General features: G+C 54.9%; 87 protein-coding genes, 1 tRNA gene and 2 pseudogenes (2 of these 90 cut by a window edge). 63 read left to right on the forward strand and 27 right to left on the reverse strand.

What is annotated here, in order from left to right:
• Positions 1 to 477: the 3' portion of a carbohydrate ABC transporter permease gene (locus tag QN062_RS08905; protein WP_369341448.1), read on the forward strand. The gene continues 396 nt to the left of window position 1, outside the view; 477 of the gene's 873 nt are visible here — the last part of the coding sequence; the start codon falls outside the window, past its left edge; the stop codon is at positions 475 to 477.
• A gap of 64 nt (positions 478 to 541) precedes the next feature.
• On the forward strand, positions 542 to 2,926 hold the full coding sequence (gene yicI / locus QN062_RS08910) for an alpha-xylosidase (protein ID WP_369341449.1): 2,385 nt from the start codon (positions 542 to 544) through the stop codon (positions 2,924 to 2,926).
• A gap of 215 nt (positions 2,927 to 3,141) precedes the next feature.
• On the opposite strand, the gene QN062_RS08915 is transcribed toward yicI, so the two are convergent.
• Positions 3,142 to 4,116, reverse strand: a complete 975-nt coding sequence (locus QN062_RS08915; RefSeq protein ID WP_369341450.1) for a sugar-binding transcriptional regulator — start codon at positions 4,114 to 4,116, stop codon at positions 3,142 to 3,144.
• A gap of 222 nt (positions 4,117 to 4,338) precedes the next feature.
• Here QN062_RS08915 and QN062_RS08920 point away from each other — a divergent pair, with 222 nt between their 5' ends.
• The 6 genes from QN062_RS08920 (at position 4,339) to QN062_RS08945 (ending at position 10,401) form a co-directional block, all read left to right on the forward strand.
• The gene (locus QN062_RS08920) at positions 4,339 to 5,328 is read left to right on the forward strand and encodes a phosphotriesterase (protein ID WP_369341451.1); all 990 of its coding nucleotides are present in this window, start codon (positions 4,339 to 4,341) and stop codon (positions 5,326 to 5,328) included.
• 5 nt (positions 5,329 to 5,333) lie between these two features.
• Complete coding sequence (locus QN062_RS08925; RefSeq protein WP_369341452.1) at positions 5,334 to 6,005, forward strand: 3-keto-L-gulonate-6-phosphate decarboxylase UlaD; 672 nt, start codon at positions 5,334 to 5,336, stop codon at positions 6,003 to 6,005.
• Positions 6,002 to 6,859 (forward strand): L-ribulose-5-phosphate 3-epimerase, encoded by an 858-nt coding sequence (locus QN062_RS08930; protein ID WP_369341453.1) that lies wholly within the window; start codon positions 6,002 to 6,004, stop codon positions 6,857 to 6,859. Before QN062_RS08925 ends, QN062_RS08930 begins: the two co-directional genes overlap by 4 nt.
• A gap of 415 nt (positions 6,860 to 7,274) precedes the next feature.
• Positions 7,275 to 8,234, forward strand: a complete 960-nt coding sequence (locus tag QN062_RS08935) for a sugar kinase (RefSeq protein WP_369341454.1) — start codon at positions 7,275 to 7,277, stop codon at positions 8,232 to 8,234.
• A 49-nt stretch (positions 8,235 to 8,283) separates the two neighbouring features.
• Positions 8,284 to 9,648: an MFS transporter gene (locus QN062_RS08940; protein WP_369341455.1), complete on the forward strand. Its 1,365-nt coding sequence runs from the start codon at positions 8,284 to 8,286 to the stop codon at positions 9,646 to 9,648.
• 60 nt (positions 9,649 to 9,708) lie between these two features.
• The gene (locus QN062_RS08945; protein ID WP_369341456.1) at positions 9,709 to 10,401 is read left to right on the forward strand and encodes an L-ribulose-5-phosphate 4-epimerase; all 693 of its coding nucleotides are present in this window, start codon (positions 9,709 to 9,711) and stop codon (positions 10,399 to 10,401) included.
• A gap of 754 nt (positions 10,402 to 11,155) precedes the next feature.
• Here the strand turns inward: QN062_RS08945 and QN062_RS08950 are convergent.
• Positions 11,156 to 11,626, reverse strand: a pseudogene (locus QN062_RS08950) (very short patch repair endonuclease); the annotation flags it as partial.
• Positions 11,627 to 11,960: 334 nt separating this feature from the next.
• Between QN062_RS08950 and QN062_RS08955 the strand changes: the two are divergent.
• The 3 genes from QN062_RS08955 to QN062_RS08965 are packed head-to-tail and all read left to right on the forward strand — an operon-like array spanning position 11,961 to position 15,699.
• Positions 11,961 to 12,473, forward strand: a complete 513-nt coding sequence (locus QN062_RS08955) for an Rrf2 family transcriptional regulator (RefSeq protein ID WP_369341457.1) — start codon at positions 11,961 to 11,963, stop codon at positions 12,471 to 12,473.
• Positions 12,460 to 15,000: a YhgE/Pip family protein gene (locus QN062_RS08960; RefSeq protein WP_369341458.1), complete on the forward strand. Its 2,541-nt coding sequence runs from the start codon at positions 12,460 to 12,462 to the stop codon at positions 14,998 to 15,000. The genes QN062_RS08955 and QN062_RS08960 overlap by 14 nt, the downstream gene beginning before the upstream one ends.
• Positions 15,001 to 15,048: 48 nt before the next feature.
• Entirely contained in the window at positions 15,049 to 15,699 is a 651-nt protein-coding gene (locus QN062_RS08965) for an NAD(P)-dependent oxidoreductase (RefSeq protein WP_369341459.1), read from the forward strand.
• 174 nt (positions 15,700 to 15,873) lie between these two features.
• Here QN062_RS08965 and QN062_RS08970 read toward each other — a convergent pair whose 3' ends face one another.
• Entirely contained in the window at positions 15,874 to 16,587 is a 714-nt protein-coding gene (locus QN062_RS08970; RefSeq protein WP_369341460.1) for an ArsR/SmtB family transcription factor, read from the reverse strand.
• Between the two features lie 78 nt (positions 16,588 to 16,665).
• Here QN062_RS08970 and QN062_RS08975 point away from each other — a divergent pair, with 78 nt between their 5' ends.
• Entirely contained in the window at positions 16,666 to 17,289 is a 624-nt protein-coding gene (locus tag QN062_RS08975; RefSeq protein ID WP_369341461.1) for a flavin reductase family protein, read from the forward strand.
• A gap of 52 nt (positions 17,290 to 17,341) precedes the next feature.
• Here the strand turns inward: QN062_RS08975 and QN062_RS08980 are convergent, their stop codons facing one another.
• The 4 genes from QN062_RS08980 to QN062_RS08995 form a co-directional block, all read right to left on the reverse strand.
• The gene (locus QN062_RS08980; RefSeq protein WP_369341462.1) at positions 17,342 to 17,776 is read right to left on the reverse strand and encodes a GNAT family N-acetyltransferase; all 435 of its coding nucleotides are present in this window, start codon (positions 17,774 to 17,776) and stop codon (positions 17,342 to 17,344) included.
• A gap of 181 nt (positions 17,777 to 17,957) precedes the next feature.
• The gene (locus tag QN062_RS08985) at positions 17,958 to 18,407 is read right to left on the reverse strand and encodes a GNAT family acetyltransferase (RefSeq protein ID WP_369341463.1); all 450 of its coding nucleotides are present in this window, start codon (positions 18,405 to 18,407) and stop codon (positions 17,958 to 17,960) included.
• 111 nt (positions 18,408 to 18,518) lie between these two features.
• Entirely contained in the window at positions 18,519 to 18,881 is a 363-nt protein-coding gene (locus QN062_RS08990) for a nuclear transport factor 2 family protein (RefSeq protein WP_369341464.1), read from the reverse strand.
• A gap of 167 nt (positions 18,882 to 19,048) precedes the next feature.
• Complete coding sequence (locus QN062_RS08995; RefSeq protein WP_369341465.1) at positions 19,049 to 19,381, reverse strand: hypothetical protein; 333 nt, start codon at positions 19,379 to 19,381, stop codon at positions 19,049 to 19,051.
• A 244-nt stretch (positions 19,382 to 19,625) separates the two neighbouring features.
• Between QN062_RS08995 and QN062_RS09000 the strand changes: the two genes are divergently transcribed.
• Positions 19,626 to 19,946 carry a MazG nucleotide pyrophosphohydrolase domain-containing protein gene (locus QN062_RS09000; protein WP_369341466.1) on the forward strand — a complete coding sequence of 107 codons (321 nt, stop codon included), beginning with the start codon at positions 19,626 to 19,628 and terminating at the stop codon, positions 19,944 to 19,946.
• A gap of 688 nt (positions 19,947 to 20,634) precedes the next feature.
• Here QN062_RS09000 and QN062_RS09005 read toward each other — a convergent pair.
• The 4 genes from QN062_RS09005 to QN062_RS09020 form a co-directional block, all read right to left on the reverse strand.
• A complete protein-coding gene (locus tag QN062_RS09005) occupies positions 20,635 to 21,444 on the reverse strand; it encodes a PfkB family carbohydrate kinase (RefSeq protein ID WP_369341467.1) in 810 nt (269 codons plus the stop codon).
• Positions 21,445 to 21,601: 157 nt separating this feature from the next.
• Positions 21,602 to 23,074, reverse strand: coding sequence for a cytosine permease (locus tag QN062_RS09010; RefSeq protein ID WP_369341468.1), 1,473 nt, complete (start codon positions 23,072 to 23,074; stop codon positions 21,602 to 21,604).
• Between the two features lie 220 nt (positions 23,075 to 23,294).
• On the reverse strand, positions 23,295 to 24,305 hold the full coding sequence (locus QN062_RS09015) for an ADP-ribosylglycohydrolase family protein (protein ID WP_369341469.1): 1,011 nt from the start codon (positions 24,303 to 24,305) through the stop codon (positions 23,295 to 23,297).
• A complete protein-coding gene (locus tag QN062_RS09020; RefSeq protein ID WP_369341470.1) occupies positions 24,298 to 25,041 on the reverse strand; it encodes a GntR family transcriptional regulator in 744 nt (247 codons plus the stop codon). Before QN062_RS09020 ends, QN062_RS09015 begins: the two co-directional genes overlap by 8 nt.
• Before the next feature lie 575 nt (positions 25,042 to 25,616).
• On the opposite strand from QN062_RS09020, the gene QN062_RS09025 reads away from it, so the two are divergent.
• The 14 genes from QN062_RS09025 to QN062_RS09090 all read left to right on the forward strand — a co-directional run bounded on the left by QN062_RS09025 (position 25,617) and on the right by QN062_RS09090 (position 40,279).
• Complete coding sequence (locus tag QN062_RS09025) at positions 25,617 to 26,456, forward strand: PhzF family phenazine biosynthesis protein (protein WP_369341471.1); 840 nt, start codon at positions 25,617 to 25,619, stop codon at positions 26,454 to 26,456.
• Between the two features lie 261 nt (positions 26,457 to 26,717).
• The gene (locus QN062_RS09030) at positions 26,718 to 27,632 is read left to right on the forward strand and encodes a class I SAM-dependent methyltransferase (RefSeq protein WP_369341472.1); all 915 of its coding nucleotides are present in this window, start codon (positions 26,718 to 26,720) and stop codon (positions 27,630 to 27,632) included.
• A 1,414-nt stretch (positions 27,633 to 29,046) separates the two neighbouring features.
• Positions 29,047 to 30,450 (forward strand): transcription antiterminator, encoded by a 1,404-nt coding sequence (locus QN062_RS09035; protein ID WP_369342591.1) that lies wholly within the window; start codon positions 29,047 to 29,049, stop codon positions 30,448 to 30,450.
• A complete protein-coding gene (locus QN062_RS09040) occupies positions 30,447 to 30,875 on the forward strand; it encodes a PTS sugar transporter subunit IIA (protein ID WP_369341473.1) in 429 nt (142 codons plus the stop codon). Before QN062_RS09035 ends, QN062_RS09040 begins: the two co-directional genes overlap by 4 nt.
• Before the next feature lie 24 nt (positions 30,876 to 30,899).
• Positions 30,900 to 31,364, forward strand: a complete 465-nt coding sequence (locus QN062_RS09045; RefSeq protein ID WP_369341474.1) for a PTS sugar transporter subunit IIA — start codon at positions 30,900 to 30,902, stop codon at positions 31,362 to 31,364.
• A gap of 20 nt (positions 31,365 to 31,384) precedes the next feature.
• Entirely contained in the window at positions 31,385 to 31,696 is a 312-nt protein-coding gene (locus QN062_RS09050) for a PTS fructose transporter subunit IIB (RefSeq protein WP_369341475.1), read from the forward strand.
• Positions 31,697 to 31,740: 44 nt separating this feature from the next.
• Positions 31,741 to 32,856 carry a PTS fructose transporter subunit IIC gene (locus tag QN062_RS09055; protein ID WP_369341476.1) on the forward strand — a complete coding sequence of 372 codons (1,116 nt, stop codon included), beginning with the start codon at positions 31,741 to 31,743 and terminating at the stop codon, positions 32,854 to 32,856.
• Between the two features lie 29 nt (positions 32,857 to 32,885).
• On the forward strand, positions 32,886 to 33,614 hold the full coding sequence (gene alsE, locus QN062_RS09060) for a D-allulose 6-phosphate 3-epimerase (protein ID WP_369341477.1): 729 nt from the start codon (positions 32,886 to 32,888) through the stop codon (positions 33,612 to 33,614).
• A gap of 163 nt (positions 33,615 to 33,777) precedes the next feature.
• Positions 33,778 to 34,038, forward strand: coding sequence for an HPr family phosphocarrier protein (locus QN062_RS09065; RefSeq protein WP_369341478.1), 261 nt, complete (start codon positions 33,778 to 33,780; stop codon positions 34,036 to 34,038).
• The gene (gene ptsP, locus QN062_RS09070; RefSeq protein WP_369341479.1) at positions 34,035 to 35,651 is read left to right on the forward strand and encodes a phosphoenolpyruvate--protein phosphotransferase; all 1,617 of its coding nucleotides are present in this window, start codon (positions 34,035 to 34,037) and stop codon (positions 35,649 to 35,651) included. Before QN062_RS09065 ends, ptsP begins: the two co-directional genes overlap by 4 nt.
• A 71-nt stretch (positions 35,652 to 35,722) precedes the next feature.
• Positions 35,723 to 36,358: a TetR/AcrR family transcriptional regulator gene (locus QN062_RS09075; RefSeq protein ID WP_369341480.1), complete on the forward strand. Its 636-nt coding sequence runs from the start codon at positions 35,723 to 35,725 to the stop codon at positions 36,356 to 36,358.
• Positions 36,359 to 36,433: 75 nt separating this feature from the next.
• Positions 36,434 to 37,858 carry an MFS transporter gene (locus tag QN062_RS09080; RefSeq protein WP_369341481.1) on the forward strand — a complete coding sequence of 475 codons (1,425 nt, stop codon included), beginning with the start codon at positions 36,434 to 36,436 and terminating at the stop codon, positions 37,856 to 37,858.
• Positions 37,859 to 38,313: 455 nt separating this feature from the next.
• Positions 38,314 to 39,378: an InlB B-repeat-containing protein gene (locus QN062_RS09085; RefSeq protein ID WP_369341482.1), complete on the forward strand. Its 1,065-nt coding sequence runs from the start codon at positions 38,314 to 38,316 to the stop codon at positions 39,376 to 39,378.
• Between the two features lie 355 nt (positions 39,379 to 39,733).
• Positions 39,734 to 40,279 (forward strand): hypothetical protein, encoded by a 546-nt coding sequence (locus QN062_RS09090; protein WP_369341483.1) that lies wholly within the window; start codon positions 39,734 to 39,736, stop codon positions 40,277 to 40,279.
• Positions 40,280 to 40,841: 562 nt separating this feature from the next.
• Here the strand turns inward: QN062_RS09090 and QN062_RS09095 are convergent.
• Positions 40,842 to 41,771, reverse strand: a complete 930-nt coding sequence (locus QN062_RS09095) for a hypothetical protein (protein ID WP_369341484.1) — start codon at positions 41,769 to 41,771, stop codon at positions 40,842 to 40,844.
• A gap of 430 nt (positions 41,772 to 42,201) precedes the next feature.
• Here QN062_RS09095 and QN062_RS09100 point away from each other — a divergent pair, with 430 nt between their 5' ends.
• Positions 42,202 to 43,374: a DNA/RNA helicase domain-containing protein gene (locus QN062_RS09100; RefSeq protein WP_369341485.1), complete on the forward strand. Its 1,173-nt coding sequence runs from the start codon at positions 42,202 to 42,204 to the stop codon at positions 43,372 to 43,374.
• Positions 43,375 to 43,382: 8 nt separating this feature from the next.
• Entirely contained in the window at positions 43,383 to 44,030 is a 648-nt protein-coding gene (locus tag QN062_RS09105) for a DNA/RNA helicase domain-containing protein (protein ID WP_369341486.1), read from the forward strand.
• 27 nt (positions 44,031 to 44,057) lie between these two features.
• Here the strand turns inward: QN062_RS09105 and QN062_RS09110 are convergent, their stop codons facing one another.
• From QN062_RS09110 to QN062_RS09130, 5 genes are all read right to left on the reverse strand, one after another.
• Positions 44,058 to 44,966 carry a GIY-YIG nuclease family protein gene (locus tag QN062_RS09110; protein ID WP_369341487.1) on the reverse strand — a complete coding sequence of 303 codons (909 nt, stop codon included), beginning with the start codon at positions 44,964 to 44,966 and terminating at the stop codon, positions 44,058 to 44,060.
• Positions 44,967 to 45,212: 246 nt separating this feature from the next.
• Complete coding sequence (locus QN062_RS09115; protein ID WP_369341488.1) at positions 45,213 to 46,382, reverse strand: MFS transporter; 1,170 nt, start codon at positions 46,380 to 46,382, stop codon at positions 45,213 to 45,215.
• A complete protein-coding gene (locus QN062_RS09120; protein WP_369342592.1) occupies positions 46,366 to 46,578 on the reverse strand; it encodes a hypothetical protein in 213 nt (70 codons plus the stop codon). The genes QN062_RS09115 and QN062_RS09120 overlap by 17 nt, the downstream gene beginning before the upstream one ends.
• A gap of 54 nt (positions 46,579 to 46,632) precedes the next feature.
• Positions 46,633 to 46,857, reverse strand: coding sequence for a MerR family DNA-binding transcriptional regulator (locus QN062_RS09125; RefSeq protein WP_369341489.1), 225 nt, complete (start codon positions 46,855 to 46,857; stop codon positions 46,633 to 46,635).
• A 1,139-nt stretch (positions 46,858 to 47,996) separates the two neighbouring features.
• Positions 47,997 to 48,923, reverse strand: a complete 927-nt coding sequence (locus QN062_RS09130) for a LysR family transcriptional regulator (RefSeq protein WP_369341490.1) — start codon at positions 48,921 to 48,923, stop codon at positions 47,997 to 47,999.
• Between the two features lie 71 nt (positions 48,924 to 48,994).
• Between QN062_RS09130 and QN062_RS09135 the strand changes: the two genes are divergently transcribed.
• The 3 genes from QN062_RS09135 to QN062_RS09145 all read left to right on the forward strand — a co-directional run bounded on the left by QN062_RS09135 (position 48,995) and on the right by QN062_RS09145 (position 52,010).
• Positions 48,995 to 49,915, forward strand: a complete 921-nt coding sequence (locus tag QN062_RS09135; protein WP_369341491.1) for a DMT family transporter — start codon at positions 48,995 to 48,997, stop codon at positions 49,913 to 49,915.
• 266 nt (positions 49,916 to 50,181) lie between these two features.
• Entirely contained in the window at positions 50,182 to 51,093 is a 912-nt protein-coding gene (locus QN062_RS09140; RefSeq protein ID WP_369341492.1) for a type IV toxin-antitoxin system AbiEi family antitoxin domain-containing protein, read from the forward strand.
• Complete coding sequence (locus QN062_RS09145; protein ID WP_369341493.1) at positions 51,090 to 52,010, forward strand: nucleotidyl transferase AbiEii/AbiGii toxin family protein; 921 nt, start codon at positions 51,090 to 51,092, stop codon at positions 52,008 to 52,010. Before QN062_RS09140 ends, QN062_RS09145 begins: the two co-directional genes overlap by 4 nt.
• Before the next feature lie 226 nt (positions 52,011 to 52,236).
• Here the strand turns inward: QN062_RS09145 and QN062_RS09150 are convergent, their stop codons facing one another.
• On the reverse strand, positions 52,237 to 53,292 hold the full coding sequence (locus QN062_RS09150; RefSeq protein ID WP_369341494.1) for a toll/interleukin-1 receptor domain-containing protein: 1,056 nt from the start codon (positions 53,290 to 53,292) through the stop codon (positions 52,237 to 52,239).
• Positions 53,293 to 53,665: 373 nt separating this feature from the next.
• On the opposite strand from QN062_RS09150, the gene QN062_RS09155 reads away from it, so the two are divergent.
• The 3 genes from QN062_RS09155 (at position 53,666) to QN062_RS09165 (ending at position 66,533) form a co-directional block, all read left to right on the forward strand.
• Positions 53,666 to 53,830, forward strand: coding sequence for a hypothetical protein (locus QN062_RS09155; RefSeq protein WP_369341495.1), 165 nt, complete (start codon positions 53,666 to 53,668; stop codon positions 53,828 to 53,830).
• Between the two features lie 462 nt (positions 53,831 to 54,292).
• Positions 54,293 to 57,829: a DUF5979 domain-containing protein gene (locus QN062_RS09160; RefSeq protein ID WP_369341496.1), complete on the forward strand. Its 3,537-nt coding sequence runs from the start codon at positions 54,293 to 54,295 to the stop codon at positions 57,827 to 57,829.
• A gap of 565 nt (positions 57,830 to 58,394) precedes the next feature.
• On the forward strand, positions 58,395 to 66,533 hold the full coding sequence (locus QN062_RS09165) for an InlB B-repeat-containing protein (RefSeq protein WP_369341497.1): 8,139 nt from the start codon (positions 58,395 to 58,397) through the stop codon (positions 66,531 to 66,533).
• A 397-nt stretch (positions 66,534 to 66,930) separates the two neighbouring features.
• Here QN062_RS09165 and QN062_RS09170 read toward each other — a convergent pair whose 3' ends face one another.
• Positions 66,931 to 67,704 (reverse strand): (S)-acetoin forming diacetyl reductase, encoded by a 774-nt coding sequence (locus QN062_RS09170; protein ID WP_369341498.1) that lies wholly within the window; start codon positions 67,702 to 67,704, stop codon positions 66,931 to 66,933.
• A 274-nt stretch (positions 67,705 to 67,978) separates the two neighbouring features.
• Between QN062_RS09170 and QN062_RS09175 the strand changes: the two genes are divergently transcribed.
• The 4 genes from QN062_RS09175 to QN062_RS09190 all read left to right on the forward strand — a co-directional run bounded on the left by QN062_RS09175 (position 67,979) and on the right by QN062_RS09190 (position 73,641).
• Positions 67,979 to 69,220: an ABC transporter substrate-binding protein gene (locus QN062_RS09175; protein ID WP_369341499.1), complete on the forward strand. Its 1,242-nt coding sequence runs from the start codon at positions 67,979 to 67,981 to the stop codon at positions 69,218 to 69,220.
• 423 nt (positions 69,221 to 69,643) lie between these two features.
• Positions 69,644 to 70,567 (forward strand): carbohydrate ABC transporter permease, encoded by a 924-nt coding sequence (locus QN062_RS09180; protein WP_369341500.1) that lies wholly within the window; start codon positions 69,644 to 69,646, stop codon positions 70,565 to 70,567.
• The gene (locus QN062_RS09185; RefSeq protein WP_369341501.1) at positions 70,564 to 71,397 is read left to right on the forward strand and encodes a carbohydrate ABC transporter permease; all 834 of its coding nucleotides are present in this window, start codon (positions 70,564 to 70,566) and stop codon (positions 71,395 to 71,397) included. The genes QN062_RS09180 and QN062_RS09185 overlap by 4 nt, the downstream gene beginning before the upstream one ends.
• Before the next feature lie 171 nt (positions 71,398 to 71,568).
• Complete coding sequence (locus QN062_RS09190) at positions 71,569 to 73,641, forward strand: hypothetical protein (protein WP_369341502.1); 2,073 nt, start codon at positions 71,569 to 71,571, stop codon at positions 73,639 to 73,641.
• A gap of 244 nt (positions 73,642 to 73,885) precedes the next feature.
• Here the strand turns inward: QN062_RS09190 and QN062_RS09195 are convergent, their stop codons facing one another.
• Positions 73,886 to 74,899 (reverse strand): LacI family DNA-binding transcriptional regulator, encoded by a 1,014-nt coding sequence (locus QN062_RS09195; RefSeq protein ID WP_369341503.1) that lies wholly within the window; start codon positions 74,897 to 74,899, stop codon positions 73,886 to 73,888.
• 212 nt (positions 74,900 to 75,111) lie between these two features.
• On the opposite strand from QN062_RS09195, the gene QN062_RS09200 reads away from it, so the two are divergent.
• Complete coding sequence (locus tag QN062_RS09200) at positions 75,112 to 76,554, forward strand: alpha-amylase family glycosyl hydrolase (RefSeq protein WP_369341504.1); 1,443 nt, start codon at positions 75,112 to 75,114, stop codon at positions 76,552 to 76,554.
• A 190-nt stretch (positions 76,555 to 76,744) separates the two neighbouring features.
• Here QN062_RS09200 and QN062_RS09205 read toward each other — a convergent pair whose 3' ends face one another.
• The 4 genes from QN062_RS09205 to QN062_RS09220 form a co-directional block, all read right to left on the reverse strand.
• Positions 76,745 to 78,247, reverse strand: coding sequence for a DUF92 domain-containing protein (locus QN062_RS09205; protein ID WP_369341505.1), 1,503 nt, complete (start codon positions 78,245 to 78,247; stop codon positions 76,745 to 76,747).
• Positions 78,232 to 79,305: a phytoene/squalene synthase family protein gene (locus QN062_RS09210; protein ID WP_369341506.1), complete on the reverse strand. Its 1,074-nt coding sequence runs from the start codon at positions 79,303 to 79,305 to the stop codon at positions 78,232 to 78,234. The genes QN062_RS09205 and QN062_RS09210 overlap by 16 nt, the downstream gene beginning before the upstream one ends.
• The gene (locus QN062_RS09215; protein ID WP_369341507.1) at positions 79,298 to 80,809 is read right to left on the reverse strand and encodes a phytoene desaturase family protein; all 1,512 of its coding nucleotides are present in this window, start codon (positions 80,807 to 80,809) and stop codon (positions 79,298 to 79,300) included. The genes QN062_RS09210 and QN062_RS09215 overlap by 8 nt, the downstream gene beginning before the upstream one ends.
• A gap of 270 nt (positions 80,810 to 81,079) precedes the next feature.
• Positions 81,080 to 81,928, reverse strand: coding sequence for an aldo/keto reductase (locus QN062_RS09220; RefSeq protein WP_369342593.1), 849 nt, complete (start codon positions 81,926 to 81,928; stop codon positions 81,080 to 81,082).
• Positions 81,929 to 82,151: 223 nt separating this feature from the next.
• Between QN062_RS09220 and QN062_RS09225 the strand changes: the two genes are divergently transcribed.
• The gene (locus tag QN062_RS09225; protein WP_369341508.1) at positions 82,152 to 83,054 is read left to right on the forward strand and encodes a TetR/AcrR family transcriptional regulator; all 903 of its coding nucleotides are present in this window, start codon (positions 82,152 to 82,154) and stop codon (positions 83,052 to 83,054) included.
• 289 nt (positions 83,055 to 83,343) lie between these two features.
• On the opposite strand, the pseudogene QN062_RS09230 reads toward QN062_RS09225, so the two are convergent.
• Positions 83,344 to 84,201, reverse strand: a pseudogene (locus QN062_RS09230) (glycosyltransferase); the annotation flags it as partial.
• Positions 84,202 to 84,307: 106 nt separating this feature from the next.
• Between QN062_RS09230 and QN062_RS09235 the strand changes: the two are divergent.
• From QN062_RS09235 to QN062_RS09290, 12 genes are all read left to right on the forward strand, one after another.
• The gene (locus tag QN062_RS09235) at positions 84,308 to 85,747 is read left to right on the forward strand and encodes an AI-2E family transporter (protein ID WP_369341509.1); all 1,440 of its coding nucleotides are present in this window, start codon (positions 84,308 to 84,310) and stop codon (positions 85,745 to 85,747) included.
• Positions 85,747 to 86,973 carry a glycosyltransferase family 2 protein gene (locus tag QN062_RS09240; protein ID WP_369341510.1) on the forward strand — a complete coding sequence of 409 codons (1,227 nt, stop codon included), beginning with the start codon at positions 85,747 to 85,749 and terminating at the stop codon, positions 86,971 to 86,973. The genes QN062_RS09235 and QN062_RS09240 overlap by 1 nt, the downstream gene beginning before the upstream one ends.
• Before the next feature lie 361 nt (positions 86,974 to 87,334).
• The gene (locus QN062_RS09245; protein WP_369341511.1) at positions 87,335 to 88,249 is read left to right on the forward strand and encodes an ABC transporter ATP-binding protein; all 915 of its coding nucleotides are present in this window, start codon (positions 87,335 to 87,337) and stop codon (positions 88,247 to 88,249) included.
• 177 nt (positions 88,250 to 88,426) lie between these two features.
• Positions 88,427 to 90,055, forward strand: a complete 1,629-nt coding sequence (locus QN062_RS09250; protein ID WP_369341512.1) for an ABC transporter permease — start codon at positions 88,427 to 88,429, stop codon at positions 90,053 to 90,055.
• Positions 90,056 to 90,140: 85 nt separating this feature from the next.
• The gene (locus QN062_RS09255) at positions 90,141 to 91,565 is read left to right on the forward strand and encodes a D-alanyl-D-alanine carboxypeptidase (RefSeq protein WP_369342594.1); all 1,425 of its coding nucleotides are present in this window, start codon (positions 90,141 to 90,143) and stop codon (positions 91,563 to 91,565) included.
• Between the two features lie 223 nt (positions 91,566 to 91,788).
• Entirely contained in the window at positions 91,789 to 92,889 is a 1,101-nt protein-coding gene (gene tilS / locus QN062_RS09260; RefSeq protein WP_369341513.1) for a tRNA lysidine(34) synthetase TilS, read from the forward strand.
• Positions 92,876 to 93,439, forward strand: coding sequence for a hypoxanthine phosphoribosyltransferase (hpt, locus tag QN062_RS09265; RefSeq protein ID WP_369341514.1), 564 nt, complete (start codon positions 92,876 to 92,878; stop codon positions 93,437 to 93,439). Before tilS ends, hpt begins: the two co-directional genes overlap by 14 nt.
• On the forward strand, positions 93,436 to 95,532 hold the full coding sequence (gene ftsH / locus QN062_RS09270) for an ATP-dependent zinc metalloprotease FtsH (protein WP_369341515.1): 2,097 nt from the start codon (positions 93,436 to 93,438) through the stop codon (positions 95,530 to 95,532). The genes hpt and ftsH overlap by 4 nt, the downstream gene beginning before the upstream one ends.
• Positions 95,533 to 95,576: 44 nt before the next feature.
• Positions 95,577 to 96,857, forward strand: a complete 1,281-nt coding sequence (locus QN062_RS09275; RefSeq protein WP_369341516.1) for a dihydroneopterin aldolase — start codon at positions 95,577 to 95,579, stop codon at positions 96,855 to 96,857.
• On the forward strand, positions 96,854 to 97,393 hold the full coding sequence (locus QN062_RS09280; protein WP_369341517.1) for a DUF3180 domain-containing protein: 540 nt from the start codon (positions 96,854 to 96,856) through the stop codon (positions 97,391 to 97,393). Before QN062_RS09275 ends, QN062_RS09280 begins: the two co-directional genes overlap by 4 nt.
• 236 nt (positions 97,394 to 97,629) lie before the next feature.
• Positions 97,630 to 97,703 (forward strand) — tRNA-Ile (locus QN062_RS09285).
• 219 nt (positions 97,704 to 97,922) lie between these two features.
• Complete coding sequence (locus QN062_RS09290) at positions 97,923 to 99,191, forward strand: AGE family epimerase/isomerase (RefSeq protein WP_369341518.1); 1,269 nt, start codon at positions 97,923 to 97,925, stop codon at positions 99,189 to 99,191.
• A 205-nt stretch (positions 99,192 to 99,396) separates the two neighbouring features.
• Here the strand turns inward: QN062_RS09290 and QN062_RS09295 are convergent, their stop codons facing one another.
• On the reverse strand, positions 99,397 to 100,602 hold the full coding sequence (locus tag QN062_RS09295) for a glycerate kinase (RefSeq protein ID WP_369341519.1): 1,206 nt from the start codon (positions 100,600 to 100,602) through the stop codon (positions 99,397 to 99,399).
• Between the two features lie 432 nt (positions 100,603 to 101,034).
• Between QN062_RS09295 and QN062_RS09300 the strand changes: the two genes are divergently transcribed.
• The 9 genes from QN062_RS09300 (at position 101,035) to QN062_RS09340 (ending at position 112,616) form a co-directional block, all read left to right on the forward strand.
• A complete protein-coding gene (locus QN062_RS09300; protein WP_369341520.1) occupies positions 101,035 to 102,642 on the forward strand; it encodes an extracellular solute-binding protein in 1,608 nt (535 codons plus the stop codon).
• A 39-nt stretch (positions 102,643 to 102,681) separates the two neighbouring features.
• Positions 102,682 to 103,740 (forward strand): ABC transporter permease, encoded by a 1,059-nt coding sequence (locus QN062_RS09305; RefSeq protein ID WP_369341521.1) that lies wholly within the window; start codon positions 102,682 to 102,684, stop codon positions 103,738 to 103,740.
• A gap of 18 nt (positions 103,741 to 103,758) precedes the next feature.
• Positions 103,759 to 104,718 carry a carbohydrate ABC transporter permease gene (locus QN062_RS09310; RefSeq protein ID WP_369341522.1) on the forward strand — a complete coding sequence of 320 codons (960 nt, stop codon included), beginning with the start codon at positions 103,759 to 103,761 and terminating at the stop codon, positions 104,716 to 104,718.
• A 116-nt stretch (positions 104,719 to 104,834) separates the two neighbouring features.
• Positions 104,835 to 105,515, forward strand: a complete 681-nt coding sequence (locus QN062_RS09315; RefSeq protein WP_369341523.1) for a YesL family protein — start codon at positions 104,835 to 104,837, stop codon at positions 105,513 to 105,515.
• Positions 105,516 to 105,518: 3 nt separating this feature from the next.
• Positions 105,519 to 107,609, forward strand: a complete 2,091-nt coding sequence (locus QN062_RS09320; RefSeq protein WP_369341524.1) for a glycoside hydrolase family 32 protein — start codon at positions 105,519 to 105,521, stop codon at positions 107,607 to 107,609.
• 103 nt (positions 107,610 to 107,712) lie between these two features.
• On the forward strand, positions 107,713 to 108,696 hold the full coding sequence (locus QN062_RS09325; protein WP_369341525.1) for a carbohydrate kinase family protein: 984 nt from the start codon (positions 107,713 to 107,715) through the stop codon (positions 108,694 to 108,696).
• A 1-nt stretch (position 108,697) separates the two neighbouring features.
• On the forward strand, positions 108,698 to 109,711 hold the full coding sequence (locus QN062_RS09330) for an ADP-ribosylglycohydrolase family protein (RefSeq protein ID WP_369341526.1): 1,014 nt from the start codon (positions 108,698 to 108,700) through the stop codon (positions 109,709 to 109,711).
• Positions 109,712 to 109,953: 242 nt separating this feature from the next.
• A complete protein-coding gene (locus QN062_RS09335; RefSeq protein ID WP_369342595.1) occupies positions 109,954 to 111,000 on the forward strand; it encodes a LacI family DNA-binding transcriptional regulator in 1,047 nt (348 codons plus the stop codon).
• Positions 111,001 to 111,227: 227 nt separating this feature from the next.
• Positions 111,228 to 112,616 (forward strand): amino acid permease, encoded by a 1,389-nt coding sequence (locus QN062_RS09340; RefSeq protein WP_369341527.1) that lies wholly within the window; start codon positions 111,228 to 111,230, stop codon positions 112,614 to 112,616.
• 206 nt (positions 112,617 to 112,822) lie between these two features.
• Here QN062_RS09340 and QN062_RS09345 read toward each other — a convergent pair whose 3' ends face one another.
• The gene (locus QN062_RS09345) at positions 112,823 to 113,443 is read right to left on the reverse strand and encodes an ECF transporter S component (protein ID WP_369341528.1); all 621 of its coding nucleotides are present in this window, start codon (positions 113,441 to 113,443) and stop codon (positions 112,823 to 112,825) included.
• Positions 113,444 to 113,946: 503 nt separating this feature from the next.
• On the opposite strand from QN062_RS09345, the gene ettA reads away from it, so the two are divergent.
• On the forward strand, positions 113,947 to 115,343 hold the 5' portion of the coding sequence (gene ettA / locus QN062_RS09350) for an energy-dependent translational throttle protein EttA (protein WP_369341529.1). Its footprint extends 280 nt past the window's final position; 1,397 of the gene's 1,677 nt are visible here — the first part of the coding sequence; it begins with the start codon at positions 113,947 to 113,949; its stop codon lies off the right edge, out of view.

A 115,343-nucleotide genomic window follows, 5' to 3' on the forward strand; every position in this document is an offset into this window, starting at 1 on the left:
CAGGAAGCGCTTCTCTATCCGTTGTACATGATGTTCAAGAGCATCGGGCTATATGATTCGGATTGGGCGATTGTGATCATCTTCACCGTTCTGCAATCGGCATTCGGAACCTATTTGCTCTCGTCTGTCTATGGGACCTTTCCCAAGGCGATTCTCGAAGCGGCCACCATCGATGGCGCAAGCAGATGGCAGATTTTCCATAAGGTGGTGTTGCCGGTCTCCAGGCCGACGCTTTCAGTGCTGCTGGTGTTCTTCTTCGTCTGGACATGGAACGAATACATGATTCCCAACGCCTTCCTCATCTCAAGCAGGACCCAGACAGTGCCGATAGCATTGTCCACGCTTTCCGGCCAGAACATGATGGATGCCACCACCACTGCGGGCGCATCGTTGATCAGCATCGTTCCGACCCTCATCTTCTTCCTCATTTTCCAAAAGACACTGGCCCGTGGCATCACCGTTGGTTCGGTGAAGTAGCGAAAAGGCCATATTCGACATTTCGATATTCGATATTCGACGCTATACAAGAAAGACGATCATTGTGAAATTCTCAAACGGCTATTGGCTGCGCAAAGAGCATGTATCTGCGATATTCGCACGCCAAATCCATGAGGTGGCCTCAAGTGCCGACGGGCACTCCATGGATATCCTGGTTCCTTGCGCATACCTCAACGATAGAGCCGACTCGGTGAATCTGCCTGCGTTCAACGTGCATGTCTCGTCCCCCGCAGAAGGTGTGATCCGCGTCCACGCATCTCATTGGAGGGGCGCTCGCTGCGATGAAGGGTTTCCCTTCGAAGATGAGGACTATGAGTCAGGAGCGGTTGCATCCTGCGACGGAAGGACGGTCTTCTCGAGTGGTCCGATGTCGTTGGAAGTCTGCGACGGTGCGGCATGGGGGATGCGATTCTGCGTCGATGGTACCGTGATAGCGCAGATGGCGGAGAAATCACTTGCACGATATGTCCTCGATGCCCAGGCCTCCGTCTCGTCCTCGCCTGCGGGTGATGAATTCTCCCCAAGCCTGTCTGGTCTGGCGAAGGATGAATCGGATGCATTCACCGCTGTGGGACTCAGCATCAATCCGGATGAGACGATCTATGGATTCGGGGAACGATTCGGGCCATTTGTGAAGAACGGCCAGTCAATCGACATCTGGAACATGGATGGTGGAACGGCGTCGGACCAGGCCTATAAGAACGTTCCGTTCTATCTCAGCTCGGCCGGATATGGAATCCTCGTCAATCAGCGGGGCCATGTCTCCTTTGAGGTCGGTTCGGAGAACACGAATGAAGTTCAATTCAGCGTCCCTGGCGAATCGGTCGACTTCCTCGTCTTCTACGGGCCGACTCCGAAGCGGATCCTTGACCGTTACACGAGACTGCTTGGCAGGCCGGCGATAGTGCCTGCATGGTCGTATGGTCTGTGGCTGACCACCTCATTCACGACGGAGTATGATGACCAGACCGTGAATGAGATGGTCAAGGGGATGTTCGACAGAGGCATTCCTCTGAGCGCGTTCCATTATGACTGCTTCTGGATGCGGCAGTTCCATTGGACGGATTTCACCTGGGATAGCGAAAAATTCAAGGACCCGAGGGAGACTCTCGCCCGCTTGCACAATGACAGGAAGCTTCATGTATGCGCGTGGATCAATCCCTACATCGCACAGAATGGAAGCATGTTCGATGAGGGGAGGGATCGCGGATATCTTGTTCGAAGGCCGGATGGCGAGATATGGCAGACGGATCTTTGGCAGGCAGGCATGGGACTTGTCGATTTCACCAACCCAGAGGCGTATCGGTGGTTCCAGGGGAAGGTTCGCGATCTTGTCCATATGGGCATCGATGCGATCAAAACGGATTTCGGCGAACGAATACCCACGGATGTCGCTTGGTTCGATGGATCGGATCCGCAGATAATGCATAATTGGTATACGCAGCTCTATAACCAGGCGGTGTTCGAAGTCCTCGAGCAGGAACGGGGTGTCGGCAATGCCGTGCTGTATGCTCGATCGGCAACCGCCGGCGGGCAGAAGCAGCCAATACATTGGGGAGGCGACTGCGAATCCACCTTCGAAAGCATGGCTGAGTCTCTGCGCGGAGGTCTGTCGTTGGCCTCGTCAGGCTTTGGATACTGGAGCCATGACATCGGAGGCTTCGAGGGGGAGCACCCGGATTCGTCGGTGTACAAGCGATGGGTCGCCTTCGGTCTGCTGAGCTCTCACTCACGAATGCATGGTTCGAAGGCCTATCGGGTGCCTTGGCTGTTCGATGAGGTGGACAGGGACAAGGGTCTGAGCGTGCCGGACAATGAGAGTGCGGTTGCGGTCGCTCGTAAGTTCACCCATCTCAAGCTTGACCTGCTGCCGTATCTCTATGCCGCGGGAGTCGAGGCCCATGAGTTCGGCACGCCGGTGATGAGACCCATGTACATGGAGTTTCCCGACGACCTGAACGCCCGCAACCTCCATCAGCAATACATGCTCGGGCCCTCGTTGCTGGTGGCGCCTGTCTTTACGTATTCAGGTGATGTGTCTTACTATCTTCCCGCAGGCTGCTGGACTAACTGGTTCTCTGGGGAACAGGTCAGCAGCGAGACAGGAATCTGGCGACATGAGCGGCATGCCTTCGATTCGATTCCATTATGGATCAGGGATGGCTCGCTTATCGTGACCGGCAGGAACCACGATTCTCCGGAATATGAGTATGGACGCGATCCGATCATCATTGTGAGCTTCTCAAGGCATCATGCTGAGGACTCGCTGTCTGCCGTGGTCACGGAATCGGACGGCGGCAAGGTGACGTTCACCGCGACCCGTGACGGTGACGGAGTCCGGCTGAGGAGCTCGGATTCTCGAGATTTCACCGCACGCGACGTTCTGGGGCAGGAACGGCGCTCGCATGGTGGGGAGCTTGTTCTCTAGGTCAGCTGCAACAAGGAGTATTCCTGGCAAGACAGTTCCCATGTTGTGCCACAGTCCAATGAGCGGGCAGCCCTTCCTTGGGACACTGCATGAATGGCGTCATGGCGAATCGTGCCATGACGTCGTTTGGACCGTTTGGACCGTTTGGAGCGGTTGGGCGGTTCGGGCCAGCCTGGCTGGAATCCGTCGTATGAGACCGAGAGGAAGCAAGCCGTTCACTGTGCATCCAAGAGCTGCTCGGCGGTCCACCTGTCTGTGGCAAGTGCCGATATCAGCCTTCCCAGGAGACATGCCCGTATTGCAGGCACCTTGATCGCTCCCCAGGCTATTCCTATGACAAGAGGTATTCTCTGCAGCCTTTCGAAATCTATTGAAATCGTCCTTTCGCATAGGCTTGTCTGCACGTGTCTGCCCAAAGCGTCGATATGATGTCCACAGATGTGGCCGACAGCTCCCTTGCTGACTATTTCCTCAAGAATCTCTGGAGTGACGTACGAATCGAATATATGGCCCAACCTCATCTTCGAAACGGCGCCCACTCCGACCAGGGCTATGTCCGCGCCGCCGCCGAGTGTCAACGTGGCTGCGATCTGGCCCTCTTCCCTCATCGCCCTGGTCACTCCTGCGTTGGACAGGATCATCGGAACGGGAAGCTGGGTGAATGTCCCTCCCAGTCGCTGAGCGAGCAGCCTGCATATTTCCGGAGAATCCGTCAGAGCATTTCGCGGCGACAGAGAACCGATCATCTGTGTGACGTTTGTTTTCGGCCAATCCTGCAGCGGCACCTCATGAACGGTCGAGGCGACTGCATTTCCATTGGAGACAGTCACCAGCGAGTCAGGCAGCATATGCTCGGTGAACAGCGAAGCCGCGCATTGGGAGACGACCCTGGTGGGGTCCTCTCCGGGACGTGGTTCGCCCACTCTCGCATATTTCAGCCCGAAACGCTTGACAAGGTCCTTTTCCAAGGCTTCCAGACGCTCAATGGGATGGTTGATCTCGATGTGCACCATGTTGCGATCTCGTGATTCCTTCAGCAGCCGGGCGATCGACGGCCTCGAATATCCGAATTCCTTCGCGATCTCACTCTGGGTGTGAGATTCGAGATAATAGCTCCGTGCAATCCTCAAGACAAGGTCGATGTGCTTGCGAGAGGTGGAGGAGACCAGAGAATCATCTTTGACAAACATATGTTCATGTTATGCCTTTTCACTCAAGGTCAACAACCGGTATCCATAGAGAGAAAGGGCATGTTTTAAGGGAATCGTCAAAAGGAGGTCCAGAGGAATGGTACTTCTGCAAACATTTGTTCATCCACGACATTGCATGCTGCTCGTGTTCGGCATAGCTTCGAAACTGACATGGCCCAGAGAGCATAATCGCTTTGGGGAATAACAACAAAGGAGTTTGTAATGTCGTTTGCACGCACCATTTTTGGCGATGTCGATCCCGAAACACTCGGAGTAGTGAACAGTCACGATCATCTGATCCGCGTCGGAGCAGGTGAGGTCTATCTGGACAAGGACCATCAGCTCGATTCCGTGGAGAAGGCCGAGGAAGAGGCTGGCTACTTCGCGAAGGCTTCCCTGAACTGGAGCAAGAATGGCGGAACCGTCGTAGACATGTGCCCGATCAACTGTGGGCGCTGCCCTGACAAGCTCGCCGAGGTTGGCAGGAACGTCGACAATCTGCAGATCATCGCCGCGACCGGGTTCCATCGCGAGCATGTCTATCTCGAAACCCAGTCGCACTGGATCAACCGCTATCCAGTCGAGAAGATTGCAGATCTCGTCATCGCAGACATCGAGCAAGGCATTGACAGGAATGACTACAGCGGTCCGATCGTGGAAAGAAGCCAATACAAGGCAGGAGTCATCAAGATCGGCACGGCCTATGGAATGATCACGCCATTCGAGCACAAATGCATGGAGGCTGCGGCCAAGGCATCCCTGGCCACGGGAGCGCCGATAAACACACATACCACATATGGGACCTGCGGACTGGAACAGGCGAAGACCCTGATCGAGCTGGGAGTCCCTGCGGACAGGATATCGATCGGTCACATTCAGCGAAATGCCGACGTCTACTACCTTGAACAGATCCTTGACCTCGGCGTCTATCTCGAAATCGATGGCACGAATCGAATCAAGTATCAGCCTGATTCGAATAGAATCGTCGAGCTTGCCGCCTTCAAGAAGGATGGCTTCGAAGACAGGATTCTGTTGGGAACGGATTCCGGAAAGCGTTCGTACCAAAAGGCATATGGCTCCGTTTCCGGCGTTGACTACAATCCTGCCGTCGATGGTCCGAGAATGCTTGACGAAGGCTTCGATCCGAAATATGTCGACAAGCTTCTGATGAAGAATGCACAGAACTTCTTTACTTTCAGGAATGAGCAATGATTGCGATGTCAGAAAACAAGCTTGATCGTCCGGAACTTCAGATTGCCCTCGACACCTTTGATATGCCGAGTGCCTTGAGACCGCTCAACGCAGCGGTGAGCAAGGTGGACGTCGTCGAGTGCGGCACCGTCCTGATCATTGCGGAGGGTCTCAAGGCGGTCAGAGAGGTCCGAGCGCTCTATCCGAACAAGACGATTCTTGCGGACGTGCGCATTGCGGAGGCGGGTGCCGTCATCTCGCGCGCATGCTTCGAAGCAGGTGCAAACTGGGTTTCCGTGGTCGCAGGTGCGAGCCTGACGACTGTCGAACAGGTCGTGAAGGTCGCCAGGGAGTTCTCCGGTGAAGTGCAGATTGAACTCGGAGAGCATTACGACGCGAATCAGGCTCGCAGATGGCGTGAAATCGGTGCTACCCAGGTCATCGTGCATCGTTCGCGGGATGCAGAGGCAGCCGGCAAGCTTACCTGGGGCAAGGACGACATCGACAGAATCCGCGAATTGCATGGCATGGGCTTCAAGGTCACCATAACCGGTGGCATCAAGGTCGCTGACATCCCATTGTTCGCTGGCGTTCCGGTGGGGGTGATCATCTCTGGCCGGGGAATCGTCCAGGCCAAGGATCCTTTGACTGCTGCCACTGAGCTTCGGGATACCATCGAGAAAGTGTGGCCACAATGAGCGGCTCCGTCACCCTCGGCATCTATGAGAAGGCTCTGGTGCATATGGATGACTGGGGCAGGATGCTTCGGCAGGTCCGCCAGGCTGGCTTCGCCTTCATGGATCTTTCGGTCGATGAGAGTCCCGAAAGAATGTCAAGGCTTGATTGGGATGCTCGGCAACGCCGTGAATTCGCGAATGCGGCCACGGATGAAGGCGTCCAGATCGGCGGCATGTGCCTGAGCTGCCATCGCAAGGTTGGCCCAGGATCAGCCGATGCACCGACGCGAGCGCAGGCCGTCGATATCTTCCACAAGGCGATCGACCTCTGCTTCGACACCCATATCCCCGTGATTCAGGTTGCCGGGTACTACGCATACTATGAGCAGCCCGATTCCGGCCAGCGTGAACGTTACGTGCAGTCGCTTGCGAATGCGGCTCAGTACGCCGCGCAGGCTGGGGTCATGCTGGGAATCGAAAACGTCGATGGCAACGATGTGACTTCCATCACCAAGGGATTGAGCATCTGCGATGAAATACATTCGGCATGGTTGACCATGTATCCTGACATTGGCAATCTTGCCGAACAACGGCTGAATACCGTTCAGGAGCTTCGAGCCGCATCTGGAAGGATGCTGGCCATACATGTCAAGGATGTGCTTCCAGGCAGGCCGAGAAGAATTCCGATGGGGACTGGGACCGCCGACTTCCCTGCGGCCTTCGAGGAGCTTGCTCGGCAGAATTGGTCGGGACGCATGATGCTGGAAATGTGGAACGATGATTCGCCTGATTCGATTCAGGTGTGCGCGAGCTCTCGTGAGAAGGTTCAGCATTGGCTCAGCGACGCCAATATCGAAGTGGTCCAGCGGCAATAGGATTCATGGGGCTCGATTCGCTTTCACCTGGCTCCGGCGATGCGGGGCAGCAGACGCGAAGGACGGATAGGGCAAGTCTGTGCGGTTCGCCGCCTCTGGGTCAGCGCTTGACGGCACGGCGATCGGCAGTGCGGCTCGTGGACGATGCGCATCATCGTCGCGAGTCGCCTGACTCGCATGCTCGGGCAAGCATCCCTTCGCTCGGGGAAGTCCATGCCGATGCGGTTCGGTGCCATTGCCATGCGCGTCGCAAGAATGGCTGCCCGGTCGTTGATTCGTACATGATTCATGCATGAATCAACGATGATTCAATATTCGAAATGTAAATACAAGGATGTAAACACAGGAATGTTAAACACAGGAATGTTAAACACAGGAATGTTAAACACAGGAATGTTAAACACAAGGAAGTGTGATGATGAACAATCCAACCTTTGATCTTTCCACAATAGGAGAGGGACAGATTCGTCTGACAGTCAACAGGGGTGAGCGTCTGATGAGCGCGCGCTCCGTTCGGATGAATCCGGCATGCTCCGAGGCCAATGTCGCCGGACTCCTCTCTCAGCTTGGCCGCAAGACCCAGTGGTCCTCGTCCCTCCCGGACGGAGACTTGGGCGAATACGTACTGAGCGAATACCGTTCGGTCGGCGTCAACATGGATGCCATGATTCGCAAGCCGGGCGGCAGGATGGCGCTGTATTTCATGGAGCCAGGAGAAGCACCGATGCCAGCCAACGTCATCTACGATCGCGAATGGACTCCCTTCCGTGCGACCGGAATAGAGGAGTATGACTGGGACACCATATTCGATACGAAGATTCTCTTCCTAACCGGCATTACCGCGGCTCTGACCGACACCACCGCGCAGGTGGTCCGATACGCTGCCGATGAGGCGCATAAGCGCGGAATCGACATCGTTCTTGATGTGAATTTCCGCAGCAAGCTATGGGATGGGGAACATGCCCGCAGGGTTCTCGAACCGATTGCCAAGATGGCAAAGGTGCTGTTCTGCTCAATTTCAGATGCCAGGAAGGTCTTTGGAATCGAAGGGTCGGCTCCCGACGTATGCAAGGCGATCCGAGCCCGATTTGGAAACGAATATGTCGTATCCACGAATCATCTTGACGGACCCTATCTCTGTGGGCCCAATGGCTTCACCTCATACGTGACCACGCCCGTGCCGATAGTCGATCGTCCTGGAGCCGGAGACTCCTTCGTGTCCGCGACGATTCATGGATATCTTTCCGGAGACATCAAGCAGGGTGTGGCTTGGGGTCAGAAGGCTTCCGAATTCGCGATCACCCATATGGGTGATCTGACTAGAATCAGGCCGGATGAGCTGCACATTCCCCTGGGCAGTGACATCAATCGATGACCGTTATCACAGCATATGCAAATATTCGACGCAATGAAAGAGTTCAAGGATGAATGATTCAACGAATGTCGGCCAGGGCACAATCGCCAGGACGGCATATGAGCAAATTGATGCACGACCGCTGACCGGTCATCAGAAAAGTCTGGTAGGGCTTGCAGTCGTAGGGAACATCTCGGAATTCTTCGACATGTTCCTCATCGGATTCGTGGTTTCCCTGCTCACCGACGCATGGAGCCTCACCGGAGTCGAAGCGGGCGTGATATTGGCCTGCTCCGGTCTTGGCACGGTGATCGGCTCCATCATGTGGGGAGGAATGTCCGACAGATATGGCAGAAAGCATGCGTTCCAATGGTGTGTGATCTGCTTCGTGGTGTTCACTGCTCTTTCGGTCTTCCTTCCGAACAGGGCATGGGTATTGCTGGCATTGTTGCGAGTCGGCGTGGGAATCGGGGTCGGCGGACTCAACATAACGTCAATCCCATATGTTCAGGAATTCGTGCCGACCAAGCAGAGGGGAGTCCTTGCAGGCTTGGCTTCCGTCTTCATTCCCCTTGGATTGCTTCTTGGGTCGATTTCTCAAAGCCTGGTTGGCGATAACTGGAGACTGCTCATCGCTCTAGGCGTGTTGCCGGTATTCCTGCTGTTCTGGTTGAGGACGGTTCCCGAGTCTCCCCGCTTCTATCAGACGAAGGGACAGGACGATCAGGCCCGAGCGTCATTGGCCTGGGCGCTGGAGATTGAGCCGAATGAGGTTGGCAGCCTGCCAGAGATGAAGGTCGTGAAGAAGGCAAGCTATCGTCTGCTGTTCTCCTCGCATATGAAGCCGCTCGTGATCATCTCTCTGGGATCGTTCTGCTTCATTCTCGGCAGCTTCGCAATCCAGTCATGGGGCCAGACCTTGATGAAGGATGCATTCGGATTCTCAACACAGATGGTCGCATATCTCTTCATGGGGGTTTCGGTCGCAGACTGCATCGGTCGCTTTGGATCCGCATGGCTTGCAGACAGGATAGGGCGCCGTTGGACCATGTTCAGCTTTGGCATCATCGGTGCCGTTGGATGCTTCTATGCGTCGTTCTTCCACAATTCGGGCTGGCAGTTCTACGTCGCCATCCTTATCATCATGACGTTTGCCGATGGCGTCTTCGGAATACTGAACGCATTCGGAGGCGAGCAGTTCTCGAACGATGTCCGTTCGACTGGACTTGGACTTGGATACGGCATTGGCGCGATAGCCAAGATCGTCGGGCCTGCATTCATGGGCATCCTTGTCGGCGGAAGCTTCGTCGCTCAGCACATAGACATTTCGGTCATCACCACGGCATTCACCTTCTTTGGCGTATGCCTCGTCATTGGGGCGATAACGTATCTGTTCGCGCAGGAGACCAAGGGAAAGAAACTGGAGAACCTCTAGTCGATATCGATGGATGCAAATCAATGCCGGCGAAGTCGCCGGCTGGATTGGAGAATGAACATGACTTCTTTGCAGGATTATTCTGAGGAAGTGCGCGCCGAGGTGAAGCAGGTTCGCGAGACTGTCGCGACCTTGCACCGACAGCTGATTCAGTGGAACCTGGTCGTATGGACCGCTGGCAATGTTTCGCAGCGGCTTCATTCTGCGGACCTGATGGTGATCAAACCATCTGGGGTTCGATATGAATACCTCACGCCCCAGTCCATGGTCGTGACCGATCTGGACGGAAATCTGGTCGATGGCGCCGAGGCTCCCTCGTCGGATACGGCATCGCACGCCTATGTCTATCGGCATATGCCGAATGTGTTCGGAGTCGTTCACACACATTCGACCTATGCCACGGCATGGGCGGCGACAGGGAGGAACATCCCCTGCGCGTTGACGATGATGGGCGATGAATTCGGAGGCCCTGTGCCGGTGGGGCCATTCTGTCTCATCGGTTCGGAGGAGATAGGCAAGGGAGTCGTTGAGACTCTCAAGAAATATCCGTTCTCCCCGGCGGTTCTCATGAAGAATCATGGGCCCTTCTGCATTGGAAAGGATGCCGAATCCGCAGTGAAGGCCGCTGCAATGACAGAAGAGGTCGCGCATACGGTCTGGGCGGCGGAGCAGGTTGGAACCCCGATCGAGATTCAGCAGAAGGACATCGAAAGACTCAATGACCGCTATCAGCATGTGTACGGGCAGAATTAGGGAAGTGCAATCAGTCATCGGATGAGTTGATGAGCTGGTAGGTTGCTTGCTTGCTTGATTGGTAGCTTGGCTGGTATCTTGGTGAAATTGGGATTGGGCTATGAAGGCCGTCGCAAGGCGGCTGTCATAGCCCATTTTCTTTGCGGTGAGTGATTCTGCGTCTGCGATCTCTCCACGTTGACGAACCGTAATGTTTCCAGCATGGCCGACATGGGTTGCGATGCTCCAGTCCTGCTGGAATTGTCCTCAAATCAGTGAAATCTTGAACGCTATGCATCGAGATTGCAAGTTTTTGGCACTTGTCAATGTATAGATGCCTGAAAAACGCATGACTGCAACCGTCATTTCGGCGAATTTGCCCCGTTATACTTTCGCAAGTGCCAAAAACTTGCATTCTCGGCATATTTTACGAAACGCTGACCGGATCCGCATGCCATTGTGCGGTTGCGCGTGATGCTTGGCCTGCTGAATCGGCCAATCCGCACGTCTTGCCACGCAGGCTGCGATATGACGGGATTCAAACGGCGCGAAAGTTCGGTCCATCCCCTTGGTCTCACATGCCTCGATAGGGAGCGGATGAGTGGCGCAAGAAGAATGCCATCTCAACCGAGCATTGAATGAACGTGCCTATCGAGAGCCTTGAGCATTATCGATGACTGGTCTGAAGCGACTCCGAGCTTGAGAAATCGCCGAGTCGCTTCGAAAGCGTGCTGCGATGTTCAATCGTGAACGGTGCCTGACCGACGGGGGATGGCGCGCTCTCGCCGTCGGACTCTGTGCCGCTTTCCCCAGTGACCTCCTCATACAGTCGCGAAAGACGTTCTGCGCGTTCTGACTTTGTCAGCTCGCATTCCCACACCACGATGACATGCCACCCAAGTGTGGTCAGTTCCTCCTCTTCCCTCGCATCCCGGGCACGATTGCGGAGGAACTTCGCGGTCCAGAATTCCACGTTCGTCTTTGGGACTGTGGCATGCCTGCATCCTTCGTGCCGATGCCAGAAGCAGCCGTTGACGAAGATCGCAACATGGTATTTCGGCAGGATCACGTCGGGCTTGCCTGGATATCTGGGGTCATTCTTCCGGAATCTGAGCCCGCGCGAGAATAGATATCTGCGCACCAGAATCTCGGGCTTGGTGTCGCGCCCACGTATCCTGGACATGATGTAGCTGCGGGATCCTCGTGGGAACTTGCCCTGCGACTCTGTCGAGTCCTTATTCGTCATGTACCTCATGGTATGTCGTGGGCGGATCCTCCTGCATGAAAATCGCGCAGGGGACGTATGTCAAGGCGTCTGCTCTGGACAGATGCCGCATCGCGCTGCTGTTCGAGCGCGGACGTTCTGCCGCACGACTGTGCCGCACGACTGTGCTTCATGACTCTGCCGCACAACCGTGCTTCATGACTGCGTTGCACAACTGTGCCGCGCAACTCTTCTGCACAACTGTGCCGCTGTGAGCTGAATGGCTGCTCATTCAGGTCTCTTCCGTTGACAAACCGTGTCACCGGATGCATGATTACCGTGGATAACATATGTCACTGGATAAGGTCTATCTGCAATGAAAATGAAGAAAAGTCTGGAACAGGCTGCCTGCGTGCTACTGCTGCTTTCGCTCCAAAAGGGGCATAAGCCCGTCAAGAGCGCCGTCATCAGTCGTCGGCTTGATGTGTCAGCCTCATATCTGAAGAAGATCGTTCCGCATCTGGTCTCGGAGGGGCTTGTCACTTCCGATGCAAGCAAGGATGGCGGCTATGCGCTCTCGCGCTCCATTGACGACATCACGATGCTTGACGTGTTCTATGCGATCGAAGGGCATGGGCATTTCTATGAGCTCTCGCATTTCGCACAGAAGATCTTTCACAGTGGCGACCGAGTGATGCAGAGCGAGCACGAGATCATGGATGTCATGTCTCGGGCGGAGCGGTTGTTTCTTGACGAGTTGAGCAGATACCCGCTTTCGAGGGCGCTTGAGGGAATCGACTACGTGAACGGAACCGTTGACTGGAGCGAGATCACCACGAACCGGCATATATGCCCGCCGTGCAAGGAGGCCAGCAATGAAGAACGCTAAGACGATGGGTCGCAGATTTGCGATATTGGTCATTGCTGCGGTCAGTCTGATTCCAGCCCTATACAATCTCATCTTCCTCAGTTCCATGTGGGATCCGTATGGAAACGTCGCGAATCTCCCGGTTGCGGTCGTCAACCAGGATCGGACCGCAACGGTCTCGGGAAAGTCGCTGGCGCTTGGCAATCAGATCGTCGCATCCTTGAAGAAGCAGAAGGGCCTGGACTATCATTTCGTCTCCGCGCGGCAGGCGACGAGCGGTCTGGCGAATGGTGACTATTACATGGTGGTCACGCTGCCTGACAGTCTTTCCAAGGATGCGGGAACGCTTCTGGGAGACAATCCAACGACGCCGACCGTCCGATATTCCATTTCGGAAGGCCATAACTTCACGGCATCCAAGATGGTTACCAGCGCGGCGAACGCCTTGAAAAGCAGCGTCGCTGAACAGGTGACCCAGATCTATGTCAGAACCTTGCTCACGCAGTTCTCCAACACCGGCAAGGCCTTCACGACCGCCAACGATGCGACGGTGGAGCTTCATGACGGAACCGTGCAGATCGCCAAGGGGACTGACAAGCTCTCGACCAATCTGCTGAAGCTCTCCAAGGGAGCGGTCGAGTTCTCGAATGGCGCTGACACGCTCAAGGTCGGCGTATCGACATACACGCAGGCAGTGTCCAAGGTCAATGAGGGCGTCGGCAAGCTGCAGTCGGGCAGTGCGGCACTGTCGAATGGTGCGGGACAGCTCACGGCGAAGGGCTCCGAGCTCGTCTCTGGGCTTTCGACGCTGTCGTCCTCCAGCAAGAGCGGTGCGCAGAAGCTCGAGTCCGCCAACGCAAGCCTCACCGCGGGAATGCAGACATTGTCATCGTCGCTCACACTCAGTGATGCCCAGACGAAGCAGATGCAGCAGTTGACCACTGGTCTGCCGAAGCTGAATGCTGCGATCCAGCAATTGAATGCTGCCATTCAGAAGATCGACATGGGTTCTCAGATTGCACCAGCCGTCACGGCAAGCCAGACGGTTCAGAACCTCGCCTCAACGATGCAGAGCCAACTCAACGCACTCATTGCAGCGCAGGAAACGGCCGCGGCGAGCAATCTCAACGGTACGGAAGCATACAAGCAGCTGAGCTCCGCCCAACAGCAGGAGATTCTTTCCGCTGTCAACGCAGGCATTGAGTCTGGCGACGGTAAGACTGTCTCGGTAACAACTCTCAGCCAGGAAATGAACGGTCTTGTGAGCGGATCAACTCAGCTGCATGATGAGCTGCAGAAGGCAAGCGATACGGCTACGCAAAGCATGGCCACCCTGCAATCCGGCTCGCAGCAGATAGCCACGCAATCCGCTCAGGCCCTGCCTGGATCAGCGCAGGCCATCACCAGCCTGTCGAATGGTCTGGCACAGGCCAAGCAGGGCGTTGATGGCAAGCTGATTCCCGGTTCGCAGCAGCTCGGCGCAGGGATCCAGACCTACGGCTCGGCAGTTTCCAACGGCGCGAGCACCCTCGCGAAGGGTTCGAAGACCTATGTCAACGGGGTGGGGACGCTCGGTTCGGGTATCAGCACTCTCGGTTCGGGCATCTCGACGCTCGGCCAGGGCACGGTGACGCTCTCAGCTCAGGGGAGCAAGCTGGTCACGGGAACGCAGCAGCTTGCAACGGCGTCGAACACCATCACCCAGGGTTCGCAGCAGCTCGCAACCGGCGAAGGCACGGTGTCGAAGGCGTTGACCAAGGTCACGTCCGGCCTGTCCTCAATGTCAGGGAAATTCAAGGGAGCGTCAGACGCAATCGGTGCCATCAATACTTCGGACAAGGCTGCGAAGGCCGTGTCCGCACCGGTGAATCTCAAGCAGAAGGAAACCGCCGCCGTGCCCAACAATGGCACCGCGATGGCGCCCTACATGATGTCAGTGGCTCTATTCGTCGGAGCTCTTGCCTTCAACATGATGTTCGAGGCCGGCGTCCCACGGTATCGTCCGCGCTCAGGATTCCACTGGTGGATGCAGAAGATGCCGACCTTCCTTGGGGTTTCCATCGCCCAGGCGACCTTCGTGTTCGCAGCGGTGATGCTTCTCGGCCTGAATCCTCTCCATCCCGCTAACGTCCTGCTGCTCCTGATTTTCGAGGCATTGACATATATGTCATTGATCACCTTCTTCAACGTGCTTTTTGGCAAGGTGGGAGCATTCCTGATGCTGCTATTCCTCATGCTTCAGCTGGCAGGATCGGGAGGAACCTATCCCATCGTGCTGTCCAATGGCTTCTACAAGGCAATAAACCCATGGCTGCCGATGACCCGTGCGATTGACGGACTTCGACAGGCAATTTCCATAGGAGGCGGCATCGGGAGCCAACTGTCATTGTTCATCGTCTTGAGCGTCATCACCAACATCCTCATACTGATAATCTTCGCCATTCGACGCCGGAAGATTCTCGTTGACCCGAGCTCATCGCGAATTCCTGGAAGTGACGGAGCTGCGGGCACGACGAAGCGCAGCGTCACACAGGCCGTTCAGGCATAGGCACGAACGTCATCATCACCATCACCATCACCATAAAGGAGAGCAACAATGAAGGTAGTCATCATCGGCGCGACTGGGAATGTGGGATCGCGAACCATGAACTATGCAGTTCGCGCAGGGCATGAGGTCACCGCATATGTTCGCAGGCCAGAAGCCGTGGCTGCGAGCAGGGGAATCAGGATCGTCAAGGGAAACGCGGAGGACACCACCGCGCTCGCCGAGGCGGCCAAAGGCTCAGAAGCGATCGTCGTTGCGATAACGGGCGCTGTCACAGATGCCTCGTTCATGCAGCGCAACATTCCATCGATAGTCAAGGCCGCGAAGGCCGCACATATCAGGCGCGTCATACTGGTATCCGCATTCGGTGCGGGTGACACTGCCGACAAGGCGGCGTGGTTCATGAAGCTCGCATACCGAACGGTGCTGGGCAAGTTCTTCCGAGACAAGGCAGCCGCAGATGCCATCTTGGAGCAATCCGGTCTGGACTACACGATCGTCTATCCGGTGAATCTCAAGGATGCGCCAGCGAGTTTCAAGGTGACTGCGAAGCCGCTTGCAGAAGTCGCGAAGGTTCCAGGTATGCCAACCCTTCCCTTTGACAGTGTCGCGCAGGAGATCGTCGCGATTCTTTCCGATCCTCATACCATCGGACAGCGCATCCTCATCACCACAGCAAGGGGTTGGACGCCCAAGCAATGAAGGTGCTCCATCTGGAACCGCTTCGGTGGCGCGTCTTTGCCCATGGCAGGCTTGCGTTTCTTCCTTGTGGATTTGAGTCCATATGATGCGGTGTCCGGCGTTGTCTGGCATGTCTCGACTCATGGTCTCTGCGGGTGAGGCGTTGTGGGGGAGGCGTGGAAAATGGTGACTGCGCTAGCTTTCGTCGAGCGAGTCTTCGTCGATGCCTAGCTGGCTCGCGAACCAGCGTTTTCCTGTTGCGGTGACGCGCAGCGCCCTTCTTGGCGTATCTCGGCGTATGACGCTGAGGTCCATGAGATGAGAGCATAATGCGCTTCCGGCGCTGCCGCCGATATGCATGCGCCGTTCGGTCCAGTCAAGGCATCCCTTGATGCGTGGGGTCTTGCGCAGCTGAGACTCCGGCATGCCGTTGTTGGCGAACCAGAGCGTGCCCTTGTCTGTCAGGCGGATTGAATCGTCTCGAAGGTCAATGAGTCCACGGGTCTGCATTGCGGCGGTGATGAGGATCGCCAGGTGCCCGGCAATGTGGTTGTAGCAGGTTCGGGCGTATCGGAGCCGCTGGTCGGCTCGAACCTGCCGGTATCCGATTGCCTGCGTCTGTCTGGCTTGTGCCACGGTTCCCATGAATTCGACGATCTGTGCCGTATGCTCGTCGCAGAGTTTGACATAGCGGTGTCTGCCCTGCTGCATGCGTACGATCAGATGCGACTCTTCCAGCTTGGAAAGGCATGACGTCATCGCCTGGGGACTGACTCCCATCTGCCTTGCCAGCTCGCTCGCCGTCCAGGCGCAGCCATCCATGAGCGCTGCGCAGACATTCGCGCGGGTGGGATCGGCAAGGGTCGAAGCCAGGCGGGCGATGTCGCTTCCAGTATCGAATGTGCACACGGATATCTAGGTTACATCGTCGAAGCTTCCATATGGATGGAACCGTTCGCATGCGATGCTTGTTCCATGAACATGAACATGAAATCATCAACCACTCATATCAATGTACGGCCCGGCGTTCTCTATTATGGCAATACTGTCGTCCTGCTGAGCACCACGAATCCCGACGGCTCGACGAACATCGCTCCGATGAGCAGTTCGTGGGCGTTGGGTGACACGATCGTTCTTGGCATGGGCCTTGGCAGTCGCACGGCTGAGAACCTTGCCGCAAGAGGGGAGGCTGTGCTCAATCTGCCTGGACCGGAACTCTTCAGGCAGGTCGAGCGGCTCGGAGACATGACCGGAGTCGAGCATGCGCGCAGCCAGCATGGGCATGGCAGCATGCGTGTGACGGACAAGTTCGCTGCGGTGGGACTCACCCCAGAACCGAGCGAGCATGTCTCATGCGATGGCATTCGCGAATGCAGGCTTCAGATAGAGGTGAAAGTGGTCCACTGCGAGCAGGACGCGGGGCAAGATTTCCTCGTCGTCCAGGCGCATGTGCTGCAGGTGCATGCCGACCCGGCGATCGTGGTGGCGGGCACATCGCATATCGATCCGACCGCTTGGAAGCCGCTGATATACAATTTCCGCCACTATCACACGCTCGCGCCTCAGATTGGCGAAAGCGCAATCACCGAGACACCCACGCCAGTGCAATGAAGGATTCGCACATAAGCGATCTATGGCTGCATGCCGGTTGGTGCGTCTGGTGTCAGAGGTCGCTGCGGAAGTGGTGGGAACTGATGTGGAAGTCGTTGTCCATGTAGAATCTGTGTGCCGCGAATCGTTGCACGCCTGAGTCGAGGTCGATGGCGTGGGCTCCCAGTTCGATTGCGCGTCGCCTGAGCTCGTCGATGAATAGGTGGCCATAGTGCTGTGAGCGTCGTGAGGCATCGACGCATAGATCGTCAACGTAGAGCACCCGCATGAGATGCGTGTTGGCGAATAGTCGCCATCCAGCAATGGCGACACAGGTCTGACCATCAAACATTGCGGTGAATCTCAGGCCCTGGGGCGTTCCTTCGTCCATGACTGTCCACAGTTCTTCGCGTGTGAGGTTGTCACGCAGCTGAATCAGTATTGCGAACGCCTGATCCCATGATGGGTCGTCGGACCCTTGCATGTCGTGAAATGAGACGTCGCTCATTGATGATTCCCCTTAACGATTTTCGCCTGTGTTGCAAGCAAATGCTAGCACGATGCGCTCATGAGAACGTTCTTGGCGTCAAATCCATGTGGGAGAGGCAACCCCTCTGCAAGGGGATTGGGAAGGGATATGAAATCAAGTCTGCATGGTTCTGCAATTCGCAGGAAAAGCGATCCCGCTCCTATTGGCGCGTGTGTCCGTCATATCGTTTCTGCCACAAGGCTGAAGGGACCTGACCATAGCCGAGTTTCCTGTAGAAGCCGGTCACCGTTTCGTTATCGTTGCGTATCAGCAGCTGTATCGCAGGCGCGCCCTTGTTCACGAGCCACCGTTCGGCCTGTTCAATGAGGAGCGTCCCTATCCCATCGTGTCGGTGGCGATCGCTGACGCAGAGAAACGATATCCAGCCTCGATGTCCGTCCCATTGGGCGACGACGCTGCCAGCAATGTCCAACCGTCCTTCTTGTTCCTGGGCGACCAGGACGTGCGCCTGGGTGAAGTCAAGCAGGCGATGCAAGTCAGCGTCTGGGTCGTTCCACGGGCGCGTCAAGCCGCACTCTTTCCAAAGCAGGATGATATCGTCGGCATCCGTAGATGTGGCTGGTCTTATCAGAACAGAAGTTTGAACCATATATGGAATCTACTCCCTGAACCGAATCTTTCCGACGAATTCGATGGTGCGCTCGGTCAGATGAATCGTTATTGCATGTGCATGCTCTGACGTGGCTGGGTTCACTTGGTATCAGTGAACCTGGACTTGCAGCGATGTGATTCTCTTGTCGCCGTCGAGGGTCGTCGTGTCCGTCCCTGTGATGGCGAAGACCTTTCCTGCTGCGCTGCGTCCCGCTACGGCCCAGTCAACGGCATATTGCGTCGAATCGATGCGCCGGGTGTTCCATACGTGATGAAGTTCAGTGTTGCGGGCGAAGAAGGTGTGGAAGAAGTCATGGATCTTGTCGATTCCCTTCGCCGTTTCGCCTCGTCCGGATGTGAGGGTTGCATCTGGGGCGAAGAGCTCAATCAGTTCCGTGAAGTCCTGCTCGTTCTGGCCTGCGGTGTTTGACAGTGAGAAATATCGGTTGAGGGTGTCTGTGGGAGTGTTCATTCGTTGCTTTCCTTTTTCCTGGTGCCATCGGCTTCCATCGTATGTCTTGGCTGGCTCTCGTCCGCGGGTCTATACGGTGAGCTGATCCAGGTTCTACCGGCTGTGATTGGAGGTCTGCCATATATGTGGGCTGTAACGAGGAAGGATGGAACTGGGCTGGGAAAAGCTCATTGCTGCTCGATGGGAAAGTCCGTGGCAGGCACGAAGTTCAACTGGTCGATGACTTTCTGAACGGCAGCGGGTGCCTGTGGGTGTCGAAGAATCGTCGATCGAAGACTCTCGGAACTGTTGGAAAGGTGACTCGGTGACGGGTTCAGCAGCACGTGCGCTATTCGTCCGCCTTCAGGCAGCTTCTCGGTATGCCATGGATAGGTGATCAGGATTCCCTGGAGGTCGCCGACTGTCACCGTGAAGTGGTCATATTGCAGAAGCAGCGCCGTGTATTCCTCCGGGCATCGTGCGCTCAGCGCTGTCGGATCGTTGCACTCCCAGAATCTCATGTGCGTTCTTCCTTACCTGGTCGCGATGCACCCAGTCTACAGTTGCGCTCATCGAGGTGCTTAAAGATGTGCCTATATAAGTGCATCACGGCACCGGCTGATTGCGTGAGATTTGATGACGGTCAATGTCGCTTCTACAGCGAAGATTCTGCGCGTTCCCGCCAGGAACTGAGAGAACGAGGCAATCTGGGCTCGTGTCTATAGTCGTTGATGTCCAGCGACGTTTCCATCAAGGGGTTGACCTATGAATATTGCCGATCATGCGCTCTGGCTGAGAGACTTCTATGCCAGTCGGGGCTGGTATGCGTATCCGCCATTCATCAGGTTGGCGTTCCTCACCGAGGAATTGGGGGAGTTGTCTCAGGCGGTCCGCGCCTACGAGATAGGACGCGATCATCCGCATGAGCAGGTTCAATCTGAATCGGAGCAGCATGACCACATTCGTGAGGAGCTCGCCGATGTCTTGGACAATGTGCTGATCCTTGCGGATAAGTACGGTTACGGTCCTGACGAGCTGATTGAGGCCAGCGAAGGCAAGCTTCATGAACGTTTCAGCGAAAAGTAGGCCTGAGAAGGCAGCGTCGGAAGCCTCCTTCAACCAAGACGAAGGTCCATTGAACGTCCGATCGGCCTGGAATCGTTTGGCGTGATTCATGCCATGGTCCGCAAGTGGCAAGTGTGAGCCAAGAATTCGAGCGTCCACGCGTTTCGCGGAATGCGGTGGACGGATGGACGGATACAGTCGTGATTCTCGGGACTGCGCCTTAGATTGACGCAACTTGTAAATCCTTAATCTATCTGTCTTCCAATGCACGTCCTTCAGGCTCTCTGTTGTCGAACATGTCGGGCTTGCATGCCAAACACGCTTGATGCTTCGCCTGTGGATTTTTGCATCTCACCAATCTACAGTCAGAGACTGTAAACAGCGCGAAGTTGCTGTGGGGTGAGACTCGCTGTTGAATCGTTCATTGAGCTGTTCATGCGCATGCGAATGTGTCTTGTGAACGGGTATTATGCGCGTATGCTGCTTCGAATCGCATTTTCCTACCCAGTGATTGGGGATCGTGCTCATACCATGAATCATGCTCCACTGCTTCAAACAGAGACAGAGAACACGCCTGACAGCGCCCCGGAGACTGGCAAGTCAACATATGGCGACAATCAAGCTCCTTGCTGAATTTGAGCACAGAGCAGGGTCATCGCCATATTTGCCGAACAACGCAGTCAGTCAGCCAGTCAGTTGCCTTTCCCCATCAGTGCTGACTGACACTCTTCTCAATTGTTTCTCGAGACGGGCAGGTTGCTGGGCCGAATTGCGAAATGGATAGGCCCGCGGCGCAGTTTGCAAGCTTAAGCCCGTCAATGAGATTTCTCCCTTGAAGAAGACTGGCGCACAATACGCCCGCGTGGGTGTCTCCCGCGCCATTGGTGTCAATGACTGTGGTCGGATAGGCAGGTATGTGGCGGGCAATCACTTTGCCACCTGCACTTCCATCGCCATACCAAGCCCCATCGGCTCCCACCCTGATGATGACTGGCGCTGACAGGAAGCGAGCCAAGATAGCACAACGATCTTCATCTGTTTCACCCTCGATGCTCAGATTGAATCTACGGCATAGAATCCTTGCCTCTCGTTCATTGACCGACCATATGGGCTTGAGCACTTTGAGCATTTCCAGATTCTCGTCGCTGACATCAGCAATAACCGGACTCGAATCAAAGACTATGTGCCCAGAGAAATGCCCAGTGTTTTTTCTGATGAATCTCCGAAGTGCCTCGGCATTGCTCTTATGGACGAACGAGTATCCACTGATATAAACGACATCGCCATCCACGAGTGCAATTTTTTCATAGGAATCCGGGGGAGCCATGGTTTCTGCGCCACGAGTCGAGACGAAGGTCCGTTCGCCGTTCGGTTCTGTCATCGCAATGCTGAACCCGGTGTCGACATCAGCGATGACCGCTCCCGGGGTGTCAACGTCTATGAGTTTCAGTCCATTCCGTGCGATATCGGCCATTGGTCCAGAACCGATCGCTCCCATATAGGATACGGGTGCTCTCATTTGCCTGATTGCATACAGAACGTTGAACCCTCCGCCCACGCTTATGCCATTATTCGATGCAAACACATCGCCACCGCGTTCCGGAAGATGGTCGATATGGAGAGTTATATCAACGCAGACCTGTGCTAAATGGAATATTCTTGGTGCACGCATCATGCTATCTCCCCTCGGGCAGCTTCGTTTGTTCCCTCAGCAGACGGGGCAAGCCGAATATGGCATAGAGCGCAGCTGCCAAGCAAAGTGACACAAGCCATGCAAGTCCATTTCTTCCAATTACCGTATTCGCCAACGGTCCGGAGAACCAGGTGACATTCTCCGAGACTTTGGCTGTGACGAAGAGGAAACCGACTGCCAGTCCGATCAGCCAGCTCATCGTGGCCGAGACGTTGATGCCATGCCAATACCAATATCTGGATTCCTTGTTCAACTGCAGAAGGGCAGATGAGTCATATCGTTTTCTCACCATCATGTCTACTAGGAAAACACCTGTCCAGGCAGTCAATGGAACGGCGAGCAGCGATATGAAAGTAACGAATGGTCCATAGAATCCGCCGGATCCCAGCATGAAGTACATTGCTCCCGACGTGGTTACAAGAATGTCAAGAGTGACGGCATAGACTCTTGGAATGCGAATGCCAAGCGTAAGTGTGGTTAATCCGGCTGAATAGACTGAAATGTTGTTTGACATCAATAATCCTGCAAAGGCAGCAATCAGATAGGGAATGGACACCCAAGCCGGCAAGGCGCTTCTTACCGCTGCCACGGGATCGGTTGCGGATGCGAGTCCTGATCCTCCGGCAGTGAGTATCGAACCAACGCCAATGACCACCACCAACGGTATTCCCGCGCCTGCGGCTGCGGTGAGGATGAGAGAGCTTCCCTTCACGCTGGTTTTCTGGTACCTGGCCATATCGGCTCCGGAATTCACCCAACCGATGCCGGTTCCAGCTGCAATGGTGCCAACTGCGATGATAAATGCACTCACCGTGCCGGGTTTCCCAGAAAACAGTTGATTCCAATCCACTGTCGTGACCAGATACAAGACAACGAGCAATGTCAATGCTCCAAAGACCCATGTTGCCCACTTCTGAACTGTAAGTATGAATGAATGGCCTGCGACGGAAATCACCGCTGTGAGCGCGACGAATATTAGTACGCACACAAAGGTCAGCCAGGGCACATCCTTGTAGCCTGCAGCAGTTCCAAAGCAGATGACGCTCAATGAGAGCAGAGCGGATGCGCCGGTAATGGTGTTGACCGTTTCCCACCCAAGGCGAGAAAGCAGCGCAATCAGCGTTGGACCGATGTTTCCTCGAACTCCGAATATTGATCGTGTCAACGTAAGCGAAGGTGCACCGCCTCTACGACCAGCTATGGAGATGACGCCCACAAGCGCAAAGGATCCAAACGCTCCGATGGCCGTTGCCAAAACGGCTTGCCAGACGTTGAGCCCTAAGGCTACAAGCGTTGCGCCGAGTGGAATGCCGAGAATGGATATGTTCGCCGCAAACCACACCCAGAACAGCTGACCGGGCGAACCGTTTCGCTCGTTACTTGGAACAGGCTCAATTCCGCGCTGCTCCACCCGTGAGAGAACGCCTTGATCCTGACTGCTTGTATCCAAATTCATTATGATTATCTCCTTTGATAAATGAAACACTCATTTGGATTGAATTGAAGATATGTCGAGAGCTCCGGGCACAGAGTGCGCAATGAGAGCATGTGCCAGTTGCGGAAAGAAACTATATGGAGAGAAACGCGAGTTGAGATCCAAGGTTTGTGGAAGCCTTCGTGGATTCCGACTCGCTCCTGAAAACATCATTGGTCCTGAACATTATTGGTCCTGAACATCATTCGTCCTGCTCCCGCAAATCAACAAGAGAATCGGCAATCGGAGCAAGATTCAGATTCGAAACCATGCTGACCTGTTCAGTGAATTCTTTGGGGAATGCCTCAGTGCCTGAAGATGCGCCCAGAATTCCTCCGGCAATCGAAGCGATCGTATCAGTGTCTCCACCGATGTTCGCCGCGGCAAGAAGCGCGCCCAAAGGATTCTCTGCGTAATGCCAGGCCAGGCACAATGCAACTGGCACGGATTCATTGGATTCGACCGACGTCCCGAATTCATTTCGCAGCATGTCTTGAAAATCGGGATTGCCTTCGTTTTCCTTGGCAAACTCGAGGGCTAGCCTGGTCCGTGTCAATACATCTGCCTTGGGACTCCACGCACCTCGAGAGTGTATGGATTCCGCATATCGCAATGCGTGAGATATGGCATCTCGGGTTGATTCAGCCTCCATGCCGAAGCTGACGGAGGCTGCGACGATCAGTGCGCTTCGGAAGCCTGGCACCGTGTTATGTGTGACTCTGCAGGATTCGTATACGAAATTCTCAAAACCAGATGATGTCACTCGATGCGCTAATCCGACCGGCGCAACCCGCATTGCGGCACCGTTCGTCGTCCCTGTCTGTCCGGTTTGATTGATGTCGGCTCCGTTTCGAACTTGCTCCAACGCAAATTTGGTTGACGGGCCTAATAGGTCTAACGAGCCTTTTGCCTTCATGCTGTCTTCCCAACTGAGAAGGGAAGCAGCTAATTCGTGAGGATCGATATGTCCTTTGCCTTTTACAATCAATCCAGCGACGAGAAGCGCCTGCTCAGTATCGTCAGTCACCGATCCAGCAGGCATGTTCGGCGCGATGGGCTCGTCGCTTATCGCATTCACCAACCCCTCGATCTTTCCATATGCATCTTGAATCCATTGGTGACTCATGCTTTGAGTCGGCATGCCCAGAGCGTCACCGAGCGATATGCCCTGCAGCGCTCCCAATGCGCGATCGCGCAGAGAGGCATTATTCATTTCCTTCATTTTCCTCTGTCCTTTCGAATTCCATGTGCAATGAGAAATGATTCGGATTGAGAGACGAGATGACGTACTCTATGAGTTTTCCGTCTGAGTCAAGGCTTGCTCGGTTCACGATGAGGTATCGATCAGTTTCTTGAGCGTTCAATTGCTTTCCGTATAGTTCTGGAACCGTTCCGACCGTGGCGTCCTGAACGCTTTTGTAAGGGATCATGCCGGCTGCCTTCATGGTCAAGGCAATTGAACCGCCGAGGAGACCACGCTCCATGAGCAGGTCCAGCATTTTATTTGACGGTAGCGAAGAGATTTCGACCGAGACTGGATCCTCTCCGCTCATTCGGCAGCGTGTAATCCGGTAGATGTCACAGTCGACGTGATAGGTAGCCTTGAGAAATGTGGTGGGAGGCATTTTCTCAATGCTGATGACCTTTGTCGAAGATATCGACCCGGTTTTAGCAATGGCGTCCGTCCAGCTTGGAGTGCTTTCCATGGAATGCCCATGAAAGGCGACGAAGCTCCCTACGCCTGACCTGGTCTGAATCATATGCTGCCGCTTCAGAATGTCTAGGGCCTTACGCATTGTGCCTCGTGCGACGCCAAATTCTTCAGAAAGATACAGTTCCGAACCGAGCTTGTCTCCTTCTTGATATTCGCCTTGCTGAATGCGGGAGGCTAACTCCTCGGCGATGGCTCGATATGAGTATTGGTTTGTTCCTGGAGACTTCGATGTCATATTTCCAGTATAGAACATACTAGTGTACTTGTCTAGTATCTATGTGATACACCAGTCATCTGTTTCTGATGCTCATATCAGAGTTCTTTGGCGGGTAAAATATCAATGATTGCTTTGTTTTTGAACTGTGGAATGATATGTGGCATAGGTTGAGAAACGACCGATGGTCTCTTGGTGGATTGTCCGCTAACCATATACCTATACACTAATCTGTCTATCCATCTAGTCGACAGCCTCGATGGATGATGACTTGGTGGCGAAGGCGACGACAAGTACGGAGGTTGGACGTGATCTACTGCCAGCTAGTGGTTGCCGCTGTGCATGAAACATGGTCCAGTGATATGTCATCGGATTCATGAGTCTTCAGTCAGGGAATGATTCAAGGAGTCGCGGCCTGAACATGGCGCCATTCCCAGTCAGCGATGCGTTGGGCGTCGTGCTTGCTGAGTCGTGTGATTTAGCCGGTGGCACTGGACGAATGCCAACTTCCATTCGTCGCAGTTGCGGAGCTCTTGATGCTGCGGTGCGGGGAGTAGGCTTGTGAATGAACATCTGGTTGGAGGAGGGTCACGCTCATGAAACGCACATATCCATTCGTTCAGGTCGATGTCTTCTCGGCCACACCATACAGGGGCAATCCTTTGGCAGTGGTGCTGGATGCCGAGGACATCAGCGATGACGAGATGATGCTCATCGCCCGCTGGACGAATCTTTCGGAGACGACCTTCGTTCTTCCTCCATCGGATTCCAACGCTGATTATCGCGTGCGAATATTCACGCCGGCCAAGGAGATTCCGTTTGCGGGGCATCCGACGCTTGGTTCTGCACGCGCATGGCTGGAAAACGGGGGCGTTCCTCGGCAGCAAGGGAGCATCGTTCAGGAATGCGGTGCGGGCCTTGTGGAGCTGAAGCAGGATGGCGATCTGCTCTCGTTCGCCGCTCCGCCGACCCTTCATGCGGGGCCTGTCGAAGCTGACTATCTTAGCAAGGTCGCGGATGCGTTGGGTGTGGATATGGAGCGGATAGTTGATTCGCAGTGGGTGGATAACGGTCCAGGATGGATGGCCGTCATGCTGGATTCCGCACAGAGCGTCCTTTCCTTGAATCCAGACTTCAGCGAGATTCCGCAGGCGATGGTTGGCGTCATCGGACCCTATCCAGAAGGCTCGCGCCATCGCTTTGAGCTGCGAGCCTTTGCACCGGGCGTTCATGTGGCGGAGGATCCGGTGACGGGCAGTCTGAATGCATCGGTGGCGCAATGGCTGATTCGAACGGGGAAGGCGCCTGACCATTACGTTGCGGCGCAAGGCACGAGACTTGGCAGGTCTGGCGAGATCGTCGTCGACTTCGATGGCGAGCACGTCTGGATCGGTGGCGGGAGCACCATCTGCTTCAAAGGAACCGCCACAGTCTGAGACACTCTCTCCTTCGCAAAGCAGATCTCATGGAGAACACCGGGGTTCGGATTCGGGTTCGTATTCGGGTTAGGATTCGGGAACTGCGCTATCGCCAATGAGAATTTCTGCACAGCCGGATTTCTTGACGACCAGATGAAGGGACGCTATTCGATGTCAGGTCACGGCAGACTGCGGCGATCAGGGGCGTGGCGCTTCTTGGACAGCGTCGCCTGGTCCACCCGATAACACGTTGTGTTCTCTATTCGAGAGGAGCCACACATGGTAGATGTGCATTCATCCCTTGGGGGTTGCCCCGATCAGCGAGGCTGCCGCGATCGCGGTCGCATCCAAGATCGCCAGGATATCAATGACAATCTTGAAAACTGGAATGACAGGGCAACTGTGCATATGAACGGCGGATATGGAGATATCGATGCCTTTGCCGATAATCCTGAGGCAATAACGCAGGTTGTTCGGCGCGATTACGAGGTTCTGGCACCTCATCTGAAAGAACGGGCGATACAGGGCAAACGGCTGCTGCACCTGCAATGCCATATTGGGCTTGATACGGTGAGCTGGTATCGTCTGGGTGCGACGCAGGTGCACGGCCTGGATTTTTCCGATGTTTCGTTGGACTATGCCAGGTCGATTGCCGAAAGAGCTCATGCGACGATTGATTTTGTGCAGGGAGATGCCCGCCATGCGGATCTGGCCCTGCCGGATTGTCTGAATATGTTTGATGCGGTCGTTACCAGCGTCGGAACAATCACCTGGCTGCCGGAACTGTCAGACTGGGCACGCTCGATCGCAAGTCTGCTGACGCCAGGTGGGGTGTTCATGGTGAGGGACGATCATCCGCTGCTCTTTGCTCTTGACAACTCGGGCTTGGATCTGAAACAAGGCTATTTCAGCGGTACGGAATCGACGTATGAATCCGATGCCTCGTATACCAAGGGGTCCGCAGGGAAAATCGCACATACGAAAAACCATAACTGGGCGCATGATTTCCACGAGATCGTCGAATCTCTCATCGACGCCGGGCTCTCCATCGAGAGTCTGGACGAGCATAGAATCGCGGACTGGCAGTCGCTGCCGATGCTGGTGCCCAACGATGAGGAGGGCGGATGGCGCATGCCACAAGAGTTGCCCGACATTCCGCTGACCTTCTCAATCGTGGCGAGAAAAGGTCGGTAGCGCAATTGCTCTTGGAATGATGACATATGGAGCAGTGGTAATGGTGAGCTGGATAAGAGCAGCCGAGGAGGCTGCACGGGTATGACTGGTTCAGGGAAGCCTACCAAAGCGCCGAAGCCCAGAAAATGGTAATTGATGGGTATGTTGATGGCTGCCGATATTTCTGAACCATCCAAGGATCGGGAGAATGACGGTGATGGTGATGCCGCTGCCGCTGCTGATGCCGCCGCTACTGGTAGATCTCCATTCGCCTTCTCTGAACTAGCCGCCTCAAGGCACTGCGACATGGAATTATCTTGGACATGAAGTGGGATGATTGTTGCTTCTGGCTATTTTTAAAGCATTGGTGCCGTTTGTGATTTACATGTCAACAGAGAACTCGCTTGACGGGTGAGCTGACAAGCATGTCAGGCGAAGTGTTGTGTTGAGTGGTGTAGGTAGATCTATTCGAAGGCCAGACATACAGAAGTGTCATAGTGCGCAATCCAACCGACGATCTTTTAGCAATCGGAGAATGCAATGATTGCCTTAGTGTGCATTGCGAACGTCGTTCGGCGAATGTCAACACGGCAAGATTGACCGACCTGCCGCCACAGATGTGAGCTTCGTAGCCGACGAATCACGGTTGAGAAGAATTTGCATCATTATTGATGTGAATTTCCGAAGCAAGCTTTTGGAATGGCGAGTGCTTTGCCAGATTTCCCTGGGCCGCTCTGTATCGGCAAGGATGCGAAAGATGCTGCCAAGGCTGCTGCGATGACATCACAGATTAAGACAGCGATTGAAATCAGACAGTCACGATATCGACCGTGCCAATAATCGTCATCAGCATGACTGTCGTCAAGTCAAGTGAATGCGATTCACATGACAGGAACGGTTCAAATGCTGTCGGAGGCCAGCCATTGGACGGTTCTTCCACACCGCTGCTTAATGTCAAGCGAGGTTTTGATTGATTCCTGAACGCTATGTCAAGTTTGCATCGCGCGTGCATCAATGATTCCCCGATTATCCAACAATTGACGACGATTCCTATGACTTCTTCAGCGAAGATAGCCGAGTTTTCAAGTTTTTGGGACTAGGCAAAGTATAAAGCTCGTGAATCGTTGGAATGACGGTTGGCGCAAAGCCATGCTGAAGGGTTCATACTTTGAGTAATGCCAAAAACTTGAAAACTCGATTCCTGAAGCGGAACTTCGTGCTGGGATCGAGGCATATCTGGGATCGAGGCATATCTAAAAAGTGTCCCTTGCCAACGGACTGGATTGTAGCGTTCATGGGCGGCTCAGACCTGTGCTCCATTCATATACTGGAATCAGTGTAAGGGGGCACATTGATGACATTTGAAGTTGAGAAACCATTGATTAATCGTCTCACACATCAGCGTGGATTCGTTTCTGGATTGGAACTTTCAAAGATGCTTTGTGTCTCGACGAAGACGATTTCCCGAACTGTGAAAGAAATTAATGGACATGCTCAGGATGGCGCGGTTATTGAATCTCGCAGAGGCAAGGGATATAGGCTCATTGCTGGGCATCTGCATAGCTCAGATAGCTTGTTCAACGACGCATTCAGGAAGAATCGTCTTACTTCAGTGGAAAGACGCAGCTGGGTTCTTAAGAAAATGCTGTTGTGTGCACCGCAATTGTGTGAGGTGAACCAGCTGTGGTCTCAGTTCTATGTGAGTGATTCAACGATTTCAATGGATATTAAGATTCTTCGTTCGATGTTGAATGGTTTCGGTTTGGAACTCGTTCGCAAATTTGACTACGTTGAGATCAATGGGTCGGAGTCGAACATCAGAAAGGCCATCAACAGTCTTCTCATTCCAGATGGCGATGTGATAGCGACCGACGTATTGGAATCGGACAAATACAAGCAGTCTCGAGATCGCGCGTTCGTAGGGCGTCAATTGCATCTGATCGAGACTTTATTGCATACAGAAATCCCATACCCCTATAGCGTCAATATTTTCTCGCATCTCTACATTCTGATAGCCCGATTTCGTTCCACGGGAAGACATCGCGTGATAGGTGGGGAAAACTATGCGCCGCTGATGAGCCGGTATCCTGAAATCGTTCGCGTATCGAACCAAGTCATCAACAATTTCAATGCATATCTCGACACGATGTTGGATGAGTCCGAGGTATACAACCTATATCAATATCTCATATCTTCTCGATTGAACACGGACATGTCGGAAGATGCTACCTTTTCCCAGACTGTCAGTGATGTGACCAGATACCTCATTGATTGTGTCAATGAGAACTCCGATTATGCTGGTCTGCACAGTGCAGAACTGTTCACCAACTTGGCAAAGCACATACGCCCTCTGCTCAACAGACTGAACAACAGCATCTCGGTTTCCAACAATCTATTGGAACAGATCAGATTTGAATATCCAAGCCTGTTTGACGCAGTGAAGGAAGCGTGTTCCTCCGTGTCTGAACAATTTCATCTCAACCGTATCAACGATGAAGAGATCGGGTTTATTACGGTCTATTTTGCGCAGTCGTTGGAAAGCAACTATCAGCTAAACATACTGTTGGTCTGCACTACGGGTCTGGGCACCTCACAGCTGCTGCAATCCAAGATTCAGCGACGGTTTTCTGGCCTGCATGTCGTTGAAACGGTTGCCCTACGAGACCTCGAAGCCGAATTGCAACGGCATGAAGACGTCGAATTGGTGGTGTCGACCATTGATTTGACTTCCAAGATTCGCGTTCCAAGCCTGGTAGTGAGCGCAATGCTGACGCTTTCCGATCAGGAGCGCCTCGAATCCGCTGTCGAACGAATCAGGCAGGGGGATGGAGTGAAATGAACGTGCAGGTATTTTGGAACATGCAGCTTGCCTCATATTCTCGCGAAACCTTTCTGAACGAATCGGTCGCCATGCTGGACATGCACGGAGACATTGTCGATCGAGCTGAGGTTGTTCAGTCATTGAAAGATCGTGAAATACAAGGAAACACTTTGCTTTCTGAGACCTTGGCTTTGCCTCATTCTCAGAGTGGAGGTGTCCGAACGTTGGTCATGGCGTTTTTCAAGACAATGCGACCAATCTATGACTGGCAACCCGGTTGTGGTGTGGATCGATTCCTCTGCATAATGCTGCCTCGGCAGGTGAATGCAGTCGAGACCAATGCATTGAAAGCGCTGTTCGGAATCATCGCAGATGACCGCGTCATGCAAATACTGTCGACTGGATCTGAAACCGCAGTCAACAGCCAGTTCAGCAATAAATAATTCAAACCTCATGAAGGAGCAGCAATGGGGGAACTTTCAATACGAGACGTGTTGGATCGCAACACCATACTCACCGATCTCGAAGCCCGAAACAAGGATGACGTGATCGAAGCGTTGACGGATCGACTGTTCGAACACGAATACATTCAGTCCAAGGATGACTTCATTCGTGCGGTCGAAGAACGTGAAGAACAGGGAGCCACGGGCATCGGAAACAGTATCGCCATTCCTCACGGACGCAGCTCCACGGTGCAGCGAAACGGCGTGGCCATTGCGATACTTCATCGTGAGATTGATTGGGAATCGCTGGATTCGACTGGCGCGAAAGTGGTTGTTCTGTTCGCGGTCGGGGCGAGTGGCGAAAACTCTCAAGAGCATTTGAAGCTGCTTTCTCTCTTTGCAAGGCAACTCGCGAAGGAACACGTGACAGAGAAACTTCTCAAGGCGGTCGATGTCGATCAGGTCATCGACGCGTTCTTGGAACAATGAACCAGCAGTAAGGAAATGAAATGAAAATAGCAGCAGTGAGTGCATGCACCATTGGAATCGCCCATACGTATCTTGCACAACAGAAACTGGAGGATGCAGCGAAAGCCTCCGGAGACTCAATCAAGGTGGAGACGCAGGGGACCATTGGCATTGAAAATGCGCTGACACAGCATGACATCGAGGATGCCGATGTCGTGCTCCTTGCAGTAGACATCAAAATTGCCAACGAATCCCGTTTTGCTGGGAAAAAGGTCGTCAAGGTCTCCACGGACACGGCGATTAAATCTCCTCGCAAACTGCTTTCCAAACTTCATGAAATCGTCAATAAGTAGCTCATTCATCAATTCAGAACATATGAACAGACAAAGGTGTCATCATGAAAAAATTTTTCAAGCAAGCCAATTTTAAAGGTCATTTGCTGACCGCAATATCGTATCTGATTCCCATCGTGTGTGGTGCTGGATTCCTGATTGCCATCGGCATGGCGTTCGGGGGCAAGAGCCAGGACGCTCTGGTTATTGGCAAGTTCGATTTCTTCCAGGCGCTGGCAACCCTGGGAGGCAAGGCTCTTGGCTTGCTCCCTGTCATTATTGCCACGGGAATCGCATTCTCCATCGCAGGAAAGCCAGGCATCGCGCCTGGGTTCGTCACTGGTTTGGCAGCGGTATCGATCAGCGCAGGATTCATCGGCGGCCTTGTTGGCGGTTATGTTGCAGGCTGGCTCGCGGTGGGCGTTCTGACCTATTTCAAGGTTCCGAAATGGGCCAAAGGTCTGATGCCGACTCTGATCGTGCCATTCATAGCTTCGTTCCTCAGCGGCCTCATCATGATATATGTCATAGGAACGCCTATCTCTTGGTTTACCGACTGGCTGACCAACCTGCTCACCAGTATGAATGGTGCGTCTAACCTTGTGTTTGGCGGTCTTCTGGGCGCGTTGAGCATCGTCGATTTCGGTGGTCCTATCAATAAGACGGCTTTCGCGTTCGCCTTGACCTTGCAGGCTCAGGGAATCAACGGCCCTGTCACTGCCTTGCAGCTTACGAATACTGCCACTCCGATCGGCTTTGGACTTGCATTCTTCATCGCAAAGCTGCTGCGCAAGAACATCTACACACATGAGGAAATTGAGACGCTTAAGTCCGCAGTTCCCATGGGCGTCGTGAACATTGTCGAAGGTGTCATTCCCATCATCCTGAACGATCTCGTGCGTGGCATTATCGCTGCCGGGTGCGGTGGCTTGGTCGAAGGCGCCATCTTGATGACGATGACGCAGGGCGAGGGGGCAACGGTGCCGTTTGGTGGTTTCCTTATGTTGCCGACGATGGGTTCGAACTGGACTGCCGGGCTGCTTGCCATCGTGGCGAACATTCTCGTGACCGGATGCGTGTATGCACTCATCAAGAAGGATGTCGGCAAGGAAGCGATGTTGAAAGGTGACGTTCCGGTCGAAGAAAAGGATGTCGATCTTGACGACATCCAAATCATGTAGTTTACGAACTTGGATAAAGGTAGTTAACAATGAATAATGAACAACACAGAACGATTCAACTCTCACCTTCATTGATGACCATGGATCTCGACAAGTTCACAGAGCAGATCACGTTCTTGAACTCCAAGGTGAATTCGTATCATGTCGATATCATGGACGGCCATTTCGTTCCGAACATCACACTGTCGCCCTGGTTCATCGAGCAGGTCAGAAAAGTGTCATCGCTGCCGCTGTCCGCCCATATGATGGTCACCGATGCCCCATTCTGGGTGAAGCAGTTGATCGCTGTGAAATGTGACTATATCTGCTTCCCCTCTGAAGTCGCCAACGGCGTTGCGTTCAGCATGATCGATGACATTCATGCGGCTGGGCTCAAGGCTGGTGTCGTTCTCAATCCGGAAACCCAGGTCGACATCATCAAGCCATATCTCGATATTCTTGACAAGGTCACCATTATGACGATTGATCCGGGATTCGCGGGCCAACGATTCCTGGAAAGCACACTGTCGAAAATTGTCGAACTACGACAGATACGTGACGAGATGGGATTGTCGTATCACATAGAAATGGATGGTTCCACGAACCTGAAGCATTGGAAGATGATTGCCGATGCGAAGCCTGACGTGTATGTCATCGGCCGAAGCGGGCTCTTCGGGCTCACCGACAACATTGAAGATTCTTGGTCGCAAATGGTCGACGAGTATGAGCGAAGCACAGGATATCGCTTTGACAACGGTGTCTTTCGTTCCGACGATTGAGTCTGGCATACCCGCATGATTGACGCTTGGCTTCTTGCGGCTCTCGATAACCCGCGGTTCCATGAAGCCAGCGTCTCGATGAACCGTGCACTTTTATAAATCTGTGCACTTTCAATGATCTGCACTTTCAATGATCTGTGATATTTCATCACATGGAGAAATAATGAACAAGCAATTTGATTTCGTAATAACAGATCCCAATGGCATTCACGCCCGTCCAGCTGGACTGCTCGTGCAGAAGGCTCAGGAATGCAAATCCAAAGTCACCATCCTCTTCAAAGACAAGCACGTCGATGCTAAACGAATATTCAGCGTCCTCGGCATGGGCGCATCACAGGGCGATACCTTAACGTTTGAAGTCGAAGGCGAAGATGCGGAGCAGGCAGCGTCCCAGTTGCAAGCCTTCCTGAAGGAGTCGCTATGAGAACCATGAAAGGAGTTGGAGTTTCGCCGGGCGTAGCAATAGGTGAAGTGCGGTTCATCACTGGAGCAGAGACTGTTGAACGCAGTACTGTCGATGACGTTGATGCAGAGATCAGGCGTTTGCACCTGGCCATGGATACGGCCATCGTCCAGCTCAATGCGCTGCATGACGAGACTGCCAGGAATCTTGGTGAAGACAAGGCCGAGCTGTTTCGCTCGCATGCATTGATGGTCAAGGATCCGGATTTTGTCGAGCAGATAGAGTCCATCATCCGAAGCCATGTCAATGCCGAATTCGCAGTGCATGAGGCGGGAGAGCATTTTGCTTCGGTCTTTGCAGATATGGACAGTGCGTATATGAAAGAGCGCGCGAGTGATGTTCGAGACGTGGCTCAACGAGTCATTGCCATATTGGAGGGGAAAAGCACTGCCAATGGCCCAGATGATGCGAGCAAGCTGATCATTGCAGCTGAAAACCTTGCTCCCAGTCAGACGGCTCAGCTGAACAGGAATGCGGTCATGGGGTTTGTCACCGCACAGGGGAGCAGCAACTCTCATACTGCGATTCTTGCGCGCACCATGGGCCTTCCGGCGATCATTGGTGTGGGCGATGCTTTAAGCAATGATGTCGATGGTCGCATGATGCTGGTTGACGGTTCAACCGGTGAAGTCGTCATTGACCCAGATCAGAAGACAATGGAGGAATTTAAGGCACGTCGTGAAGAATATCTCGATCATGTGCGCATGCTGAATGCTCTGAAGGGAAAGAAGACGGTTACGCATTCCGGCCAAGCGGTCAGATTATATGCAAACATCGGCCGACCTTCCGATATGGATGCCGTCCTTGGCAACGATGCAGAGGGGATCGGGTTGTTCCGCAGTGAATTCCTCTATCTGGAAAGCGATGACTTTCCAAGCGAAGACAGGCAATTTGCCGCATATCGGGAGGTCGCCGAAAAGATGGGTGGCAAGCACGTCATCGTTCGAACCTTGGATATCGGTGCAGACAAGCAGGTCGATTACTTCGGTCTTCAAGCGGAAGACAATCCGGCACTAGGATATCGGGCGATTCGCATCTGTCTGACCGAACCCGACATATTCAAGGTGCAGCTACGGGCAATCCTGCGAGCGTCAGCGTTTGGCAACATCGCAATCATGCTCCCAATGATCACTTCAGTGCAAGAAGTTCAGGATGCTCGAGCGATCATCGAAGAGGTCAAGACAACATTGAACGATGAGCATGTAAAGTTCAACAAGGATATCCAAGTGGGCATAATGATCGAGACCCCAGCGTCTGTGATCATGGCCGAAGAATTGGCGCAAGTGGTTGATTTCTTCTCAATCGGAACGAATGACCTCACCCAATACACCCTGGCATGCGATCGTCAGAACCCTCATCTCAAACGCTTTGCAGACCCACATTCTCCAGCCGTGCTTCGCATGATAGAGATGGCAGTCACAGCGGCACATCGTCACCACATCTGGTGCGGCATATGCGGAGAGCTTGGAGCGGATCCTTCCCTGACTGAGACTTTTCTTAAGATCGGGGTCGATGAACTGTCGGTGTCTCCTGGCAGCATCCTTCTCCTAAGGAAAGCCATCACACAAGCGTGATTGCTGCCCTGCTGTATATATAAGCATTGCGAGTAAGGTAAATGTTCAGGCAATGCGGCAAGGAGGATATCATGGGCGATACTGGCGGTTCACAAGAGAATCATCGACAACGGAACCCGCAACATACCAGGCAGACTCTGCTCAGGGCGGCGTGCAGGCTCTTCTCCATTCATGGGTTCTCTTCGACGACCATGCGTCAGATAGCCGAAGACGCGCATGTGAGCGTGGGGCTGGTGAATCGCTATTTCGATTCGAAGGAAAAACTGTTTCGAGAGTGCCTGCGAGAAGCGGCGAAAGGCTTGCAAAGCATCAACGAGAACGCTTCGGATAAGGGCGTTCCGGGAGATATGTCCGCACTTGCGAGAGCGATAAGTCAACAGGTCACGAGTTCAGCCTGGGGGCATGAGGGAGACCTGCTGTTGCTGCTCGTGCGTTCATCTGGAGATCCTGGAATTGAGCGATTGCGAGCTGAGGCTTTCACTGAAATGGCCAGCAGGATCCTGCATTCCGCCGACGGCTCGCACTCAGACAAGGGAGCTCTGCGCGCTCAGATCGTGCTTGCAGCTGCCGTCGGCATGGTTATTCTCCGGTCTGCCAAGGCCTTCGACCCTCTCTCGGGAATCACGTCCGAAGCATTGGCCGAGCCGATGCAAGATTTGCTGTCGGCCATGTTTGTTCCAGAAGAACATCTCGAAAGCGGCGAGTAACAGGCTGGTTGACAAATCTCATGAGCGTCTCTAGCATCATAAGTAAACAAGCGTTTACTTATATGGAGATTATTCATGGCACAACTCAGTACTACCCCAGCCGAACGCGGCAAAGCTTCGACCACTCATATCAGCACCGTCATGCTCGTGGTGTCGTTATCGTTGGGAGGCGTCGCCTTTGCGATATTGCAGTCACTCGTATCACCGGCGTTGCCCGTCATCGCCAAAGAGCTGAGTGTCAGCACCGCAGACATTAGCTGGGTGCTGACGGCGTATTTGCTTTCAGCGTCCGTGTGCACGCCAATTCTCGGAAAACTCGGAGACATGATTGGCAAACGCCGGGTGCTTCTTGCCGTTCTGATCGCATTGGCGTTGGGGTCGGCGCTATCAGGAATAGCATCGTCGTTCGCGGTGCTGATACTCGGCAGAGTCCTTCAAGGAGCTGCTGGAGCGATTTTGCCACTGTCTATCGGCATTGCCCGTGATTTACTTCCAGCCAAGCAGGTTGGCGTCACGGTGGGATTGCTTTCCGCGCTCTTCGGCATTGGCGGAGGATTGGGAATCGTACTCGCTGGTCCGATCGTAGACAATCTGTCTTGGAACTGGCTGTTCTGGTTCCCGCTCATACTTGTGCTTCTCGCAATTGCAGGTGCAGTGTTCATGATTCCAGAATCCCGCGCGAGAGCAACCGGAAAGCTTGATTGGATTGGCACGATCATCCTCTCGGCAGGTCTCGTGACCCTGTTGTTGGGCATCAACAAAGGTGGAGAGTGGGGATGGCATTCGGCTCAGACGCTCATATCGATTCTCGGCGGGGTGGTGTGCATCGCGGTCTTCGTTTTCGTTGAGCTCCCGTCGAGAAATCCTCTGATCAACATGCACTTGTTGAAACTTCGTGGAGTCTGGACAACGAATATCGTCGGCCTAGCTTTTGGATTCCTGATGTACGGGACCTTCCTCATCGTCCCAACCCTGCTGCAACTGCCGACAAAGCTCGGCTATGGTTTTGGAGAAACAACCACTCAGGCGGGCTTCGTGTTTCTTCCAACCGCCATTGCCATGCTGCTCTTCGGACCGGTATCAGGATGGCTAGGAAAACGGCTCTCGCCCAGACTGCCGTTGATTCTTGGCTCAATTGTCATTACCTTCGGATTCCTCATTCCTGCTCTCGGACATGGACAACTCTGGCAGATCATTCTTTCCTGCATTCTCACAGGGGCGGGCGTAGGACTTGCCTTCGCGGCGATGTCTAACGTCATCATCGGTGCAGTGCCCGCAGAAAATACAGCAGAGGCAACGAGCGTCAACACCATTGTCAGAACCATAGGCGGCGGCATCGGTACGGCCGTGCTCGCAGCAACGCTCTCTTCGCATACCATCGCCGGAGGAATTCCGACTGATTCAGCGTTCACGCTCACTTTCTGGATATGCACGGGCATAGGACTCGTGGCGACAATCATCAGTCTTGCCGTGCCGAGGCAAAGCTCCGAAATTCACTGATTACCATACAATGACTCTGCAGTGCTTGAGCCAGTGCTGATTGGCGCCGAGATTATGGTGGGGGAACTTAATCTGCAGCTCCTCGTTGCATCGGCGTAACTGGCGTATTCAGGGCATGACACAATCGTGACCATGGTGTCTGATGCTGCGAGGTTGCGCTGCAATGTGTGAGCAGGTCGGAATCCTGCCCTGAGATCCGCTGCTGGTTGTGGGCAGCTTGTGTGGTGGCGTCGCTGGTTCGGCCATGTCTTGTCTTTTTCCTGAATCATTTCCATGATTGCTTGAAGAGATCGCCGCTCAAGCTTCACCCATGCGGTGTTTCGAATCGAATCTGCATGCGGCTGGAGTTAGGATATGCACAAAGGTTGGAACACGGGAACACGGGAAACTCACAGGCACTGACCGCTGGTGTGGGTGATATCGCTCCGTGACCTTCGAGATGCAAAGAGAAGACTATGAAGCATAATGGGATCGAACCGCATAACAAGTGGATTGCGTTTCTGACGGTCATTCTTGGAGTTGCTCTCGTTCTGGCGTTTGCCATTGCCGTGACATTGTCTTTGGATGATCATGAAGGTCAGAACGACCGTGGGGTGAATATCACGCTCAGGTTTGAAGCGAATGGTGGCTCGGGATCAGGTCCGGTCACCTCCACGCATTTCTCTGAAGACACTCCCAAAGCTCCGAAGAACACGTTTACACGTCGTGGTTATACCTTTATTGGCTGGAGTAGTGAACGGGATGCGTGCACGAGTTACAAATTCATGACCGAACCTGGAGAGGAATTGGAATTCGATGATGCAACACCAGGCGAATCCTTCACGTACTATGCGCATTGGTTGAAGAAGGGGTATAGCAAAGGCGATTCTTTCGCCATACGCCGCGGCAACACCTATTACCTGTATGGTTCCTTGCATGCGGGTAAGGCCGATAAGGTCATCACCTTTGGCAAGGCAAGCGATCAGGTTTTGGTAGGGGATTGGAATGCCGATGGCACGGACACCCTCGCGGTGCGGCGTGGCAACAGAGTGTATGCAACCAACAGCTCATCAGGTGGCAAGGCCACCAAGGTGTTCACTTTCGGCAAGCCGAATGACACGGTGCAGTCTGGCAACTGGGAAGGATTTAGTCGAAGTGCTTTGGCATTGCGTCGAGGCAACACCTATGAGTTCACGAGTGAATTAGGCGGCGAAATATATCAGAAGAGTGCTTTCGGCAAGCCAACAGACCAAGTGTACGTGGGCGCCTGGGCTCCCTATGATTCGGATTCGCTGGCCTTGCGTCGCGGAAATACCTATTACGTGACCGACTCTGGGGAGAAAACAACAAGAATCTCGTTCGGTCGGCCCACAGACACTGTTCTCACCGGTGATTGGAACGGCACGAACGGTTCCGACGATTTCGCCGTACGCCGCGGCAACACCTATTATTTCTATACGCCGCTGCATTCAGGCAAGGCAGACAGAGTCATCACATTCGGCGGCCCCACGGATACCATCCTCGTCGGCCACTGGTTCTGAGTGGTGGATTGTTTGGGATTGCCGTAGTATTTTTCGAACTTCGTCTTTGTGAAGAATACGCAAGTCTGAACTGTGGATAATACTGATATGTTTTTGCTTGATTAATGCTCTGATCTACGGATCGGCCACTGCTGCAGGCGATTCATGGGGAAATGAATCGCCTGCAGCATAGTGAATGCGATGCCATGAGAAAGTTGTGAACAACACGTGGGACTGTTCTGTGCGAGAGCGGGTCCTCAGAGATAGGTATGGAGCGTTTCATAGAATTCAAGGTAATGAACGCCGCCAGGCATGGAGGAAGAGTCTCGTGTTACATGGAATGAACAGCACTGCCATCGCAATTTCGATAGGCATTATGATTACCGCTTTGACGCTGTTCCTGGTGAAAGGCTCGCCTGAAGAGATCAATGGCACCGCAGACTCGTCGCAATCCTATGTCATGCACTGCCCGCATTCGCTCGTCATATTTCTCCGAATACTTCTTGCGCCTCTGCCGGTGATATGCGCGATCATGTTTGTCCGCAGTCTTGCTGACACGAGTGGCTCAACGTTCTGGATTCCCTGGCTGTTCTTCTTCCTGCTGAGCACTGCCTTCGCCGTTCCTATGGAAAGATACGTGGCAACGACTCGCATAACCGTTGACGGCGAGAGAGTCCACGTTGTTCAGCGCTTTGGAATGAGGCGCTATTCTTTCGATGTGGACGAGATTGGTAGCTGGAGATACTTATCTTCGAACGCTCTAGTTTCGGGAAAGCCACAAGTGAGAGTCAAGAATGCCAGTGGAAGGACGTTGTTCACCGTCCGATATGCGTGGACGAATGCAGACATCTTCATCCACATGCTTCAGCAACGATTCCCCGGGAGGGAAAAGAAACGATTCTGGGAGACGGTTCTGCGGTGATGAGCGTCATCCTGCCCTGCAGATTGGGCTCTGCCGGATTGTCTGAATATGTTTAATGCGATCGCTGCCAGCGTCGGAACAATCACTTTGCTGTCGACATTGCCAGATTGCGCGTCTGCTGGCCCCAGATGGGGTATACATGGTGAAGCGGTTATGCTATTCATACCTAAAGTGCTCTTATTAAGAGATTCAACGGTCAAGAAATAACGTTGTGAGACTGGATGCTTGTTAAGTGATCTCAAATCTGACTCAGTGGTTTACAGGTGGTCTGATAATCGCGAATTGGCTGAGTGAGTTTCGTGAGGATTGAAGGTAGTTGTGTTTCTCAAGGAAGTCCCCATCAATTTCAATGCCTATCATGATATACGGGGCAGAACATTATTTACTAATCTAGCAGAGCAGATGTTTCTGCCAAATTGACCAGATTCTATCGTTCTGACGTATATAAATTTGTCAGAACAGACCTAATTCGGTTAGCTGCATCTGACGAATAATGTTCAGAATTTCTGCGTATCAGTGATGAATCATCTGTGAGATCAATGTTCAATCCTCTGGGGATTAATCATAAATTCGTACTGGTGAGTTCCGTAAACGCAGAGCCTTTACGACAATAAATTCTGATGCTCAATTCTGAACACAACTCAACGAGATCCTGTTCTGGTGATGCAGGAAGAAGGAGCGCAGCTTTCACATGCGTATGCTCGCGGTTCGTTGCCTGTTTACAGTGATTCACGTTATTCACGTAATCAAGAACCTGACCAATCGCAGTTCTCACATAGCCGCGTGTCTCAGAAGCCTTTGCTTCAATGATCTCTGCGTCTGTTGAATTGAAAATATCCGGTTTAATATCAACATTTGATACGCGAATGGTTAAGTCCTCGAGTTCTTTATGCTGTTGTATAAGCCATGCTCCGAAATCTTTCTCGAGCACATGTTCCACCTGTTGTGCCTGTCGAGTTTCATAATGTTTCTCAGGAATATTTGCAAGATCCGTGGTCTTCGGAGTCCAAGGTTGAGCATGCAGAGTTGTTCGAGTTGGCTCCGCTGTGGTATTCAATATTCGTACATCCGCGCCTTGAGAAACTAAACAGAATGTATACAGATTTGGGTTTGTTGCAGTTTGGATGAATGGTTTGTCTGCCAATCCAAATGCCCCGACATATTGATAGCCCTGAGAATTATGAACGAACAAGCGAAGAATGCCGCCATTGTTAGCAGTCTCCAATACTGCTTTGTTGGCTCCTTTGGTGAGGACTTGATCGCCATTTGATCCTTGAGCCGCATACAGGTACGTTCCGTCCTCTTGCATGCCCTCCCGATCTGAATAGCCATATGTTTCTGCAGAAGTAGGATTTGAGAACAATAACACATCATTCTCGCCCTTTGGCCGAATAATTCCGCTTTGAAAATTGCCACTGCCGATGATGACCCGAATATCTCGTTTGTGCTTAAAAACAGTGCCTTCAGTAATTGCCCATTTTGTTGTCCCCATGCTGCTATTCTATGACGCTTTATTTGCATCAATATTGGGCAATTTGCGCGTCTTCAGATGTTCGATAAAACGTATCTAGGTCAGGGGAAGAATTATTGTTGTTGATTTGAGGTACGTGATTCCGCACTAGACGTGATTTAGGAAGAATTTCTGGCAGATATTCGACAGAATTAGTTGTTCTAAGAGCAAAGTGCTGACCGGGGTAATTCGGACCTTGAGTATGGCGACACAGCCTATATGACAAGCATCTCACGAAGCTGCTCATCCGCGCCCGTGCCGATTCTGTCGCTTATTTCGCAATTACGCGTGGTGCAAATGCAAAATCGTAGACAAATAATTGCACGTTCGATAAGTGTTGATGCAAAACAGAGTGCCGTTAGGTGTATTTTGTAATCAATGACGTGATAGTTCTCCAGGGGGATGGCGGGACATGTCGAATTTTGACATTCTAAAATTTGATGTAGAAAAAGATGGCACAATCAATGTCATCGGCGATGCTCAGAAAGCTCATATGTTCATGTCGTCATATATGTCTGGCGAGCACTTCGAATCTCGTGATGTGATTTATTGGTATTGGTCGCCTACTGTGTCGTATATCGGGCAAACGAACGATCTCAAACGTAGAAACGAACAGCATTTCAAAGCAAGGCCAGCGCTATTTTCGAGGTTTTCGACACTATTCGCAATTTATGGATCTGCAGTCACTGATGAAACCATGAATGCGCTCGAAGCTCAGCTCATACGGTTATATCGTCAAGACTGCAAAAAAAGGCCCTCGAGCGTCAAAGTGGAAGTTTCCAACAAGACTTTAGGCAACCTAAGTTCGAGCACAGCGAAGGTGCAACGCGATCTTATTCCCAAGATATGGGCAGCAATGCAGAACTTCGGCAGCAAAGAGAACGACGTTCATAAATATGTGTATGACGATGTACAGTCTGTTCTGAACAGTCTTCTTTATAAATACTCGGTTTTCAACAAGTTGTCTGCAGAACAGGAGAATATTGTCGACACTATTGTCACGAACCCTGACAAGAACTTTGTAATTCAAGGACTTGCAGGCACCGGCAAGACAGCATTGCTGACAAATCTTGCTGTGAAGATTGCAGACACAATGAATAGTGGTTCGAAATCGCTTGCATCTGAAATACCTATGGGTCAGAAAGTTGCGGTAGTGGTTAAGGGAAACTGGATTGGCAACGCCAGAGATATCTTTTCAAATTATGGCAATCCGGCTATAAGCAAGCCCAAGCGCCCTGACACACTTTGGGTTGAGCAAAAAGCGAGTGATGACAAATACGGAGTGGTAATCGTTGATGAGGCTCAACGGTTGGTTCGTGACTATCCCAGCGATCATATGTTCAAATCCTGGATGAGGGATTCGACATGCCCATATGATAACGAACTCGATATTGTTAGTAATAGTGCGAGGCAAACCGTTCTGTTGTATGACTGCTTCCAGAGCATTCGGCCCGACGATATCCCAAAAGATCGTTTCGATAGTCTTACCAAGGGATTCGAGCGGCTGTACCTTACCGAGCAGTTCCGTGTAAACCCAGCAGATGCGAATCATAAATATTCCGGGAATGACTTTACCAATGGATAATCCATGCATTGGAACTCGATCGTGGAGAAGAGCAACGGTTCACATTTGATACTGGGCTTTTCAATCCTTATGAAGAGCAAGATGCATATCCGTACTTTGGATTCGTGGATTCCATCAAGAATCTATTCGATTACACCGATTGCATGCGCAACCTTCATCCACACGCGGTGAACAGAGTAATTGCAGGCTATGTCCGCAAATGGGCAAGCTCGAAAGACCCTCACGCCTATGATTGGCAAGAACAGAACGGGGATGTGCTAGATCAGTGGAAGTGGAACGATCACGCAGAAAACTGGGTTCGTCCACACGCGAGTTCATGGGAGAAAGAAAAGAAACTCGTTTCGCAGCATGATGAGGAAATCGGTTCCATCCATGCAATACAGGGTGAAGACTTCAACTATGTGGGTGCCATAATTGGCCGGGATCTGGAAGTCGGCCCGGATGGGCATCTTCGTGGCAATAAAGACAATTACATGGACCGCAAGGGGACGCCATCAAAGCAAGAGTTCAACGAAGCAGAGTTCACGGAATATATCAAGCATATTTATTTCACGATTCTTATGCGCGGCATTGACGGCGTCCGCGTCTACTTCGAAGACCCGAAGGTCGAGGAATTCTTTAGGGTGAGGCTGGGGTGCAGGGCGAGAAATTCCTGAACAATAAGGCAGTTTGCTTGATGAATCTTAATTGTTGTAGCCATGAGGATGCAGATCAGTTTCCCGGTGCAACGAAGACAAGGTCTTCATCCACCAATGTTCTCTATTGATAATGTCCTGGCTCTTTGCATGCATGTCAAATATTTCGAGAATCGAGTACTCGAAGTATTGCTCAATGTGAAAAGAGGCATTTGGAATAGCTTGCAGCAGTTTATTTCCACCGGTGTGGTCTCCACCCGCATACTCTTCCCAACGGGATAATATGCCGATATGTTCTCCCTGCTGACTATAGGCGGATCCAACATAATGCCAGCCGTTTGACGTGTCTGTTTGCAAATACACACCTTGAACGTTGTCTAAAGCTGTGCGCCACTGACTGTTGTTGACGGCTGAAACCAGTTCAGCATGGTTGATTCGTACATTTGCATAGCCTGGGAAGGGCCGCGCAGTGAGAGGCGAAGCTTCGACGCTTTCAACCGTCATTGATTCCATAAAGCTCTTTGCATTCTCGACTTTATTGAGTCGAAAATCCATTCCCGTATAACCTGGTTTTCGAGGGTAGTTTACAACTAAGCGTCCAATAAAAGCATGATAGTCCGATATCTCTTGGCCGTGCCAGTCATAAATTGTGAATCCTGATCCCTTCTCTATGACGCTGCCAACATGATATGCTCCAGCAAAAACATACGATGAGCTGAACTTATCGATTTGCAAGAATTGAAGTACAATTTCGCCATGAATCCGGTGTGTCCTCCTGTCGCCCGGCCAACGATACCCGAACATGTGATTATTGAGCTCGTCTCTGGTTTCCCCATTGGAATTGAAGAAAACAGTCGTTGGATTGTAGCCGGGTAGAACCCTGCTCAAACGAACTGCATATTTGTCAATGTTCTGTTCGTTGATTCCAAGCAAAGGCAGGGCTTGAATCGTTTCCATTTTTTCATCCTTCTCATATCAGGCATTGACCTGATGTCACTGTCCGACTTGGTGTTGGTTACTCAAGTCCTTTCGCTGATTCTGGCGGAAACGTTGAGCAGACTTATCTTTTCATCGTCAACGATAGTTGACAATGATGTGAGAGGAACGCAGAGATCGTGGCTATAACTGATGTGGGCTCTGTTCTGAAGTTGGCCTCGTCTAAATATTTGTCATCAGCGGCGACCCAACAAGCAGCAGATTCCCCTACGCCGTTGCAGCGATCCCCACGGTCACAAGCAGGGAGAGCGCTGCTCCGGTGATTGCGAACGCCATCGTGATGCAGACCGCGCCTATCAGCGCTGCGAGGACGATTATGGGGATGACCATGCCGACATACCCCATCATGAAGAAGCCAGCCTGTGATGCGGCGGCGGTTTCGCGGTGCGAGTGTGCGGTCACGATGCGAGAGCCTTCAGCCAAGACTAGTCCTGACCCCAAGCCGAGCAGCAGACTGCCGACGATGAATACGGCAAGAATGTGCCCAGAAAGCGCAACGTACACCAGAGCAAACCCGGCGACGAAGAGCGCGATGCCGGTGATTCGTCTGTATGAAAGTTGCAGGCGCATGAGGATGAGCTGTCCTATGGCGCTGCATGCCATCACCGAACAATACAGTATGGGACCAGCGAGCGCGCAATGCATGGAGAAAGTGTCGTGCAGAATTCCGGGGCCCAATGATGCATATACCGAGAATGCGGCGAATGATGCCAGCCCGCAAAGTCCGGCACCGAGATATGCCCGCAGATTCCCGCCAGGTACCTTAGGCAACCTCACGCGGAAGCTGAGCCGGTTCCCATCCCTGATTCCAAGCCGCGAGCAGGGTATCAGCGTTACGCAGAGCAGCACTGCGAATGCAAGGAACGGGGCGACGAATGGCTTGCCGACAATGGAAACCACGGTGGCTGAGAGGAGACTTCCAAAACCCAGGCCACCCAGGTTGGCGACCGTGGAGATCGAAGCCGTCAGCGCTGGATGCTTTTCTCCGTCATGCGACAGCGCTTCGCCGATTGCCGGTGGCGCCGAAGATACCGTGAGTGCCACGGCGCACCCTTGCAAGACTCGAGCCAGCAGGAGGGGCGTGAACCCTGGGATGAGCAGTGTTGCCGTTGCGAGGAGGTCGATGACGATGGCAATGCTCATCACACGGAATCTTCCCCATGCATCGGAGAGTCCACCAAGCAGCGGCAGCGCTATGAACACCCCCACTGTCATGGCCCCGAACGCCACGCTGACCCCTGTGGGTCCGAAGCCATATCGCTGTTCATAGTATTGCCATAATGGCGTGGTAACGGTTACGGATGCCATGATGACTGCGAAGCACCACGCGGCAATCCACGCCTTTCCGGATTCCTTCGAGTCATCTTGTTGCTTCATGACCTGCATCCTTCTGCTCAATGAGGTGACGATAATAGAGGATTTTGCCGTCCACCAAATTCATGCTTTCGGCCAGCTCCTGCTGCATGCCAAGAAGCCTGTCACGATGATCGAGAAGCATGTTCAGGCGCGCATCAGCCGTGTCTGGTCCCTGAGCCCGCAACCGGACGTAATGCACAATCTGAGACACGGGCATGCCGGTTGCGCGCAGGCGACGCGCGAATCCGATCCGTTCCACATCCAAGTCGCTCTAGACCCTATGTCCGCTGGAATCGCGCGCTATGTGATCTATCAAGCCGATTTTCTCGTAGTAGCGAAGCGTGTCAATGCTCAGATTGGTAAGCTCTCGCACCTCGCCGATGGACTTGTCGGGCACCACCTGCGCAGTAGGCACGTCAAGAAGCTTCGCTTTGGCTTCCAACTCGCTCTCGCTTGGTACGCGCTCGCTTGGTGCGCTCCGGCTGAGTGCGCTCATGTGTTTCGTTTTCTTCATCACACGTCGAGGATACGACCTGGAGTGCGCTCAAGGTAAAGCTGGAACACGCCCGATCTACCGTTTGCGGAGAGTCCATGAGATATTGCACAGAGCGGAGCGTCACAGTCATCACAGTCATGGTGAAGACCATCTCGGAGTGGGGTATCGTAAGCTTTCATGTCAACGCCGAACACTGCGGGTTCTGGGACAAGGGTTGACGGTTTCGGAGGACGATTGTTGGCGTTGCTGTTGGTGTTGCAAGGGGGCATGGCATTAGGATGCCGGCACCGCCGCTCTCACTTTTGAAGCGTCGGGACATCATGCTGACGCTGATTTCATTGGCGAGTAGTGCAATCGTTCGGGGATGCACAACAGGTGAGAGTGCCCGCGCATGCGGATTCAACGTGAGATGAAGCACTAGAACACTCGGTTGCAGGCCGCACGGCAATAATCGTGGGGTGCCTGGCGAAAAAACGGGGTGTTTGCCGAAAAATCACGCCCACCCCACGCTATTCTTGCGATTTTTTGGCCAGACTCATAAGATTGTGCACTCCACTAAGTATCCACGGAGGAAAACGGCATTCTCCCAACGCCATTTCAACGTTTTGAACCCCCATCTACTTGCAGAAGTGCACAATCTTGTTTGCTCAGCGGTCATTCCTCTTTCAGTCGAAATATCGGAGGTTTCTCCGATATTTCTCCGAAGCCGCAGAACCGTTGCGAATAAAGGCTTCTCAACGATTTCGCCGCGGCATCGCCCTAAGGTGGCGTATGGTCCGATTCCCGCCGCTGAGACTCTGCCCCACAGCGACAAAGCTTCGGTCAAGACATGGTTGAATGTCATGCTTCAACACAAGAGCGATAATTCTCCAGACCTGCACGCCTGGATCAAGGTCAATGGTGTGATTGCCAAGCTCGGTGTTCACTTCGCGTGAGCGGCCACGCTTCGCGCAAGTACGTAGATTGCCAGCAGGGAAGCGGTGATGGCCGAGTGGGGTGGTGCTGTGGAGAACGTGAGCATACTGGTTGCCCTCGGCGTGCGTCTGGGCGGGCATCGCGAGGTGATAGGCGTGGCGCTTCACAAATTGCTTCATGGATGTAGCGAATACGAATAAGTTGCACCAATAAATCTATTTCCCCTACCCCTCGTTCTGCCCGACTGCCCGCTTCGCGATCTGCCTGATCGAGGCGATGGTGGACTTGACGCTGGCTCGTGCGTATACGTCCGGCCGAGACAGCGCATCGATGTGGCGGGCTATGGTGAGATGTTCGATGGGGCGCAGGACCACGCGATCGCGGAATTGTGGCGGGAGTCCGGTATATCTCGGCAGCAGTCCGACTATGTGGGTCGTCGCGATGATGGCAGCAGCGACGTTGAACTCGTTGACCCGGTGCGCGATGGTGATTGCTCCGCCGGCGGTTGTAGCCATGGCCTGAAGCAGCAAGGGTTCCAGGGCGAAGCCCTCATGTGCGGCTATCCAGGTCTCGTGGGCGATGTCTTCCAGTTTCACGGTCGGGTGCTGCGCGAGCGGGTGGTCACGCGACAGAGCAAGGTCGATGGGTTCGGTCAGAATCGGCGATATGTGAACGCGCTGCTTCGGCCAGGGCGCAGAGTCCAGCGGGCGGTGGGCGATCACCACGTTATAGTCGGCAACCAGAGGCACGAATTCCTCGACGGCTACGTCCTCGTCACGGCAGTGAACCTGAGGGCCGCCGGGATGCGACAGCGAATACCCGATCAGGGGCGGAAACCACGCCAGTCCCGCGCTGTGAAAGGCCGTGACGGTAACAATCTGATTCATGGCCTGCAGATAGTGGTCGACGGAGTCTCGCGCAATGGACAGGGATGCAAAGACCGCCTCGGACGCATCCGCGAGCCGTTCGCCTGTGTCCGTCAGCACGAGTACACGGCCCGACTGCCTCGTGAGCGGCACATTCACCGTTCTCTGCAATGCCGCCAGCTGCTGGGATACCGCCGAAGGCGACAGATGCCGTGCCTTGGCCACAGCAGTCACCGATCCCCGGTCACGGAGTTCCCGAAGCGTACGCAGATACTCGACTTCCATGAAGATTATCTTATAGGTGGTTGAAGATAGTGGCCATTGTTCTTAATGGTCAACCTGGTCATACTCAAATCATGACCTACATCAAGACGAATTCCAACAAGAGCCATGTTACAGGAATCCTGCCCGACGTGACGCTGCTGATGGTAGCGGCAATATGGGGAGGCAGCTATCTCGCCGCCAAGGATTTGAGCGCTGCGTCGAGTCCCGCAGCAGTGATGTGCGCGCGCTTCGTCCCCGCAGCCGTGCTGCTGCTCATCGTGCAAGCCTATCGCCGGCCTCCTGGGCTGAGCAAGGCCCTCAGACCCGGTCTGATGCTCGGTGTGCTGCGCTCGTGCACCATCGCCTTGGAAACGGTGGGAGTGACCATGACCAGCGCAACCAACGCCGGCCTCATCATAGGCCTGTCAGTACTGATCACGCCAATCATGGAATCGCTGGTAGCCAAAAGAAGACTCTCGGCACAGCTGATGGGAGCCGTGGCGCTCGCCGTTCTCGGCATCTCAGGACTTATCGGCAACACTGGGCTGAACGCTCCTAATCTGGGAGACCTGCTCATGATCGGTGCGGCGATCATCAGAGCCGCACTGGGTGTGGCCGAGGCCAGATTCACCGCTTCGGGAAGCACCGACGTCATGATGCTCACCACCATCGAGATCACCTTCGGGGCAGTGATGTTCTCCGTGTGGGGAGGCATCCCGCTCATCGAGCACATGCACGCTTTCAGCCCGACGCAATGGGGCGAAGTGCTCTTTTTGAGCATGGGATGCACGGTGGCGGCATTCCTCGGCCAGCTGTGGGCAACCAAGCTCACCTCAGCGTCACGGGCTGGCATGCTGCTGGGAAGCGAACCCGGATGGGCACTGCTCATAGGAATGGCTCTCGGCGGAGAACGGATTGGCACGGTCGGCATCATCGGTGCGGCGATCCTGCTGGGGGCTCTCATCTGGGGCAGGTGCGCCGAACGGCAGTGGAGAACCGGTACGCGAGTCTAAGGGGTTGCAAACACGCAAGCGCGGGAACATAGATCGCGGGTATGATGCAGCACTGCCTTGTGGCTTTCGAGGTGCAATGAGAAGAATATGAACCGCAATGCGATAACTAGTGTCTTGAAGTGCAATGTTGAATACTTATAATGCCCGGATGCTTGCTTGCATACGATGCGTTTGACGCACGAGGACAGTGACGGATAATATATTTCTCTCTCTCTTGAGACAACTCATTGTGCTTGAGTTGTGTCATCATAAGATACAATTCAAGCATGAACAAAGTCGCTAAGCTCGCATCACTCACGGCCGGTCAGTGGGGTTTGGTGACGACCGCGCAGGCGAAGGTTCTGGGTGTATCACGGCTTGATCTGTCACGCATGGAACGGGATGGCGTCATTGAGCGTCTGGCTCAGGGGGTCTACCGGGATGCGGGTGTTCCGAGTGACGGTTTCGAGGGCATCCGTGCGGCCTGGCTGTCCATCGATCCGAAACGCACCGCGGAGGAGCGTCTGCGAAAGGTCCCGGACGAGGCCGTCGTTTGTCTTGAAAGCGCGGCCTGGATGCTTGGGGTTGGTGACTTTGTGCCCGAACCGTACCGGTTTTCCACACCTCGGCGACGGCAGACGCAACGACCTGATCTCAGACTGCGCACGCGACGCTATCCCAGCCGGTCTGTGCAAATAATCAGCGGTCTGCCGGTGACGACATTCGAACAGACAGTGGCCGACTTGGTTGAGGGTGGAACCGACGTTTCCTTGATTCAGGACATGCTGCTGGAAGAGTTTATGCGACGATCCGGGAAGCTTGACAGGAAACAACTCGCCAGACTTCTGGCACCGCTGGCGAAGCGTCACGGCTTCGCCCCCGAGGACGGAAAGGCGATGGTCGCGGAATTGATAGGGCCGGTGGATGATCGTATCGGCGAAACGCTCCGGAATGCGCTCCAAGTGCTCAGTGAACGCTTTGAGCCCCTGAGGAATCTCATGCAAAATTCGCCTGCAAACATTAACGCTGATGCGATCGCGGATGCCCTCATGCAGATCCCAGAATCCACGCAATTGTTCGTTGAACGCGTGCAATCAGAGAAGGAGAATCCGGGCACCAGCGGTCCAGTTCCCGCAGACACTTCAGATGGTGCTCATTCCGAGGAGCCGTCAACCCCAGAAGAAGGGACAGCATCATGACCGACGATACCTATGCCTACTCGTCTGGTGGCGCGGTCGAGGCCGCCATTAAAAGCGCCGCGAAAGCCGAGCATGCGCATCATCCGGAACGACAGGTAGGCGACCTCATTAGACAAGCCCACTACGACCGGTTCCTCAGCAGGATCTTCAGCGAGGGAGAGGAGAGCACCTGGGTGCTTAAAGGAGGTAGCGCGATGCTCGCCCGCATCCCTTCGACCCGACGAACTCTCGACGCTGACCTTTTCAGTAATGGCTACGACATACAACGTTCACTCGATGAACTGAAAAACCTAGCGGGTATCGACCTGCACGATCACTTCGTCTTCGAATTCAGGTCCGTGACGCCAATTCTCCAGACGGACAATCAGCCGTACCAGGATGGCTACCGCGTGACGTTCGACACAAGACTTGGAGTCAAGCTTCTCAGCCCGATACACGTGGACCTCGTTGCCCATCAGGGGACCATGCCAAGGGCCGACGTCATGACACCCGTCAACCGTCTGCCAATCGACAGGCTGGCTACCTATCCATACCGACTGTATCCGGTCATCTGTCAGTTCGCGGATAAGGTGTGCGCCGTGGTGCAGAAGATCAACGGCAGAGATTCCAGCCGTATTAAAGACCTAGTTGATCTGGCAATCATCGCCGTCACTCAACGCTTCGAAGCTGGGGCACTCGAAGAATCCCTGAGAAGCGAATGTGGCCGACGCCAATTACGGTATCCCATCGATTTAGCAATACCTAAATCTTGGACGCCTGTGCAGTTCCGTAAAACAGCACAGGCAACCAAAGTGGACAACATGACCATCGGGCAAGCGTACGCCCTAGTTCAAGGACTGCTGGAAGACTTGTATGCGCGCGACACCATGACATCACTCGAATGGGATCCAGCATCGTTGTCCTGGGCAGAGCGGTGAAACCTCGTTGGTAAATATCCTGCGGTTAATAATCAGACATGTCTGGATAATGAAGCTATTTGAGGCGTTGAGAAGAGAGAATGACCTGATTGCTGCTCAGCGGTGCTGGGCAATTAACCCGAGCATTCATCCCGAGCTTTCCTCTCGACTGTCATTCCGAGCGGGCGGAGCGAATCAAGGGATCTTCTCTGTTCGATTTCAATGCAGTGAGATCTCTCGACTACGACTACGCCTCCGCTCGAGATGACGAGTTGGGAAAGCTCCCAACCGCTCCACCCAGCAAGGCATCAAGACCACGAATCTTTGCTACCTCGGTTGCTAGTTCGATGTTCGCCGTAAATCCGGGTTGTTTGGTTGCAAGTTTGAAAGCCAACTCAGCATATGGGTCGCGCTCTTCTCGGCCCAATTGGTCGGCTCGGCCGGATTTGCTAGCTCTGGTGGCTCGGTAGACTTGATCGTTGTCTCGAATGGCGCTGAGTAGGCTGGCAACGGAATCTTTTCCAAGATCTTTCGCGTTTTGTAGCCGGTCCCAAACCTTGTCTGTTTGTCGGAAGCAATCCGAGTTTTTTAGCGCCTCAACCAGGGAAGCGGCGAATCCTGTCGTCAATTCTGGTTTCTGAGAGATCCATCTAATGATTTCTTCTCCGACGCTTGCGGCCGTCATCCCATCGGTGACGTTGTAAGCTTGCTTTTTGCCAAGTGGACCGTAGGGTGTTTCATTGTTGAACCTCAGAGAATAACAAGGCACTTGTCTTCCCATGAGCCACCCAACTTCCTGGTCGCACCAGCGACTCTCGATGAATTTTGGTGAGAAAAATACTACGCCGGCATCGCAACTATCTAGAACCCGTTCGATTTCCCTCTGCCATTCCGTGTCGGGTTCGATGGACGTATGGGCTACGAACAGGCTGACGCCCCACTTATGTAAGTATTCGCCAACTTGCCCAACTAGAGCTTTTTGAGTTGTCAGATGTGAAGCAAAAAGCTGCAGGGGAGCGGTGGCTCTTTTGGATTCTACGGAAATGACGATTCCAAACAGTTCTCGAACGCTATGTGCGAGATCATCGATTGCAGAGGGTGATAGATCGCGTATTTTCTCTATGACGATGCATGTGCGGCTACCTGTTGCGGAGCTTGAAGACCTCGACTCCCACGCCTCGGCCGTAATTTCTACAATCTGCAATTCATGCAGAATGAGATTGACGTCATAAAGACTCTGTTCGGCAAGAGTCCTTGCAATGTTTCTTATCAATGCGAGCTTTTCTATGTTCAAAGGTTGCATGGTTCTCACTTACGTTGCTGGTATTAAAATGAACATTACGTATAAAATACGATATTCATTGGTATTGACCGGTGCTTCTGCTTGGACGGCCATAGATTCAGAATCTGCTGACCGGACTGATCAAAGATGAGAGATGTCACTGTTCTGGCTTTGGATAGCAACGTTGAATGCCTTGAGTCATTGAACAAGAAAGCAGTCATTCGAAAGCAGAATATGGGACCAAGCCCAAAGAACTCATCCAGGTCAATTATTCGGGTTGCGAACCGCCAGGGTCACCCGTTCGAGTGACAACATTCGGTGCGTCCATGGCAAAGAGCAAATCCAATTGCTTGCGGGTGGCTTCCAGTCAGATGGGGCGTTCAATGGTGCGGAGATGATAGAAGATGGCAAAAAGCGGCTCATTTCTTTGCTGAACGCCGATGGTGTGAATGTCGATGGTGTGAATGTCGATGATGTGATAGCCGAGGGTGCGAATGCAGCGTCAAGTTTCTCGCCGATTGTGCTCAGTCGTTCCCCACGCATATCGACTTCGACATAGTCCATGGCCTTTAGCTCGCGCAGAGCGCATGCATGATCCAGATCGATGCCTGGTGAGCGCGATAGCCATGACATGTCCCATGAATCTCTGCCAGAACCAAGGTCAAGCAGCATTGCAACAAGTCCGAATATTTCTTTCGGCAGCCGCTCAACGGCCCCACTGTCTGATCCCTGAACTTCTTGCTATAGCGAGCGCCACTTGCAATTCGATTGTTCCTTCCCTGGGAAAAGTAGGAGAGAAATCGTTCCAAATAATGAATTCAAAAATATCATGGAAGAATAGCACTCATCATGTTAAAGTAAAATATAGCGGCACTTGCTTTTACAAAACAATGCCTGCATTGGGGGATTTCGCGTGAGACGCGGGATGTTAATTTAGCGCGCAACTATGCAACTATGCAAAGTTACGTGCCAATTTGAGAGGGGATCTATGTCCTTAGGGAAGAAAAAAATGGATTCCGGAGTGGCTTCCATCAAGAAGCATGGAGCGGCGGCTAAAATCGTCGCACTCGTCGTGGCGTTTTTGACGCTGTTCTCCGGAATACCCAGCTCGGCTCAGGCAGACACTGCCGCTGCGTGCACTGCACCGTCGGCAACAGCGCCAGAGTCGTCGACCGTGTATAGGGATTTGACTTATAACATTTCCTTGAGCAAAGAAGCATCAGCCCAGCCGGATGTTACGGTAGTTCTCGATTCCAATCTGAAGCTCAATGAAAGCAGTATCCCTGTTGATGCGAAGAACGGTCCAATCACAGGCTACACATACGACGATGCGACGAAGACCGTCACTCTGCAACTGCATGCAAGTCAGCAGGCCGTGCAGTTCAGCTTCGGCGTGACCCCGATCAATACCACCAATGCCGACTCCTCCACCGTCTATAATTCCACGGTTCAGGCGTGCGGTCAGAGCATCCCATTGTCGACAAAGGTTACCGGGGATCTCAAATATAACGTAGACAAGAATTACGAGGTAATTCCAGGTTCGGATAACCGTCAGGTCCGCTATTATTTCCAATACGGAACGGTCAATCCAAACAGTGACACCCAGACATTCTCCACTTGGAAGCAGACCTTGGTGGATGTATTGCCCAAGGGCGTCACGGTAACGCCTTCACCAGCCTCAAGCGATGGTTCGTGGACCAGCGAGGACAATCCAGACGGTACGGCCACTTGGACGTGGACGAGAGACAAGGTCTATTCTCCCAGCTGGACGAGCATCGGCCAGGATGGGAAAGACATTTATCTTGACGTTACCTATGGCAGTGATGATTACAAGGCGGGCGACGTTCCTCCGGCCAATGTGGTGACTTTGAACACAACATCAAAAACCGGAAAGGACAGCGGTCAAGCCACTGACAGCGTACAACCCCCGGCAATCACCGGTGGAAGCGCAACCAAGGAAGTCGCGATCATCAAGACGACCTCCGCTGGAGATACGCCAACGGTCTCCAATGGCGAGTACTGGACATCCGGCACCACGGTAAACATCACCGGGAACTATATCAATACTGAAGACAACGCTCAGCTTACCGAAATGACGCTTCAGGATGTTTCAAGCTACAAGAGCAACGCCGATTATTTCAAGCACAACTCAGTGGTCCGTATCGCCGCAAGCTTCAACAGCGTGATGCAGGCCGGCAAGTATCCATACACTTTCCAATACAAGACCAATAAGCAAAGCGACTGGATAAGCTACGATACCTCCGGTGCGACTACTGCAAGCGGTCCTTTGCAGGTCGTGCCCGTGCAGAAGGGCTCGAGTGATGCATGGCGGTGGAGTGGCTACGATCGCATCGACCTCAATCGTGGTGAATACATCACCGATTGGAAGATAGTCGTTACGCCAACTGCTGGCAGCACCATTCCGAGTGGAGCGCAGATCAAGGTAGCTCTTAATACCATTGCTTCATACCGTGAATTGACCGCTGGCAGCGACACCTCGTCTGATTCCGATGGCACCACACCTTTGAAGACAGTGAATACCGGACAGATTCTTGCCACAACCAATGACAGCACTCCGGTGGACTTGACGAACGATGACGCTGAAACAACGACCATCAAGGATGCCGTTCCGATTCAGACCAGTATTTCTGCACCGAGCAACATCACCATGTCGAATGGTTCGGGAACTGCGACATACAAAGCATGCATTGCCAACTACGACCCTTCGGGCAAGGCCTACAAGAACAGCAAGCTGCAGGTCGTTCTTCCTGCTGGCGTTCAGATTGATGCCTCGAAGGCGATCACGGCTATCAGCCAGGCTACAGACAGCACTGTGACAGCTCCGGCCATCGGCGATGACGCAGAAGTGTCTACCCAGCTAATCAATGACGGGACGCAACAGCTGGTTACCATCAACATCGATAACCTGCAGTCCCTGCGCTCCCCGGAGACTGCTTGGGACGGATCATTGTGTTACGAGCTGCCGACTGTGATATTGCCTCAAGCATTCATCGCCGCTGCAGGCAAGGCAATAACAGCGACCTCATGGGCCTGGACCGCGGATGAGTCTGCACAGGGCAAGCCAATCACTCAGACCTGGGACAACAAGATCCAGACAGATACCTACAAGCTTTCAGATGGGATTACCCCAGATGGAAAGATTGCGAAGTCTTCGGGCGATAGCACGGTAACGGCTTCCGGCGGTCTGCTCATTGGCAAGAGTGTGCGTGCCACAAGCGCTGATGGATGGCAGGTATCCACCGACGTCGAATCGCCAAGCACACCTGACTGGCAGATCACCGTACTCAATGCCTTTACATTCCAACTGAGCAATGTGACGATTTTTGATCGGCTTCCCTACAAGGGCGATGCTAATAATAGTAAGTTCGATGTCAAGCTCACGGGTGCGGTCACCGGACTGCCGGACGGTTCCGAGGTGCTGTATTCGAAGGACGCCACAAGTGCAGATACGGGTACATGGTCCGATGATCCTACGAATGCCACGGCATTCAAGGTAACGACACCGACTCTGGACGCATATCAGAGCTACAGCTTGGTCGCTCCGACCTCTGTCCCTAGCGGTCTGGCATATGGTTCCGAAGCTAATAACATCACTTTGGGAACTGCCCAATATGATAACGATGGAACGCCAGCAAATCTGAGTTTCGAATCCAATCTGGCCCACATCGTCTCGAAGGATGTGGGTAGGTTCTCGGTGACGAAGAGGGTCACTGGCGATGGCGCTTCGCTGGTGGGCAAGGATGTGGTGTTCTCGGGCACGTATTCGTATCCTGCGGGTGATTCGTTTGCCGCGGGTTCGGGCACGTGGTCCGCGAAGGATGGGCAGACCTGGACTTCGGGGGATCTGCCTGTGGGCGCGGTGGTGACGGTGTCGGAGGACAAGGCCGCTGACGTCGCTGGTGGCACGTGGTCCGATCCGAAGGTGTCGGGCGTGGCGAAGATCGGCAGGGATTCCACGGTCGCGGTGACGGTGGAGAACCCGATCTCGAAGGATGTGGGTAGGTTCTCGGTGACGAAGAGGGTCACTGGCGATGGCGCTTCGCTGGTGGGCAAGGATGTGGTGTTCTCGGGCACGTATTCGTATCCTGCGGGTGATTCGTTTGCCGCGGGTTCGGGCACGTGGTCCGCGAAGGATGGGCAGACCTGGACTTCGGGGGATCTGCCTGTGGGCGCGGTGGTGACGGTGTCGGAGGACAAGGCCGCTGACGTCGCTGGTGGCACGTGGTCCGATCCGAAGGTGTCGGGCGTGGCGAAGATCGGCAGGGATTCCACGGTCGCGGTGACGGTGGAGAATCCGATCTCGAAGGATGTCGTTCCTCCGGTTCCTGACAGCCCAACGACTCCTGACAGCCCAACGACTCCGAGTAGTCCTGCAACTCCAAGCAGCCCCAACAGCCCGAGTAGTCCGAGTAATCCCAGTAATCCGCTTGCCAAGACGGGTACGGATATTGCTGTGTGGAGTTTTGCCACAGTGCTCTTACTCGTAGCGGGTGCTGCAACGATCACGTTTGCACGGCGTAGGCATAATCGCGAATAACATGACAAGCAGTCATGGTAATTGGTGATTAATCAGCAAGGGCCAAGGAACTCAGCAATGGAGTTCCTTGGCCCTTCGCTATGCCCGGCCCCAGATAGGCTCGGTGATGATAATCGACCAATGATGAATGAATCACTTCATGTGCGCTGGTATGTATTAGCCCTGGGAATTTCAAGATTGTATGCTCTCTGAACCTCGATGAACTTTTTCTGTGTTCTTGTGACTGAAAATTGACGTAATTCTGAAGTCAAAATTTCAAATCTGAGTCGAACTAAGCCCTTCGAGTTCGCAATATGGAAGCTCTAGAACCGAAAATACTATACAAATACCTACATGCTGTATGATGTTGTACGGATTGTTTTTCGGACGGTAGAAATGTCGCGGACTGAGTGAGATGAAGATCTGAGGTGTGATGGTGAGACATGAGTGGGGCCGATGCGTGGATCAACGGCGGCGTGAGTGCAGTGCGAAGCGACTCGATATGGACCGCGCGCAATTCGTTCAATCCCAACCCCTTGAGTCTGCATTGCGTCTCAGTCGATCATCGTCATCTCCCATGAGCTTGGTGGCAGCTTTCCTATTCGCCTCGCATAGAGGCCGCCACGCAGCCAGGACCCGGCACATTTCAATCCTTGCATCGTTGTTCCTCGCAGTCCTTGCGCTCGTCACCAGCATCACGATGGCTAATCTGCAGGAATCGAAGGCTGTCGAAACAGAAAATCCCTACGGCCCGGACGGCTATTTCAGCAGCCTCGCTGCAGGGGAGCGACCTGTCTATGACAATGGCTGGGAGAATACGCCGACCATATTGTTCGGCACGCAAGAAACCGACAAAACCGGCCAAACCGCCGAAAACGACGAAACCGACCAAACTGACGAATCGAAGACTCCCGGCAGATACAGAACGCTCGCGAAGGGGCAGCTATTCGGCAAGCTTGATTCGAGTGTTTTAGAAGCATCGCCGAACGCTTCGTCGTTCACATCGGTGGGACAGAACGAAGCCCTGCTGTTTTCCGAGGATACTGTCACCGAGCCGTTCGGCTTCGACACTTCCGAGACAGCCAGCAATACATTCGACAATGCGGAAGACTCCTACAAGTCAAATCTTGCGAAAGTCTCCGAGAAGACGACAAGTACGGACTTTTCAGAATTTGAGCAAAAGCAACTTGTCGCATCCCCATTGGAGGGGACCTGCACTGAATCGCACGATTCCAGCTGCTCGCAACCGAGCACGGAGCCCGAAGGCGGGAGCTCTTCGGTCAACGCATACGCTGCGTTCCCACTCGCCTACGGCGACATCACACAATATTTCCCGAAGCAGAGCAATCTGCTGACTGGCAACGGCTCAACCAGCAGCGGGGGAATCGCTGGCCTAGCTTGCCCTAACGCAGCGTGCTCGAAGCAGTCAGCTGGCTATTGGCTGCGCTCGCCGTTATGGGGGAGCGCAGATCTCGTATACTCAGTTGACCGGAATGGCTTAGTTGAGACGACGGCAGCGAATGGCAAGCGAGCACTGCGCCCTGCTGTGCGTCTCGACCTTTCGAAGCTGCTGCTCACCTCGTCGGCAAAAGATCAAAGCCAGGATCCTGAAGCCGATCAGCAGCTTACCTTCGTTGACGAAACAAAAAGCTTCACGCTCACCAAGCTGGAAGTCAAGGACGGGAAGCTTGTCATCGATGGCACGACTGATATGGAGGATGCGACTGGTTTCGGCTGGAAGCTCGTCGACCCTAAGAATCCTGACAAAGTCGTCTCGTCTGGTAATACCAATGGCAATATGTCGCATTCGCTGAAAGAGGACGATTCCAATACCTATCATCTTTATATTTGGGCGCAGCGGAACGAAGCATCAGAAGTCGGTATAAGCGGCTCCGCCAGCAAGTTCCAAAATGTGAATTTTTCTGTTAATGGATTGACGACAGGTATTCACACTAGTTCCACCACCACACTTCGAAATACAGTATCTTCCACGCCCTTGGCAGGCGCGCAGCCGAGGGCTCTCCTCAATTGCAGCATAGGCTTTGGCGGAAACCATACGACATCCCCTAGCGAGACCCACAACAATATACGATGCAGCGAAGGCATCGTCGCCCCCACCAGGGTCGCTGCCCATCCAGCGCCGTCCGACGCTAAACACATCGGATGGTCTTCAGACGACGGGACTTACTGGTACGCTCCCGGAGAAGTAATACACGAGAGCACAGGGTGGCTGTACGCACAATTTACCTACGAAGTTACCTACGACTGCTTGGGTAGCGGTACAAACATCGTGCTCACCGTGCCCTATCCGGGGAGCTACACAAGCCCACCGAGTACCGCATGCAACCGCGGTGGTGCAGGTGTAGCCAAATGGGGTTCCAGACAAGGGAACGTAACAGGATACCAGACTTTCCTATTCGATCCAGGCAAGACAGTTGCTTCCAACGGGGAGTTAAGATACTATGCGTTCTTCGAGGGGGTCGCCGAACAAACCACACTGCGAATTCTGTTAGACCGAGGTGTGCACTCTAGGTTTACGGATTCTGGAATAACGCTAGTCGACACTTCTGGGAAGTCCTATTCGGGGACCCTCAGCGGAGGAACGTTTACATACATGTGGCTTCCGTTTGGACAATACACAGTTATGAGTTCGACCTATGGTGCCTTAACGACCATTACTGTTTCCGAGGCCTACCAGAACCATATCGTTAACTATTGGACTGTGCGCTACAACTTAGGTGGGGCAGACGAGCCTGTCCCTCCCGACAAGTACGATTCAGTTGAGGTTCTATCCGGCACGGTAGTGAATAGATTGGATGGTGATCCAAAACGGCTTGGGTACATCTTTGACGGATGGTATACGAGTCGAGCGGGAACTACTGTGTATGCTTTCGGGCCAATAACGGATACGACTACCATATACGCGCACTGGATAAAATCAACGGAAACTGTCAATGTTACGGTTACAATCCATAAAGACAACTCGTCTTGGGCCGATCATGGGAAGAGCGGCTTCGAGCTTAGGTCATCTGACGGGGCAGTTATCGGCGGTGCAGTCAATGGAGATGTCGTTACGTTCAACGACGTTACTGCAGGGAATTACGACATCTACAACGCCAGCGAAGGAAGGCTGAAGCAGCTAACTGTAACAGATGCGGACACAGAATTCTCCCTTGATTACTACACAACATCGTTTGATACTCACGGGGCGGACACTCCTACGCCTGACGATGTAATCACCTTTTCTGGTCGATTCATATCTGCCTATCCGCCCGTACCCGAAAAAGCGGGACATACGTTCAACGGATGGATGACCGCTGAAGACAGTTCAACTTACTTTTTTTTCTTTTCTATTACTACTTCAGGCACAGCACATGCGCGGTGGATTGCCGATAGTCCATCGTTGTCGACAGTAACGGTGACGCTGCAGAAGGACGGTTCGGCCTGGATTGGTCATGCCAAGACCGATTTCGCCCTGACTCCGGACGATGGACTGCCAATCTTCGGAACGGTGAGCGGAGCGAGCGTAACGTTCGCCGATGTGCCTGACGGCAGCTATACACTCTCGAACACACCTGACGGCATGCTGAAGAACATCACGGTGAGTTCCACGGCGACGACGTTCACCGTAGACTATTACACGATCAGCTTCGATACGCATGGTGCGGATACCCCGCCTCCCGAAGGCCAAATCGTGCTGTCAGGCTCGGATGTCTCACCTCCCGCCGCCCCGACAAAGTCCGGCTTCACTTTCCAGGGGTGGAAAACCGCAGATGGTGGTTTGACAGCGTTCACGTTCACGAACATCACGGCCACTGCCACAGCTCATGCGGCGTGGAGCACGGGCGGCTCTGGTTCTGAAGACCAAGACTTCGTTACGGTGACGGTGCGCAAGGACGGTTCCCCATGGACGGACCACAATAAGACATCCTTTGTGCTTACTTCTTCTGAGGGAACGGCCATCGACGGTTCGGTGAGCGGTGCTACCGTCAGCTTCACAGACGTTCCGGATGACACCTATGACCTCTCGAACACCCCAGACGGCATATTGAAAAGCATTACGGTCAGTTCCACGGCGACGAGTTTCACGGTGGACTATTACACGGTCAGCTTCGATACGCATGGGGCAGATACCGCGACTCCGGCGAACCAGATTATTCTTTCAGGGAAGAACGCATCTCAACCAAGTGATCCCACGCGATCTGGCTATACCTTCGAGGGTTGGATGACCACTCATGGTGGTTCTTCAGGGTTTAACTTTTCCAATATAACTGGTAGTGGTACCGCTCACGCTAGATGGAATGGTGATCTGAGTCCGCCGCCACCCGGCCCAGACACTGGCTACGATTGTGATCCTCCCGAGGCAATCTATGATGAGGAAGGGATTCAAATTGGCTGGGAAGAACCGGTATGCACACCACAGACATTCACCATCTATCTGAACAACGACGGAGGATCCACGTCCCCTCCCTCGTTCATCGCGACATACGACGCCGCTGCACCCAGCATTCCTTTGGCGACATTCGCCGGATACACCTTCCAGGGGTATTACACGGCATGCGGCGGCGGTGGCCAACAGGTTCTGACATCATCACGATCCTATGTGAGCTCGTCGGCATACACGTCCGGGGGCAAGTGGACGAGCACATCCAGTTCACTGACATTCTGTGCGAAGTGGACGCGCGTGGTGAACCTGGACTACGACGACGGGGGCTCCGCTCCGGACAGCAGCTTCACGGCCACGTACCATTCGTCGGCGATCAGCGGCATGCCCGGCGCACCGAGCCTGACGTATTACATCTTTGCCGGTTTCCGCAGTGCGAAGAATGGTGGCGGCACGCAGGTGCTAACGACTGGCATGGGGTATATCAGCTCCGCAAGCGGATTCACATCTGGCGGTCAATGGGTGTATACGGGAGCGAGCCAGCTGACGCTTTATGCTCACTGGACCTTTACCGTCACCTATAACGGAAACGGCCAGTCCTCGGGAACCGTTCCCGGCAACGCGACGGTCACCCGCTATGATTCGTATGATCTCAAGGCATCCAGTCCGAAATTAACGAAAAATGGCTTCACTTATCGTGGCTGGAATCTCGCGGCTGACGGAAATCGGAAAAGCTATTTCGAAACCGAAAACGACGTCTATTTCAGCCCTCCCGACATGTCCACCAGCGGTGTGGTGACGCTATATGCGCGGTGGACGCGGTCAGTCGTCACGCAGACGGGCGGCCTGTTCGAATACAAGGTAACGTTGTCGTCGTCGATGGACGTCATCGTCCCGACCAACGGGTGGGGAACCACGGCCGCGCCTGGGGTCGGCTATTCCTGGCGCGTCTCCATATCCACTGACAACCGTTCGACGTGGACGGTTCTCGATTGCGAGATGCAGGATCGCGATACCAAAGGCAGCCGTTGCGATGCCGGAGTCGATTCCGACGCATACAAGGGAACGTCGGCGAACTCGAACAGCAGCGGGCCGCGTCTGGGGTCGCGTTCGGGAACGTTCTGGGTACGACTCACTCCTGCGCTGAACACCGCGAGCGTTGGTTGGCTGCGCGCCTTCGCAACCTCGCAGGGAAGCGATGCAAGCTTTCACAGCCAGGCCTCGACCATCGTGCAGGTTGCGGACATTCCATTCCGAGGCTTGGACGGTGATGCGAGCGATGCATCCGCTGGCAACAACGTGGGAGCGAACTTCCTGAACGGAACCATCAATCTCACCGAAATAGGCAGGGTGTTCGACTCGACGGACACCACGTATTGGACGAAGGCGACTTCGGCGGGCAATAACTTCGCATACCGCATGTTCTCCGGGGACGCGAAGCTGACCACGCTTGCAGCGGGTTCGTTCTCGACTGGGAAACTGACCAGCGCCGGAGACGGCTTCTTCGAGCGCTCCTTTGCAGGAACGACCGCGTTGGCGACGCTTCCTGCCGGGTCTTTCGACACCAACGGCCTGACGACTGTGGGTGGCAGCTTCTTCGCTTTCGCGTTCCTGGGGGATACCGGCCTTCCATTGTTGCCGGACGGTTCGTTCAAGCTGTCGAATATCGAGATGGGCGGCAACCTGTTCTTCGATTCGGCGTTCAAGGGGGCGAACAAGCTCGAAACCCTTCCCACGGGATCGTTCAACCTGTCCAAGCTCGCAATTGTCGGGAATCGTTTCTTTGCCGAAGCGTTCAGCGGAGCGACCAAGCTTGGCGCCACTTCGATCCCGCTTCCCTCGGACGCGTTCAGGCTGATCTCGACATCGCTGGCAATCGGCGATGAATTCTTCGCCTCCGCGTTCCAAGGCGCCACGAGCCTGGCGGCGCTTCCATCGGGATCGTTCAACCTGGGTGCCATAACGAACGCGAAGAACGCCTTCTTCCAGGATGCGTTCAGTGGGGATAACAAGCTCACCACGCTTGCCACCGACTCATTCAACCTGTCGAACATCACCACGTCGGGCAACTCGTTCTTTGCGCGTGCGTTCAGGAATGCGGCGGTGCTGAACGATCTGCCTGCTGACTCGTTCAAACTTTCGAATGAAGAGCTCTCGGTGGGCAATGACTATTTCGCAGAGGCGTTCTACAACAATGAGTCACTCACTGATGTTCCTGCTGACTCGTTCGAGGTAGGGCAGGCCACCACTGCGGGGACGGGCTTCATGAAGCTGATGTTCGCCGGCGAGGATATTTCTCATGCTCCGAAGTTCAAGCGCAATACCGTTGCCAGAATGGTGGTCACGTGGTCGTTGAATGCTTCGAACGTGAACAAGGAAGGCACGTTCGAAGACACGTTCAGGAACGTGTTCACCGCCATCGGCCATCTGCTCATCGATCCGCATACCGAGTTGACGCTCGATCCCACCATCTCCGCGGCCCAGCCCAGCAAGAACACCTTCACCGACACGCGACTGTGCACGGATTCGAAGTACTTCGTGGAGTGGGGATTGAAGCAGTGCGAGTTCTTCGAATACACCATTCAAGATTCGGACCTGTCTGTGCCTCTGGTCGTTCCCGCGAACGGTCGCTTCAATGCCGAGGATGCGTATGGCGCCCAATACGATTGGGAGGTCGAATGGAAATGGAAGAGTGAGGATTCGGTCGAGTACCGCACGCTTGACTGCGATCCTCTGATTCTGAATGCAGTCGCTGCCGTGCAGACCTGCGAGCCGAACACCGATACCGTATACAGCGGAAAGTCACGCGCGGGCACGGACGTCGGTCCGCAGTTGGGTGCGCCAATCGACTGGCCCGGCTTTGTGGAGGCAGCTACGGAGGGCGAGATAGACATTCGTCTGCGCTATGCAGCGAAGACGCACGATCCGACCGAAGCGACTGGCTGGCTGCGCGCCTTCGCCACCTATGGCGATGATGCCCCTCACCAGAGCGCCGCCATGATCACGGCCATCAAGGACGTGCCGTTCTTCGGGATCACTTCGGTGATTTCGGATACGTTCTCGGGTGATTTCGTCGGCCAGTTCATGTTCAAGGAGTGCGTGAACCTGGCCCGGACGGGCAGGATCCTCTACCTCGACGTTCCAATTGAAGGCTGGCCCATTCCCGACAAGGACTGGCGTGGCATAACGACGATTGGAAAGAACTTCCTGCTGAAAATGTTCGAAGGCGACTTCAATCTGACCACCATTCCAGACGGGTCGTTCAACCTGCGTCAGATCACCACGGTGGACGACAGATTCCTCGATTCGCTGTTCAAGGGCGCAGCCGCGCTGCCATCTCTTCCGGTCGGAGGGTTCAACATCTCCGCCCTGACGAGCGTAGGCTCTTCATTCCTGGCAGAGAGCTTGAGCGATACCGCCATCGTCGGCTCGCCAGTGGGCTCGCTGAACATGGCCAACATCGTGAGCGCATCTGACAAATTCCTCTATCAGACCTTCCTCGGCGCGACAAAACTGCGGGGACTCGCACAAAAGTCATTCCACTTCAACGACGCTCTCGTCTCGCTTGGCGAAGACTGCTTCTATCAGACCTTCTATGGCGCCGAGTCGATGATCGCGATACCAAAGTGGTCGTTCAACACGGCGAACATCACTACCGTCGGCGTCAACTATTTCTATCAGACCTTCGCGAGCAATCGTGAGAACGATCCAGAGGCGAGTGGAAGTCCGCAGTTGGACCTGCACGCCATCAAGCAGGTGATGTCGGCATGGAATCTCGTTGACCCGTACCTGAACCTGGATGGGGTGTTTTTCGAGACCTTCGTCTTGAACACGGTCGCCCACGGCGACATCAACATCGAGGCAGCCAGGCAGCTGGAGCTCGATCCAGGAGAGTTCACGGACACGCTGCGCACCGTGCGGGTATGCTCCAACTCTCCATACCGGGAGCATTGGGGTATCAAGGAATGCCCGCCATTGTATTCCCTTCCGTTCACCGGGAGCCTGCCCATCATCATGATTGCAATAGCCGCTGGCGGGCTGCTGATGATGCTGGCAATCGAACTGCACAGAAGGCAGACGCAGCTTGCGACGAGTTCCGGTGTCGGGCGCGGGGGCGGGCTTGGTGGTGGGCTTCGACCCATCCGCCATCTGCGGCCAGAGGAAGCGAGTCGCTGGTGGAACCGTGGTTTGGGCGGCAGGGGTGGCTTGGGCAGGCAGGGCAGTTTGGACAGACATGGCAATGCAGGCAGTGCGGGTCACATTGGAAGTCCGGGCAGTTTAGGTGGCGCAGGCAGTGCGGGCAGGCCGGACAGTGCGGGCAGGCCCAAACGGTGGGAATAACGTGGGCGCCGAGCGGCCTAAGCCACGGCAAAACGACCAGAAGGCGACCGAGAGTCAACTAGAACGCGACAAAGTGACCGACAGTCGACCGAAAGGGATCAGAACGTGACCAGAAGGCGACCAGAATCCCGTGTTTTTCCGCTTTGAATGGGTCTGAACGTCACTGAACGCGCCAGATATCAAGTTTTTGGCACTAGTGAAAGTACAAACGCTGTTTTTTGGCTTCTTTTGGAATCAATTTCCGCCATTTTTGGGCTTTGATACTTTTGCAAGTGCCAAAAACTTGAATTCTCGATCAATCAGGTCGCTCGAGCGGGTCAGATGGGTCATGTCGCTCGAGCGGGTTGCATTGTTGATGCGATTCGAGCTGCTCAAGCGACCTGTCTCACCGGCGAACTCACTGGAACTGCATGCCGCCGTCGACGATAAGCGTCTGACCGGTCATGTAATCGGAGTCATGCCCTGACAGGAACGCAACGGCGTTCGCGACATCCGAAGCCTCGCTCAGTCGGCCAAGCGTGATGTCCTTGGAGAAGGTGCTCATGCCCCATTCGTCATCCTTGCCAGCGTTGACTGCAACCTGATGCGCGATGTCCATCATCATTGGGGTCTTCACGATTCCGGGTGCATATGCGTTAGCGGTGATGCCATCCTTCGCGAGATCCTTCGCCGCGACCTGAGTGAGTCCGCGGATCGCGAACTTCGTCGAGCTATAGAGCATCAGGTTGGCGTTGCCGACGACCCCCGCCTGACTGGTGGCATTGATGATCTTGCCGCCATGACCCTTGCTCTTGAAGACCGCAGTCGCTGCCTGCATGCCCCAGATGCATGAGGCCACATTGATGTGATACACCTTGTCGAACATGTCAGGAGTGATGGTGTCGATGGGCGTGGTCGGTGCGATTCCTGCGTTGTTCACCAGAACGTTGAAATCTCCGAGCTTTTCAGCTGCCTCTTCGATCGCCTTCCTGACTCCTTCGCGATCGGACACGTCGACCTTGAAAGCCTCGGCCTCTCCGCCGTCATCGTTTATGGATTGTGCGACTTTTTCTGCCAATTCCAAGTTCAAATCGGCGATGGCCACGGCAAATCCGTCCTTCACCAATCGGAGGGCGATTGCCTCGCCGATTCCCTGTGCCGAGCCTGTGATAAATGCAACTTCTTTGTTCATGATGCAGGTCCCCTTTGGTTGCCTCACGTAATCGGAAGTCTCACGTCACCATGACGTGCAACACCCCCAGTATAAGGCGCTTTTGCTGCAATCGTGATACGCAAATCGCCTATTTCTGCATTTGTGGGTGAGGTGGGTGGGGCTCGTTGAATGAGGGGTGCGTTGTTCTGGATTTCGAAGCAATGCGAACATATCTATTTGCGCGCGTCAAAGATCGTGATATATTGGTTTCTGCGCTTCAATGTTGACGCGCATAAATTAGAAAAGAGGAAGTATGAGCTTCAAGATGCAATCTCGGTGGTTGGGCGCCATAGTCGCTGCGACAACCATGATCGTTCCCTTGGCTGCCTGCGGATCGTCAAGCAGCGGCCAGACCGAAATTTCCTTCTATTCCTACTTTGGAAAGTCACAGCTCGGCTCATTGATCACTGATTTCGAAAAGAAGAACCCAGACATCAAGGTCGATGTGTCGTATGGACAGAGCCCTTCGCAATATGTGCAGACGCTGCAGACCCGCCTCGCAGGTGGCAAGCCGCCAACGATCTTCAACCTGACGATGGATAACCGCACCGATGTGATGTCTTCCGGAGCGGCGCTTGACCTGAGCGGAAAGAGCTTCCTGAAGGGCATCTCGGCGAGCAACTACAAGCTCTTCCAGCAGGATGGAAAGACGTATGGCATGCCTGTGACCGCCTGGTTCAGCGGCATGTTCTATAACAAGAAAATTCTTGCAGCGGCAGGATACAAGACCTTCCCGACGAACTGGGATGACTTCATCGCCATGTGCAAGAAGATCAATGCACAGGGGAAGACCGCCTATCTCGAGGACTTCAACTCGCAGCCTTCGCCTTCGTTGGCAGGTCTGATCGGCTCGTGGTATGGCAAGGAGAAGTCGAGCGCCCCTGACTTTGACATCTGGGATGGCAAGGCAACATTTGCAACCAATTGGAAGACAGCCGTCGATGAATGGAACAAGGGCATCAAGGATGGTGCAATTCCACAGAAATCCATTGGCATCTCTGGCGATCAGATCAAGAACGAGTTCGTCAGTGGATCGCTTGCCGTGTATCGTTCCGGTCCCTGGGACCTGAGCGATCTGAGCCAGGCGGGCATTGACTATGGCGTCGCTCCGATGCCAGCGGTCAAGGGTGCGACCCCTTGGATCACCGGCGGACCAGATCAGGGCTTCGCCATCGCGGCGAAGGCAAGCACTGCCCAGCAGAAGGCCGGAGAGAAGTTCCTTGCCTTCCTGAACAGCGAGCAGGGGCTGAAGGATTTCTCGACCGCAGCGGGAACGGTTTCGATCTCGAGCAAATACACTTCCACGCCGAATGCCAAGGTTGCGGATCTGGTCAACAACTATCTCGACAAGGACGAGGCGTATTGGATCAATTGGGGCAAGTCGCCGACAGCCATGTCCACCACGATGATCTCCGAGCAGCAGCAGCTCGTTCAGGGCAAGATCACCACGGCCCAGTTCCTCAAGGCCCTTGATGACAAGTGGAGCACACTCTGAATCAAAGTGTCGATTTCAGATGACGATTTCAGATCTCGATTTCAGATGACGGTGGCGAATGGCAACGCTGCATGGGCACAGATTCCAAGGGCTCAGTTGTCATGGGCAGCGCTGCATGGGCACTGTTCCCGTCCGATGACCGTCGGAACTGAGCTCAGTCTGAGCGCATGAAGGACCTGCATCTTGTCAGACAGGACGGGCGATGTCCCGTTCAGTCTGACAAGGCCTGGTCACAGTCATGTCATCATCGTCGAACCGGTAGCCGTCCGACAGGCGTACGGAAGCGAACCGACAGGCGTCCGGAAGCGAACCGATAGCCATCCGATAGGCGTCCGACAACCATCCGATAACCATTCGAAAGCGAAGCGAATCATGGCAGAAGTACCGTCCCCACAAATCCGCAATCAACGATAGAAGCACATAATGATAGCAATAAGCACCGCGAAGACCAGCAGAAGGAAAAAGAACAACGCGTTCTTGGAGAATCTGCCCTCTGCATGGTTTCTGCTCCCCATATTCATCGTATTCGCAATCCTGACGGTGATTCCGCTGTGTCAGACACTGTTCTATTCGATCACCGACTACAACGGGTATTCAAGCAACTTCCATTTCATAGGCTTCAAGAACTATTCGACGATCTTCGCCGACCCATCGCTGCTGCAGGCGTTGAGCTTCACCCTGCTCTATGCGATCGTGACCACACTGCTCATAACCCTGCTGGCCATCCCGCTTGCGGTCACGCTGAACAGTGCGATGTGGGGCAGAAGCTTCGCGCGTTCGCTGTTCTTCTTCCTTGGCGTGCCATCACAGGCGATCATCGGCCTGGTGTGGAAGTTCATATTCTCGCCCCTCGATGCCGGAGTCATCAACAAGATTCTGGCAAGCGTCGGACTGCATTCGGTGCAATGGCTCTCGCAGGATGGAACCGCAAAGTTCTGTGTCATCATCGTGGCAGTCTGGATGCAGGTCGGCTGGCATGCGACGCTGTATCTGGCATATCTGCAGACCATTCCCCACGACCTGTATGAGCAGGCCAAGGTCGATGGCGCCAATGCGTGGGATCGCTTCGAGCATATCACGCTGCCGCAGCTCGTTCCCGGAATCTCGGTCTCGATGTTCCTGCTCATGACCGGTGGCTTGAAGATCTATGACCTTCCCTATACATTGACCGGCGGCGGGCCTGGAACCTCGACGAACACGATCACGCAGGCAATCATTCTTCGAGGAATAGACCAGTCGAACTATGCGCTTGGATCAGCGCTCGCATCGCTGTTCACGATTGCGTGCATCGTCGTGATCGCACTGCAGATGAAGGCTACCGACGCACTTGGAAAGAGGTTCGCATGAACACGACACGACGTATGATGGCGGGAAAGATAACACGAACGGTCGTGGTCCTCGCCTTGGCCCTGATATGCGCATTGCCCCTGTGGTACATCCTCATCAGCTCGTTCAAGTCGTCGATCGACATGATCGTGAACCCTATGGGATGGCCGAAGCAGTGGACCTTCTCGAACTATGCCGATGCGTTCCAGGACGGCACGATCATCCGTTCGTTCTTCAACACCCTGATCGTGACCTTCTTCGGTGTGCTGATTCAGGTGATCATCGGTTCGATGGCGGCATTCGGCGTCATCTATAAGAAGTCGGCGTTCACCCGGATCACCGGCTCGGTTCTGATGATCGCATTCGCCATACCGCTTCAGGCAACCCTGCTGCCGCTGTTCAAGATGGAGGCGAGCTTCAACCTCGTTGACTCGCTGCTTGGTCTGATCGTGCTGTATGCGGGCTCAAGCGTGTTCTGCTACTTCCTGATCGTCGGATACATGTCGTCGCTGCCGATGGAGCTCTTCGAGGCTGCCAAGATCGATGGCGCGGGCGCCGGAAGAATCTATATGAAGATCGTGCTGCCGCTGATTCGGCCAATCCTGACGACGGTTGTCGTGTTCCAGACGATGTCGACATGGAACGACTTCCTGCTTCCAAGCGTGTTCCTTTCGTCGACGAGCAACGAGACCGTGGTGTTGCAGGTATATAACGCCGTGCAGAAGTTCTCTACCAACTGGCCGCTGTTCATGACCATCACGGTTATCGCGCTGGTCCCAGTCTTCGTATTCTTCTTCTTCTGCCAACGATGGATCGTCTCCGGCCTGGTCGCAGGGTCGGTGAAGGGATAGAAGGAAGAAACGTGCCCGGCCATGAGTGGGCGGGACGCGCAAGGAACTCACTGAAGTCTGAAACTCACCGAAGTCTTGGAATCCACGGAAGTCTTGGAACTCACTGAAGTCTGAAACTCACGGAAGTCTGAAACTTACGGAAGTCTGGAATAGTTAGGTAAAGAAATGACAATGCAAGAACGAACCATGCCCGAAGTCGATCGGACGCTCAGACAACTCACCTTTGGCCACGGCATGGCTGAGATCGATCCGCAGACGGGAGCCATCGCAGGCTTCTCGAACGTGGATTCGCCGAAGCGGGAATATCTGATCGATGCCGACATTCCCTGGCATTCGCCCGATTTCTATTGGGGCACTGGAATGGTCGTCACGTCAAAGGGGAGCTGCTCGTGGATCACGCCGACCACCTTCGATGTGACGAGCAATGTCGAGACGCTTCATTTTGACATGGGCCAGGCGGGTCTGGAACTTGATGTGACGAGAAGCGGCGGCGATGCGCTCACCGAACGCTATGTCTGGCGCAACGTCTCCGGCGGGCCGCTCACCATCTCGCAGCTGTCGATCGAGGCTCCGTTCAACAACTATTATCCGTCCGCGCAGAAGGCGCTTGACGAGTGCGTCAACGCGCACATCTTCGCCGGAGGAAGCTGGGCCTGGTGCTACGCCGAACCGATGGACGGATCCTCGCCTTCGCTTGGCATGATCGTGCGCAAGGGCGCCCTGCATTCGTATTCGTTGCAGACACAGAACGAGTCGGTGTTCTCGAATGTGCGCGGTCACATCGTGCTGAACGTCACCGACCATGCGATATCGCCCGACTCCTTCGGTGGCCAGCCGATATTGCATCTGCAGGCCGATGACAGCTATGAGCTGGTCAACCAGGTCGGATGGTATGCGTCGCGCGATGCCTTCGAAGATGATGTGGATGCGCCTGCCTCGTTCTCGGCGCTGTCGAGTCCGCTCGGCGAAGGCATCGATGTCGAGACGGCGCTCGATGTCAACGCTGACAACGCCCATCTGAGCATCGAGGCGACAGATCGCGGCTATCGGATAGGCGCAGACGAAGCGGGAAGCTATTACATCCATCTTTCTGGTGAGGACTACTCGGCATGTACGGAAGTGCTGTTCTATGCGCCTCTTGAAGAGACGGTCGCCAGCCGGGTGCATTACATACTGGACCATCAGGTCGCGTCGTATCGTCCGGGAACGCTTTCGGCGGCCATAGTCTCGGTGGACACGCGCACGAAGCTGCAGATCATCGACCCGTTCTGGAATGACTGGACCGATGGTTCCGAGCGAATCTGCATGCCTGTTCTGCTGCAGAAGGCCTTGAACCACGGCTATCTTGACGATGGCGACAGCATTCGGGCGCAGCGCGAATGCGACGCTTGGCGCGACTTCGCCGAAAGCAACCTGCTCGATGCGAGTGGGGCGTCCCGGCGAGGTTCGTCGCAGCCGGAGTCATCGTTCGGCAAGCGGCTGTATGACATGCCCTGGATCGCGCAGTTCTATTGCGAGCATTTCCGCGCGAGCGGCGACATGCATGACCTTGACATGGCCTCACGGATCCTGAACCGGCTCACGGAGCTCGGTGGGCAGCACTTCCTGAGCATCGAATTCGCGGAGACCTGCGAATGCACTGCCAGACTGCTGCGCGAACAAGGCAGGGGTGCCGAGGCCGATGGAATTCTTGACCATGTGCTGTCGAGCGCCGACTTCTTCCTGGGGCTTGGACGCAACCTTCCACCGCACGAGGTCGCCTATGAGCAGTCGGTGGTCGCACCGCTGATAAGCCTGCTGATCGGCGCCTATCGAATCACGGGCGAGTCGAAATATCTTGACGGAATACGCTCAAGACTGCCCTGGCTGCTGTCATTCAGCGGATTCCAACCCGATTGCAGGCTCAACGGCGTTGCGATACGGCATTGGGATGGGCATTGGTTCGGCATCTATCGCTCGTTTGGTGATACCTTCCCGCATTACTGGTCGGCGCTCACCGCCGAAGTGCTGCTCAGACTGCCCGAGCAGATCGCTAACGATGGCACGCTCGCCCTGGCTGCGAGGATCCTGCGCGCGAACATGGCCAACTACGATGCCGATGGGGGAGCGACCTGCGCCTACATCTTCCCGTCGTCGGTCGATGGCCGTGCGATGAACAGGGCCGACCCCTTGGCCAACGACCAGGACGAGCATCTCAACATCTGGCTTCGCATGATCGAGGAGGAGCATCTGAGCATTCGCTGAGGCTGCCTTGCTTCCGGACGTGGTGGAATCCAAGCTTCGCGCCGGGATCATTCAGGTCGGGGAACCGTGAGGCATTGCGTATGCCTATGGTTCCTCGACCTCTTTGCTTTGTTTCGCTGGGTTTTGCTGGGTTTTGCCAGGCGGGGGGCGATGGCTTTGGCAGGCAGGCGTTCATGCCAGACATGGCCTATGGCCTTCCCGCTGCTTCGCAACGATGAAGAGGCCTGCCACACATCCGCCCGCTTCAGGCGAAGCAGTCGTATGCCGTGCTCATTCTGCGCTTGAGCTGCGGGGTTATCGAGGTGCGAAGTTCGGGCTTGTGAGCGTCGTCCATCATCGAGAACAGCATCGAAACGGCTGCCTGCGAGCATTGCTCGGCTAGCGGGTCGATGTTGGTGATGGGGATGGGCTGTGAATCGGCGAAATCGTCGGCGCATACGGCAACGAGAGGCAAATCCTTTCCCAACGACAGCCCGTGGTAGCGCAGTGCAGCCGTCATCAGGTCGAGGATTCCGGGCGTTCGTATGGCAATGCCCATCCTGCGTTCCCTCCACGTATCTATATCGGTCGTGGCCGAGTCGATGCCCTGCCAGTGCCTGTTCTCAATGAAGCGGGTCGTGCAAGCGATTCCCTTGGATTTGCAGTATTGCGGGCCATCGATGCTGAAGGCCTTGGCGAAGTTGTAATGATCGGCATCCGAAGCCTTGTTGTCGACGAAGAGAATCTCCTTCGCGCCGACACGCAGCAATTCATCGATCTGATGCCTGACGATCCAGGCATAGTCGATGTCTACGCTTGGCAATGTCGTATGCCTGGCCGTGGTGCCGACCATCACGCAGGGGAGGTCCATGCGTTCCAGATCTTCGATTCGTTCATCGTTCAGTTCGACATCGAACAGCAGCAGACCGTCGATGGTCGACTGTCGGGCGACTTTCTCGATGCTGCCGACGCCCTCCTGCCCGGGAATCAGGATCACGTTCGAATTATGCTGTTCGGTTTCCGCGATGATGGTCGACAGATGCGGCGACAGCTCGACGATGCTGGTATTCGAATCGATGCGTATCGCGACACCGACAAAGCCCATCTTTCCGCCTGCCAAGGCGCGTGCGGGAAGATTCGGGCGGTATCCCAGCTTCCGCACTGCCTTCATGACCTGCTTCTTGGTGGGTTCGGATATGAGATTGCTGCCATTGATGACGTACGACACCGTTGTGCGTGAAACGCCCGCCAGGTCCGCAACATCTTGTGCAGTAACCATAGGATCCTTCTCAGAATTTTGGCATGTGAAACTCAGGCCATGTCTGTATTATCAAGTTTTTACAGTACTATCGATTACGATGCAAGTCAATTACCGTAGGGGCCAGAAACGTTGATATTCTAGGGATATTGAGAGGTGTGAGCTAGAATTTCGATACTCCGGGCAAGGTTGTTCGGCCATTGGAAGGTCGAGGGTTCGAGTTGGGAGACATCATGACGCAGAACATCGCCGAACAAGGGCATCTCAGCGATTCGTCCGAGGCGAATGGGAGGACTGAGGCTCTGAGGATGGAGACTGGGACTGGGACTGGGACTGGGACTGGGACTGGAACCGGGACAGAGACGGCGACAGAGACGGAGACGGACGATCGGATTGCGGCGGGTATATCCATCGAGCATATTGAGAACATTGAGAATATTGAGAATACGGTGTGGTGGCATATATACCCGCTGGGGTTTCTTGGTGCGCCGATACGTCCATCGTCTTCGCATGAGCGCAGGCTCGAGCACCGCCTACTCAGGCTGATTCCCTGGCTGGACTACATGACCGAGCTTGGGACGGATGGTCTCTTTCTGGGACCCATCTTCGATTCGCAGACGCACGGCTACGACACGGTCGACTATTACTCGATCGATCCGCGACTTGGAGATCTTCACGACTTCGATGCCCTGATCGGAGCATGCCGCGAACGAGGAATCAAGGTCATGCTCGATGGTGTCTTCAACCATGTCGGCACTGAGTTTCCAGAGTTCAGGCGCGCCATGGCGGGCGAGGGCGACGAGGACATGTTCACGATATCCCATGATGAGCAGGGAACGCCGGATTACGTGAAGTTCGAAGGGCATCCAGGGCTTCCAGAGCTGAATCACCAGTCGCCTCGGGTCGCGCGGCTGGTTCAGGACGTCATGGAATTCTGGCTGGATCGCGGCATAGACGCATGGCGGCTGGATGCGGCGTACACCACCGACACGCATTTCTGGCGGCATGTGCTTCCACAGGTGCGAAGCAGTTTCCCCAAGGTCTGGTTCATGGGCGAGGTGATCCAGGCAGACTATCCGAAGGTCATCGCCGAGACGGGATTCGACTCCCTGACGCAATATGAACTGTGGAAGGCCATATGGAGCTCGTTGAAGGATGGTAATTTCTTTGAACTTGACTGGTCGATTCGACGCAACGACGAATTCATGGCCGATTTCACGCCTCAGACATTCATCGGGAACCATGACGTCACGCGGATTGCCAGCAAGGTGGGGCTCGGGAAGGCGGCACTCGCCGCGGTCATCGAATTCACGCTTGGAGGCATTCCGTCAATATACTATGGCGATGAGATTGGCGTCACCGGTGTCAAGGAGGAACGTCATGGCGGTGACGATGCGGTTCGACCTGAGTTTCCGGCGACTCCCGAGGCGATGGGAATGCGTGCGGGCTCTGAGAGGGAACTCTTCGAGCTGTATCGGAGCCTGATCGCCATGCGCAAGGCCAATCCCTGGCTCGTCCATGCCACGACGGCATCGGTATCGTTGGAGAACCGACGCTATTCGTACGAATCCGTCGGCAAGCACGGTGAGAGGCTGCTGGTGGAGCTCAATCTCGATCCGAATCCAACCGCAACCGTGTCCAAGGACGGAACAACCCTGATTCGCGCTCATATCTGAGCCATACGGTCATCTGCCGGCCGATTTGTGCCCGGATTCTCGTTATTGAGCTCGAGCATGCAAGTTTTTGGCACTTGCTGAAGTATAAATGGCTGTTTTTGGCTTCATCCCGGTCGATTTTTCAGCGATTGCGGGCAGTTATACTTTGGCAAGTGCCAAAAACTTGCAAATTGAATCGAATGAGGCCTTTTCAGGCTATGACGAAGCCTCTGAGAGCGTATGCGCAGAGGCAAATGAATATGAGCGTGAGCATATTGACGACGTTGTTGCTGGTGTATGCGATGCCGACCGCGGCGCGCTGCCGAGGATAGGCGGGGGCATCCATGAGCTGGCCGCTTTCGTCGGCGAAGCGCTGCTGAATGGTGGATCCAAGTGCACTGTCGACCAGAGTTCCTGCGAAGCCAAGCGCGCACACGAATACAAAGCCCCGGATTCCATATTGACCGGCACTTGGAATGGCGAGCAGCGCGCTGCCGGCGATTCCGGCAATCACGCCAAGCAAGGTCACGCCGCCCGATGTGCCGTTGGGAACCGGTTTGAGATTGATGAGATTCAAGACCTTGCCATGACTGAGCATGCCGATTTCCGAAGAGAATGTATCGGCGCATGCCGCGGCAAACACGCTGAAGCAGATCAACGCTCCCGTGTTCGTGCTCTGCGAGAAATGGGAGAGCCAGACAGCCACGCATGCAGGAAGCGAATTGCACAGGACCTGCTTCCAATTCCTGGCTCCGACATCGCCCTGTCTACTTTCGCCCTTTCGCTTGGAACGGTTGCTGATCTTCGACACGAGCGATCCTGCGATGAAGAACAGTAGCAGACTGCCAGCAACCCAGATCGAAGAGAATGCATACAGCGTCGCGGCCGTCAATTCAGCGGCGACGATGCCATCGGTGGTGATTGCCGATCTGCGATATGCATAGATGAGGATGCCCAGGGCGACAAGCAGATAGATGGTCATGCCGATGGAACCATAGCGAAGCAGCAGCGATGCGAAGATGCCTGTCGAAATGGGAAGCGAGAGATTGTCGCACCCATTCGTGCCCGTCAGCTCGACGAATGCTGCGAATGCTCCGGTGACAAGAGCTATCAGAACGGATTCCAATAAGAAAATGGCCGTGGACACTGCCTCTCCGGCGTACCATGCGTTGGCCATGGTCAGTGAATCTGCATGCAATTCGGGGAATGCGAAGACGCATGCGAGCGTGGTCAGGAACGCGACGATGGCAACGCAAAGGCTGCCCTCAAGTGACTTGTCCCGTGCAAAGGCGAAGGGATGGTGCCGGCCCCAGCGTCCGCCGACAAGTGCGGCAAGACCGTCACCATAGGCCATCGTCAGCAGACCGATGAACGAAAGCTCATGCCATCCGAATTCGAAGGCGGCGGAGCTGAGCACGCACATGCTGAATGCGTAATAGACGGTTCCGAGGTTCTCGTGCTCCCTCACGATTGCAGGAAACAGATGGAACCGCGAATTCAACGCATTGATGATGATGAACAGAAAGGGAACAAGAGCCACAGCCCACAGCGATGTGAAGTATGGCGTGATGAAAACCCAGTTGCCGACCATGATATGCACGAACTTGCGTGAATACTCGCTTCTTCCGCCCTGATGGTGTGCAATAAGCGTCGCAAGCCCGATCACGAGCAGTATGTAGGCCAGTGAAATTGCCAGACTTACGATATTTTCCATGGTGCTTTCTCCCGTAGCTGTATTTCGGTGACGATGCGGATGCGTGTGGCCTTGCTGGTGTAGCAGCGCCTGGTGAAGCAGTCATGCCCGTGGTCGCGGACCGCCTGCTCGATGGCCTGATACAGCTTTGCCGCTGTGATGAGCGGGATACGGGCGGATGCGTGGAACTGATCAAGATAGTGCTGATATGGAAGGTACAGACTGTCGGCAAGCGTCGCAAGCTGTTCCCAGAGCACGATGAAGTTTCTTGGAATGGAAGGGGCATAGCCTTGCCGTGGCTCCGTGCGTTCCTTGAATGAGGCTGCGTCGGCATGGGCAAGCCCTTGCAGCGCCTCTCTCGAGATGCCATGGCTTTTCAGCAGATCTCGGGGAATGTACACGCGGTCGCGCTCGCGGATGTCTTCGCCGACATCGCGCAGAATGTTGGTGATCTGCATCGCAATGCCGAGTTTCTCGCACGCCTGCATGAAGTCTTCGTTCTCTATCATGGCGCGATCCCTGACCAGAATCGGCACAAGAATCCTGCCGACGGATCCGGCGACAAGACGCGCGTATTCGATCAGGTCATCGGTGGACTCGATGTCATGAAAGTCGGCGTCGCTTCGCTGTCCCTGAATTTGCATGAGCAGGCCACGTTCCTGAACGCCGTATCGGTGCACGCTTGCGGTGAAGGCTGGCCACCAGGGGAGTGTCGGCGCGAAAGTCGAAGGCGCGTCGCCGGCGGGGCCCGTGCCGTCCTCGAACAATGCCCGTATCGAACGTTCCAGGTCATCGAGCTGTGGCAACGCGGAGCTGCCGCCTTCGTCGACGACATCGTCCGCATATCGGCAGAATGCGTAGACGGCGGTGACCGCCATGAACCGTTCCTTGGGAAGCCCCTTGAACGCCTGATAGAAGCTGACGGCCTGTGTCTTCATGATTTCCAGAGCCGAGGCGAAGGACTGCTCAAGATCGACGACATTGGTATCAGAGTGGGAAAAGTCACCAAAAGCAGGTGTTCCTAGATTTTTAGATTGACTTGCCGTCGCATCGTGACTGCCATCTTGGCCTTCACTCAAAGGAATCACCTTTCTCGTCGCGTCGCAGCTCTTCTGCACAAATCTTACCGCTCTGCATTACGATCGGCACTCCTGCGCCAGGATGCGTGCTGCTTCCCGTGAAATACAAACCCTCGCAGTGCTTGGCTTTCGCCTGTGGACGCCAGTGATTGCTTTGAAGCAAGGTTGGCTGAAGGCCGAAGGTCGCCCCACGATACGCGTTGAATTCCTGCTTGAAATCCTCGGGCGTGAAAACCCGTTCAAAGACGATGCTCTCCTTCAGGTTCTCAAGTCCGGGGAGTCGGGTCAATGCCTGCAAGACCTTGTCTCTATACAGCTTCACCGTCTGTTCATTCCAGGAATATTTGGCCGTACCAAGTTCCGAGATCGGCAGAAGCGCATAGAATGCGGACTGTCCCTGGGGAGCCATGCTTGGATCGGTCTGCGTCGGAATGTGAAGATAGATGGATGGGTGCTCAATCTCGCTTCCATCGAAGATGCTGCGCAGATTGTCGTCATATTGCGAAGAAATGACGAAGTTATGTGTCGAAAGGTGGTCGTATGTGCCCTTCACACCCCAGTAGAAAACAAGGCAGGAGCATGAATAGTCCATACTGTCGATTTTTTTGGGTGAGTATTTTCCCCTGATCCTTGGGCTTTCGACGAGCTCTTTCATCGCATAGGGGAAGTCTGCGTTGCAAACGACGTATGGAGACTCGATGAGCCTGTCATCGACCTGTATGCCCTGGACTCTGCCATCGGTGGCAACGATTTTCCGAACCTGGGCATTGTAATGGATCTTGCCGCCTATCTCTTCGAAGAGCCTTGCCATCTGTTCGGCCATCGTATGCATGCCGCCCTTGATGCACCAGATTCCATAGAGCAGCTCGATCATCGGAATGATGTTATAGAGCGACGGTCCATTTGTCGGAGACACGCCAATATATAAGGTCTGGAAGCTCAGCATGCGTTGCAGGTCCTTGTCGGGCATGAACTTCGCCATCATCCTGTCAGCGCTGCCGAAGGTTTTGAGCTTCATCGCCTGGACGAGCATGTACGGATTGTATATGTCTCGTCGGTGGCGGAAGGGGCGGGTTATGAAATGCTGGTACGCGACCTGGTATCGCGTATACATTTCGCTCAGATAATCGAGGAATCCCTTGGCATTGCGAGGCCCCTTGGCTTCGACCATCCTCATCAGATCGGGAAGGTTGTTGCCAATCGTGTAATGGCGTATCGGATCGCCTTCGAAGAAGACCTCGTACATCGGGTCGAGGCGGGTCATTGGGATGTAGTCATCGGGATCGCGGCCGCAGAGACGAAAGATGTCTTGGTATATCGAAGGCATCATCACGATGGTCGGACCGACATCGAAAGTGAACCCCTGCTCGCGGATCTGATGCATCTTGCCACCGGGTATGCTCTGCTTTTCGTAGATTTCCACTGAATATCCGGCATGCTGCAGACGGATGGCCGCTGATAGGCCGCCAATTCCGGCCCCAACGACCACGACTTTCTTCCCCAAGTTCCCTGCCCCTACTGTTGTCCTTATTGTAGACCTTCGCTGTCAAACCGATAACGACTCTACCGAGAAATAGGCCCAAACGCACTCATTGAAACAGGGAAAAAGGTGAGATTGTGAGTTTTGCGACAATTGCAGAGTATAAACTTCAATTTTCGTTGATTTCGCGACCGAGGTCATGCGGAAAATCAGTGGCTGTACTTTGCAATTGCCGCAAAACTCACAATCTCACCTTGAATGAGACAATATGAAGCTCACCGTGCCTCAAGAACTCTAGAATTCTTCGTACCATTGTGGATTTTGCGCGAATGAGCGGCCTTCGGGATTGTCAAGGGCGGCTATCTGCTTCATATCGTCACCGTCGAGTGTGAAACTGGTCAGATCGATGTTTGCGCGCTGACGTTCCGGATTCATGGACTTTGGAATCGAAACATCGCCAATCTGGACATGCCAGCGAAGAATCGTCTGAACGACTGAGATGCCGTGCTTCTTCGCGATCGCCGTCAAGGTGGTGTCCTTGAGCATCTGGTTGGCCCTGCCCAGTGGGCTCCAGGCTTCGGTGATGATTCCATGGGTGTTGTCATAGGCGCGCTGCGCCGACTGCTGGAAATATGGATGGAGCTCAATCTGGTTGACCTCTGGAGCAACGCCGGTCGAATGGATGAGCATGTCGATATGGCCCGGAAGGAAGTTGCTCACGCCGATATGCTTCACGATGCCCTGCTTCTTCGCATCGATGAGCGCACGCCAGGCATCGGTGTACTTGCCCTTGGATGGGTTGGGCCAATGAATCAGGTACAGATCGATGTAGTCGAGGCCCATGCGGGCGACGCTTTCCTCGATCGTTACGCGTGCGGCATCGTAGTCCTGATGCCGACCAGGAAGCTTGCTCGTTACCGTAACGTCTTCACGAGGAATGTCGGACTCGCGAATCGCACGGCCGACGATGCCCTCGTTCTCATAGTTATATGCGCTGTCTATGAGTCGATACCCGACTCGCAGCGCGGACTCAATCGCACCGATTCCATCGAATCCATTGATCTTATAGGTTCCGAATCCGATCGCCGGAAGTTCGAATCCGCTGTGCGACTTTCTGACAGGAATATCGGGCGGATTGAGAATGCCCTGATTCGATGCGTCTTGTTCGCTCCTATGTTCGCTGTTCTGATCGCTCACTATCGAAATCCTCTCACTCAGTCTGAAAATCCATATGCCATGGCCTTCCTTATAACATTACGCATGAGGCTTTCGATAAGTCACTTTGTGCTGAGAGATAGATTCAGGCGAAAAAGAAATCTGAACATTTCATATGTGCTGCTCAGCTCCTTGATATAACATTGTTTGAATGACGAAAAAACGTGGATCTTATTCCAAGGGAGTGCTTAAGCGCCAGGAAATTCTGAGTCAGGCGCTCAAGCTCATTGCGGAAAATGGCTTTGAATCAACCAAGCTTCGAGAGCTCGCAGAATCCGTCAATCTGTCTGAGGCTGGCCTTTTGCATTACTTTGGAACGAAGGACGACCTATATGTTGAAATTTTGCGCGAAAATGACAAGAACGAGCTGTATGAATTGTTCAGACTGAACATCGAACATGGTGGTTCGGGGCCCTTCGAGTCAGAGAAGACATGCAGAAAGGCAGAATCCGGCGATAGCAAATCGGGCGATGATGACGCGGACGAGAGCGATCGTCCTGCGGGCAGCGACTCCCAAGAATCCGAATCGGAGAAGCATGCCGAAAGAGAATCATCCCGAGAAGGCAAGGCCGGGGAATTCTCGTTGAAGCTTTCCGGAAATGCCATCAAAATGATCGACGAGCGTGCCGACCTTTTGCCTGCGCAGCCACGCGAACACGTAGGCATACTGTCGCGCCTGGTACAGATCATGGCTCATAAGGCCCAGGTGCCGGGTCTTGTCGAATTGTATTCGTACATGTCGGTTCGTGCTGCTGACAAGAACAATCCGGCACACGCGTACTTCATGGAAAGGCGCAGCATATCTTCGGCGATCTCGGTTCCCATGCTCAGACGTCTCCAGAAAAGAGGCATCGTGAGCGCCAAGCTTGCGCCGAGCGATCTCGATAGAATCTTCAACGCCGTTACCGATGGTCTGCTGGTTCAGCGACTGATCGATCCGGATCTGGATATCGAGCGATTGCTGCTTGAGCTGTGCACGATCATCGATTGGACGCGCGACCCGAACGGCAACCCGGATATCGAGACCATCAAGAAGCAGAATCTCATGCCCTGATCGGGCCTTTCCGGCAACGTTTTCAGCGATGTCATCGGCTGCACTGCCCGTCTGAGCAGTTGGCGAAGGCTCAGTCTCTGTCGCGAATCATCGAGCCTGCCATCATCCGCATCTCGCGCGGGGAAGTGGCTTCCGTGCGCTCGCCGCTTTCCTTGGCGGCAGTGGTTTCTGTGGCAGTCTTGTTCTTGGTGGCGTTCCCGGTCCCGTCCTCGGTCACATCCTCACTCTGGATGTCGTCATTGAAACCGCCAGCATAGATTCCCGAGGTTTCGGCGTCTTCCTCGTCGCGCTGCATCATGTCCATCTGCTCGCGCACCCAGACGCGTTCGGCAGGATTGATGTCTCGAAGCCCTAGATATTTCTGGTATGCAGGGTAGAAGGTTCTCAAGATCGGGTAGAGCGCAAACAATGTGTGCTCGGGTTTCTCGGTGCGCCAGTGCTGCGGGTGAGCATCGAAGGTGTTGCGGAAGCGTTTCATGTAACGGCGGAAGGAGGACAGGGAGGTGTCGATTCTGCGCGCGCTCATGCCGGCGATCATGCGGGGTGAGTAGACGGTTTCGAACCCTTTGCCAAGCAGATGCAGGGATACGTCGACATCCTCGTGCATGACGTCGGATTCGTCGCGGCACACTTCCTTGGAAATCGCATTCCACGCCGTGGCCCGCAGAGCCATGTTGGAGCCGAAGAGCAGATAATGGCCGCCATCCGCACGATAGATGTTTCTTCTGATGCGGTTGTCGCCCTTCAGGCCGATTCGTCTTGCGGGCATGTCGTAATACACCACGGGGCCGGTGGCACCCATGGCGTCCGGATCCTCGGTGAAGATTCCTGAAACGACCTCGACCCAATCCGGTTTGAGCATGCAGTCGGCATCGACTCGGCCGAGAACCTCGCCCGTGGCATGGTTCAGACCCCAGTTGCGCGTGGGGATGAGTCCCTGCTCCTTATTCTGATGGAGCAGACGTACCTTTGCCTCGGGGTGCTCGTGGATGAATTGCTTCACGACCTTGACCGTGTCGTCGGTGGAACGGTTGTCAACGACTATGACTTCGTGTGGCATCACTGTTTGACTTGTGGCATTCTGCAAGCAATCAGCGATGCGTTCCTCTTCGTTCCATGCAGGGATGACAATCGAAACAGTCAGCATAGGCACTAGAATACGTGCAAGCCCATACAGGTCTGATTGGGTGAATCTCACATAAATCGGAAGCGGCGAACCGAGCTTGTCGTTTTTGATGTGGATAATGGAGCATATGACTTCCAAAGACGACGAACAATTCGACCTTGCCTCGGTGTTTCCAGCAAAGGGAGATCCCAGGCGACCCCCTGAATGGTACGGGCGAGCGTTGCTCTATACGGCCATAGGCGTGTTCGCTGCATGGTTCGTATACAAGTCTTGGGGGAAGATAGAGTTTCTCGTACTCGATGTCGTCATTTCCATCTTCATCGCCCTGGCATTGGAACCACTGGTGAAGATGATGATTCGACATGGCTGGAGACGCGGGGCCGCATCGGGCGTGTCCATCGTGCTTTTCATAGTCATCGTGCTTGCCTTGATGGCCACATTCGGCAGCCTGTTCGTGCAGCAGGCGACCGCCATGATCTCGGGCATTCCAAAATATTATGAGGACATAGCCAATACGGTTGCTAGCAAGACTTCATGGAAGCTTCCTGCAATAGGGGATTTGGGCAATGAGATACTCGGCAGCATACAGACTTCCTGGGTGCGCGATTTCGCAGGGCAGGCCATTTCGACGACCATGAGTTTCCTGAGCGCCGTGCTGAACCTGCTCACCGTGCTGCTGGTGACCTTCTACATTTCAGCCTCTGGCCCAAAGATGCGTCGAAGCGTCTGTCAGTGGATGAGCCCCAGGTCACAGCGAAAGTTTGTGCTCGTCTGGACCGTGGCACAGGATCAGATTTCGAGCTTCCTGTTCAGCCGCACCATTCTTGCAATCATCAACAGTGGCTGTCTCGCAGTCTTCCTGGTGATCCTTAATGTTCCCTACTGGCTGCCTCTGTCGCTGTTCTGCGGCCTGGTATCGCAATTCGTTCCCACCATAGGAACGTACATAGGAGGCGCGTTGCCAATCGTGGCTGCCTGGGCAAGCGTCGGTCTGACGCAGGCGATCGCGATTCTCGCATACATCATCATCTATCAGCAGATCGAGAACCTGATCTTTGCGCCAAAGATATCCCAGCGCACGATGGATCTGAACCCCGCCGTGGCGTTTCTCTCGGTGCTCGGGATCGGTGCGGTATTCGGCGCTCTCGGGGCATTCCTCGCACTGCCCGTCGCGGCCAGCTTCCAGGCCATCTTCAAGGCGTATACCAAGCAATATGACTTGATTGATTCGCCTTTGCTCAACGATCCGAAGCCGGTCAAGAAGTCCAAGGTAATCGAGGGCGCCGAGGCATTCAACGAGCACGTCATACGACCGGTCGCCCAGCGCATCCCACGTGCGGCGCGTGGATCGAGCTCACGCATTCACAGCGAGTCAGAGAGCAAGTCGACGCAGCAAGAATCCTCGCAGATACCGACCTCGCATGATTTGGACACATCGCAGACAGTTGCGATTCCGCAGAGGAAGAACAAGAATTCAACGCTGAAGACGGGGTCGAAGGACCTGAATGCATCGTCGGAGGCTGATAATGGTTCAGACCTTGAAAATCCTCGGAACAGGTGGCGTTGATGGCGATTCTTGGAGTTCTGGACTGGATGCTGTGGATCTTGGGAATAGTCAGCATCATATATCAGGCAGTGTGCATCCTTACCTCCTTCGTTTCGAAGCCGGTGACATTCAAGGATGTTCCGATGGACAAGCATTTTGCGGTGCTGATATCGGCTCGTAACGAGGAGCTTGTCGTCGGCAATCTGATCCGCTCCATTCACGCGCAGTCGTATCCGATCGACCTGATCGACATCTGGCTGGTTGCGGACAATTGCACCGATGATACGGCGGGATTGGCGCGAAGCATGGGATGCCATGTCGTCGAACGTGACGACCTGGATCAGATCGGCAAGGGATATGCGCTCACCTTCCTGCTGGATCAGATCAACAGGTCCGAGATGGCGAAGGTCTATGACGCATACTTCGTCTTTGATGCGGACAACCTTCTGCACCCGAAATACATAGAGGAAATGAACAAGGCATTCCAGTCAGGATTCAAGATTCTGACAAGCTACCGCAATTCCGTGAACTTCTCAGAGAACTGGGTCTCATCGGGTTCGGCGCTCTGGTTCATCCGCGAATCGCGATTCCTGAATTCATCTCGCATGGTCTTCGGTTCCAGCTGCCACGTTGGTGGGACGGGATTCATGTTCTCGAGGGAAATCATGGAACGCAACAATGGGTGGAAGTTCCATCTGCTGACCGAGGATCTCGAGTTCACGATGGATTCGATCCTTCACGGAGATCGCATTGGATATTGCGGCACCGCCATCCTCTATGACGAGCAGCCTGTGACCTTCAAGCAGAGTTGGCGTCAGCGTGTGCGCTGGAGCAAAGGATTCCTGCAGGTCTTTCGATACTACGGACCGAGTCTGATGCGTCGAGCGATCCAGGAAAGGGATTTTTCAGCGGTGGACCTGACCTTGCTCATATGCCCGTTCACGGCTTTCGGAGCCATTCGAGTGGTGCTGTCGATGATTTTCGTACTGTGCGGATTCACCACGCTTTCGACCCAGCTCAGCGCAGTCTCGGGATATTTCTCGGGCATCGTGGTGAGCATGCTTTCGATGATGGCGCTCGCGGCCATGACGATCATCGCGGAAAGGAATCGCATCGGTGCCTCGAACAAGGAACTGTTCGCCTATTGCCTGAGCTTTCCGGTGTACATGCTGAGCTATATTCCGATTTCATTCCAGGCGATCTTCTCGAAGCCGGAGTGGAAGCCGATCGAGCATCACGGGCACTGATGGCTTAGGCGCTGATGGTAGGGGCGCTGATGGTACGGCGCTCAATCTCGACATGCGATACTTTTCATCTCGGAATGCGGAATTCGATCTGAGCATTCCGCGGGCATGCAAGTTTTTGGCACTAGCCAATGTATAAGCTGCTGAAATCAAGCCGATGGCGACCGAACTGACACCGTTTTTGGGCGTTTGTACTTGGACAAGTGCCAAAAACTTGCATGCTCGCAGGCGACGCTGAGAACACGCTGAGCATCTGAAGGCACGTTATGCTTGGAATATGAACGATACACCCAGTGGTGCAGGTCCAGAGCCAATCGAAATCCAACAGGCACGCGGCAGTGCCGAATCGTATGGAGGCGGAGCAATGGGGGATTCACAGCAGGCCTATACGCAGCAGGCTCACTCACAGTCTGCCCACTCACAGTCGGCTTATCCGCAGGAGACGTCAGGTCCCGGCACTCCTCCCGAGCGGCAAGGTGGCAATGACTATCTCGCTCCCAATGAAGGTGCGGCAATGTCGCTTCGCGGTCTGGCAAAATACTATGGCAACAAGGTCGCCGTCAACGGGCTGTCCCTCGACATTCCGGTGGGTTCGTTCTATGGAATCGTAGGCCCGAACGGGGCCGGGAAAACCACCACGCTCACCATGGCCACCGGCATGCTCGTGCCTGACGCAGGCGTTGCGACGGTGCTCGGCGTTGACGTATGGCGGGAGACTGGCCGTGTAAAGCGCATGATCGGCGTGATGCCTCAGCCATCCCAGATCTTCGACAGGCTTACTGGGCTACAGCTGCTGCTGTATTCAGGCATGCTGCGTGGCATGAAGCGAGAGGAGTCGCAGCAGAGGGCCAACGATCTGCTCCTTGCATTCGACCTGGAAGAGGCCCGCAATCTGATGGTCGCCGAGTATTCCTCGGGAATGATGAAGAAGATATGCCTTGCATCGGCCATGATTCACAGTCCACGCGTGCTCGTCCTCGATGAGCCCTTTGAATCCGTCGATCCGGTTTCGAGCGCAAACCTCAAGGACATCCTGATCGAATATGCACAGACCGGCGGCACGGTCATAATCTCTTCGCATGTCATGGCACTGGTGGAGAAGATGTGCACGCATGTCGCCATCATTGCGAATGGACAGGTCCAGGCTGACGGCACGATAGCCCAGGTAGCCGCCGGGGAGGACCTCGAGGACCGCTTCCTGCAGTTGGTGGGCGGCAGGCATCAGGCCGCGCACATCGCGTGGCTGCAGGGCGGGGGAACCGCTGCAGCGCAAGGATGAGCCAATGCCGAGGCTGGGGCCAAAGCCAAAGCCACGGCTGGGGTCAAGGCCGAGGCTGGGGCGGGCTCGCGATGACGATGTGCTGAGTGGTCTGGGACGCTGACGTCGCATCAGTCGGAGGAACACGCGCGGCGAAGTGAGATCGATGAAGTTCTTGATTGAGGGAAGAGGGTTCTTATGCGTACTGCAATGCTGATAGTGCGACTGCGGTGGTCATTGACCTGGGCGTATCTGCGAAAATCCTCATGGCAGACGATAGGATTCGTCATCGGCGCCATCTTTGCCGTCGGCTGTGTGGCAGGCGTCGCCAGAGGAGCGTGGGAGATTGGCTCGCTGCTTGGGCGCAGCCCTGATGGGAATGCGCTGCATGCGACGAACACGGTGATGATCGTTGGCGGCACCTTCGCATTTCTGCTGACCGCGATTCTGCAGCTGATGCTTTTCGGCCAAGGGTCGACCCTGAGCGCCGATCGCTTCGCGCTCTTCGGCATGCGAGACCGCGAACTTCAATTCGGTCTCACTCTCTCAGGATTGTGCGGGATTCCTGGCATCGCAAGCCTTGCGGTCTGCTTCCTCATATCGCTCATGTACCGTTCATACGGCGGGGTCATGGTGGTCGCTGCCTTGGTCGCAGCGCCTCTGACGCTGGTCACGATTGTGAGCGTCTCCAAGCTGATCATGTCGGCTGCCACGAGCCTGCTTCGGTCAAGGCGTAGCCAGAGCATCCTCTACGTCGTGATAATCCTGGTGTTCATCCTCGTCGCGAACGGGCCGAACATCGTGATCAATTCCTTTGGCATCGAGCAGCTTCACCTTGAACTTTTCACCGGCATCGCTTCGATGCTTGCATGGACTCCGTTCGGAGCTGGATTCCAGCTTCCATTCGATGCGCTGGCTGGCCACTGGCTGTTCTTCGTCATTCGCGTCGCGATGCTGCTGCTGACCTGGCTGCTGTGCTTCATCGCCTCGATATGGCTGATGCGGCGTGAACGGCTGGTTGCAGGAGCTTCCGAAAAGGTGGTTCTTCGCAAGGGCATCGGATCGTTCTCACGGATGCCCGACTCGGTCTCGGGTGCGATTTCCGCGCGATATCTGACATATCTGCTGCGAGATCCCCGGCAGACGATGGTGCTGCTCATGCCAATCGTCTTTTTGGGGCTGTTCGCGATCCAATCCGCATCATTCCCGGAACTGGTGTTCATGGCACCGCTGATGTCGGCGCTGTTCATGATGATGCCGGAATCGAATGGCCTGGCATATGACGGGATGGGACTGACCATGCACGTCCAGATCGGCGTTCGTGGCATCGATGACAGAGTCGGGCGCGTGCGCGTCCTGGCGTTTATGGGCTGCGTATACCTGGTGCTGATAGGGATAGTGAGCCTTGTGGTGTATGACCTTCGTGGCGGCCGGTTTGTGACGATAGGACTCGTGTGCATATTGTGCGGCGTGGGCATATATCTTGCAAGCCTGGGAGTCGCGGAGGTGTGCTCCTGCCTGTTCATGTATCCCGTGGCAAGCCTGGCCAAGCCGTTCTCCTCGCCTCAGGGGCGGGCGGTCTCTCAGGGATTCCTGCCATTCATACCCATGCTCGCTTCGGGTGTGGTGATGATTCCCACGGCACTTGCCGTCATCCTGATCGTCGTGCTTTCGGGGATGACATTGCTCTGGATCGCAATTCCCGTGGCGTTGGTCAACGGACTGCTTGTTTTATGGCTGGGCATAGTCCTGGGGGGTAGAATCATGGATGCACGTCAGTTGAAGATCGTCGAAACGTTGACGCATTTCGCGGAATTGCAACGATAATCGGCTTCTGGCACATCCGGTGGTTATCTAGGCAACGAATTGAGGTTAGGTGTTAGGTCACAGCACAAGCGTGCCCGGCGGACAGATGCGCTCGCATCGCAAGGCGTGGAGGATCGCTGTCACTGCATTCGTTACGGTTGCTGTTTCGGCAGGATACATCGCGGGTGACATTCTCGGCGTCGTTCCCGGCGTGCTGACCAATACCACATACTCCCACTATTCGGCCCCTCAGACGCGTGAGGTGTATCAGGCGGCAAGCATTGACGGCACGCTTGAGACCGGTACGGCGATTAGCGCGAAGCAGGCGTCGAGTCTGCTGAACACCTTGAAGAGCGCCGAAGGCGTCGGATCGGACGTGTCGGCGATCATTCGTGATTCATCAGGAACGACGGTCGCCCAGGTCAACGCGTCCACCGCCCGGGAGCCGGCTTCGACGCTGAAGACGCTGACAGCATATGCGGCAGCATCTACCTTGAACATGGGATCGACCTTGGATACCAAGGTGTATCTTGTGCAGCCGGTGAATGGACTGGCTCAATTGGTGCTGGAGGGCAGCGGGGACATGCTGCTGGGAACGGGGCAGAACGACACGAGCCATGTGAATGGTCGCGCGGGTCTGGCAACGCTTGCTGCAAAAGCTGCTGCGGCATTGAAACAGCGAGGCATCACGCAGGTCACGCTCAGCTACGACGATTCGTTGTTCGGCTCTGATCGCATTCCTTCCGGAATACAGGAAAATGATGCCGAATGGCGCTATTTCACCCCTGTCTCGTCGATGGCGGTCGATGGTGGAAAGCAGTGGGACGGAAGCGTCGCGAAACCTTCCGACCCCGATAACGATGAGGTATATCCGACTCGATCGACCACCACGGCATCCGATACCGCGAAGGCCTTCGTCACAAGTCTGTCAGCTGCCGGAATCAAAGTAAGCGGTTCCGCAACCAGCGGTTCCGCTCCTTCGCATTCCTCGCCCATCGCTTCGGTGAGCTCCGCAAAGCTGAGCGAGATAATGGCATACATGCTTCGCAATTCGGACAACACCGAGGCGGAGTTGTTCGGGCGACTTCTTGCCTTGAAGATGGGCCAGGCCAACTCAACCGCCGGCGCGACTGCGGCCACGCAATCGGTTCTGAAAAAAGATGGGATCAATGTCACCGGTCTGCATATGGCCGATAGCTCAGGGCTGAGTCCTGGTTCGACGCTGACGGTCAGCACCTTGACCGATGTCCAGGAGAAACTGCTTGCCAAGGGTTTGGCGGCGGCGGAGGCAGAGGGTCTCTCGGTAGTCGGCGTTGTCGGAACTGCGGAAAGTCGAAGTGCGGACAACTCCATGAATGGACTGATACGTGTCAAGACCGGAACGCTGTCGACTGCCACCGCGATGACCGGGAATGTCTCCAGAATCCATGGCGGTGCGCTGACTTTTGCAGTCATCATCAACAACGGTTCCAATATGTGGTCTGCGGAGCAGGCCGTGAACCAGTTTGTCGCGAAATTGCCGAAACTGTGAACTTTATCCGGTCCTGAGGCCCATATTTTTTGCGAGATTCCGAGTTTTGCGGCAATCTCTCAGTATTAATGCCGAAAATTGTTGATAGTCCGACGGTATTTTGCCGAAATTGTTCTTTTATACTTAGAGATTGCCGCAAAACTCGGAATCTCGTCAGAATAGGACGCCTTGAATCGAGAAAATGAGTTTTCCGGGGTTCACAAGGAGAGTCGGAGATGGATTCATGTATTCCGCAATCATGAAACGTGCGATCGGTGAGATGCGAAGAAGCTTGGAGGGACAGGGCTTCCGCATGCAATCCAGGATCTTTTCGCAGCATGGAAGACATGAGGCCGCCGAAGACGCCCCGCTCATGCTCGTTGCCTGCTCAGGTGGGAGGGATTCGCTCGCCCTCGCATACTGCGCATCCATAGTCTGTCCAATGCTGGGACTTCGCTGTGGAGCCGTTATCGTCGATCACAACATTCAACGTGGTTCCGGAGCCGTTGCACAGAAGGCAGCCGATCAATGCACCTCGATGGGTCTGACCCCTGTGTCAGTCGTATCCATCAGGGTCCAGAAGTCAAGGGCGGGGGAAGAGGCTGATGCCCGCGACGCACGGTATGCGGCCATCGTCGAATGCGCGAAGCGGACAGGGGCGTCGGCTGTGTTGCTCGCGCATACCCTTGACGACCAGGCGGAAACGATCATCATGGGACTGATGCGCTCGACCGGCACGCAGGCGCTTGCCGGCATGCCTGCTGTTTCGATCAAGGGCGATGTTCGGTTCATTCGTCCTCTGCTGAAGCTGAGACGTGCCGACACGACACAGCTGTGCACGGTTGCAGGGCTTGAGTGGTGGGATGATCCCACGAATGGCGACGGTGTCGCGTTCTCGCAGCGATTGCCCCCCGAATACCCGCTGAGGTCTCGGATTCGTCACGATCTTGTGCCCTTTCTTGATGACTTCGTCGGAGGCGACGCCACTGCGCTTTTGACTGGCAACGTCAGGCAGGCGCGCGAGGATACGGAATTTCTTGATGCGAGTGCCAGGGACCTTGCCGCAAGGTCATTGCATGAAGCATCGTGCGATTGCGATCGGAAAACGCTGGAACTCAGCGTGGAGCCGCTCAGGACGCAGCATGCCGCTCTGCGCAAGCGAGTGATCGTCATCGCCCTGAATCGTCTGGGAATTCCCGTATCCAGCAGGAACGTCGAGTCGATTGACGGACTTATCGCAGATTGGCATGGACAGGGAGAAGTGAATCTTCCGCTAGGATTCTCAGCAAATCGTCAGAGTAACGTCATTCATCTATGCAAAGATGGTGGACATGCAAATCGCTGATATTAAATCCGATATTGACCATGAACTGGTCTCGAAAGAGCAAATTGAATCCAAGATCGAAGAGGTCGCCGAACAGGTCAGCAAGGATTATCAAGGGAAATCCCTGCTGCTTGTTGCCGTCTTGAAGGGTGCGGTCAATACGCTCACAGCCTTCTCGCAGGCGTTGAGCATTCCTGTTGAGATGGATTTCATGAGTCTGTCATCGTACGGTCTGGGCACCAAATCAACGGGCACCATCACCATTCGTCAGGATTTGAGTACTGACATCACAGGTCGCGATGTGCTCATCGTTGAAGACATCGTGGATTCGGGGAACACGCTGCAGTGGCTCGTCGGAGACTTGAAACGCCGAGGGGCTGCTTCTGTAGAGGTTTTCGCGCTCTTGGAGAAGCCGTCACGTAGAGAAGTGGAAGTTGACGTAAAGTACCGAGGATACGACATTCCAGATGAATTCGTAGTTGGATTTGGTTTGGATTTCGGTGAAAAGTATAGAAATCTCGATTCCATCGCAGTCCTCAAGCCAGAGGTGTATCAAGGAGAGCAGGCATGAGTTATCCCCAAGGTCCGCAAGGCCGTCCGCCGTTGGGCAACAACGGTAACAAGCCGAACAACAATGGCAACATGAATCCTTTCAATAATCATTCGCAGGATGATCCCAACTCAGGAGCGAATGGGAAGCGGCCATTCTGGCAAACGCCGTGGGTGTGGATCGTTGTTCTGGCAATGCTCGCGATAGCGGCTTTCCAACTCTTCTCGATGAACGGCACCCAGACCATCGATACCAAGGATGGCCTCGCGCTGCTGCGCGACAACAAGGCGAACTATGCCGAGATCACGGAAACCAAGCAATTGGTGACGCTTGAGCTGAAGAACGACTTCAGCAAGAAGGATCCAGACACCGGGCGCACGCGCGATTACGGCAAGAACGTTCAGTTCTATTATGTCTTCGCACAGGGCGGCCAGGTGGTGAAGGCCGTCGAAGACAGCACCCTTTCCAAGGGATACAACTCAACCGTGCCGCAGACCAGCATCCTAAGCTATCTGATTACGTCGATGCTGCCGCTGCTGATAATCCTTGGCCTGTTCTGGTTCTTCATGAGCCGCATGCAATCGTCAGGCGGAGGGCTTTTCGGCATGGGTGGCAAGAAGAACGCAGGCCGCCTGCTGGATGGCGAAACGCCGAAGACCAAGTTCGCCGACGTGGCCGGCGAGCAGTCTGCAGTCGAGGAAGTCGAAGAGATCAAGGACTTCCTCAAGGACCCCTCGAAATATAAGGCATTGGGTGCACGGATTCCTAGGGGAGTACTGCTCTATGGCCCTCCAGGAACAGGTAAGACGCTGCTTGCACGAGCAATCGCCGGTGAGGCTGGCGTGCCCTTCTATTCAATGGCAGGATCCGACTTCGTCGAGATGTTCGTGGGCCTTGGAGCATCGCGAGTTCGTGACCTCTTCGACGAGGCGAAGAAGAATGCACCTGCAATCATCTTCATCGACGAGATCGATGCCGTCGGACGCCGCCGTGGCTCTGGCATGGGCGGTGGCCATGACGAGCGTGAGCAGACGCTGAACCAGCTGCTTGTCGAGATGGATGGCTTCAACAACGATACGAATCTGATCATCATTGCGGCGACGAACCGTCCGGATGTGCTTGATCCTGCGCTGCTGCGTCCTGGCCGTTTCGACCGTCAGGTGGGCGTCGAGGCTCCTGATCTGGAAGGCCGCGAGGCGATCCTCAAGGTCCATGCGAAGGGGAAGCCATTCGTGCCGGACGTCAACCTGCATGTCGTGGCAGTCCGCACGCCGGGCTTCACCGGCGCAGATCTCGCCAACGTGCTGAACGAGGCCGCGTTGCTTACCGCACGTTCGAACGCCCAGCTCATCGACAACCGCGCGATAGATGAGGCAATCGACAGAGTGCAGGCCGGCCCGCGCCGTCAATCCAAGGGCATGGCGCTTAACGAGCTTCGTAATACGGCGTACCACGAGGGCGGGCATGCGCTGGTCGCAGCTGCCCTGCACAACACCGATCCCGTGACGAAGGTGACGATCCTTCCACGCGGACGAGCTCTTGGATACACGGCGGTGATGCCGACGGAGGATCGCTATTCCCAGTCGCGCAACGAACTGCTTGACCAGATGGCCTATGCGATGGGAGGCAGAACGGCCGAGGAGGTCGTGTTCCACGACCCTACGACCGGTGCTTCGAACGATATCGAGAAGGCAACGAAGATCGCGCGGAAGATGGTCGTCGAGTTCGGGTTCTCGGCCAAGCTTGGCGCGATCAAGTGGGCCGATGACGACGATGACCAGACGACCGTGATGGATGGTCTGCAGCCTCGAAAGTATTCGAACGAGACAGCGCAGATCATCGATGACGAAGTCCGCAAGCTCGTTGAGAACGCACATTCCGAGGCTTGGGACATCATCAACCAGAATCGTCATATCCTCGATGAGCTCGTGCGTCAGCTTCTGGTCAAGGAGACGCTGAACGCAAAGGAACTGAAGCAGGTCTTCTCCGGAATCGTGAAGGCTCCGGTGCGTGATGTCTGGCTTTCCGACAGCACACGTCCGGACTCGAACATCCCACCCGTAGAGATTCCAGAGTCACTCAAGCGTGGCATTGGCATGAACGCGGGCGAGTGATCGACGACCATACGGGTCATCATAGAGGGTCATAGAGGTCATAGATGGATGTGATGAGACTTACCGGCATCAGACCGGAGCGGCGAGGTGGTGGCTCGACATACGATGGGCCTGATTCCTCCAGCGTCAGCTCCGGCCTTCGGAAGCCTTATGCCTCTGGTGCCGATCGCCGCAATGAGGTGAGCGTCGATATCGTCGCCTACTGCGACCTCCATCAGGCCGGTGTGTCCGCTGACATTACGCAGACCGTGGACTATGAGCAGCTGGCGCATCGTGCGGCGTCCGTCATCGAAAGCGAGGGCAATGGTCTGCTCGAGGCTCTGGCATATGCAGTAGCTCAGTCGGTCCTGCTTTCTCACCGCATTTCGCTTGTGGAGGTCACGGCGCACAGGGTACGTTGCATTCGGGGGGTTCATGTCGATGATGTCTCGGTCACGATTCAGTGTGGTTCGAGTCGCGAAGACTCGTTGAAACACGTCGATGACGCTCAATCATCAGAAGACGTGAACGGGATGACAGGGCATTCCCCGGCACAAACGAGACAATCAACGGAGGAATGCCGGACGGTACCTATGTTGAAATCCACGTTGAAATCCGCGTTGGAACCTCACGTGGAACATACCGTGGAATCCGCGTCTGGACTCACAGCGGGGTCAGCGGCTGCGGCTTCCTCGCATCGCTCGACTGACTCGGATTCCGCCGTGGGCCGGGATGGCAGGTCCGTGCACACGAGGCAGGCGGTGATCGCCTTGCAGACCCCTGTGGCGCCGAACGGTGCGGACGAGGCTCAGCACGCTCTGCGAATGGCAGTGGTGGGAATCGATAGCGTTCCGGGAAACCAGGTGCTCGGCATCTCTCCTCTGTATAGGTGCATCGCAGTCACTCAGATGGATTCGTTCCATGCGGTGGTGATGGTCGAGACGACGCTGGACGATGCCGGCATTCACTCATCGCTGGCCTTGCTGCAGTCCTCCCACCTGCGAGGTGGGCGATCGGCCGGGGATGTCTCACAGACTCGACATGGGATCCGCGCGACCTTGCTTGATCTTCGGTCAAGGAACCATGGTGTCGGGTCGGATGCTTCGTCACCCAGTGGCGACTTTGCCGAAAACGTTGGGCTTTCCGAACATGCTGAGTCTTCCGAACACGCCGGTTTTGCCGAACATGCTGAGATTCTTGCACCGTGGAATGACTTGAATGCATCGATCCGGCGGCCTGATTCGATCGAGATCGGCACCATGCTCAAGGATATGTTGCGCGATGCCCCGAACAGGCGCAATATCAATAAAGTCTCGGATACCTGGATTCTCGGAGGTGCAGTATGAAGGCCAGACGCACGCCGTGGTGGTATTATCTCGTGGCCATCGTCATTGGCGCGGCGGCAGGGTTTGCAGTCACCGCTCTGACCGTGTCCAGCGAGTTCTCGATGATGGGCGCTCCCTGGGTGGTGCCTGTGCTGCTCGTCGCGCTTGGCATCTATGTGTTCTTCGAGGCATATCAGGTTCATCTCTATGTCAAGGGCGACCGTGATGATATCGATCCGATCAGGGCGGTGAACACTCTGGTCATCTCCAAGGCATTGGCCTTGGCAGGGGCTGCACTGGCTGGTTGGTATGGCATGCAGCTGGTCATGAGTCTGTCCCATGCAGAGGCCCAGTACTACCGTACGGTGATAATCGAATGTGCGATATGCACTGTGGTCTCGATCGCTGACATGGTAGTCGGCATCATCAGCGAATGGCTGTGTCAGCTCCCGCCGAGAGAGGGGCCGGAGCATCCGAAGACCATGGAACGCGAACGCAAACGCAAGCTGGCGCAGTCGCGTGCAAACAAGACATACAACAAGCTGCACAGAAGCTGATTCGTTGGTGAGACCGTCTGCATGCGCTCTGCGAGGAGATGGAATTCGACGTGGCCGTCTCTTGCTGGGTGTGCGTCCCACATTCGGACGAGTTATCGAATCTGTGAGCTTGAGGACTGTCGATGAACCGGCATGCCGGTGTGCGACATTCCTGCGCTGAAAGTTCTGCCGCTTTGGTAGTATGAGAAAGTTGCCATGCGCAGGCGTGCTTGTGATGCATGTGTTCTTGGCACAGGGGGGCCTTAGCTCAGTCGGTTAGAGCAAACGACTCATAATCGTTCGGTCCAGGGTTCAAGCCCCTGAGGCCCCACCCGTGAAATCCCAGTTGGGAGTAAGAATGGTCGGAGGTCGCAAGACTCCCGGCCATTCAGACGATTGATGCGTTAACGATCGGCAACGCGGAACACTACGATCCTTGCTTAATTCACGATGCTTTTTAACACGCATTCCCTTCTTAACTCATAATCCTGAATCTTTCGATACGAACTGATATCCTCGTGCTGTTGGTTCTAAAGAAAGAGGTACAACAATGTCGTTGAAAAAACAGACCAATGCCGAGGCATACAGGCTTGGGACCGAAGAGAACCGTGAATTCCTGCGCAATGTGCGCGAGGATCTTTTCGGATTCGGACATGACTTTCCCGCCCCGCAGGGAGGGGCATACTGGCTTGACGATGTGGGGAATCCAGATCCAAGCGAAGGAATTCAGACGTGGATCACGTGCCGCATGGCGCATGTGTATGCCCTTGGGGTCATCGCCGGTCATGAGGGTTCCACGGAGCTTGTGGATGCGGCGTTGAAGGGCTTGACGGGAATCCTGCATGACGATGCCAACGGAGGCTGGTACCCATCGGTCTCACAGGACGGAGTTCCCGAATCTGGAAAGATCTGCTACACGCATGCTTTCGTGATGCTGGCAGGTGCATCCGCCACGCTGATCGGTCGACCCGGGGCGAAGGAGCTCCTTGATGAGGCGACCGGCACATTCATGGAACGATTCTGGGACGAGAAGGAAGGTCTCGCAGTCGATACATGGAACACCGAATTCACCAAGCTTGATTCATACCGTGGCGTGAATGCCAACATGCATACCACGGAGGCGTTCCTTGCACTGGCCGATGTGCTTGAGGACGAGATATGGCGCAAGCGTGCGGGCCGCATCGTGGCCCACGTCGTTGCATGGTCAGAGCATAACGATTGGCGGATTCCGGAGCATTTCGAATCCGACTGGACTCCCGATCTCGAATACAATGCCGACAAGAAGGACGACCAGTTCAAGCCCTATGGCGCGACGCCCGGCCATGGCATCGAATGGGCGAGGCTGATCTCACAGTATGCCTTGAGCGATTCCACCATCGATGGGGCCTACAGACAGCGCCTTATCGATGCGGCGAAGCACCTGTTCAGACGCGCCGTCGAGGATGGCTGGGCGACGACTCCAGGTAACTGGCCTGGACTTGCCTATACCACCGACTGGAGTGGCAGGCCCGTCGTCACCGACAGGATGCATTGGACGCTCGCGGAAGGTGTGAACACGGCGGCGACCCTGTCTTCGTTGGATGACGACGCGGACTTCGCAGCATGGTATTCGCGATTTTGGGCCTACATCGACGAATATCTCATCGATCATGAACATGGATCGTGGTTCCATCAGCTGGATTGTGAGAACAGAGTCATTGGCACGGTCTGGCCAGGGAAGTCGGATCTGTATCATGCCCTGCAATGCACCCTTATTCCATATCTGGAGCCCTCCGTCTCGGTGGCTCCTGCCTTCAAGGCGTATCAGGAGCGAATCTAGGCGTGAATCGCCGATGGAGTGCAGGCTCGTCGCAATCGTATGCTTGGCAGACCTGACGACGCCCCGCACCGTACGATTCAGATGGGCTGCAAGCCTGCAGCAATGTGCCGGCATCGAGTATGTTCGATGCCGGCATTCTGTTTGATTCCATAGGCACCGTCAGTGTCTCGTTCGATCCGCGCCGCTGCCCGAACTGTCGCGAATGCTATAGGGTTGCGTCATGCGGGTCGGTGATCTCGCCGGACTTGCTTGCTGATACCGCCGAGACCAGGCCGGCTATCGAGAAGCATGTGGATTCGATGTTGGCCCGTGCATCGGCCAGCAGCGTGGGCAGCGTCGCCGCACCGGGTGCGATTGCGAATGTGGCGACTATTCCAGCGGATCGAAGATCCTTTCGCTCGTCGGCGCTGAGCTTGATGGTCCCTCCGACAGCAATCGTCGGCTTGCCGCAGGATCGTGCCAGACGAGCGATTCCGCTGGGAACCTTGCCATGGGATGTCTGCCCGTCGATCGAACCTTCGCCGGTTATGACGATGTCGGCCCAATCGCATCCCTCCTCGCCATGGACCAGTTCGAGCACCAGATCGATGCCTGGAACGGCGTGCGCGTTGAAGAGCCCGAGCAGACCCGCACCGGAGCCTCCTGCGGCTCCCGCGCCTGGGGCATCCTGCACATCACGGCCATTGAGACGCCCGATGGCATCGGCGAATGCAGTCAGAGCCGAGTCAAGCTCCCTGACCTGGCTGGGCGAGGCTCCCTTCTGAGGGCCGAATATCTGAGCGGCACCATTGCTGCCATGCAGTGGATTTGTGACATCGCTCGCCATGATGATAGGAATTGACGCTGCGCGCGCATCGGCATCCTGCGCAGCGATATGGTCAAGCTGGTTCAATGCGCCACCGCCCTCGGGTATGTCGCTGCCGTGGGCGTCGAGAAAGCGGAAGCCGCATGCCCGTGCCAGGCCACTTCCACCGTCTGTGGTTGCGCTGCCACCAAGGCCGAGCACGATGCGGTCCGCTCCCGCGCCGATCGCATCCATGATGAGTTCGCCGGTGCCAAAGGTCGAAGCGAGGGTCGCCCTGCGCTCGTCAGGGGCAATGAGCTCGATGCCGCTTGCCGCAGCCAGCTCGATCACTGCTGTGCGAAGCTGCTTCGTGCCCGGCTGAGGGCCGAGGAACCCATATGTGGCGGTGATTGGTCTGCCGAGTGCGTCATGGGCCTGAGCCGTGCGAAGCGAACCATTCGTCGCGTTCACCAATGCAAGCGTCAGCCCCTCGCCTCCATCGGAAAGAGGCAGCAGCCTGGTTTGCGCGCAAGGGTCGCTGGCGACGATGCCGCGCTGCATCGCCAACGCGACTTCGGTGGCGTCGGCGGATTCCTTGAATGAATCAGGAGCAAGAAGATAGCGCATGGTCGTCCTTAACTAAGGTGAAAGCATCGTATGCCCAGCATAGTGGCACACGTCAATGATATGGCTGGAACGGGCCATCTCCGTGGCTGGGGCCGAATCACTGTGCAACCGCAAAATCACGGTGTAACTGTCGATCTCATGGTCCCTCGTGACGCGCCGATCTCTGCGAAGGTCTTCGGATGGATTCGGCGGCATTGAGATGAGAGTTTCCATGCCGAATACCGATCAGGGACACTTGTGGAATCATTCGAGACACGGGTTCTGTCAATCGTTTGACGTAAAACGATTGACGTACTATTGTGAATGATGCATCCCGGCATTGAGGCTATCGGACTCTCAGAACGTCGCGAGTTCGTCAGGGAAGCAAGGGGCTTGTCGCATCGGAGAAGGCGATGTGGCAGACGAAGATGCATAGATGAAAGGAACAAGATTATGGCACGACGAGGTGCTCGGCAACGGATACTGGCATTTGTATCTGCTGCAGCGGCAATGACGATGGCATTATCAGGCTGTGGAAATTCGAGTAACAGCACTGCGACTGTTGACGCGAATGGAAAGCCAATAGTCAAGATTCTTATAACAAGGTATTCGACCGATGTCGCGATGAAGACGATGGGCTGGACCAAGGACATCGAGGCTGCCTGCGATTGCACGATCAAGTGGGACGATGTCGCGGATTCCTCATGGAGCCAGCAGAAGTCGGCGGTTCTCGCTTCCGGGGACGTCCCAGACGTGTCGATCTTCACCTTCGACCCGACGGATGCCGCCCAGTATTCATACTTCGAGGATCTTTCCAAGCACATGTCCGCCATGCCGAATGTCAAGAAATTCTTCGAGACGCAGCCAAGCGCGAAGAAAATGGTCGCCGACAAGAACGGCCAGGTCTACGTTCTGCCATCGGATCGCGGCGAAACCTACCGCGTCTCGTCAAACCACATGTTCATCAACAAGACGTGGCTCGACAAGCTTGGTCTGAAGATGCCGACGACATGGGACGAGCTGACCAAGGTGCTCGAGGCGTTCAAGACCGAGGATCCGAATGGGAATGGCAAGGCCGATGAAGTCGCCTTCAACATGCGTCGAATCGACACCACCGGCTTCACGCTGTGGAATCCCTTCGTGCTTCTGAATTCTCTTGGCATCACGACCAGCTTCGCCGGCACATCGCCGTCGTTCCAAGGAATCTATGTGAAGAACGGCAAGGTCGGGAACTTCCTGGTCAGCGATGAATACAAGCAGGTCGTCGAATATCTCCACAGCCTGATGCAGAAGGGTCTGATTCCTGCAGATGCGCTCACCAGAGAGGACTCTGCGATAACCGCCGACACCGTAAGCGACGGAAAGACCGCGAAGAGTGGCATGATCGTCGGTTGGTCCAAGACGGACTTTGGCACGCTCGCCGATCAATATGTCGCGCTGCCGTCGCTGAAGGCGACGGCATCTGAATCTTCTTCGGATGTCACCTGGGACTCTTCGCAGGAACTGACTGAGCTGCAGAACCATGCGATTGCCGTTTCAAAGAACGCGCCGAACAAATCCGCGATCTACAAGGTCGTCAACGCACTGTATAGCAAGAAGATCTCGGTGGAGCAGTACTACGGCGACATTCCGGACGATGTGACCCAATCCGGCAGCACCTTCACCGTGAGCGACCGCTGTGCGGATTCAACCACCAAGAACCCCTGCAAGGCGACCGCCGACCGTTTCGCCGGATGGATTCCCGATACCGCGACGATCAAGAACGACAAGGCGGGAGAGGCTCTTCGCGAGGCTGACACGGCCTATGATTCGGCATACAAGAACGTCGACACGACGAAGGACGTCATGCCGATCTATGTGCGACCGGATGCCGACGACCAGACGACCATCACGAACAACAACACCGCTGTCATGAACTATGCCCTTACCAAGACCGCGACCTGGATACAGAAGGGTGGCATCGAATCTGACTGGAGCGCATATGTCTCGAAGCTCAACAGCGTCGGACTCAAGCAGAACGTGCAGCTCTGGCAGAAATACTACAACCAGTACACCAAGTAGCAGCCTCGGTTAGAACACGATCATCGGAAGGGAAGCGCAATGAGTGCAAGCGCAACTGTTGCCAGCGTATCCGCTGGGCAGACACAGGTAAATCCTGGACTGCAGAATGAAACACAAATCGTTCCAGTGGCGGCAACGGCCGAATCCAGAAAACGGACCCGCAGACCCCGTCGAACGGATCCGGGATACCGCAGGAATGCTGGGCCTTTCGCGAGATTGGCCGAACACTTCAGGCGCTATTGGCAGCTGTGGCTTATGGTCACGCCTGCAATCTGCTTCATCGGGCTCTTCGCCTATGTCCCCATGTATGGCGTTCAGCTCGCCTTCCGAGATTTCGTACCCAGCAAGGGCCTCGCAGGAGGCCCTTGGGTGGGGCTGAAGTATTTCAGGCAGTTCCTGGAATCTCCGATGTTCGGCAACATCATGAAGAACACGATTTCCATCAGTCTGTGGACCATGGTGATGGGTTTCATAGCGCCGATCATCCTCGCACTGCTCATCAACCAGATCGGCAGCAAGAAGATCAAGGGATTCGTCCAGACGATCACCTACATGCCGCATTTCATCTCGACCGTGGTGATCGTGGCGATGATCAGCATTTTCCTTACACCGGACACGGGTCTGCTGGGAAGATTCTTTGGAGACACAAGCCTGCTCGGCAATCCGGACCTGTTCACGCCGATCTATTGGATTTCCGAGGTCTGGCAGCACGTCGGCTGGAATTCGATAATCTATCTGGCGGCATTGTCAAGCGTCGACACCTCTCTCTACGAGGCGGCCAAGGTCGATGGCGCCCGCAGGATGCAGCTGATACGCTACGTCGATTTTCCAACGATCATGCCAACCTGCGGCATTCTCCTGATCCTGAACATGGGAAGCATCCTCAACGTTGGATTCGAGAAGGTTTTCCTGATGCAGAACGCCTTGAACCTATCCGCATCCGAGGTCATTTCGACCTATACCTACAAGATCGGCATCGTCTCGAATCAGTTCTCGTATTCGACGGCCATAGGTCTGTTCAACACGTTAATCAATTTCGTATTCCTCGTCATCGCCAACGCGATTTCGAAGAGGGTTTCCGAAACCAGCATCTTCTAAAGGGGAATGGATATGTCAATGGCAGCTACAAGCAAGAATACCGGTTCCAGGCAGCCGCAGAAGGTCAGCGGCGATGAGATACCTTGGAATCGCAAGCATGGTCAGAGCAAGACGATATCCGACCACGTCGCGGACATAGTCATCGGCCTCGTGGTGCTGGCGATCGTCATCGTCGTGCTCTATCCGCTCTGGTTCATAGTCATAGCGTCGTTCTCCGATCCCACGAAGGTCGCAATCGGGCAGGTCGTGGCCTTGCCGCAGGGCACGAACTTCACGGGCTACACGAGAATATTCGAGGATTCACGCATCTGGAACGGCTATCAGAACACCCTGCTCTATGCAGTCGTGGGTACGGTCCTCAACATGGTCGTCACGCTTCCGGCGGCGTTTGCGCTGTCTCGATCCGAGTTCAGGCCGAGAAGGATCATCATGTTCCTGTTCACCTTCACGATGTTCTTCGGTGGCGGGCTGATTCCAAGCTATCTGCTGTACAAGCAGATCGGCATTCTCAATTCGATGTGGGTGTTCATTCTTCCAGGAGCCGTGAGCGTCTACAATCTGATCATCGCTCGCTCATTCTTCGAGACGTCGATTCCGGAAGAGCTCCACGACGCAGCGCAGATAGACGGCATGTCATATTTCGGCTACTTCATGAGAATCGTACTGCCGCTTTCGAGCGCCATCATCGCCGTGATTGCGCTGTATTATTTCGTCGGCCATTGGAACGACTACTTCACCGGTCTGATCTATATCCGTGATTCCACGAAGGAACCGTTGCAGAACGTGCTCCAATCGATACTGCTGGCAAACCAGACCAACTCGAACACGGCGGGCATGACCGCCGTCGCCGCGCAGCGCTTCGCCGAACAGATCAAATATGGCGTGATCATCGTTTCGACCTTGCCTCTGCTCGTGATGTATCCGTTCCTGCAGAAGTACTTCAACAAGGGTGTCATGATCGGAGCGGTAAAGGGCTGATCGCCCGGAGCGCGCGCAGACGCTGGAACGACGGGCCTGTCAGGGCCGAGCGACGTGCCGCATGCGTGACGCTGGCAATGATCGATGAACTTTCCCGAATGGAAACGAGGATTGATATGCTGTCTAGATTTTCGCTGAGGTATGAGCGGATATGCCGCATGATCGTGACGATATTCGCCGTCAACGTCGCCATGGTCGCCCATACGCTGCTCGGTGCGGTTATCGTCGGATTCTTTCCCTCGATCGCGGCCGCCCACTCCACATATCGCCTGTGGCTGCTGAGCTCGGATCGAGTCTGGTCGGTGAGGAAGACATGGTCGACCTTCCATGGATTCTGGAAGGGCGAGATTCGCTCTGCCAATGAGTTTGGCTGGTCGCTGTCTGGCGTGTGGCTCCTGCTGATCGTTGACTATTGGATGGTCAATTGGCACGATATCGGCGGAACCATCGGTATCGGCATCTCGGGCGCCCTGGTCGTCATCATGGTCTTCGTCGGAATGTTTACGCTGCTGAGCTGGGTTCTGCGTTCGAACTTCAATGAATCCAACCGCTGGGCCATCAAGACGACATTGCAGATGGTCGTTGCACGACCTCTCTGCAGTCTGATAACGGCGGCACTCTTCATGCTTACGGTGTGGGCCTGGTACACATGGCCCGGGATTCTGGTCGTGTTCGGCCTGTCCGTTCCGGCATTTCTTTCGTCCATCACCGTCTTCTCATATGCGAGACTTCCTGGAATGGATATTCATGGCACGCGATTCAGCGTCGCCACGCCCAGCAACAACACGGAGGACTAATCGATGAGCTCTATAGCGCAGTCAATGCCCATCACAGAAACAATCGACGAGCAGGGCTTTCCCAGTGGCGAATACACACGCTTGGAACTTTTCGTGGAACGTCGCAATCAGGGAATCGCCGCTGGCGTCGAGCTGAGATGCGACGACTCGGAAAGTCCCGTCCGGGAGCTTCTCGACGGCGCACGCCGAAGGCGGCACGTCACCTTCGACCTGGAAAGGCACGCCAACTATTCCCTGGCTGTGAGCAATGCGCGTATCTCGATGGCATATCTTTCAGGCGGCCAAGACCTGCTGGACAGGGGAGTCAGCTACCTGACGGTATCGGCCTGCGAGCTGCGACCGAATCATGTCAGGAGTGACGGCGAAGACGGCGGGGAAGCCCCCGCTGGCGAGCTTCAGTCTCGCTCGGATCGCGAAGATCCTCGCTGGAATCCAGTCGACGTGGAGGTCGCCGAGGACCTTGGCCGATTCTATGAGGGCAATGTCAGACCCAAGGTCCATTTTGAACCATTCGAGCGTTGGATGAACGATCCCAACGGCCTGTGCCAGTTCCAGGGGCGATACCACATGTTCTACCAGCTCAATCCATACGGCTGGCAATGGGACAACATGCATTGGGGCCATGCCGCGAGCAGGGATCTGATTCACTGGGTGCATCTGCCTGTCGTGCTCTTCCCCCAGCAGGAGCTTGATGAGTCGGAGCATCTCTCCGGGGGGGCATTCTCCGGAAGCGCCGTGCCGATCGATGCTCAGGGTCGCCCCTGCGCCGGCGATGATGCCCATGCCATGCGATTCTTCCTGACAAGGCACATCGAGGAAGGGGGCGACCCCGAATCGCTGGTCGAATCGCAGACCACATGCGTAAGCTACGACGGGATAGGCGTCGAGCAGGAGCATACGGTCGTTGAGCGGCCACTCGTCGGCGGCATCGGGCATGAACTCGGAAGAGACTTTCGCGATCCGAAGGTTGAATGGCGATTCAAGGCGGAGTGTGACCAATCGAAGCCCATGACCTTGATGACTGTGGCCTCGAACCTTCCTAGGAAGGATGTGCAGGAGCAGCATTACGCATATGTCTGGGAACCGGGCTCAGATCTCAGGCGAGGATGGTTCGCGCTGGATTCCATGGATGAGGCCGGAGCGAACGCGGCAGACGACGCCCGAGTCCCCGCGCTGGCCGGATTCGTTGCGGATGACGATACGCGGCTCGACGATGCAGATGCATGGAGATACATCGGACCCATGTTCGCCGATACGGAGCATCCCGAGGCCTTCACCTATGAATGCCCCGATTTCTTCCCTCTCGATGGGCACGACGTCGCCGTTGCGGCATTGATGAAATACAGGGATGGAGGTGGAAGGTTCCAGCCGGTCGTATGGTATTCGGGTGACCTCGAGCTTCGTGGCACGGAACGCCAGCCTCGCTTCACGGCAAGGACGAGTGGCCTGTGCGATTTTGGCACGAGCTTCTATGCCGTGCAGTCATTCGGCGATGATTCAGGGCGACGCATAGCCATCGGCTGGCTTGCCGACTGGTTTGGCGTGCGCCGGGAAGGCGAGCATCGCGCAAACGGAGCCATGACGCTGCCGAGGGAACTGCACGTCCGGGATGGAAGGCTCACAAGCTATCCCGTGAGGGAAGTCTTCGACCAGTTGCTGGGAAAGGTGCTGCTGAGATCCTCGGCGCAGACCGGACAATCCTGTGGGTGCGGTGTGGCCGGACAACGCATTTCCGGCAATGCATACTATGCAAGGATCGAGCTTCCCGATGATTCGGACTTCGACATTGAGATCGCGTCCGAACCGCAACGTGGTTCCCTCCATCTCGTCAGGCAGGAGGGGATCACCCGGATAGCGACCCATGGGTCCAACACGGACTCATTGCATCTCAGCTCCGGCATCTGCGATGCAAGGACCATGGAGATATTCTATGACCGAGGCATCGCGGAGATCTTCCTCAACCACGGGGAAGCGGCAGCCGCTGTGCTCAGCGCGTGCAATGGTGAGGATGGAATGTTCCAAGCGCAGTTCGATGAGGCCATGAACGGCCAAGCGAAGGTGGAAGTCCGCGAGCTTCGTGGCATCTGGGACTGAAGAACTTCACCTGCGGCAGGCCGGCATGCCGGGACAGGCAGGTTCCGCGGGGGCGATGCCCGCGGCGTGGACCAAGTCAGCAGGTTATTGGAATGAGGTTGGCATGGATATCCTGGGTTTGGGCGGCAGCGCACTCGACACGATCAAGGTGGTCGATCATCTGCCCGTCAGAGATGGATTCTGCAGCGTGCTTTCGACGCGTCGCATGCTTGGAGGCAGCGGGACCAACGTGCTGGTCCAGGCACAGCGACTCGGAGCTCGGACTGCATCGATCTCGAAGGTCGCCGATGACGCGGACAGCGATGCGATAGTCGATTCGCTGCGACGCATCGGGGTCGATACCAGAGGGGTGATTCGGCAGCAGGGCGGTTTCGCCGCTCCGCGCTGCCTGATCTATGTGGATGGCCATGGAGAGAAGGCCCTCGTTCTCGATGGCGATGGAAGAAGGGCGCTTCCGCCGATCAGCATGGAGGAGGCGTCGTTTGACCTGATGAATGAGACTTCCGTGCTGTATCTTGACCTCAATCCCGCGGAGCTTTCGCTTGCCGCCGCCAAAATCGCGAAGGACAAGGGGAAAACCGTCGTATGCAACATGCAGGAAGACTTCGAAACGGTGCTGTCCAAGGGCATAGACCGAGAATTCCTCTATGAGCTACTCCACTACGTCGATGTCTTCGCACCATGTCAGGAAGGAGTCGGGCCCTGTGCGGGAAGCTACGAGATCGATGACGAAATCGAATTCGTGCGGAGGCACTTTTCGGGGATCATCGTCCTGACCCAGGGATCGCGTGGCGTATGCGCCGTCGATGCCTCGAATCGCAGATTCGACGTTCCCGCCTTCGACATCGATGCCAGGGACACGACCGGCGCCGGGGACTCGTTCATCGGTGCATTCATGACCGAGCACATCATAGGTGACTGTCCGATGAGACAATCCCTTGTCTTTGCATCGGCTTGCGCTGCCTTGACCTGCATGGACTATGGTGCTCTGTCCTCTCCCACGCGGGGAAGGGTGGAAGAATTCCTTGCCAGTCATGGCAACGGTATGGGAGAAGACCTTCGAACGATCGCTCATAAGGAGAATTGAAATGACATCCACTGCCCGTCTGGTGCGAAACGTGCTGCTTTCCATTGCATATGGCGATGCCATGGGAATGCCGACGGAGAATCTTACAAGGTCTCAGATTGCCGAACGATATGGTGACATCACCGAATTCAACGAGAGCCCCGATGACGTCGGGACATTCATCCGCCATCTTCCCGCCGGAACGGTCACCGACGATACCGAAAATGCGATATTCCTGTGCAACATGCTCATCGATGCCAAAGGCAGGGTCGACCCTGAGCTGTTCGTGAAATATCTGATGGACTGGCTCGACCATGATGAACGCAGCGCGGTCATGGTGGGACCGAGCACGAAGGGCGCCATCGAGGCAATCCGGCATGGCACGCCGCTGAAGGAGTCAGGCATCTGGGGAACGACGAATGGCGCCTCGATGAAGATAGCGCCGATCGGGCTCATCTCTCCCGTCGCTGACATGGAGGGGTTGATCCGCAATGTGTCGGCGATCTGCATGCCGACACACAATACCCAGGTGGCCATTCAGGGGGCATGCATCGTCGCGGCCGCTGTGAGCTATATGTTCGATAACCAGGACATCGACTGGAACGAGTACTACGGTTTCGTGCATCAGGCGGGAGCCCTGTCATCCAATCTTGGCAACCCGCTGCCCACGCCAGACATTCTCAGGCGCATAGACTATGGCCGTCACATCGCCGACAGCGCCGACGAAGATGAGTTCCGTGACCAGCTCTACGGCTTCATGGGAACGGGTCTGGAAACCATTGAGACCGTCCCGGCCGCAATAACGATCGTCTACCGCTACCGGGCGAATCTGCGTCTGTGCGTACGAACATGCGCGGGCATCGGTGGGGATACCGACACGCTCGGCGCGATCTGCGGTGGCATCTGTGGCGGATACGACTGCAATCTGACGGATGATGAGATAGATACGCTGCAAGGCGTCAATGCCATCGATTTTGGTGGCACTGCCGAAGGGATGTCGAGCATCGTCGACTCGGCAAGGGCACCGCGCGCATGATTCCACGAATTGCTCATGGTTTCACGAATTGCTCATGGTTTCACGAGTTGCGCATAGTTCCAAGAATTACGCATGGTTCCACAGGCAAGCAAGCGTTTGGCGAATTATGATTGTCCTTGGCTGGCTTACGTGTAACGTTTGACATGGATGTGGAATCGACTACTTGGCAATTTCACATGCAGCGGCCATGAGGGTGATGGCCGGATTGGCATTCGGAGAGGAAAAGCATGGCAAGTGTCACAATGAAGGAAATCGCCAAGCAGACTGGCGTATCCATCTCTTCGGTCTCACTTGTGCTCAATAACCGGGATATGGGAAGGATAAAGCCGGAAATCGCAGGCAGAATCCGGGCGGCGGCCAAGGAGATGGGGTATCAGCCAAATCGCATAGCAAGCAGCATGAGAACCAACAAGACCCGCATCCTCGGCTTCATCAGCGATGAGATCGCCACCACGCCATTTGCCGGACGCCTGATTCTCGGAGCTCAGGACGCGGCGAGAATGTTCGGCTATACCCTGCTTACCGTGAACACCAACGGCGACAAGGAGCTGGAACTCAAGGAGATCGAAACCCTGCAGCAATACGGCGTCGACGGTTTTCTCTATGCACGCATGTTCAATCAGCCCACTTCCGTTCCGGAGGTGCTTCGCAAGGATCCACTCGTGCTGGTCGATGCGACGGATGAACTCGCCAATCTGCCATCGGTGGTTCCCGACGAGATTCGCATCGGCAAGGACGTGACGGAGCGCCTGATCCAGGCGGGATGCAAACGCATCGCCTATATCGGCCTCAATGATTCGATCGCTGCCCAGACCGGACGTTTCAAGGGCTATCGCGATACCTTGGCGAAGCATCATATCGCCTATGACGAGCGTCTGGTCATCAATCCTGCGATCGGAGCCGAGGCATTTGCCGCAACCGAAACGCTGATGAAGACCCATCATCCCGACGGATTCTTCTGCTTCAACGATGCCCGTGCCTGGAGCGTGTATCAGTCTGCCGCCTGGCATGGTCTCGAAGTGGGAAAGGACATATCCGTCATCGGCGTGGACAACCATCAGGTTCTGGCAGAGACGCTGTCGCCGCATCTGACGACCGTCGAACTGCCACATTATGAGATGGGCTGCTGGGGCACCCGCAAGCTGATCTCGCTCCTCGAGGACTTCGACGTTGACGAGGTCGCACCTCCGCAGACCAATGCGGAGCTTCCCAGGCTCGACGCACTGCGAGCCAAGGTCGAATGCACGTTGATCGAGAAGGAATCGGTAGTCGGGAATGTGGGTGCCTGAGACAGGCCGCGGCCATCTTGGATAATTTCGCCACCGTGAATTTCAACCTTATGAATTTCACCACTGTGAATTTCACCCCTGTGAATTTCACCCCTATGGGTACTCTGTAACAGGTCATCGTCACAGCCATCCGATTTCTGGAAGGCGCGGACGGTGCGGGCAATGCAATGATTCATATTCAATGACTCATGCTGAATGACCAATGCTATTGGGGAAGACTACTGCCGGTGAAATCTGATAAGACGCTGATCTCAGCATCGCAAATGTCCATAATGACCATCATAACCATCGCAGGGCTTCGCGGGCTTCCCGCGATGGCGGTGCTTGGATGGCAGTCGATCATCCTGTACCTGATTCCTGCCGTGATGTTCTTCATACCCACCGCCCTGATCTCCGCCGAACTTGGCAGCACATATCAGGGCGGCGTGTACCAGTGGGTGAAGGAGGGGCTGGGGGAGCGTTGGGGTTTCACCGCCATCTGGATGCAGTGGATTCATAACGTGGTGTGGTATCCAGCACAGCTGGCATTCGTCGCAGGTGCGCTGTCTTCCATCTTCGGTCTGGGCGGTCTTTCCGATTCAGGCGCGTATGTCACGACGGTCATCATCGTGGTGTTTTGGTGGGCGATATGGCTCACGCTCAAGGGTGGCAATCTCTTCGCCCGGGTCGCCTCGGTCGCCGGACTGGTCGGAACGATCATTCCCGCAGGGCTGCTTGTGATCCTGGGGGCTGCATGGCTTCTGAGCGGCCAGCATGTGTCGTCGACGCTGACGGCCAGCTCCGCACTGCCCAACTTCACGAATGTCGCAGCAATCGCGCTCGTGGTGCAGAATGTATTGGCCTTTGGCGGGATGGAGGTCAACGCCGTCCATGCCCAGCAGATGGAGCATCCGAAAAGGTACACCAGGGTCATAGGAGTCGCCTTCGTCGGAGCGCTCGCGATTTTCATCATCCCGACATTGGTCCTTGCGATGGTGCTGCCCAAGGATGTCAATCTTTCCGACGGAACGGTCATCGCGTTCCAGACCATGTTCTCCACGTTCCATATGGGTTTCATGGGCAACGTGATGGGACTGGCCATAGTCTTCGGCGCCATCGCGTCCATCGTCAGTTGGATTTCCGGGCCGTCCCGTGGACTTTACGATGCCGCCGAAGATGGATGCCTGCCAAGCTATTTCAAGACGACGAACCGAAATGGCGCACAATCCGGCATTCTGATCATCATGGGCATAATCGTGACGCTGCTGGCGTTCCTGTACGTCATATTTCCCTCGAGCGTGTCCATGGTGTTCTCCCTGCTGATCGGCATGGCCGTCGCGCTTTACGTGATGATGTACATGCTGATGTTTGCGGCGAGCATCAACCTTCGAAGACTGCATAAGACCGGCAACGACGGATACAGGGCTCCTGCACTGTATGCCATGGCTGTCATGGGCATCGTCGCATGCATATGCGCCTTTGTGATGACTTTCATCCCAGCTGCCGGGCAATCGGGCATTCCGCAGGGAAGCTATCCCGTGATAGCGGCTGTTGTGGTGCTGTCGCTGACGATGCCCTGCATTGCGCTGTATCGTTCACCCAGGAGGCGGGCGAAAGAGAAGAGGATGCATGCGTGATCGCCAGACCGGAATGACGCAGCATGACGGCGTATGACATCGTATGACGGCGGTTCAGTGCCAGCCATTGCAGACTGCGATCCACATGCGAGGAAGCTTGTCGTGAAGCGTCTGCTGCATGGGACGAGTCGAACGTGGCATATGGACCGCCATGCTCGACTCTCCGCCTCGCCGGTATGCATGGCGAGGCGCCGCTTGGTCCTGCGCTAGTCGACCTTCGGGGCCAGGGAACGGCCTGATGAGAACCTATCCAAGGCACCGGTCTTGGATATTGCCACGAAGAGATACCAGCTCATGACCCCAGCGATGAGGACTCCACCTATCATCTCGCAGATCATATGGGTGATCCCGTAGGCGCTGAACAAGGAGACGCCCTGATATTGGAAATACAGGAGATAGAAGCCATACTCTATTGCGGTGAACAGGCCCGACAGCATGCTGACGCTGAGAGTCCAACGCCTGTAGAGGAACATGGCGAAGGCCAGTTCAGAGAACAATGCCTGGAATATTGCGGACACGAAGACGAAGCTGACGGAGAACATATTCCCAAGAAGCATCTCGACAGCGCTGCCTACCAGATTCACGAAAACCGCGGAACCTGGCTTGCGAATGATCAGAAGCGCCAGCGGTCCGGAGAAATACCAGACTGCGTGGAAGAGGCTGCCGGTTCCGGGAAGTATGGCGCGGAGCAGTGGGAACAGCCATGCGGAGACATAGTTGAATCCCCAGAAGATGAGGCCGGATGCTACGCCGATCGCTGCCGCGACTGCTATGTCAACGGGTCTCCAGGCATAATGATTGCGTATGTTTCTTGTGATGTTTGTCATGAGGATCGTCTCCAATGTTGCTGTGCGCACTGCTATGGAGGCTGCAAGATATGCGGCCACGGCATTCCTTGACCTGCGCATTCGGGCGGGAACACCGAGGAACACTCTACCGCGTGTCTGCAACGGCGCGTGCTCGCCTCAGGCGAATATGGGACGAATTGGAACGAATGTGAAACGAATCGGAACGAGCTTTCAAGTTTTTGGCACTTGGCGAAGTATCCCGCGCTATTTTTGGCTTGATGGAGCCGAGACATGCACCAATCCAAGCCGATTCATGACTTCGATACTTCACCAAGTGCCAAAAACTTGATATATGCCATCGTGGAGTGACTGTAGGATTGGTGATGGCATGTAACGAGCCCCTGAAATCATTGGAAAAGCTGAAGAATGATGATATTTTGTATTTCGGCTTCGCGGGGCGGGAGTTGGATGCGATACCTTGCAGGCTGCACGGTTCGCATCACACTGACAGGAACAGACAAGAAAGACGGAAAAGATAGCACATGGCAGAGTTCATCTACCAAATGATCAAGGCAAGAAAAGCTTTCGGAGAGCGCGTCATCCTCGATGATGTGACGCTCAGCTTCATACCGGGAGCGAAGATCGGCGTTGTCGGGCCGAACGGCATGGGAAAGTCCACCTTGCTGAAGATCATGGCAGGTCTGGATACGGTATCGAACGGGGAAGCGCAGCTTACGCCAGGGTATACCGTCGGCATATTGCAGCAGGAGCCGCCGCTCGACGAGGATAAGACCGTCGGCGAGAACATCGAGATGGCATTCGGCGGGATCAAGGCGAAGATTCGCAGATTCAACGAGATTGGCGAGGAAATGGCCAAGCCCGATGCGGATTTCGACGCGCTGATGGCAGAGATGGGCAAGCTTCAGGAAGAGATTGACGCCGCTGACGCATGGGATCTCGACAGTCAGCTCGACCAGGCGATGGATGCCTTGCAGTGCCCGGATTCAGACACGCCGGTCACCGTGCTTTCAGGTGGGGAGCGCAGACGCGTCGCACTGTGCAAGCTGCTGCTCGAAGCGCCCGATCTGCTGCTGCTCGACGAGCCGACCAACCATCTTGATGCCGAATCGATTCTGTGGCTGGAGAACTTCCTGCACTCATACAAGGGTGCGGTTCTTGCCGTGACCCACGACAGGTATTTCCTCAACAACGTCGCAGAGTGGATCTGCGAGGTCGATCGCGGCCACCTCTATCCATACAAGGGCAACTATTCGACGTACCTCGAAACCAAGGCCAAGCGTCTTGAGGTTCAGGGCGCGAAGGATGCCAAGCTGTCCCGCCGTCTGAACTCGGAGCTCGACTGGGTGCGCAGCTCGCCGAAGGCCCGTCAGGCGAAGAACAAGGCGCGTCTGGAACGCTATGAGCAGATGGAGAACGAGGCCCGCAACAACAAGAAGCTCGACTTCTCCGAGATTCAGATTCCGCCGGGGCCACGCCTGGGTTCGAAGGTTCTCGAGGCAGAGCATATCCATAAGTCATTCGGCGACCGCGTGCTGATCGACGACCTGAGCTTCACCTTGCCCCGAAACGGCATCGTCGGCGTGATCGGCCCCAACGGCGTCGGCAAGTCGACGCTGTTCAAGACGATCGTCGGTCTCGAATCCGTCACCAGCGGCAGCCTGGACATCGGCGACACGGTCAAGATCTCCTACGTGGATCAGAACCGCGAAGGCATCGACCCGGACAAGAACCTGTGGCAGGTCGTCTCGGACGGACTGGACTTCATGATGGTAGGAGGGGTCGAAGTTCCCACGCGAGCCTATGTCGCTAGCTTCGGCTTCAAGGGACCTGACCAGCAGAAGCCAGCGGGAGTGCTCTCCGGTGGTGAGCGCAACCGTCTGAACCTTGCGCTGACGCTCAAGCAGGGCGGCAATCTGCT

The organism is Bifidobacterium sp. WK012_4_13 (assembly GCF_041080835.1).
Classification (GTDB): Bacteria; Actinomycetota; Actinomycetes; order Actinomycetales; family Bifidobacteriaceae; genus Bombiscardovia; species Bombiscardovia fermentum.

What these genes read in the sequence shown, in the direction of transcription:
- QN062_RS09180 (WP_369341500.1), top strand. Translation starts at nt 69,644, where the DNA reads ATGATAGCAATAAGCACCGCGAAGACCAGCAGAAGGAAAAAGAACAAC.
- QN062_RS09325 (WP_369341525.1), top strand. Translation starts at nt 107,713, where the DNA reads ATGGATATCCTGGGTTTGGGCGGCAGCGCACTCGACACGATCAAGGTG.
- ftsH (WP_369341515.1), top strand. Translation starts at nt 93,436, where the DNA reads ATGAGTTATCCCCAAGGTCCGCAAGGCCGTCCGCCGTTGGGCAACAAC.
- QN062_RS09225 (WP_369341508.1), top strand. Translation starts at nt 82,152, where the DNA reads ATGACGAAAAAACGTGGATCTTATTCCAAGGGAGTGCTTAAGCGCCAG.
- QN062_RS09280 (WP_369341517.1), top strand. Translation starts at nt 96,854, where the DNA reads ATGAAGGCCAGACGCACGCCGTGGTGGTATTATCTCGTGGCCATCGTC.
- QN062_RS09055 (WP_369341476.1), top strand. Translation starts at nt 31,741, where the DNA reads ATGAAAAAATTTTTCAAGCAAGCCAATTTTAAAGGTCATTTGCTGACC.
- QN062_RS08960 (WP_369341458.1), top strand. Translation starts at nt 12,460, where the DNA reads ATGAAGAACGCTAAGACGATGGGTCGCAGATTTGCGATATTGGTCATT.
- QN062_RS09140 (WP_369341492.1), top strand. Translation starts at nt 50,182, where the DNA reads ATGAACAAAGTCGCTAAGCTCGCATCACTCACGGCCGGTCAGTGGGGT.
- QN062_RS09275 (WP_369341516.1), top strand. Translation starts at nt 95,577, where the DNA reads ATGGATGTGATGAGACTTACCGGCATCAGACCGGAGCGGCGAGGTGGT.
- QN062_RS09295 (WP_369341519.1), bottom strand. Translation starts at nt 100,602, where the DNA reads ATGCGCTATCTTCTTGCTCCTGATTCATTCAAGGAATCCGCCGACGCC.
- QN062_RS08925 (WP_369341452.1), top strand. Translation starts at nt 5,334, where the DNA reads ATGTCAGAAAACAAGCTTGATCGTCCGGAACTTCAGATTGCCCTCGAC.
- QN062_RS09200 (WP_369341504.1), top strand. Translation starts at nt 75,112, where the DNA reads ATGACGCAGAACATCGCCGAACAAGGGCATCTCAGCGATTCGTCCGAG.
- QN062_RS09315 (WP_369341523.1), top strand. Translation starts at nt 104,835, where the DNA reads ATGCTGTCTAGATTTTCGCTGAGGTATGAGCGGATATGCCGCATGATC.
- QN062_RS08940 (WP_369341455.1), top strand. Translation starts at nt 8,284, where the DNA reads ATGAATGATTCAACGAATGTCGGCCAGGGCACAATCGCCAGGACGGCA.
- QN062_RS09335 (WP_369342595.1), top strand. Translation starts at nt 109,954, where the DNA reads ATGAAGGAAATCGCCAAGCAGACTGGCGTATCCATCTCTTCGGTCTCA.
- QN062_RS09090 (WP_369341483.1), top strand. Translation starts at nt 39,734, where the DNA reads ATGATTACCGCTTTGACGCTGTTCCTGGTGAAAGGCTCGCCTGAAGAG.
- QN062_RS08985 (WP_369341463.1), bottom strand. Translation starts at nt 18,407, where the DNA reads ATGGTTCAAACTTCTGTTCTGATAAGACCAGCCACATCTACGGATGCC.
- QN062_RS09040 (WP_369341473.1), top strand. Translation starts at nt 30,447, where the DNA reads ATGAACGTGCAGGTATTTTGGAACATGCAGCTTGCCTCATATTCTCGC.
- QN062_RS08965 (WP_369341459.1), top strand. Translation starts at nt 15,049, where the DNA reads ATGAAGGTAGTCATCATCGGCGCGACTGGGAATGTGGGATCGCGAACC.
- QN062_RS09145 (WP_369341493.1), top strand. Translation starts at nt 51,090, where the DNA reads ATGACCGACGATACCTATGCCTACTCGTCTGGTGGCGCGGTCGAGGCC.
- QN062_RS09000 (WP_369341466.1), top strand. Translation starts at nt 19,626, where the DNA reads ATGAATATTGCCGATCATGCGCTCTGGCTGAGAGACTTCTATGCCAGT.
- QN062_RS09190 (WP_369341502.1), top strand. Translation starts at nt 71,569, where the DNA reads ATGCAAGAACGAACCATGCCCGAAGTCGATCGGACGCTCAGACAACTC.
- QN062_RS08935 (WP_369341454.1), top strand. Translation starts at nt 7,275, where the DNA reads ATGATGAACAATCCAACCTTTGATCTTTCCACAATAGGAGAGGGACAG.
- QN062_RS09115 (WP_369341488.1), bottom strand. Translation starts at nt 46,382, where the DNA reads ATGAAGCAACAAGATGACTCGAAGGAATCCGGAAAGGCGTGGATTGCC.
- alsE (WP_369341477.1), top strand. Translation starts at nt 32,886, where the DNA reads ATGAATAATGAACAACACAGAACGATTCAACTCTCACCTTCATTGATG.
- QN062_RS09155 (WP_369341495.1), top strand. Translation starts at nt 53,666, where the DNA reads ATGATAGAAGATGGCAAAAAGCGGCTCATTTCTTTGCTGAACGCCGAT.
- QN062_RS09015 (WP_369341469.1), bottom strand. Translation starts at nt 24,305, where the DNA reads ATGAATAATGCCTCTCTGCGCGATCGCGCATTGGGAGCGCTGCAGGGC.
- QN062_RS09235 (WP_369341509.1), top strand. Translation starts at nt 84,308, where the DNA reads ATGACTTCCAAAGACGACGAACAATTCGACCTTGCCTCGGTGTTTCCA.
- QN062_RS09330 (WP_369341526.1), top strand. Translation starts at nt 108,698, where the DNA reads ATGACATCCACTGCCCGTCTGGTGCGAAACGTGCTGCTTTCCATTGCA.
- QN062_RS09125 (WP_369341489.1), bottom strand. Translation starts at nt 46,857, where the DNA reads ATGAGCGCACTCAGCCGGAGCGCACCAAGCGAGCGCGTACCAAGCGAG.
- QN062_RS09240 (WP_369341510.1), top strand. Translation starts at nt 85,747, where the DNA reads ATGGCGATTCTTGGAGTTCTGGACTGGATGCTGTGGATCTTGGGAATA.
- QN062_RS09035 (WP_369342591.1), top strand. Translation starts at nt 29,047, where the DNA reads ATGCTTTGTGTCTCGACGAAGACGATTTCCCGAACTGTGAAAGAAATT.
- QN062_RS09250 (WP_369341512.1), top strand. Translation starts at nt 88,427, where the DNA reads ATGCGTACTGCAATGCTGATAGTGCGACTGCGGTGGTCATTGACCTGG.
- QN062_RS09130 (WP_369341490.1), bottom strand. Translation starts at nt 48,923, where the DNA reads ATGGAAGTCGAGTATCTGCGTACGCTTCGGGAACTCCGTGACCGGGGA.
- ptsP (WP_369341479.1), top strand. Translation starts at nt 34,035, where the DNA reads ATGAGAACCATGAAAGGAGTTGGAGTTTCGCCGGGCGTAGCAATAGGT.
- QN062_RS08990 (WP_369341464.1), bottom strand. Translation starts at nt 18,881, where the DNA reads ATGAACACTCCCACAGACACCCTCAACCGATATTTCTCACTGTCAAAC.
- QN062_RS09080 (WP_369341481.1), top strand. Translation starts at nt 36,434, where the DNA reads ATGGCACAACTCAGTACTACCCCAGCCGAACGCGGCAAAGCTTCGACC.
- QN062_RS09110 (WP_369341487.1), bottom strand. Translation starts at nt 44,966, where the DNA reads ATGGAAACGATTCAAGCCCTGCCTTTGCTTGGAATCAACGAACAGAAC.
- QN062_RS09025 (WP_369341471.1), top strand. Translation starts at nt 25,617, where the DNA reads ATGAAACGCACATATCCATTCGTTCAGGTCGATGTCTTCTCGGCCACA.
- QN062_RS09175 (WP_369341499.1), top strand. Translation starts at nt 67,979, where the DNA reads ATGAGCTTCAAGATGCAATCTCGGTGGTTGGGCGCCATAGTCGCTGCG.
- QN062_RS09075 (WP_369341480.1), top strand. Translation starts at nt 35,723, where the DNA reads ATGGGCGATACTGGCGGTTCACAAGAGAATCATCGACAACGGAACCCG.
- QN062_RS09310 (WP_369341522.1), top strand. Translation starts at nt 103,759, where the DNA reads ATGGCAGCTACAAGCAAGAATACCGGTTCCAGGCAGCCGCAGAAGGTC.
- QN062_RS08930 (WP_369341453.1), top strand. Translation starts at nt 6,002, where the DNA reads ATGAGCGGCTCCGTCACCCTCGGCATCTATGAGAAGGCTCTGGTGCAT.
- QN062_RS08945 (WP_369341456.1), top strand. Translation starts at nt 9,709, where the DNA reads ATGACTTCTTTGCAGGATTATTCTGAGGAAGTGCGCGCCGAGGTGAAG.
- QN062_RS09085 (WP_369341482.1), top strand. Translation starts at nt 38,314, where the DNA reads ATGAAGCATAATGGGATCGAACCGCATAACAAGTGGATTGCGTTTCTG.
- QN062_RS09030 (WP_369341472.1), top strand. Translation starts at nt 26,718, where the DNA reads ATGGTAGATGTGCATTCATCCCTTGGGGGTTGCCCCGATCAGCGAGGC.
- QN062_RS08995 (WP_369341465.1), bottom strand. Translation starts at nt 19,381, where the DNA reads ATGAGATTCTGGGAGTGCAACGATCCGACAGCGCTGAGCGCACGATGC.
- QN062_RS09135 (WP_369341491.1), top strand. Translation starts at nt 48,995, where the DNA reads ATGACCTACATCAAGACGAATTCCAACAAGAGCCATGTTACAGGAATC.
- QN062_RS09320 (WP_369341524.1), top strand. Translation starts at nt 105,519, where the DNA reads ATGAGCTCTATAGCGCAGTCAATGCCCATCACAGAAACAATCGACGAG.
- QN062_RS09150 (WP_369341494.1), bottom strand. Translation starts at nt 53,292, where the DNA reads ATGCAACCTTTGAACATAGAAAAGCTCGCATTGATAAGAAACATTGCA.
- QN062_RS09255 (WP_369342594.1), top strand. Translation starts at nt 90,141, where the DNA reads ATGCGCTCGCATCGCAAGGCGTGGAGGATCGCTGTCACTGCATTCGTT.
- tilS (WP_369341513.1), top strand. Translation starts at nt 91,789, where the DNA reads ATGTATTCCGCAATCATGAAACGTGCGATCGGTGAGATGCGAAGAAGC.
- QN062_RS09205 (WP_369341505.1), bottom strand. Translation starts at nt 78,247, where the DNA reads ATGGAAAATATCGTAAGTCTGGCAATTTCACTGGCCTACATACTGCTC.
- QN062_RS09120 (WP_369342592.1), bottom strand. Translation starts at nt 46,578, where the DNA reads ATGCCCGTGTCTCAGATTGTGCATTACGTCCGGTTGCGGGCTCAGGGA.
- QN062_RS09010 (WP_369341468.1), bottom strand. Translation starts at nt 23,074, where the DNA reads ATGAATTTGGATACAAGCAGTCAGGATCAAGGCGTTCTCTCACGGGTG.
- QN062_RS08980 (WP_369341462.1), bottom strand. Translation starts at nt 17,776, where the DNA reads ATGAGCGACGTCTCATTTCACGACATGCAAGGGTCCGACGACCCATCA.
- QN062_RS09170 (WP_369341498.1), bottom strand. Translation starts at nt 67,704, where the DNA reads ATGAACAAAGAAGTTGCATTTATCACAGGCTCGGCACAGGGAATCGGC.
- QN062_RS09290 (WP_369341518.1), top strand. Translation starts at nt 97,923, where the DNA reads ATGTCGTTGAAAAAACAGACCAATGCCGAGGCATACAGGCTTGGGACC.
- QN062_RS09065 (WP_369341478.1), top strand. Translation starts at nt 33,778, where the DNA reads ATGAACAAGCAATTTGATTTCGTAATAACAGATCCCAATGGCATTCAC.
- QN062_RS09185 (WP_369341501.1), top strand. Translation starts at nt 70,564, where the DNA reads ATGAACACGACACGACGTATGATGGCGGGAAAGATAACACGAACGGTC.
- QN062_RS08975 (WP_369341461.1), top strand. Translation starts at nt 16,666, where the DNA reads ATGAAATCATCAACCACTCATATCAATGTACGGCCCGGCGTTCTCTAT.
- hpt (WP_369341514.1), top strand. Translation starts at nt 92,876, where the DNA reads ATGCAAATCGCTGATATTAAATCCGATATTGACCATGAACTGGTCTCG.
- QN062_RS09305 (WP_369341521.1), top strand. Translation starts at nt 102,682, where the DNA reads ATGAGTGCAAGCGCAACTGTTGCCAGCGTATCCGCTGGGCAGACACAG.
- QN062_RS09345 (WP_369341528.1), bottom strand. Translation starts at nt 113,443, where the DNA reads ATGACAAACATCACAAGAAACATACGCAATCATTATGCCTGGAGACCC.
- QN062_RS09045 (WP_369341474.1), top strand. Translation starts at nt 30,900, where the DNA reads ATGGGGGAACTTTCAATACGAGACGTGTTGGATCGCAACACCATACTC.
- QN062_RS09195 (WP_369341503.1), bottom strand. Translation starts at nt 74,899, where the DNA reads ATGGTTACTGCACAAGATGTTGCGGACCTGGCGGGCGTTTCACGCACA.
- QN062_RS09020 (WP_369341470.1), bottom strand. Translation starts at nt 25,041, where the DNA reads ATGACATCGAAGTCTCCAGGAACAAACCAATACTCATATCGAGCCATC.
- QN062_RS08915 (WP_369341450.1), bottom strand. Translation starts at nt 4,116, where the DNA reads ATGTTTGTCAAAGATGATTCTCTGGTCTCCTCCACCTCTCGCAAGCAC.
- QN062_RS09050 (WP_369341475.1), top strand. Translation starts at nt 31,385, where the DNA reads ATGAAAATAGCAGCAGTGAGTGCATGCACCATTGGAATCGCCCATACG.
- QN062_RS08920 (WP_369341451.1), top strand. Translation starts at nt 4,339, where the DNA reads ATGTCGTTTGCACGCACCATTTTTGGCGATGTCGATCCCGAAACACTC.
- QN062_RS09095 (WP_369341484.1), bottom strand. Translation starts at nt 41,771, where the DNA reads ATGGGGACAACAAAATGGGCAATTACTGAAGGCACTGTTTTTAAGCAC.
- QN062_RS09100 (WP_369341485.1), top strand. Translation starts at nt 42,202, where the DNA reads ATGTCGAATTTTGACATTCTAAAATTTGATGTAGAAAAAGATGGCACA.
- QN062_RS09300 (WP_369341520.1), top strand. Translation starts at nt 101,035, where the DNA reads ATGGCACGACGAGGTGCTCGGCAACGGATACTGGCATTTGTATCTGCT.
- QN062_RS09005 (WP_369341467.1), bottom strand. Translation starts at nt 21,444, where the DNA reads ATGAGAGCACCCGTATCCTATATGGGAGCGATCGGTTCTGGACCAATG.
- QN062_RS08955 (WP_369341457.1), top strand. Translation starts at nt 11,961, where the DNA reads ATGAAAATGAAGAAAAGTCTGGAACAGGCTGCCTGCGTGCTACTGCTG.
- QN062_RS09245 (WP_369341511.1), top strand. Translation starts at nt 87,335, where the DNA reads ATGGGGGATTCACAGCAGGCCTATACGCAGCAGGCTCACTCACAGTCT.